General features: G+C 47.0%; 143 protein-coding genes and 1 pseudogene (1 of these 144 only partly in view). 32 read left to right on the top strand and 112 right to left on the bottom strand.

Annotated features, from left to right (window positions below):
• From H7R56_RS25825 to H7R56_RS25805, 5 genes are all read right to left on the bottom strand, one after another.
• Nucleotides 1-20, bottom strand: the start of a protein-coding gene (locus H7R56_RS25825) for an HNH endonuclease signature motif containing protein (protein ID WP_007372337.1). The gene continues 700 nt to the left of window position 1, outside the view; the window shows 20 of its 720 coding nt (coding positions 1-20); its start codon is at nt 18-20; the stop codon falls past the left edge of the window.
• A gap of 153 nt (nt 21-173) precedes the next feature.
• Entirely contained in the window at nt 174-599 is a 426-nt protein-coding gene (locus tag H7R56_RS25820) for a hypothetical protein (protein ID WP_016241550.1), read from the bottom strand.
• Nucleotides 600-710: 111 nt separating this feature from the next.
• Nucleotides 711-1,013 (bottom strand): hypothetical protein, encoded by a 303-nt coding sequence (locus H7R56_RS25815; protein WP_007372336.1) that lies wholly within the window; start codon nt 1,011-1,013, stop codon nt 711-713.
• 136 nt (nt 1,014-1,149) lie between these two features.
• A complete protein-coding gene (locus tag H7R56_RS25810) occupies nt 1,150-1,695 on the bottom strand; it encodes a hypothetical protein (RefSeq protein WP_007372335.1) in 546 nt (181 codons plus the stop codon).
• A 71-nt stretch (nt 1,696-1,766) separates the two neighbouring features.
• On the bottom strand, nt 1,767-2,291 hold the full coding sequence (locus H7R56_RS25805) for a hypothetical protein (protein WP_016241551.1): 525 nt from the start codon (nt 2,289-2,291) through the stop codon (nt 1,767-1,769).
• A 143-nt stretch (nt 2,292-2,434) separates the two neighbouring features.
• Here H7R56_RS25805 and H7R56_RS25800 point away from each other — a divergent pair, with 143 nt between their 5' ends.
• Nucleotides 2,435-2,626 carry a hypothetical protein gene (locus H7R56_RS25800; RefSeq protein WP_007372333.1) on the top strand — a complete coding sequence of 64 codons (192 nt, stop codon included), beginning with the start codon at nt 2,435-2,437 and terminating at the stop codon, nt 2,624-2,626.
• Nucleotides 2,627-2,717: 91 nt separating this feature from the next.
• The gene (locus H7R56_RS25795; protein WP_007372332.1) at nt 2,718-3,041 is read left to right on the top strand and encodes a hypothetical protein; all 324 of its coding nucleotides are present in this window, start codon (nt 2,718-2,720) and stop codon (nt 3,039-3,041) included.
• Between the two features lie 221 nt (nt 3,042-3,262).
• Here the strand turns inward: H7R56_RS25795 and H7R56_RS25790 are convergent, their stop codons facing one another.
• The 20 genes from H7R56_RS25790 to H7R56_RS25695 all read right to left on the bottom strand — a co-directional run bounded on the left by H7R56_RS25790 (nt 3,263) and on the right by H7R56_RS25695 (nt 21,017).
• On the bottom strand, nt 3,263-6,640 hold the full coding sequence (locus tag H7R56_RS25790; RefSeq protein ID WP_048242079.1) for a hypothetical protein: 3,378 nt from the start codon (nt 6,638-6,640) through the stop codon (nt 3,263-3,265).
• Nucleotides 6,641-6,843: 203 nt separating this feature from the next.
• Nucleotides 6,844-7,089, bottom strand: a complete 246-nt coding sequence (locus H7R56_RS25785; RefSeq protein WP_007372330.1) for a hypothetical protein — start codon at nt 7,087-7,089, stop codon at nt 6,844-6,846.
• 48 nt (nt 7,090-7,137) lie between these two features.
• Nucleotides 7,138-7,797 carry a hypothetical protein gene (locus H7R56_RS25780; RefSeq protein ID WP_008786574.1) on the bottom strand — a complete coding sequence of 220 codons (660 nt, stop codon included), beginning with the start codon at nt 7,795-7,797 and terminating at the stop codon, nt 7,138-7,140.
• 61 nt (nt 7,798-7,858) lie between these two features.
• On the bottom strand, nt 7,859-8,683 hold the full coding sequence (locus H7R56_RS25775) for a hypothetical protein (protein WP_182928826.1): 825 nt from the start codon (nt 8,681-8,683) through the stop codon (nt 7,859-7,861).
• Nucleotides 8,683-8,982 (bottom strand): hypothetical protein, encoded by a 300-nt coding sequence (locus H7R56_RS25770; protein WP_016241553.1) that lies wholly within the window; start codon nt 8,980-8,982, stop codon nt 8,683-8,685. The genes H7R56_RS25775 and H7R56_RS25770 overlap by 1 nt, the downstream gene beginning before the upstream one ends.
• Nucleotides 8,983-9,014: 32 nt before the next feature.
• The gene (locus tag H7R56_RS25765; protein WP_007372327.1) at nt 9,015-9,365 is read right to left on the bottom strand and encodes a hypothetical protein; all 351 of its coding nucleotides are present in this window, start codon (nt 9,363-9,365) and stop codon (nt 9,015-9,017) included.
• A gap of 250 nt (nt 9,366-9,615) precedes the next feature.
• The gene (locus H7R56_RS25760) at nt 9,616-9,963 is read right to left on the bottom strand and encodes a hypothetical protein (protein ID WP_008786575.1); all 348 of its coding nucleotides are present in this window, start codon (nt 9,961-9,963) and stop codon (nt 9,616-9,618) included.
• 10 nt (nt 9,964-9,973) lie between these two features.
• A complete protein-coding gene (locus H7R56_RS25755; RefSeq protein ID WP_008786576.1) occupies nt 9,974-10,348 on the bottom strand; it encodes a hypothetical protein in 375 nt (124 codons plus the stop codon).
• A gap of 23 nt (nt 10,349-10,371) precedes the next feature.
• A complete protein-coding gene (locus H7R56_RS25750) occupies nt 10,372-12,807 on the bottom strand; it encodes a phosphoadenosine phosphosulfate reductase domain-containing protein (RefSeq protein ID WP_007372324.1) in 2,436 nt (811 codons plus the stop codon).
• Between the two features lie 89 nt (nt 12,808-12,896).
• Nucleotides 12,897-13,262, bottom strand: a complete 366-nt coding sequence (locus tag H7R56_RS25745; RefSeq protein WP_008786579.1) for a hypothetical protein — start codon at nt 13,260-13,262, stop codon at nt 12,897-12,899.
• 126 nt (nt 13,263-13,388) lie between these two features.
• Nucleotides 13,389-13,589 carry a hypothetical protein gene (locus tag H7R56_RS25740; protein ID WP_007372322.1) on the bottom strand — a complete coding sequence of 67 codons (201 nt, stop codon included), beginning with the start codon at nt 13,587-13,589 and terminating at the stop codon, nt 13,389-13,391.
• Between the two features lie 122 nt (nt 13,590-13,711).
• The gene (gene dnaB, locus H7R56_RS25735; RefSeq protein WP_007372321.1) at nt 13,712-15,124 is read right to left on the bottom strand and encodes a replicative DNA helicase; all 1,413 of its coding nucleotides are present in this window, start codon (nt 15,122-15,124) and stop codon (nt 13,712-13,714) included.
• Between the two features lie 14 nt (nt 15,125-15,138).
• Complete coding sequence (locus tag H7R56_RS25730; protein WP_007372320.1) at nt 15,139-15,507, bottom strand: hypothetical protein; 369 nt, start codon at nt 15,505-15,507, stop codon at nt 15,139-15,141.
• A complete protein-coding gene (locus H7R56_RS25725) occupies nt 15,504-16,013 on the bottom strand; it encodes a hypothetical protein (protein ID WP_223307977.1) in 510 nt (169 codons plus the stop codon). Before H7R56_RS25725 ends, H7R56_RS25730 begins: the two co-directional genes overlap by 4 nt.
• A 185-nt stretch (nt 16,014-16,198) precedes the next feature.
• Nucleotides 16,199-17,374, bottom strand: coding sequence for a ParB/RepB/Spo0J family partition protein (locus H7R56_RS25720; RefSeq protein WP_007372318.1), 1,176 nt, complete (start codon nt 17,372-17,374; stop codon nt 16,199-16,201).
• 158 nt (nt 17,375-17,532) lie between these two features.
• Nucleotides 17,533-18,219 (bottom strand): hypothetical protein, encoded by a 687-nt coding sequence (locus H7R56_RS25715; RefSeq protein ID WP_016241554.1) that lies wholly within the window; start codon nt 18,217-18,219, stop codon nt 17,533-17,535.
• Between the two features lie 20 nt (nt 18,220-18,239).
• On the bottom strand, nt 18,240-19,001 hold the full coding sequence (locus tag H7R56_RS25710) for a hypothetical protein (protein ID WP_182928825.1): 762 nt from the start codon (nt 18,999-19,001) through the stop codon (nt 18,240-18,242).
• The gene (locus tag H7R56_RS25705) at nt 18,991-19,308 is read right to left on the bottom strand and encodes a hypothetical protein (RefSeq protein WP_007372316.1); all 318 of its coding nucleotides are present in this window, start codon (nt 19,306-19,308) and stop codon (nt 18,991-18,993) included. The genes H7R56_RS25710 and H7R56_RS25705 overlap by 11 nt, the downstream gene beginning before the upstream one ends.
• A 41-nt stretch (nt 19,309-19,349) precedes the next feature.
• Nucleotides 19,350-19,523: a hypothetical protein gene (locus H7R56_RS25700; protein WP_009653096.1), complete on the bottom strand. Its 174-nt coding sequence runs from the start codon at nt 19,521-19,523 to the stop codon at nt 19,350-19,352.
• Between the two features lie 426 nt (nt 19,524-19,949).
• Nucleotides 19,950-21,017 (bottom strand): AAA family ATPase, encoded by a 1,068-nt coding sequence (locus H7R56_RS25695; protein WP_227674748.1) that lies wholly within the window; start codon nt 21,015-21,017, stop codon nt 19,950-19,952.
• On the opposite strand from H7R56_RS25695, the gene H7R56_RS25690 reads away from it, so the two are divergent.
• The gene (locus H7R56_RS25690; RefSeq protein WP_174332463.1) at nt 21,016-21,996 is read left to right on the top strand and encodes an IS5-like element ISKpn26 family transposase; all 981 of its coding nucleotides are present in this window, start codon (nt 21,016-21,018) and stop codon (nt 21,994-21,996) included. The two genes, H7R56_RS25695 and H7R56_RS25690, sit on opposite strands and share 2 nt — an antisense overlap.
• The gene (locus H7R56_RS27945) at nt 21,978-22,193 is read left to right on the top strand and encodes a hypothetical protein (RefSeq protein ID WP_320108822.1); all 216 of its coding nucleotides are present in this window, start codon (nt 21,978-21,980) and stop codon (nt 22,191-22,193) included. Before H7R56_RS25690 ends, H7R56_RS27945 begins: the two co-directional genes overlap by 19 nt.
• Before the next feature lie 628 nt (nt 22,194-22,821).
• Here H7R56_RS27945 and H7R56_RS25680 read toward each other — a convergent pair.
• The 11 genes from H7R56_RS25680 to H7R56_RS25630 form a co-directional block, all read right to left on the bottom strand.
• Nucleotides 22,822-23,307, bottom strand: a complete 486-nt coding sequence (locus H7R56_RS25680; RefSeq protein WP_172745723.1) for a hypothetical protein — start codon at nt 23,305-23,307, stop codon at nt 22,822-22,824.
• 39 nt (nt 23,308-23,346) lie between these two features.
• Nucleotides 23,347-24,351: a ParB family protein gene (locus H7R56_RS25675; protein WP_007372313.1), complete on the bottom strand. Its 1,005-nt coding sequence runs from the start codon at nt 24,349-24,351 to the stop codon at nt 23,347-23,349.
• Entirely contained in the window at nt 24,348-25,601 is a 1,254-nt protein-coding gene (locus H7R56_RS25670; RefSeq protein ID WP_007372312.1) for a ParA family protein, read from the bottom strand. Before H7R56_RS25670 ends, H7R56_RS25675 begins: the two co-directional genes overlap by 4 nt.
• Nucleotides 25,602-26,264: 663 nt before the next feature.
• The gene (locus H7R56_RS25665; RefSeq protein WP_008786584.1) at nt 26,265-26,534 is read right to left on the bottom strand and encodes a hypothetical protein; all 270 of its coding nucleotides are present in this window, start codon (nt 26,532-26,534) and stop codon (nt 26,265-26,267) included.
• 46 nt (nt 26,535-26,580) lie between these two features.
• Nucleotides 26,581-27,102 carry a hypothetical protein gene (locus tag H7R56_RS25660; protein WP_007372310.1) on the bottom strand — a complete coding sequence of 174 codons (522 nt, stop codon included), beginning with the start codon at nt 27,100-27,102 and terminating at the stop codon, nt 26,581-26,583.
• Nucleotides 27,103-28,230: 1,128 nt separating this feature from the next.
• The gene (locus H7R56_RS25655) at nt 28,231-29,073 is read right to left on the bottom strand and encodes an HNH endonuclease signature motif containing protein (protein WP_007372307.1); all 843 of its coding nucleotides are present in this window, start codon (nt 29,071-29,073) and stop codon (nt 28,231-28,233) included.
• A 567-nt stretch (nt 29,074-29,640) separates the two neighbouring features.
• The gene (locus tag H7R56_RS25650; protein WP_007372306.1) at nt 29,641-29,805 is read right to left on the bottom strand and encodes a hypothetical protein; all 165 of its coding nucleotides are present in this window, start codon (nt 29,803-29,805) and stop codon (nt 29,641-29,643) included.
• A 286-nt stretch (nt 29,806-30,091) separates the two neighbouring features.
• On the bottom strand, nt 30,092-30,535 hold the full coding sequence (locus H7R56_RS25645) for a hypothetical protein (RefSeq protein ID WP_007372305.1): 444 nt from the start codon (nt 30,533-30,535) through the stop codon (nt 30,092-30,094).
• 59 nt (nt 30,536-30,594) lie between these two features.
• Nucleotides 30,595-30,873, bottom strand: a complete 279-nt coding sequence (locus H7R56_RS25640; protein ID WP_007372304.1) for a hypothetical protein — start codon at nt 30,871-30,873, stop codon at nt 30,595-30,597.
• Nucleotides 30,845-31,687, bottom strand: coding sequence for a hypothetical protein (locus tag H7R56_RS25635; RefSeq protein ID WP_007372303.1), 843 nt, complete (start codon nt 31,685-31,687; stop codon nt 30,845-30,847). The genes H7R56_RS25640 and H7R56_RS25635 overlap by 29 nt, the downstream gene beginning before the upstream one ends.
• A 41-nt stretch (nt 31,688-31,728) precedes the next feature.
• Entirely contained in the window at nt 31,729-32,046 is a 318-nt protein-coding gene (locus H7R56_RS25630) for a hypothetical protein (protein ID WP_016241555.1), read from the bottom strand.
• 154 nt (nt 32,047-32,200) lie between these two features.
• Here H7R56_RS25630 and H7R56_RS25625 point away from each other — a divergent pair, with 154 nt between their 5' ends.
• The 3 genes from H7R56_RS25625 to H7R56_RS25615 are packed head-to-tail and all read left to right on the top strand — an operon-like array spanning nt 32,201 to nt 33,370.
• Entirely contained in the window at nt 32,201-32,641 is a 441-nt protein-coding gene (locus tag H7R56_RS25625) for a type II RES/Xre toxin-antitoxin system antitoxin (RefSeq protein WP_007372301.1), read from the top strand.
• A complete protein-coding gene (locus tag H7R56_RS25620) occupies nt 32,638-33,096 on the top strand; it encodes an RES family NAD+ phosphorylase (protein ID WP_008786589.1) in 459 nt (152 codons plus the stop codon). Before H7R56_RS25625 ends, H7R56_RS25620 begins: the two co-directional genes overlap by 4 nt.
• Nucleotides 33,097-33,139: 43 nt before the next feature.
• Nucleotides 33,140-33,370 (top strand): hypothetical protein, encoded by a 231-nt coding sequence (locus tag H7R56_RS25615; RefSeq protein ID WP_007372299.1) that lies wholly within the window; start codon nt 33,140-33,142, stop codon nt 33,368-33,370.
• Between the two features lie 67 nt (nt 33,371-33,437).
• Here H7R56_RS25615 and H7R56_RS25610 read toward each other — a convergent pair whose 3' ends face one another.
• From H7R56_RS25610 to H7R56_RS25595, 4 genes are all read right to left on the bottom strand, one after another.
• Nucleotides 33,438-33,704, bottom strand: a complete 267-nt coding sequence (locus H7R56_RS25610; RefSeq protein WP_007372298.1) for a hypothetical protein — start codon at nt 33,702-33,704, stop codon at nt 33,438-33,440.
• A 49-nt stretch (nt 33,705-33,753) separates the two neighbouring features.
• On the bottom strand, nt 33,754-34,308 hold the full coding sequence (locus H7R56_RS25605) for a hypothetical protein (RefSeq protein ID WP_007372297.1): 555 nt from the start codon (nt 34,306-34,308) through the stop codon (nt 33,754-33,756).
• A 158-nt stretch (nt 34,309-34,466) separates the two neighbouring features.
• Complete coding sequence (locus H7R56_RS25600) at nt 34,467-34,808, bottom strand: hypothetical protein (RefSeq protein ID WP_007372296.1); 342 nt, start codon at nt 34,806-34,808, stop codon at nt 34,467-34,469.
• A gap of 118 nt (nt 34,809-34,926) precedes the next feature.
• Nucleotides 34,927-35,370 carry a hypothetical protein gene (locus H7R56_RS25595; protein ID WP_007372295.1) on the bottom strand — a complete coding sequence of 148 codons (444 nt, stop codon included), beginning with the start codon at nt 35,368-35,370 and terminating at the stop codon, nt 34,927-34,929.
• A gap of 237 nt (nt 35,371-35,607) precedes the next feature.
• Between H7R56_RS25595 and H7R56_RS25590 the strand changes: the two genes are divergently transcribed.
• A complete protein-coding gene (locus H7R56_RS25590; RefSeq protein WP_007372294.1) occupies nt 35,608-35,946 on the top strand; it encodes a hypothetical protein in 339 nt (112 codons plus the stop codon).
• A gap of 362 nt (nt 35,947-36,308) precedes the next feature.
• Here H7R56_RS25590 and H7R56_RS25585 read toward each other — a convergent pair whose 3' ends face one another.
• The 40 genes from H7R56_RS25585 to mobI all read right to left on the bottom strand — a co-directional run bounded on the left by H7R56_RS25585 (nt 36,309) and on the right by mobI (nt 60,245).
• Nucleotides 36,309-36,635, bottom strand: coding sequence for a hypothetical protein (locus tag H7R56_RS25585; RefSeq protein ID WP_007372293.1), 327 nt, complete (start codon nt 36,633-36,635; stop codon nt 36,309-36,311).
• An 83-nt stretch (nt 36,636-36,718) separates the two neighbouring features.
• Nucleotides 36,719-37,117, bottom strand: a complete 399-nt coding sequence (locus H7R56_RS25580; protein WP_007372292.1) for a hypothetical protein — start codon at nt 37,115-37,117, stop codon at nt 36,719-36,721.
• Between the two features lie 10 nt (nt 37,118-37,127).
• Nucleotides 37,128-37,415 (bottom strand): glutaredoxin family protein, encoded by a 288-nt coding sequence (locus H7R56_RS25575; protein ID WP_016241556.1) that lies wholly within the window; start codon nt 37,413-37,415, stop codon nt 37,128-37,130.
• 301 nt (nt 37,416-37,716) lie between these two features.
• Nucleotides 37,717-38,187 carry an HAD domain-containing protein gene (locus H7R56_RS25570; protein WP_007372290.1) on the bottom strand — a complete coding sequence of 157 codons (471 nt, stop codon included), beginning with the start codon at nt 38,185-38,187 and terminating at the stop codon, nt 37,717-37,719.
• An 82-nt stretch (nt 38,188-38,269) separates the two neighbouring features.
• The gene (locus tag H7R56_RS25565) at nt 38,270-38,887 is read right to left on the bottom strand and encodes a hypothetical protein (protein ID WP_007372289.1); all 618 of its coding nucleotides are present in this window, start codon (nt 38,885-38,887) and stop codon (nt 38,270-38,272) included.
• Between the two features lie 69 nt (nt 38,888-38,956).
• Nucleotides 38,957-39,511, bottom strand: coding sequence for a hypothetical protein (locus tag H7R56_RS25560; RefSeq protein WP_007372288.1), 555 nt, complete (start codon nt 39,509-39,511; stop codon nt 38,957-38,959).
• Between the two features lie 154 nt (nt 39,512-39,665).
• Nucleotides 39,666-39,824 carry a hypothetical protein gene (locus tag H7R56_RS25555; RefSeq protein ID WP_016241558.1) on the bottom strand — a complete coding sequence of 53 codons (159 nt, stop codon included), beginning with the start codon at nt 39,822-39,824 and terminating at the stop codon, nt 39,666-39,668.
• A gap of 20 nt (nt 39,825-39,844) precedes the next feature.
• Nucleotides 39,845-40,153 (bottom strand): CcdB family protein, encoded by a 309-nt coding sequence (locus H7R56_RS25550; RefSeq protein ID WP_007372286.1) that lies wholly within the window; start codon nt 40,151-40,153, stop codon nt 39,845-39,847.
• Between the two features lie 2 nt (nt 40,154-40,155).
• A complete protein-coding gene (locus tag H7R56_RS25545; protein WP_007372285.1) occupies nt 40,156-40,395 on the bottom strand; it encodes a type II toxin-antitoxin system CcdA family antitoxin in 240 nt (79 codons plus the stop codon).
• A 138-nt stretch (nt 40,396-40,533) separates the two neighbouring features.
• Nucleotides 40,534-40,998 (bottom strand): hypothetical protein, encoded by a 465-nt coding sequence (locus H7R56_RS25540; RefSeq protein WP_008786596.1) that lies wholly within the window; start codon nt 40,996-40,998, stop codon nt 40,534-40,536.
• Entirely contained in the window at nt 40,995-41,669 is a 675-nt protein-coding gene (locus H7R56_RS25535) for a hypothetical protein (protein WP_008786597.1), read from the bottom strand. The genes H7R56_RS25540 and H7R56_RS25535 overlap by 4 nt, the downstream gene beginning before the upstream one ends.
• A gap of 457 nt (nt 41,670-42,126) precedes the next feature.
• Complete coding sequence (locus H7R56_RS25530; RefSeq protein ID WP_007372282.1) at nt 42,127-42,759, bottom strand: hypothetical protein; 633 nt, start codon at nt 42,757-42,759, stop codon at nt 42,127-42,129.
• Between the two features lie 15 nt (nt 42,760-42,774).
• The gene (locus H7R56_RS25525; RefSeq protein ID WP_008786598.1) at nt 42,775-43,008 is read right to left on the bottom strand and encodes a hypothetical protein; all 234 of its coding nucleotides are present in this window, start codon (nt 43,006-43,008) and stop codon (nt 42,775-42,777) included.
• A 54-nt stretch (nt 43,009-43,062) separates the two neighbouring features.
• A complete protein-coding gene (locus H7R56_RS25520; protein ID WP_182928824.1) occupies nt 43,063-43,521 on the bottom strand; it encodes a hypothetical protein in 459 nt (152 codons plus the stop codon).
• 52 nt (nt 43,522-43,573) lie between these two features.
• The gene (locus H7R56_RS25515) at nt 43,574-43,771 is read right to left on the bottom strand and encodes a Lar family restriction alleviation protein (protein ID WP_032155220.1); all 198 of its coding nucleotides are present in this window, start codon (nt 43,769-43,771) and stop codon (nt 43,574-43,576) included.
• A gap of 22 nt (nt 43,772-43,793) precedes the next feature.
• Nucleotides 43,794-44,489, bottom strand: coding sequence for a hypothetical protein (locus tag H7R56_RS25510; RefSeq protein WP_007372278.1), 696 nt, complete (start codon nt 44,487-44,489; stop codon nt 43,794-43,796).
• A gap of 130 nt (nt 44,490-44,619) precedes the next feature.
• The gene (locus tag H7R56_RS25505; protein WP_016241560.1) at nt 44,620-44,811 is read right to left on the bottom strand and encodes a hypothetical protein; all 192 of its coding nucleotides are present in this window, start codon (nt 44,809-44,811) and stop codon (nt 44,620-44,622) included.
• A gap of 181 nt (nt 44,812-44,992) precedes the next feature.
• Nucleotides 44,993-45,388, bottom strand: a complete 396-nt coding sequence (locus H7R56_RS25500; RefSeq protein ID WP_182928823.1) for a hypothetical protein — start codon at nt 45,386-45,388, stop codon at nt 44,993-44,995.
• 26 nt (nt 45,389-45,414) lie between these two features.
• Nucleotides 45,415-45,579 carry a hypothetical protein gene (locus H7R56_RS25495; RefSeq protein WP_007372277.1) on the bottom strand — a complete coding sequence of 55 codons (165 nt, stop codon included), beginning with the start codon at nt 45,577-45,579 and terminating at the stop codon, nt 45,415-45,417.
• A gap of 81 nt (nt 45,580-45,660) precedes the next feature.
• Nucleotides 45,661-46,083 (bottom strand): hypothetical protein, encoded by a 423-nt coding sequence (locus H7R56_RS25490; protein ID WP_024196082.1) that lies wholly within the window; start codon nt 46,081-46,083, stop codon nt 45,661-45,663.
• An 87-nt stretch (nt 46,084-46,170) separates the two neighbouring features.
• A complete protein-coding gene (locus H7R56_RS25485) occupies nt 46,171-46,491 on the bottom strand; it encodes a hypothetical protein (RefSeq protein ID WP_016241561.1) in 321 nt (106 codons plus the stop codon).
• Between the two features lie 20 nt (nt 46,492-46,511).
• The gene (gene dinG / locus H7R56_RS25480) at nt 46,512-48,584 is read right to left on the bottom strand and encodes an ATP-dependent DNA helicase DinG (protein WP_016241562.1); all 2,073 of its coding nucleotides are present in this window, start codon (nt 48,582-48,584) and stop codon (nt 46,512-46,514) included.
• Between the two features lie 94 nt (nt 48,585-48,678).
• Complete coding sequence (locus H7R56_RS25475; RefSeq protein WP_007372274.1) at nt 48,679-48,972, bottom strand: hypothetical protein; 294 nt, start codon at nt 48,970-48,972, stop codon at nt 48,679-48,681.
• Nucleotides 48,973-48,984: 12 nt separating this feature from the next.
• Nucleotides 48,985-49,290 carry a hypothetical protein gene (locus H7R56_RS25470; RefSeq protein ID WP_016241563.1) on the bottom strand — a complete coding sequence of 102 codons (306 nt, stop codon included), beginning with the start codon at nt 49,288-49,290 and terminating at the stop codon, nt 48,985-48,987.
• A 154-nt stretch (nt 49,291-49,444) separates the two neighbouring features.
• Nucleotides 49,445-49,717: a hypothetical protein gene (locus H7R56_RS25465; protein ID WP_007372272.1), complete on the bottom strand. Its 273-nt coding sequence runs from the start codon at nt 49,715-49,717 to the stop codon at nt 49,445-49,447.
• A 114-nt stretch (nt 49,718-49,831) separates the two neighbouring features.
• The gene (locus H7R56_RS25460; RefSeq protein WP_007372271.1) at nt 49,832-50,107 is read right to left on the bottom strand and encodes a hypothetical protein; all 276 of its coding nucleotides are present in this window, start codon (nt 50,105-50,107) and stop codon (nt 49,832-49,834) included.
• Between the two features lie 74 nt (nt 50,108-50,181).
• Nucleotides 50,182-50,658: a hypothetical protein gene (locus tag H7R56_RS25455; protein ID WP_007372270.1), complete on the bottom strand. Its 477-nt coding sequence runs from the start codon at nt 50,656-50,658 to the stop codon at nt 50,182-50,184.
• Between the two features lie 35 nt (nt 50,659-50,693).
• Nucleotides 50,694-51,152 carry a hypothetical protein gene (locus H7R56_RS25450; protein ID WP_182928839.1) on the bottom strand — a complete coding sequence of 153 codons (459 nt, stop codon included), beginning with the start codon at nt 51,150-51,152 and terminating at the stop codon, nt 50,694-50,696.
• A gap of 108 nt (nt 51,153-51,260) precedes the next feature.
• Nucleotides 51,261-51,527 (bottom strand): hypothetical protein, encoded by a 267-nt coding sequence (locus H7R56_RS25445; RefSeq protein WP_007372268.1) that lies wholly within the window; start codon nt 51,525-51,527, stop codon nt 51,261-51,263.
• Nucleotides 51,528-51,619: 92 nt separating this feature from the next.
• A complete protein-coding gene (locus tag H7R56_RS25440; protein ID WP_007372267.1) occupies nt 51,620-52,213 on the bottom strand; it encodes a hypothetical protein in 594 nt (197 codons plus the stop codon).
• A 147-nt stretch (nt 52,214-52,360) separates the two neighbouring features.
• Nucleotides 52,361-52,702, bottom strand: a complete 342-nt coding sequence (locus H7R56_RS25435) for a hypothetical protein (protein WP_048213836.1) — start codon at nt 52,700-52,702, stop codon at nt 52,361-52,363.
• Nucleotides 52,703-53,494: 792 nt separating this feature from the next.
• Nucleotides 53,495-54,667 carry a hypothetical protein gene (locus tag H7R56_RS25430; protein WP_048213837.1) on the bottom strand — a complete coding sequence of 391 codons (1,173 nt, stop codon included), beginning with the start codon at nt 54,665-54,667 and terminating at the stop codon, nt 53,495-53,497.
• Between the two features lie 168 nt (nt 54,668-54,835).
• On the bottom strand, nt 54,836-55,540 hold the full coding sequence (locus H7R56_RS25425) for a hypothetical protein (RefSeq protein ID WP_007372263.1): 705 nt from the start codon (nt 55,538-55,540) through the stop codon (nt 54,836-54,838).
• 62 nt (nt 55,541-55,602) lie between these two features.
• Nucleotides 55,603-55,986, bottom strand: a complete 384-nt coding sequence (locus H7R56_RS25420) for a hypothetical protein (RefSeq protein WP_007372262.1) — start codon at nt 55,984-55,986, stop codon at nt 55,603-55,605.
• Nucleotides 55,987-55,999: 13 nt separating this feature from the next.
• A complete protein-coding gene (locus H7R56_RS25415; protein ID WP_016241565.1) occupies nt 56,000-56,272 on the bottom strand; it encodes a hypothetical protein in 273 nt (90 codons plus the stop codon).
• Nucleotides 56,273-56,287: 15 nt separating this feature from the next.
• Nucleotides 56,288-56,539, bottom strand: a complete 252-nt coding sequence (locus H7R56_RS25410) for a hypothetical protein (protein ID WP_007372261.1) — start codon at nt 56,537-56,539, stop codon at nt 56,288-56,290.
• A 121-nt stretch (nt 56,540-56,660) separates the two neighbouring features.
• Nucleotides 56,661-57,077, bottom strand: a complete 417-nt coding sequence (locus tag H7R56_RS25405) for a hypothetical protein (RefSeq protein WP_016241566.1) — start codon at nt 57,075-57,077, stop codon at nt 56,661-56,663.
• Nucleotides 57,078-57,089: 12 nt separating this feature from the next.
• Nucleotides 57,090-57,653, bottom strand: coding sequence for a hypothetical protein (locus tag H7R56_RS25400; protein WP_007372259.1), 564 nt, complete (start codon nt 57,651-57,653; stop codon nt 57,090-57,092).
• A gap of 594 nt (nt 57,654-58,247) precedes the next feature.
• Nucleotides 58,248-58,937 (bottom strand): hypothetical protein, encoded by a 690-nt coding sequence (locus H7R56_RS25395; RefSeq protein WP_009652897.1) that lies wholly within the window; start codon nt 58,935-58,937, stop codon nt 58,248-58,250.
• An 876-nt stretch (nt 58,938-59,813) separates the two neighbouring features.
• Nucleotides 59,814-60,245 carry a conjugative transfer protein MobI(A/C) gene (mobI, locus tag H7R56_RS25390; protein WP_016241569.1) on the bottom strand — a complete coding sequence of 144 codons (432 nt, stop codon included), beginning with the start codon at nt 60,243-60,245 and terminating at the stop codon, nt 59,814-59,816.
• 1,183 nt (nt 60,246-61,428) lie between these two features.
• Here mobI and H7R56_RS25385 point away from each other — a divergent pair.
• The 6 genes from H7R56_RS25385 (at nt 61,429) to H7R56_RS25360 (ending at nt 65,540) form a co-directional block, all read left to right on the top strand.
• The gene (locus H7R56_RS25385; RefSeq protein ID WP_007372253.1) at nt 61,429-62,451 is read left to right on the top strand and encodes a ParM/StbA family protein; all 1,023 of its coding nucleotides are present in this window, start codon (nt 61,429-61,431) and stop codon (nt 62,449-62,451) included.
• A 14-nt stretch (nt 62,452-62,465) separates the two neighbouring features.
• Nucleotides 62,466-62,996: a hypothetical protein gene (locus H7R56_RS25380; protein WP_016241570.1), complete on the top strand. Its 531-nt coding sequence runs from the start codon at nt 62,466-62,468 to the stop codon at nt 62,994-62,996.
• Between the two features lie 29 nt (nt 62,997-63,025).
• Nucleotides 63,026-63,586, top strand: a complete 561-nt coding sequence (locus tag H7R56_RS25375; RefSeq protein ID WP_016241571.1) for a transglycosylase SLT domain-containing protein — start codon at nt 63,026-63,028, stop codon at nt 63,584-63,586.
• The gene (locus H7R56_RS25370; protein ID WP_016241572.1) at nt 63,579-64,109 is read left to right on the top strand and encodes a hypothetical protein; all 531 of its coding nucleotides are present in this window, start codon (nt 63,579-63,581) and stop codon (nt 64,107-64,109) included. The genes H7R56_RS25375 and H7R56_RS25370 overlap by 8 nt, the downstream gene beginning before the upstream one ends.
• A gap of 2 nt (nt 64,110-64,111) precedes the next feature.
• Nucleotides 64,112-64,642, top strand: a complete 531-nt coding sequence (locus H7R56_RS25365) for a FlhC family transcriptional regulator (RefSeq protein WP_007372252.1) — start codon at nt 64,112-64,114, stop codon at nt 64,640-64,642.
• Nucleotides 64,643-64,769: 127 nt separating this feature from the next.
• Nucleotides 64,770-65,540 (top strand): putative periplasmic lipoprotein, encoded by a 771-nt coding sequence (locus H7R56_RS25360; protein ID WP_007372251.1) that lies wholly within the window; start codon nt 64,770-64,772, stop codon nt 65,538-65,540.
• A 44-nt stretch (nt 65,541-65,584) separates the two neighbouring features.
• Here the strand turns inward: H7R56_RS25360 and traN are convergent, their stop codons facing one another.
• The 4 genes from traN to traF all read right to left on the bottom strand — a co-directional run bounded on the left by traN (nt 65,585) and on the right by traF (nt 74,750).
• Nucleotides 65,585-68,242, bottom strand: a complete 2,658-nt coding sequence (gene traN / locus H7R56_RS25355) for a conjugal transfer mating pair stabilization protein TraN (RefSeq protein WP_007372250.1) — start codon at nt 68,240-68,242, stop codon at nt 65,585-65,587.
• 435 nt (nt 68,243-68,677) lie between these two features.
• Nucleotides 68,678-72,196 carry a conjugal transfer protein TraG N-terminal domain-containing protein gene (locus tag H7R56_RS25350; protein ID WP_048213838.1) on the bottom strand — a complete coding sequence of 1,173 codons (3,519 nt, stop codon included), beginning with the start codon at nt 72,194-72,196 and terminating at the stop codon, nt 68,678-68,680.
• A gap of 14 nt (nt 72,197-72,210) precedes the next feature.
• Nucleotides 72,211-73,653 (bottom strand): conjugal transfer protein TraH, encoded by a 1,443-nt coding sequence (locus H7R56_RS25345; protein ID WP_009653894.1) that lies wholly within the window; start codon nt 73,651-73,653, stop codon nt 72,211-72,213.
• Entirely contained in the window at nt 73,650-74,750 is a 1,101-nt protein-coding gene (traF, locus tag H7R56_RS25340; RefSeq protein WP_007372246.1) for a conjugal transfer protein TraF, read from the bottom strand. Before traF ends, H7R56_RS25345 begins: the two co-directional genes overlap by 4 nt.
• 74 nt (nt 74,751-74,824) lie before the next feature.
• Between traF and H7R56_RS25335 the strand changes: the two genes are divergently transcribed.
• Nucleotides 74,825-76,338 (top strand): IS3 family transposase gene (locus tag H7R56_RS25335; RefSeq protein WP_370673415.1). Its coding sequence is split into 2 segments (ribosomal slippage): nt 74,825-75,275 and nt 75,275-76,338, totalling 1,515 coding nucleotides; the frame shifts between segments, so codons are not numbered across the junction.
• A gap of 1 nt (nt 76,339) precedes the next feature.
• Here H7R56_RS25335 and H7R56_RS25330 read toward each other — a convergent pair.
• Nucleotides 76,340-76,753, bottom strand: a complete 414-nt coding sequence (locus H7R56_RS25330; protein ID WP_182928838.1) for a hypothetical protein — start codon at nt 76,751-76,753, stop codon at nt 76,340-76,342.
• A gap of 198 nt (nt 76,754-76,951) precedes the next feature.
• Nucleotides 76,952-78,465, bottom strand: a protein-coding gene (locus H7R56_RS25325; RefSeq protein WP_370673415.1) for an IS3 family transposase whose coding sequence is annotated in 2 segments (ribosomal slippage) — nt 76,952-78,015 and nt 78,015-78,465 — 1,515 coding nt in all. Because the reading frame shifts where the segments join, the coding sequence is not laid out codon by codon here.
• A 65-nt stretch (nt 78,466-78,530) separates the two neighbouring features.
• Here H7R56_RS25325 and H7R56_RS25320 point away from each other — a divergent pair.
• Both H7R56_RS25320 and H7R56_RS25315 read left to right on the top strand, forming a co-directional pair.
• Entirely contained in the window at nt 78,531-79,037 is a 507-nt protein-coding gene (locus H7R56_RS25320) for a hypothetical protein (RefSeq protein ID WP_007372203.1), read from the top strand.
• A gap of 269 nt (nt 79,038-79,306) precedes the next feature.
• Complete coding sequence (locus tag H7R56_RS25315; protein WP_048213849.1) at nt 79,307-79,528, top strand: hypothetical protein; 222 nt, start codon at nt 79,307-79,309, stop codon at nt 79,526-79,528.
• 45 nt (nt 79,529-79,573) lie between these two features.
• Here H7R56_RS25315 and H7R56_RS25310 read toward each other — a convergent pair whose 3' ends face one another.
• From H7R56_RS25310 to H7R56_RS25300, 3 genes are all read right to left on the bottom strand, one after another.
• Nucleotides 79,574-79,999, bottom strand: coding sequence for a hypothetical protein (locus tag H7R56_RS25310; RefSeq protein ID WP_016241518.1), 426 nt, complete (start codon nt 79,997-79,999; stop codon nt 79,574-79,576).
• Between the two features lie 13 nt (nt 80,000-80,012).
• A complete protein-coding gene (locus H7R56_RS27800) occupies nt 80,013-80,441 on the bottom strand; it encodes a hypothetical protein (protein ID WP_032155219.1) in 429 nt (142 codons plus the stop codon).
• A gap of 133 nt (nt 80,442-80,574) precedes the next feature.
• A complete protein-coding gene (locus tag H7R56_RS25300; protein ID WP_009652923.1) occupies nt 80,575-80,889 on the bottom strand; it encodes a hypothetical protein in 315 nt (104 codons plus the stop codon).
• Between the two features lie 214 nt (nt 80,890-81,103).
• Here H7R56_RS25300 and H7R56_RS25295 point away from each other — a divergent pair, with 214 nt between their 5' ends.
• On the top strand, nt 81,104-82,507 hold the full coding sequence (locus tag H7R56_RS25295; RefSeq protein WP_001567368.1) for an ISNCY-like element ISKpn21 family transposase: 1,404 nt from the start codon (nt 81,104-81,106) through the stop codon (nt 82,505-82,507).
• A 28-nt stretch (nt 82,508-82,535) separates the two neighbouring features.
• Here the strand turns inward: H7R56_RS25295 and H7R56_RS25290 are convergent, their stop codons facing one another.
• The gene (locus H7R56_RS25290) at nt 82,536-83,168 is read right to left on the bottom strand and encodes a DUF6904 family protein (RefSeq protein ID WP_001567369.1); all 633 of its coding nucleotides are present in this window, start codon (nt 83,166-83,168) and stop codon (nt 82,536-82,538) included.
• Between the two features lie 227 nt (nt 83,169-83,395).
• Between H7R56_RS25290 and H7R56_RS25285 the strand changes: the two genes are divergently transcribed.
• The 11 genes from H7R56_RS25285 to H7R56_RS25235 all read left to right on the top strand — a co-directional run bounded on the left by H7R56_RS25285 (nt 83,396) and on the right by H7R56_RS25235 (nt 93,887).
• Complete coding sequence (locus tag H7R56_RS25285) at nt 83,396-84,742, top strand: ISNCY-like element ISLad2 family transposase (RefSeq protein ID WP_076611902.1); 1,347 nt, start codon at nt 83,396-83,398, stop codon at nt 84,740-84,742.
• Nucleotides 84,743-84,800: 58 nt separating this feature from the next.
• A complete protein-coding gene (locus H7R56_RS25280; RefSeq protein ID WP_000589340.1) occupies nt 84,801-85,604 on the top strand; it encodes a hypothetical protein in 804 nt (267 codons plus the stop codon).
• Nucleotides 85,605-85,617: 13 nt separating this feature from the next.
• Nucleotides 85,618-86,979: an FRG domain-containing protein gene (locus H7R56_RS25275; RefSeq protein ID WP_000482601.1), complete on the top strand. Its 1,362-nt coding sequence runs from the start codon at nt 85,618-85,620 to the stop codon at nt 86,977-86,979.
• A gap of 152 nt (nt 86,980-87,131) precedes the next feature.
• On the top strand, nt 87,132-87,572 hold the full coding sequence (locus H7R56_RS25270; protein WP_016239970.1) for a hypothetical protein: 441 nt from the start codon (nt 87,132-87,134) through the stop codon (nt 87,570-87,572).
• 17 nt (nt 87,573-87,589) lie between these two features.
• The gene (locus H7R56_RS25265; protein WP_016239971.1) at nt 87,590-88,396 is read left to right on the top strand and encodes a hypothetical protein; all 807 of its coding nucleotides are present in this window, start codon (nt 87,590-87,592) and stop codon (nt 88,394-88,396) included.
• Nucleotides 88,397-88,761: 365 nt separating this feature from the next.
• On the top strand, nt 88,762-89,166 hold the full coding sequence (locus H7R56_RS25260; RefSeq protein WP_045269655.1) for a hypothetical protein: 405 nt from the start codon (nt 88,762-88,764) through the stop codon (nt 89,164-89,166).
• Entirely contained in the window at nt 89,163-89,498 is a 336-nt protein-coding gene (locus H7R56_RS25255) for a hypothetical protein (protein ID WP_045269657.1), read from the top strand. Before H7R56_RS25260 ends, H7R56_RS25255 begins: the two co-directional genes overlap by 4 nt.
• A gap of 16 nt (nt 89,499-89,514) precedes the next feature.
• Entirely contained in the window at nt 89,515-89,874 is a 360-nt protein-coding gene (locus H7R56_RS25250; RefSeq protein WP_045269654.1) for a hypothetical protein, read from the top strand.
• Nucleotides 89,875-90,656: 782 nt separating this feature from the next.
• Nucleotides 90,657-91,589 (top strand): hypothetical protein, encoded by a 933-nt coding sequence (locus tag H7R56_RS25245; RefSeq protein ID WP_045269653.1) that lies wholly within the window; start codon nt 90,657-90,659, stop codon nt 91,587-91,589.
• 935 nt (nt 91,590-92,524) lie between these two features.
• Nucleotides 92,525-93,487: a plasmid segregation protein ParM domain-containing protein gene (gene parM / locus H7R56_RS25240; RefSeq protein WP_007372199.1), complete on the top strand. Its 963-nt coding sequence runs from the start codon at nt 92,525-92,527 to the stop codon at nt 93,485-93,487.
• A 13-nt stretch (nt 93,488-93,500) separates the two neighbouring features.
• Nucleotides 93,501-93,887: a plasmid partitioning/stability family protein gene (locus H7R56_RS25235; RefSeq protein ID WP_009652914.1), complete on the top strand. Its 387-nt coding sequence runs from the start codon at nt 93,501-93,503 to the stop codon at nt 93,885-93,887.
• 26 nt (nt 93,888-93,913) lie between these two features.
• Here H7R56_RS25235 and H7R56_RS25230 read toward each other — a convergent pair whose 3' ends face one another.
• Nucleotides 93,914-94,630 carry a GntR family transcriptional regulator gene (locus tag H7R56_RS25230; RefSeq protein WP_080940394.1) on the bottom strand — a complete coding sequence of 239 codons (717 nt, stop codon included), beginning with the start codon at nt 94,628-94,630 and terminating at the stop codon, nt 93,914-93,916.
• A 324-nt stretch (nt 94,631-94,954) separates the two neighbouring features.
• Complete coding sequence (locus H7R56_RS25225; RefSeq protein ID WP_181562187.1) at nt 94,955-95,416, bottom strand: hypothetical protein; 462 nt, start codon at nt 95,414-95,416, stop codon at nt 94,955-94,957.
• Nucleotides 95,417-95,510: 94 nt separating this feature from the next.
• On the opposite strand from H7R56_RS25225, the gene H7R56_RS25220 reads away from it, so the two are divergent.
• Nucleotides 95,511-96,208, top strand: a protein-coding gene (locus tag H7R56_RS25220) for an IS1 family transposase (RefSeq protein WP_227674752.1) whose coding sequence is annotated in 2 segments (ribosomal slippage) — nt 95,511-95,760 and nt 95,760-96,208 — 699 coding nt in all. Because the reading frame shifts where the segments join, the coding sequence is not laid out codon by codon here.
• On the opposite strand, the gene H7R56_RS25215 is transcribed toward H7R56_RS25220, so the two are convergent.
• Nucleotides 96,143-97,249: a DUF4942 domain-containing protein gene (locus H7R56_RS25215; RefSeq protein ID WP_227674751.1), complete on the bottom strand. Its 1,107-nt coding sequence runs from the start codon at nt 97,247-97,249 to the stop codon at nt 96,143-96,145. The two genes, H7R56_RS25220 and H7R56_RS25215, sit on opposite strands and share 66 nt — an antisense overlap.
• On the opposite strand from H7R56_RS25215, the pseudogene H7R56_RS25210 reads away from it, so the two are divergent.
• A pseudogene (locus H7R56_RS25210) lies at nt 97,181-97,986 on the top strand (IS5 family transposase). The gene H7R56_RS25215 and the pseudogene H7R56_RS25210 overlap by 69 nt on opposite strands.
• Here the strand turns inward: H7R56_RS25210 and H7R56_RS25205 are convergent.
• The 15 genes from H7R56_RS25205 to H7R56_RS25135 form a co-directional block, all read right to left on the bottom strand.
• Nucleotides 97,975-98,436, bottom strand: coding sequence for a hypothetical protein (locus H7R56_RS25205; RefSeq protein WP_227674750.1), 462 nt, complete (start codon nt 98,434-98,436; stop codon nt 97,975-97,977). The pseudogene H7R56_RS25210 and the gene H7R56_RS25205 sit on opposite strands and share 12 nt — an antisense overlap.
• A 191-nt stretch (nt 98,437-98,627) precedes the next feature.
• Entirely contained in the window at nt 98,628-99,212 is a 585-nt protein-coding gene (locus H7R56_RS25200) for a hypothetical protein (RefSeq protein WP_032951326.1), read from the bottom strand.
• A 51-nt stretch (nt 99,213-99,263) separates the two neighbouring features.
• Nucleotides 99,264-99,704: a hypothetical protein gene (locus H7R56_RS25195; protein ID WP_223226831.1), complete on the bottom strand. Its 441-nt coding sequence runs from the start codon at nt 99,702-99,704 to the stop codon at nt 99,264-99,266.
• Nucleotides 99,694-100,176 (bottom strand): hypothetical protein, encoded by a 483-nt coding sequence (locus H7R56_RS25190; RefSeq protein ID WP_032951323.1) that lies wholly within the window; start codon nt 100,174-100,176, stop codon nt 99,694-99,696. The genes H7R56_RS25195 and H7R56_RS25190 overlap by 11 nt, the downstream gene beginning before the upstream one ends.
• 97 nt (nt 100,177-100,273) lie before the next feature.
• Nucleotides 100,274-100,702, bottom strand: a complete 429-nt coding sequence (locus tag H7R56_RS25185; protein ID WP_032951321.1) for an HNH endonuclease — start codon at nt 100,700-100,702, stop codon at nt 100,274-100,276.
• An 18-nt stretch (nt 100,703-100,720) separates the two neighbouring features.
• On the bottom strand, nt 100,721-101,323 hold the full coding sequence (locus H7R56_RS25180; protein ID WP_223226832.1) for a hypothetical protein: 603 nt from the start codon (nt 101,321-101,323) through the stop codon (nt 100,721-100,723).
• Nucleotides 101,320-102,198 (bottom strand): hypothetical protein, encoded by an 879-nt coding sequence (locus H7R56_RS25175; RefSeq protein WP_009654998.1) that lies wholly within the window; start codon nt 102,196-102,198, stop codon nt 101,320-101,322. Before H7R56_RS25175 ends, H7R56_RS25180 begins: the two co-directional genes overlap by 4 nt.
• A gap of 11 nt (nt 102,199-102,209) precedes the next feature.
• Nucleotides 102,210-103,193: a recombination-associated protein RdgC gene (gene rdgC, locus H7R56_RS25170; RefSeq protein WP_182928837.1), complete on the bottom strand. Its 984-nt coding sequence runs from the start codon at nt 103,191-103,193 to the stop codon at nt 102,210-102,212.
• Nucleotides 103,180-103,410 (bottom strand): hypothetical protein, encoded by a 231-nt coding sequence (locus tag H7R56_RS25165; RefSeq protein WP_007372166.1) that lies wholly within the window; start codon nt 103,408-103,410, stop codon nt 103,180-103,182. The genes rdgC and H7R56_RS25165 overlap by 14 nt, the downstream gene beginning before the upstream one ends.
• Complete coding sequence (locus tag H7R56_RS25160) at nt 103,407-104,228, bottom strand: DNA adenine methylase (RefSeq protein WP_007372165.1); 822 nt, start codon at nt 104,226-104,228, stop codon at nt 103,407-103,409. The genes H7R56_RS25165 and H7R56_RS25160 overlap by 4 nt, the downstream gene beginning before the upstream one ends.
• A gap of 150 nt (nt 104,229-104,378) precedes the next feature.
• On the bottom strand, nt 104,379-105,647 hold the full coding sequence (gene dnaN / locus H7R56_RS25155) for a DNA polymerase III subunit beta (protein ID WP_223307982.1): 1,269 nt from the start codon (nt 105,645-105,647) through the stop codon (nt 104,379-104,381).
• A gap of 87 nt (nt 105,648-105,734) precedes the next feature.
• The gene (locus H7R56_RS25150; RefSeq protein ID WP_009653866.1) at nt 105,735-106,034 is read right to left on the bottom strand and encodes a hypothetical protein; all 300 of its coding nucleotides are present in this window, start codon (nt 106,032-106,034) and stop codon (nt 105,735-105,737) included.
• Nucleotides 106,035-106,047: 13 nt separating this feature from the next.
• On the bottom strand, nt 106,048-106,392 hold the full coding sequence (locus H7R56_RS25145; RefSeq protein WP_032951317.1) for a hypothetical protein: 345 nt from the start codon (nt 106,390-106,392) through the stop codon (nt 106,048-106,050).
• Entirely contained in the window at nt 106,382-106,708 is a 327-nt protein-coding gene (locus tag H7R56_RS27795) for a hypothetical protein (protein WP_223227020.1), read from the bottom strand. Before H7R56_RS27795 ends, H7R56_RS25145 begins: the two co-directional genes overlap by 11 nt.
• Nucleotides 106,709-106,770: 62 nt before the next feature.
• The gene (locus H7R56_RS25135) at nt 106,771-107,184 is read right to left on the bottom strand and encodes a hypothetical protein (RefSeq protein ID WP_007372162.1); all 414 of its coding nucleotides are present in this window, start codon (nt 107,182-107,184) and stop codon (nt 106,771-106,773) included.
• Nucleotides 107,185-107,317: 133 nt separating this feature from the next.
• Between H7R56_RS25135 and H7R56_RS25130 the strand changes: the two genes are divergently transcribed.
• On the top strand, nt 107,318-107,665 hold the full coding sequence (locus H7R56_RS25130; RefSeq protein ID WP_127649446.1) for a hypothetical protein: 348 nt from the start codon (nt 107,318-107,320) through the stop codon (nt 107,663-107,665).
• A gap of 17 nt (nt 107,666-107,682) precedes the next feature.
• Here H7R56_RS25130 and H7R56_RS25125 read toward each other — a convergent pair whose 3' ends face one another.
• The 4 genes from H7R56_RS25125 to ssb all read right to left on the bottom strand — a co-directional run bounded on the left by H7R56_RS25125 (nt 107,683) and on the right by ssb (nt 109,949).
• Nucleotides 107,683-107,997, bottom strand: a complete 315-nt coding sequence (locus H7R56_RS25125; protein WP_127649449.1) for a hypothetical protein — start codon at nt 107,995-107,997, stop codon at nt 107,683-107,685.
• Nucleotides 107,998-108,024: 27 nt separating this feature from the next.
• Complete coding sequence (locus H7R56_RS25120) at nt 108,025-108,705, bottom strand: hypothetical protein (protein ID WP_007372161.1); 681 nt, start codon at nt 108,703-108,705, stop codon at nt 108,025-108,027.
• 277 nt (nt 108,706-108,982) lie between these two features.
• Entirely contained in the window at nt 108,983-109,336 is a 354-nt protein-coding gene (locus tag H7R56_RS25115) for a hypothetical protein (protein ID WP_154050669.1), read from the bottom strand.
• 55 nt (nt 109,337-109,391) lie between these two features.
• The gene (gene ssb, locus H7R56_RS25110) at nt 109,392-109,949 is read right to left on the bottom strand and encodes a single-stranded DNA-binding protein (RefSeq protein ID WP_008786804.1); all 558 of its coding nucleotides are present in this window, start codon (nt 109,947-109,949) and stop codon (nt 109,392-109,394) included.
• Between the last annotated feature and the right edge of the window lie 55 nt (nt 109,950-110,004).

Below are 110,004 nucleotides of genomic sequence, written 5' to 3'. Positions count from 1 at the left end.
TGATTTTTATCTGAAGCCATGTGAGCTATGCCATACCGGAAGAGGGAGGCATGAATAATGGGCTGTTTTCCGAGGATAAGCCATAGATACTCACTACTGTTGTCATTCTTGTCGATGACAACAGTAGTGAGTCTGGTTGGTATGCATCATGTCGAAATCGGAGCACCGGTGACTTATCGAATAGTCTGAACTGACTTGTAATGCGCTTGTGCAGGGTGGCCATAAGCCGTATTCGAGCGTGGAACTTCGAGGTGACCCGGCATCCATCCGGTCGTTTTTGCAACCCAGAAACAGCGTTCCTCACCGTCATCGGTAGTGACTCTAACACGACAACCTTCAAGCCCAATTAGTTGGGGGGAAAGATTACCGGGGCAGCATTTCCGGGAAGCGTTAGCATATACCTGCCCGCGCCGCATGAGTTCTGCACATTGTTCAAAATGTTCTTCTGTACCCAGTGCAGCTACTGGTGCTTCAACGTCCATCCAGTCAGCTACGGCGGTTGCTTTTGTATGCAGGAGATCAAATCCGTAGCTTGATAGAATAGAGCCACATTTAAGAACATAGAGCTGCTGCTCTTTGTTAATGTTTTCGAGTTTCATAGCCGCTCCTGTTAGATTATCGTTGCCTGTTATTTAAAACATGGCTTTTCAGTAAATAAATAACCACACCTGCATGACGATTGGGACGCGATAATAAATAACGAGTATCTATTAGCTTTGAGTGCCGAAAAAACCACAATCCATAAGTTGCTCACCAACGGTATTGTCGAATAACATATCGTCTACTGAAACTTCATAGCTATTCTCTGATGAAAAATATCCAGCGTTATCATAGTCGACTTCTAAAGCGTCACCATCAATAACCACAACCTCAGTATTAACGAAAAGATCATCAAGGTCTGAAATAACCTCAATATCTTCACTCTGTTCATCGGTAATGACAATGACAACCATATCATCTTCAAACTCGGAAGCTGATACTTCATCATATCTTGCTGCAATTAAATCTGACATATTAGCCTCCAGTTGAATGTGATTGCCTATATGTCTATATTACCACCCACATGCTTGTGACGAAGTGATTTGGCTTATTTTTAATCGTTTAAAACAAAAAAGCCACCCCGGTTATTTCCTTGGTGGCTAATTGATATTATCCCTCGGCTAGTTCCAGCGCTTCCTTCTGGGAAGTGGCTTCACCGAACCAGACCAGATCATAATGCGTGAAGTCAGTAGATAACATGCTCCTGACCCGTTGTTCCTCTGTTGCCACAGTGCGGCTATAGACAGCTACACAGCGCTCTCTCTTCCCGCCCCGCAATGATGAAGGGCTGTTGAAAATCGCAAAACACATCGTTTCCGGCTTAACGTTAACCCCGCCCATTTTTTCAATGACGTAATCATAGGCAATTTTTTCAATGTCATAAAATGAGCCGTCAGATGACACCATTGAATATTTCAGAACAGTACCCCCCAGAGCTCGCTTAATCTGGTGCTCCCTTTGCTGCTCGTTGTTCCAGCGAAAGGTTTGACGGCTGCTGGGGTGTCCTACTTTCTGTTCCGCTTTTGCACGTGGGCTATAGCCGTCAGCAATGAGTGAATCCATAAATTCACGCATTGATAAAATCTTACCGTTATGACGAATTTGTTTGGCTAGGAAGTTTTCAATACGTTTTTCGTTGGCTTTTTGAAGTGTCATTTTTTCTGGCCTATGGTTCGTTGTCGTTATATTCAGTAAACCATAGGTCGTTCATGTGACGAAACGTGTATTTATTCAACCCTATCTTCAATTATTTCGGTCATTAGAAAACGCAAATGATGATTATCGCCATCAGGATTGATTTTGTTTTTGTGATAATCCATTACGCTTACATTTCTTGCTTGTTTGAAGTGGTAATTATCCATCGCGTTTACAGTTTTCTCATAGTAAGCTTCAGCTGAATAATCCAATAAACTTCGATAATAGGCAGCGACAACATCCCATCGACGATTTTCCGATGCTTTACATAACTCTTCGTCGTCACCTATTGCCGCTATGATATAACCATATATATAGCCAAGACATATGTCATGATTAATGGCTTTTCTGAATAATTCGGGAGAATATACCATAAGTATAAAGCCTAAAGACCTATGTATAAATACCCTGCTGTCATGGACTATTTTTCTGTCATGTTCGATAGCTGATGGCGCGTTATCACCCTCAAGAGTAACAGGTTCAGGTATAGAGACTGACGGTTCCGCCCTCTCCTGTTTTGTTGCGCCAGCGAAAAACCTGCTTATACGTTCAAACATAATGTGTCCTCCGCATTTTTGACTCAGTATAGCCAGGAGCACTGGCCCGTGTGCGGGAACGGAAGATGACCGTCGATATCCCGTTGTTACTTAACCAGCCTTACCGTACTATCAGGTGAATTATAGTTCACGTGGATTAACCTATGTACAAACCCACCAGCGATGAATTTAAAGCAGAGATGAAACGCAAAGGCTGGACGCGGCAGGCGCTGGCACAGCGCTGGGGCAAGTCCGAAAGATGGATAAGTAATATTTCAGGTAATGAGGAACGCGAGCAGCATTGGAACGATGCGCTTGCAGGACTACCAGTATTAAAAAAAACCAAGAATAAGTGAAGTATAGTTCCCTTTTTTATTGATTAAATGTGAACTATAGTTCATGCTTTCTCGTGTGTTCGACTTCACTTCCCATCGAGGAGCAGCAGGCATGAACGTAGATCAGCGGCAACGTATTGAGCAGGAAATTGCCCGGGCAGCAGCAACCGGGTTGATTGAAGCAGGATATAGCATCTCGGTATTCGACTCAGAAGAGATTGTGCTGAAGCGCTCTACGAACGTAGAACGTATTGTTGAAGCCATGTTCTCTACTGATGAAGACTACTTCTATGCTTATCGCCCTGAAGAAACTGAACGTGCAGGTTACGTCCATTTTGTTTACGGCAATGAGGGATGGAATGTTATCAGCGATAACAGCCTGTCGCTTGAACCGGCGCTTGAAGCCGCTACTGCTCTGTCTGAGTCTTATGCCTGACCCTCAATGGCCCACTTAGTACTCGCAAGTGGGCTGTTTCTTATTCATACCCCATATGAATAGCAACATTATCACCACCTCGTGCCTATCCCTTTCTCCGTTCTTCGCCCCGGCACCAAGCCGTTCCGTTTTGTAATTGATGCCACAGCTGTAACGCGAAGAAATAAAAAGCCCGCTTGCAACGACTAAAGCGGGCTTTTTTTTATTCATACTGCATATGATTAACGGTCTATCCACCGTTCAATAATCCCATCAGGTACATCGAAATCATTGTCGCGGAAGAAATCCTTTTCGTATTTTCTGGCCTGCGGCATCGTCTTGAGTACGAAGAGGATGGCATCCTCCTTGGAACTGAACGAAGTCCGCGTAATGACGTGATCCGGCGCGTGAATGTGGGAGAGTGCCAGGCTTTCTTCGGTTCCTGGCTTACACAAATCACACCAGTGCTTATGCCAGAATGTCTCACCATTCTTCTTCAGCTTCGCCCCTGGTTCACCGGTTGGCGCTGGGTTAATAACCACCTCAAGAATATCTACCGGCTCATCTGCATCTCGCGCCGCATCGCCGAGCAGTTGATCGATAAGCAACTCCCCGGCTGAACTGACCAGGTTGCTGGCTATCGTGAAGAGACGGTGTAAGCCGCGATCTGCCTCTTGCTGAATCAGCGCTATCTGCGATTTAAACGATACCATATGCGTAAGCACAGCATGGTTAACGCCGAAATCAGGCCCATATGTCTCTATGTTTCGGTCTGCGCTAAAAGGGGCCATGTCCGGGCGCTGTTTTGTGCAAAAGAGACCCAGACTTGTTTTCTTATTGGCAAGATTATCGAGCTTACCCTCTTTGACCTCGTAATTTGAAATCAGACGGTGGGCTACCCGGGCCTTGAGTGCCTTATCATTCAGATTCTGATAGATATACTCGACCGCAGAGCCGCGTGTACCAAGATATAAGTATGACCACTCCTCACGGTCGACAATAAGACCAATCGGGATCATCATTACTGGCTTTTGAACGATCCCGCCAGTCGGTCGGTAGAAGTTCATTTCTTCAAAAGCATTAATCCACAATTCTGCCAGCTCGCTCAGACCTTCCTGGTTGCTGGGATTCAGACGCTTGAGAGTCTCACGGCCCAGTTCAATGTCTGCCAGAGCTTTAAGTTTCCGGTCGTAGCTTTCAAATACAGACTTTAACCCTTTCCACTCATCCACCAGCGGCCATTCTTTGAGGGTGCATTCAGATACGCTCAGTTCGTTAACCAGAGCCCATGAGCGAGATACCTCTTTCACACCGGTACGCGTCAGACTCAATACCACACGTATAGCCCATTTGTGTTTCTCAGCTGCATCGTTTCGTTCTTCAGCTCGTGGGGCTACATACAGGCCCAGTTTGCCGTTTGGCATTACCACAAGCCGTAGAGGAGAGTTTCCAAGTTGCTCACAGTAGCATTCAATTTGCGGGATGCTTGCATGACCTCGCCATGCAATTAAATCCATCATGGCAAGGAGCGCTTTCCATTGCTTCTCATCTTCCAGACCACTTTGGAGGGATGCACCTCGGTTTGCGCAGCGCCACGTCTGAATCGTTTTATCTACAGCCGCAACCCGGTCATTTTCGTCACCGATGTTCCCGGCGTTTAAAGCCGCCAGCATTTTGCTTCGGTATTGTTCTTCATGCGTTTCTTCCAGCTTCAGCAGTGCCGCAAGTTCTTTGAAGAGCCGGATGTAATAAAGATGGTTAGCCCGGATACGCCGGTTGTGAATGTAATATTCGAGATCGGCGGATTTCACCGTGTCCAGGCAAAGATAGCCAAGGCTATCAGAGGTTCTGAATTTTGAGAGGCATACCTTGGCATTGAATTCTCGTTTGTCTGACTTCGCATTACGGCTGTAGGTGTGCTGAACGACTGGCACATCAACGTAGATCTCTTCATTCTTCTGGTATGCCACGCTGGTACTACGGCTTTTAACGAAATCAACCGTGAATGAATGTCCCCGGTAGCCGTTACCTGAATCATCCTTAGCTGCCCCGGGTGCGGTAACCGGATTAACGACCTGTCTCCACTCACAAAAGACGCGTGAACCAGAACGCAGGTGCTGGTTCGCCTGCTTAATGTAGGACTCCAGCGATGGTCTGGTATCGGCCTCCGGGTCACTCAACAGACCGGTTCCATCTGCGTCATGAATAAAGCGGCAATATTTCTCCTGGAAGTCCATCGAGATGAAATTAATGTTACTACTGCGATCATAGAATTCGCCAAACAGGCGCTCACGCTGGTCGAGCCCGCAGCAAAGGATCAGGAAACGTTTATAGTGCAGCGCCATCTTTTCATGCGCCCGCAGCCGGTCAGTGTAAGCTACATCGCGGAAGGTGATGCGAGAACCGTCAAAACCGCGAAAAAGCGCGTCCTGCTCGTCACGTTCAGGGAACAGCGTATGAGCGCCCAGATGAGATTCAACCGGGCTGCATACCTGGTAAATATTTTCGCCGTCTCGTACCAGCAGGAAGACACATCTGTTTTGAAAGTCTTTGGCCGCAGCCTCCCACGGATCCTGATAATTGACGTGCCGTCTGGTGACGGCCATAACCAGTACGCAACGTTGGGTCGGGAAAATCTGCTCGATTAGGCCCGGGTGTTTTTGCAGTGCCTGGTCGAATAAATCTGCTTTGGTGAAATCGAACCAGTCTCCCAGATCCAGATAGACAGCGAGCTCCTCATCCATCAGTAGCTTTTTCTGGACAAATGTCAGAGGAATGTCGCTCGGGGCTGAATTGCCTTTGATTATCGTGTTGACGACAACATCTTTGCCGATGAAAAGATCCAGAGACGCAATCCCTTTCATCAGCGATTCAACGTTCTCCCTGCTCTCTTCGAATGCGGCCAGCTGCGCCGCAGCCATTTCCTGGTAATAGGGTACGACGGCCTGAACGGCCCTGGTAATTTCGTTATTCTTACCTTGTAGCCATTCAGATTGTATGACGGCCAGTTTATGTCCATGCCGAGCCGCTTCCATCATTCCCTTAATGCTTTCCTCATTGACACCGGATGTCAGCGCATTTTCTAACGGGCCGGTGGCGAGGTTTGTGTACTGGTCAATCGTCGCGGGTAGAGTATTGAGTTTGTTCTCGCTTTTTTCTGTCTGCTCTTTTTCAAGGCGTTCCGCAATGATCTCTTTCATGCGTTCAGGGTTTGTCATCGCCTCGGAAAGTTCAACGGTCAGCTTCTGAGCCAACTGCTGGCAGGCCTGCACTTCACTTTCGCGGACTTCTTTCGAGTCAGCAGCAAAGGTGAATTTGTTAACGAAGTCATCAAACAAAAAGCGGTGCTGAGTGAAGCTACGGGTAGTGCCACAAGTGCGGCCAGATTCATCGGTATATTCAAACCGAATGTGTTGGCCATGTTTTGATGGGTGGGTGCGCAGAATGACCGTATGCAGTTTGTTGTCGACCCAACGCAGCGATTCAATCAGCAGTACTTCGGAAGCGGCAATGTTCTCTTCAGCAATGGCTTCATTTGCCCGCCAGTACTGACCGCCTTGAAGAGAATGGAAACGTTCAATTCGCTCTACCGGTTGTTCAATGCGCACGATACCCGTCATTATGATCTCCTTCCCCCGGCTTTAGCCATGTTGCCGCTATTGTACTAGGACATGGTGTTTCTAATGGCTTAAATGGGGGACATATTGTTTGTGATACTTTGATTTTATCGTTGGGGGGGCAGGTGACGAATAGCTCTGGGGGATGAAAGGCAACGAAGAGTTGCCTTTTACGAAAAGGAAGATGCAGTACGAATTGCGGGTGGTCAGGAAAGAGGGTTTACCCAGCCTTTTCCGGTCACGAACTGAATTTTGCCAGCCTTTCTTAGCGCCTGTAACCGCCGGTCAAGAATGCGGAATGGCATCGGCTTATTCCTCTCCTCATCAGCGAGTCGGGAACACTCACCAGCTACGTCTGGAAGCATAATCAGTGAAAATGGAACCGGCTCTTTGCCGAGTATTTTCATGATCGCACTGTCCAGAACGGCGTACTTGTTTTTAGCAACTTGCATGTTCACTGTCCCCTCTCTCTATAGCGTGGTGATCGGTTCGCCTGATACCTACGGAACACATTCCGGTGGGACGGCCTTATTTTTATCCTGCCAACGTAGAGCAGCCTTAATACACTGCTTACACGTTATTTCACATACGTAAGGCCCGTACTCACCATCACTATGGGTGGCTGGGTTAACCCAAAGCTTGCCGTTACTTCCACCTGCGGCGGTGCAAAGAAAATCCCCTTCATTTCTGACCAGGCGCCCATCACGTATGTCCTCAAGTAAAAGCACGTGAATCACAGTTCGCCGGTTTATACCGTTACCGCTACTGTTTTCCGTCAGCCCGGAAATCACCGATTTGAATCCGCTTGTCCATCGTACCGGAAGATACAAACGAGCGTTTCGCTCTTGCGCCTGTTGCATCAGCTTCATATCGAGAGCGGCCTTTTGCTGTCGTTCTTCTTCTTGCCGTGTCAGACGTTGTCTGGCCTGTTCCTCTCGTCGGGCCCGGCTATCAATCTCAGTTTCAGCTTTAATATCGAACCGGTCAGGTGTAAGAAACAAAGTCGCACCTACCGGAGGGAGTGTGCCCTCCACCAGCAGCAGGTTATCCTTTGTTGCTTCCACATAAACTGTTCCAACCTCGGTAACCACACCCGTTTTATCTTTTTCCCCCCGGAACCAGAAGGGCGATGGGTAAGGAGGGTATTTGAGAACGATCATAATTTTTCCTTTCTGAAATACCGCATCGAGTTAATTTACTGGTTGTCAGAACGCAGTAATGTTATTTCTGATTTTGTTCCCGGTACTTCATTACGATATCCATTTCCTGTTGAGTTAATCCATTCTGAACTGCGGCCCGGCCTTGCCATATGTGAAAGAGCACCTCAAGAAAGACCTTTTCTTCTTCCTCTGATACTGAACCACTTGAATCAGGTGAGTAATCATCTTTCATAAAGCTATCGAACAGAACTCTTTCGCTGAGCCCCGCTATAGCAGGTTGTTCGCTGTGGGTCAGCCAACCGTGATGCCACGAAAACATGCAGTAGGCTGCTACATCACGTGGATCACCTTTTGAAAGGTGTCGGTGGAGCTCTTTGAGGCATTCATCCTTCCAGTCAGATTTTGCCCATTCAGCCCCACGACCATACTTCTCCTGGGCCCGGTAAAGCTTACCCGCCATCTCAGAGGCGAAGTTAACTACAAGCTGAGCTGTTGCATCGTGTAAACCAGCAGGGATCTTTACGAGGTGATTTGTGAGGCCACACTCATTGATAACTACCCGCAGACCACGCTTTATCTCTTCAACATCATCGGAACCAATTGCACCCTCACCAGATGCCGCGTGGAACGCGTAGGCCATTGCGTCCGTTATTTCTACCGATGAATCAGCCTTTTCGCCTGACGTACACGTTTCTTGAACCAGCTCGCCCTTCTGTTTGTTGTCCAGCAGACTAATCATGGTGTTTTTAAGTAACGTTGCTTTTTTGACGGCTTCCATATTGCCGTTCTGCAAAGCGGTCGTAATCTCAGTATCTATCTCGTTAATGCCTAGCTGAAGCTCTTCAGCACTGGCATAGAATATATTTACGATTTTTGTCTGGCGCATTAATTTTCCTTTTCAATAATTTTATGTCCAAGAGAATCAAGTATTGCAATAACTTGGTCTCTGGAATATGCAGGATAACTATGATCTGCAAAGCAACATGCAGGGGGTGGCAGTATGATTTTTTGTGGGCTTTTATTTCTTAGTTCCTTTAACTCCAATAATATGCTGAGTAATTGAGACGCTTTCTTTTCCATCGCATCAGCTCGGCTTGGGCTGATAAGTGCCCTCTGCGCATATAGCAGTTCAGTTGTAGTCTCAGTAATCATCGAGTCGAGTTTTGCAGGTGTCAGTTGCTCCATTTTTCCACCGGTTATTAATGCAATAATTGAATTCAGACCGTCTCTTTTGAATAGACAACGTTTTTAGCGAGTTCGAATACAAAATCGCTTACGAAGGTAAAATCGCGCCATACCAGCACACCATCTACCTTATGCCGCAACTCAACCTGAGTGGATGTGTTGCTATACTTAGTGACCTTGATGTCCCAATCAATGAAACCACCAGCATTCTGAAGTTCAGTGACAGCGGCTAGGTTTTCCTGTTGCTTCAGGTTGTAGGCCTCGTCTGAGTCGTCGTTCTTCACAAGCTGGATTTTTTTGAATACCATGCGGAATCGGTCGGCCAGAACTTTGCCACGCATTTTTTCAACATCATTAAATACCTGCTCGACGTATGCACTCATGGTTTTCCTCGTGACTTTAATGATAGCAATTACAAAACCCGTATAGCCTGATTAGGCTCTGTATTTTTTAAAAATTAATCCGTGAGTAACATTATTAACTGCATTAAACCTACGACGAAATTTAAAAGAAGACAAAATGTGCTTGAATTTAAGAAATATTGAATTCGTTTAGTTTATCTGTTAAAAAAATACTGCTATTGAGCACCAAAAAAGGTGTCTTCTTACAGCGGAAACAAAAAACGCTAGAAAGTTACTTTTTCCTCATTGGAAGGCTTTTTAAAAGCGTTTCCATCGGGATGGCTTCGACGGATTGTTTCATTTTCTCTGGTTCTACTCCAAGAGATGCCAGCTGCCGGTACAGTACTTCCCGTTCTTGCAGGAGGCTTATCGCCAGCCGTGATATTGCAGCGGCGTTTTCCAGGGCGATTGCAAGGTTGTTTTCGGATGGAAAACTATCCCATGTATCCACTATGCCTTTTGCCAGGCACACGGTTCGCTTAAGCGGCTGAGGAACGTTTAATGGGTTAACGCCGGGTGGCATACCGGACAACTGCCTAATCAGTGCTCTTCCTTTCATTCCATCAGTTCTGTCTGCCATAGCAAGACCTCTATTCGTTGTACGTGGTCACTTCGGCTGAGTAGCAGTGCTGCTGATAACAGGCCTCTGTCTGACCAGACAAAGCGGTACGCAGCATTACGGTAGTTCCGGGTACGGGCGCGGATTTTGACCCGGGCGGAAAATCACTTAGCTCTACACTGATTCCGGCATGACCCGAAAACAGCACTGGGTTTTCACGCATTTTCATGCCGATATTCTGGTTACCATTTGCAATGCGATACATCACTTGTTCGATAGTAATCTGAACAGGTTCGTTGATCCGTAAAGGCCTGTTCCCGTTGCTGCCATTAGCCTGGCTGCACAGCAACAACATAGATGCTACTGTCGTAATAGCAACAGAGCCTAGTGAAAGCATGATTTTCATTATTTTCCCTTTATTCCAGGCAGTTAAGCCGCCTCACAAAATTCACTCTGACCAATGCTTGTTAAACCTGACAATTGCCACAGCCTGATTAACCGCATCATTATTTTGATATGGATCCGTAACGCGTCCGCGTTCTGAGTTGCCAGTTCCTGTATGTGTATCAGGCCAAGGCTCAACTCTTTATGGCTATTGAGTTCATAAAGCGCACGTCGATAAATATTGAACATCTCACGAGCCACCAGCGATTTAAGGACTTCCGGTACTGAAGCACAGTGCGCGAAAGCTCGGGCCCGCTCCTGTCTCCAGTAGCGGCGCAGCGCATTTGATGTATCAGGTTTGTTGCCCACGTCACTCATCACAAGACACCAGGCATTGGTCTGGTTGATCAGGACAGTTTCCAGGCTGTTTTTGCACAGCGTTTTCTCGTCCATAAGCTCGTTATGGCTTTCCTGGCGTAAGACGCGATGCAGCCAGAACCCAAATTCTGTCATGCGGGTCATGTGGTACTGGATGGTGAAAGCGAGGTTAGCCCACCATTTAAAACGAATGATCCGGGCCTCCAGCGTTCTTTTCAGAACATGCTGGTATTTCTCGGTCGAGAGGATGCGAAGGTCTTTTCGAGCTGTGATCCCTTCCATCGACTGGAATCCGGTCAGGCCGAGTCGATGGTAGGTTTGACCACGCTGCATCATTTTGTGATACAAGGCTGACTTACCTTTGCACAGAGATACCGTGCCGAAACGCAGGTAGAACTGCGCCGCGCTCCCAGCGGTGTACGCCCCGCTCTCAATAGCAGATTTAAGGCGTGGGTATTCCACCCATAACACAAAGCTTGCAGACTCTTCATCTACGGTAACTTCGTTATCTTCGCTGAAACTGACAACACGACGGTGGCCGTCTCTTGTCTTGATGACACGTGCGGCGCGTTCGTCATCTCCGCCGTCGAAATAGGTCATTTCCGCAACAGGATCAGCCAGCCCATCAAATAGTGAGTCATCGCCAAATTTCCCCACCTTCAGCCAGACTGCTTTAGGGATTGGGGACTGAGGGACTACAGGCATCGTCGGTTCATCAGTCAACAGATCCAGCTCGCCGTGGGCCCAGACGCGGTGGTAGATCTCCAGTGCCCTAAAAGGCTTGTCATTGAAATGATGGAAAGCCCACATGAAATCGACATGCACAACGGCTTCTTCGCTGACGATGCGGAACTGAGGCCGGGACATGCGACGGTTATGCGCATTGTCTTCCAGCAAGCCGTAAGCGAGTTTCTCGGCAACGTCATCGGCGCGTTGCTGCTCTACGTAGTCGGCGCTACAGCAGATGTGTAACAGACGTTCCAGGAATTTCGGCGAGTATACATCTGGCTGGATCTTAATATACCCACCTTCGTATACCGTGCGGCCCACTGGATGGCGGTCTTCCCAGGCATAACGGCGTTTGGCAATGAAACGCTGAAGCCGGTTCAGGATAGCCATATAGCCATATTTCTCCGGGTCGGCATTCAGCAGGTTTTCCATAGAGCGGTCGAGCCCTACAGCCTGGCAAAGGTAACAGCCAAATCGTGAACCACAGGCGCTTTTTGCTTTTTCAGAACCCGTCCAGACACATTCGCCCGTAGCCTCTTTGTAGAGCTCAGCAGTTTCATTATTGTTAGGCAGGTAACTGGGTAACGCAAAACGAGCCTCATCCCCGGACGATAGCAGGAATTCCCATACGTTCCCCTGATGCCAGTGACGGATCGGATAGAGCTCACCGCCCTCTTTTGTCTGTTTAACGTCTTCAGCGCTCCCGCCTTTTTTTTCGATGTTCATGGCACGGGTTGTGCTCTCTGCATCACGGGAACCCAGCAGCAGACAAACGCGCTGACGAACGGCTTTAGGCAGTCCTCGCATGTACTCGGCACGGGCCCGACGTGCAGGATCGACCTTCAAGTCGATCGAGCACTGTCTGGCGGAACTATTTGAAAATGTTGGCAATCCTCGCCCTGAAAGGATGCGGCCAGTCCACCCAGATGTCAGTCCAGGCTTACCAATTACAATGCTCAGCGGTAACTGGTGCTTTTCAACGAATGCCTCAAGTTCGGCGAGTTTTGTGTCTGCCAGCCAGCGGACGGCTGGATTCTCGATGCCCGTGTCGGTGTGGATCACATAGTGATGCTGGCTGATGTTTGTGCCATTGCGGGTAGCCCTTACCAGCGCCATCAGGAAGAGGTGCAGAACGCACTCAGAGTCCTTTCCTGATGAATACGCCAGGCTCATAGTCCAGCCGTCAGTAAGCGCTTTATAAATGGCGTTTGTGCCGGTGGTGATAAGATTGGCCATGCTCGTGCCAGTGCTGGCATCGACATAATTCAGGTCTTCGTCATTAGCCAGTGTTTGCCAAACCGTATCCCATTTATCCCCGGTAAGGATTGGGGCAAGGGTCGGTTCTGATGTGCCAAAGTCGATTACCTGTTGCATGGTTCACCTGTTTATTTATTCGTTTTGTATATTTATTTAAACACGGGCGTACCAGCTGACGAATAAGGCCAGCGGTATTATTTAATGATTTATTTAGTAATCGGGGATGGAAATAATTGATCAAGACAACTCATTGGTTTGCCAATGGCATTTGTGAGCTTTAGAATTTCTCCCGGCGTAACTGCCTTAAGCATTTCAGAGCGCCCTTCACGGATATATTCATCTACAGACATATTCCGCCATCCTGCTTTTGGTCGATTACTGCAACCTTGCCAGTTTGAATCAGCATTATCCCGACGAAGAACATATACATCGATAGAGCGAGTTAACCCTGCACCGAACGCAGCCTGAGCAGTAATTTTCACTTCAGATCCATCCTTGCGTTTAATGACCTGCGATATACGCGTGATTAACTCTTCAGGTGCGGATGCGTTGTTCTGAGTTTCATTTGTCATAAAACACCTCGTGAATATTGTCCGGTTTGTTTACTTATTAAATCACGAGGCATTCGGGTGACGAAGTGATGTTCAGAAAGATACTTTTCTTTGCTGGAGCAGGCTTAACCGTTGGTTGTCTGGATGCTACCATTCATAAGAAATGACGGTTAGCGTATCACTCACCTGTTCTTTGGTGATCTTTGGTTTTACCGGTTCGGGTAAAATTGTAATCGAAATTTGAATAGTTGCCGTTGCCTGTTGCTTTTTATCACCACTATTTCCCTCATCCTGTGCCAGTGCATTCCATGAAACAACGAATAATAAAGCTGAGAGTATCGTTTTCATTTTACACCTATATAAAAGATTGCTGTCCGTAGAACCATTATCTATCGGGCCAATCAGCTGGCGAAATTAAACAGTCGAAAACCTTTAATTAAATATCAGGATAAGGTCAGTAGCTTTTATGGTCAGTCGTCATCATGATACTCAGGGCCACCATAATTATCAAATCGAGACCATTGACCATTAAATGTGAGACGTACTGTCCCTATAGGCCCGTTGCGCTGTTTACCTATGATAATTTCGGCTATACCTTTCATATCGCTATTTTCGTGATAGACCTCATCACGGTAAATAAACATGATCAGGTCAGCATCCTGCTCAATGGAGCCTGACTCTCGCAAATCTGAGTTTACCGGACGTTTATCGGCACGTTGTTCAAGCGAGCGGTTTAGTTGCGATAAAGCGATTACCGGTACATTCAGCTCTTTTGCCAGTGCTTTCAGAGATCGGGAGATTTCAGCAATTTCCAGAGTTCTGTTGTCAGATAACGACGGTACACGCATCAACTGAAGGTAGTCGATCATAATGAGGCTAAGCCCACCGTGTTCGCGGGACAATCGACGCGCCCGGGAGCGAACGTCCATAGGTGTTAGGCCAGAGCTGTCATCAATGTAAATGTTCTTTTTTTCCAGCAGCAGTCCCATTGTGCCGGATAACCGGGCCCAGTCCTCGTCATCGAGCTGTCCGGTTCGGATGCTGGTCTGGTTGACGCGTGATAGCGATGCCAGTGAGCGCATCATGAGCTGTTCCGTAGGCATTTCCAGGCTGAAAATCATGACGGGCTTATCGTTTGTCAGCGATACATTCTCGCAGATGTTCATTGCAAACGTAGTTTTCCCCATTGAGGGTCTGGCAGCGATAATAATCAAATCCGAGGGCTGTAGACCGGCTGTCTTCTTGTTCACGTCCACGTAGCCGGTATCAACTCCAGTGACCCCGTCATGGGGACGCTGGAACAAGGCTTCAATCTTGGTAACGGTTCTGTCCAGAATGCTGCTGATATTTTCCGGCCCACCGCTTTTATTTCCCCTTTGCTCTGCAATCTGGAAAATCCGGCTTTCTGCAAGATCAAGCAATTCGTCACTTGTCCTACCTTCCGGGTTGTAACCGGCCTCGGTTATTTCGTTGGCAACTTTTATCATTTCCCTGATTACGGCACGTTCCCTGACGATCTGCGCGTAGGCAATTATATTTGCCGCACTGGGCGTATTTTTTGACAGTTCTGCCAGATAGGCGAAACCGCCGAGACTATCCAGCTTACCTTCTCCCTCGTTTTCGATGTGCTCAGCGAGGGTTATCAAATCAATCGGGAATTGATTCGCAACGAGCGATCTCATTGCAGAGAAAATTGAGCGATGCGGTCGAGAACTAAAATCCTGCTCACTAACGATTTCTGCCACATCATCCCATCTCTGGTTTTCAAGCATTAACCCGCCCAGCACGGACTGTTCCGCTTCTATCGATTGCGGAGGGGTTTTTAAGCTGTATTCAGCTGTTTGCTTTGTCTCACCTGTTTCGGTAAACGAGATGTCCGCCATAGTCATAAGTGGCCTCAGAGGTTCTGGAATAGCTTTTGTTTTTGTAATTGTCGTGCGCATTCCGATACCAACTCCGGGTAACTGGATGCTATTGCCTTTAGAATTGCTTCAGAGAGCTCATTCGCTTCATCAGAGCGGCCCACCAGCCTCAGCTCGGCTACTGTACCGGGGTCGCAGTTTGTCAGGTTGGCGCGGGCGTAATTGACTTTCAGCCGCGCCAGAAATTCCACCCCGGGCTTGCGCTTCACCGCGTGGACAGAAAGTGTTTTTCGGCAAAATCGACCAGCTGTACGGCGTTCGTGATGCTCCAGAGCTTTTGCTTCCAGCTCCTGCCCGGCGATAACGGTCACATAGAGGCTACTAATCAACGCCGATACATTCATGCAGCAATCCCCCGCTTATTAGCCAGCGCAACGGTATCCAGAAGTACGAAGTCATCAAGCAGGTTCAGTCCTGCGGGCGTCTTCTGATCACGCCATAGCGCATCCAGTACATCGGTGTCTGGCATTCCCGTTGGGATTAGGCTTAGAAGTTCGGATAACGTATCTACCTGTAGCATGTGGCAGATAGAAGCCAGCATTATTCCCTCTGACGCTTTATCCATAAGACCACCGATCAGAATCTGAATTTCCGGGGTCATAACAAAATGCTCATAATTGGATTTATTGAATCGGCACTGAATGAGTTTATAACCCTTGAACTCAGTAATTAACTCCTGAAGGAATACATGCAGCATATCTGGTTTTGTTTTTCTAATAGCCGCTACCTGCATTGCAATTTTTAAAATGCCATCATCAACTCTTTCGTGCGGGCATCCTGCGGAGGAATAAATACTTTTTGCCTTTTCGAGCCAATTTTGCAGCTCGATATAATTAGTCTGAATATTCAACGCGACCCCCATTGCTATCCAAAAAAGTCTATAACCCTGATATTTTAATGCGCTCCTGTCTATCATCGAAAAATTTAAGGCAGCAAAATGCGGCCATTTATATGTGCAAAAATATGAGCCGGTTTATCCGGCCCATCAGAATGAAAAGGAATTTTATGCAGGTCTGTTAAAGACCTGCTGGGAGGTTAGTACACCGGGTGCAGCTGAGTCTCTTCAGTTTCACCATTCTGCTGGTTAGCGCCATCGGTATCGGCATCAGTCGCATCGTCAGCACCGCCGTTGTTTTCAGCACTATCACCGTCGTTGTCACCATTAGCTTCAGCATCTTCTGCCTGTTTTGCTGATTCCAGTTCAGCCAGGGTAGCCATCAGAGTACGGGCCATTTCAGGAGTCAGGCGTAAGACGACTTCTTCCGGCACGGTTTCCGTAATTTCGATCTGATTTTCATGCTCACCTTCCGGCTGCGGCGGGATCTGGTCGCGCAGCTGGCTCAGGGTTGGCAACAGGCTGTCGAAGGTTTTACGGATAACTTTCGGTTTCAGGCCAGTCTTTTTCTTGGAACTCACGAATTTGGCAGTGACGCGGGTTTTCCCAGCTCCTTCTGCCTTTTTCAGGGATTCCATCAGGACTTCATACGGGTCGCGGTCAGTACCCTGACATTCGTTAATAACGTCAACGGCAACGTCACCAGATACCTTATCTTCTTTCACCAGCATCTTGATGCTGAAGTCAGCGTTTGCCAGCACGATACTGCGGCGAACGGTGACCAGAGAGACACCCAGACGCTGAGCAATCGACTCAATGGTGTGACCCCAGCCAATCAGGCGCTTGAAGCCTTCAGCGCGTTCCACCATCTTCAACTGAAGGGAGTTGGCGCTCTCGATCATGTTGTAGACTTCTTCGTCCTTGCCGCCTTCAAATTCCTCGACGGTGATTTTCTGGAAGCTCGCGCCCTCAGCAATCGCCATCATCAGGCCAGCAAAACGGTGGTGGCCATCAATGATTTTCAGGCGGGTTACGCCTTCCACTACTACTGGTTTAACGCGGATGACAGGCACTGACTGAGGACGTTCCAGATAAGCGTGTTTGAACATTACCGCACGGTCATAATTTACGTCGCGGAGGTTCAGTCCCTCTTCCACAAACAACCAGTACGGGCTCACCGCAAAGACGTTGTTACGCCCGATATCGGCTTCTTCGAACTGTTCCGTATTGCCGCTTTTACGCGCTTTGGTTACGAAATCGCTCAGTGCTCGGAGTGATGATGGCGCTTTGTCTAAGCTGCGCATCAGTACCGCAGCGCCTTCCAGATTTTCCAGGGTACGGCTTTGTTCGAAGATAGCTTTAACGTCGGTGTTCATGGTGTTTCTCCGCTTTAGTTATTGTGTCGCGAGGTTCGTTGCTTGCTGTAAATCCAGTTAAACACACACCAAACAGGTGACGAAGCGTATTTGGGGACAAAATGTCTCTTTTTTTTCGGGTACATAAAAAAGCCCTGTAATCCAGTGATTACAAGGCCTTAGCTCGTAATGATGACATCAAGATGGCGACGTTTTTCGATTTTGACCGCATTTTTCATCAAAATTGTCATCACTTCATTTAGTTTTGAACTCTCCCCTTCCTCATATGAACCCCAAGGTAGGAATGGAGTAGGACTATTGATATTGAATGCAACGCCCGTAGGGCATCGCCATGCAGTTGGCTTCTTTGAGTCAGGTTCCCATTTCACCAGGAGTATTGGCGCGTTACAGTCGATGTCATCGATGGCTGGTATAGCCTCATATAAAAACACTCCCGCATCATCCCCACTGAAGAAAGCTAGATGCTTATACGCGCTGGCAAAAGAGACTACGCCCGCGAAAAGGCCCACAACGATGAGGTTAAGGTTCGATGTTTTGTGACGGATACGTTTTTGCTTCAGGCGAACCATTGTCAGGGCTGACAAGAAGATAGCCACCAGCCCCCCGGCTCCTGCGAACCAAACGGAATTGATTTGCAGGAAGGAAATCAAATCACGATGCTCTCTCTGGTTTTCTTCAAGCATCAACGACACAAAAGTTGTTGTTACTGGCATTGATATCAGGAATATCGTGATCATCACTATTGCAAAAGTCTGTATGGAATAGCGGTCTCTATTTTCCTCTATAACAGAATTAAAGGATAACAGATAAACAAATGTAAATAATAAAATGGAAAGAAGGTACATTGGTTATGCCTTTTTTTGGGTTATCGCTGAATTCTTTTATTTAATTCTGTTCTGAAAAATGCATACAAGAACTGCCACCCATCACCATGAGCCGTTCTGAAATCTTTTTCAGGGAGTACCGGAAAACCAAATTTAAAATTATCTTTTCCAGTGTGGCGCTGGCAAAAGTGCGCAAGCTCATGTGCCACTACGCCTTTGATATGATCCAGTTGATTGATTGAATAAAATGCTCCGATGTCCTTACGCTGCTCTATATGTGCGTACTCATGGTAGCGATAGCGCGGTGTATCACTGTCAGGATAAATGGACGATGGTGAAATAGTGATTGAGCTCCTGCCGCCCCATGAATGTTTGGCACTCCAGTTGACCCGAACTTCAGGCGCAGGGCCGGTGAAACCATATGCCTGTCTATAGAGGTGCAGAAGATACCCTGAATACAGAAAAACAACTTTCTCCGCCGTCATAACGCGAGAAACGCCATAGCGAGCAACTGCCCTATCTCTGGCTGTCAGAACGGGGGTTTTTACCCGTGGGGAGAATAATTTTGTTGGGCTGAATAGCCAGACTTCTGAATCGTCATCAGGCATATCCAGTATCACCTGAATTTCTTCAGGCGACCCAACTCGTTGATGCCACCTTTCAAGATTATCGCCCACTTCATTCAGGCTGATTAAATCATCGGCATTCTCGTAGAATAACCAGATCAGCGTTCCTCGTGGGAGTGCTTTCTCAGCTGAAATATGTGAGAGGATAATTTGACGTGGTGTCTTCTTATTCGCCACAGTTCCCGGATGCTTCTATCAGTTTTATTTTTGTTGCTTCTGCCGCCTGCATTTTTTGTTTCATCTTCTCAATGCTAGCGGTCACACGGCGGGCGCACCATTGATACGCTGCCTGACGTGATTCGAAAAACTCATAATCCGCGTGCAGGTAAACTGATGTGCCGTAGGAGACGGACATACGGTAACCCTTCGGCGTTTCATTGATGACTTCCCGTTCTTCTACACAGTTTTCAAACTCAGGGACATAATCCACGAATCGACGACGCAGAATGCAAAACAGCACCTTTATTTGGTTTTCATCAGTCATTTGTTATCCTCGTTATTCTTCTTATTTATCATCAACCTTTCTTAATTGTCGATGCTGAATACGGCGGAGCGGATTTCACGCTTGGCCTGCTGACGGGCGCGGTGTTTGCTTACACGAAGAGATCTATCGTATGCATTGTTTTTACGATAGCCACGCGAGCGGCACAGTGAACAAGTGCAGCCTTCTACTGAATAGAAAATCCCAAACGGTTTCATAAGTATCACCTTTAAGCTTGATAATAATGTTTATCATAGCTGGAGTTATTCAGGTGACGAATAGTTAAGGGGCGCGTTTTGCTTGGGTTTTTACACTATCGTTTATTGAGTCGATGAGGTCGGAAATAGAAAGGAGTTTTCTGCCAAAGAATAGTTTTCGTCTGGCTTCTATTTCGTAGCGGAAGGGTTCAATAATTTCATCTTCATGCATGATTACGAAACGATAGCCGTTATTAAGGAGTTTATGCAGCTTGTTTGTTTTTTTTCTTATGGGACTTAGCTTAAACATTGTTATCAACTTCTCATCATGATCACCTGAATTGTTATAACACAGTTATTTCCGACACGCTGCTGCTTTTGCTGAAGAACTCGGATTGCTTTGGGCTGGGCCAGCAGGTTGTATGCCGGGCGAACCCGGCATCGTTATCACAGGGCTTTTTCTTTTCCCTTTCGTTCTATCCCACGAAACATCGCGCATTTCCGCACAATATCCAGTGTCGGGATGCTACCACTCCCCTGCTCTTTCACGCTCATTCGCAACGTGAGCCGTAGCAACATCTTGATGTCACGTGGTGGAAGTTCTGGGTAAGTGTTTACAAGTGATCTGACCAGTTCATCAGGAATGTTCACGCCAAAGTTCTCACCCATAATCTTCCAGATCTTTTGGGCATCTGATTTCTCCGGCACATCATAGTGAATGATTGCAGCGCATCTTGGTATGATAGCCTCATCGATGTCACTACCCCGGTTGCTTGTCATGAACATCAACCCATCGAAATACTCCAGTGTACGGAGGAACTCCGCAACGATGGCATTTTGAGTCAGTGATGCTCCACGCTGCATGACAAACACATCGGCTTCGTCCAGAAGCAGGACACAGTTCCAGCGTTTAGCCCGGGTCAGAATCGTCCGCAGATTTTTCTCAATGTCATCGGCGTTGGTTCCCAGTGCGCCAGCATGAATTGAGTACAGGGGCCGTTCAATGACCTCTGCATACACTTCAGCAGTTAATGTCTTCCCAAGTCCGGGTGAGCCCACGCACATGATGATGTTACCCGCGCTTTTCCCTTCAACAATATCGCTGGTGAAAGCGCTGATATCCGTGGTCAGTATATCGAGTAAATCACGGTGGTCTTCCGGCAAAACCATCTTTTTTGGCAGTTCTTTATCATACTTGTATGGTTTTACGTTATTGGCATGTATCCAGATAAAGTCTTGCAGCGAGAGATCAAAATAACGCTGCACAGGAATTTCGGGTAAAAGGCCAAACTGGTCATCTTCAAAAAGAGGCGACTCCACTTCTGCACCGTAGGCATCGCACTCACTATCAGGCAAATCGTGTATCAGTTTATGCCCTGCTATTTCCAGATTCCGGTCGCTGTAGCTATACGATTCCATTCTGACAGCCCTGCCGGTTGCTTTAAGGAAGGTGCGAACAAGTTCCTGATATGAGATCATCATATTCATCCGGAGCGCATCCCAGAGGGACATCATGAGCCATCAACTCACCTTCGCCGATAGTGAATTCAGCACTAAGCGCCGTCAGACCCGAAAAGAGATTTTCCTCTCCCGCATGGAGCAGATTCTGCCATGGCAGAATATGACCGCTGTCATCGAGCCGTTTTATCCCAAGGCGGGCAATGGCCGACGGCCCTATCCGCTGGAGACCATGCTGCGTATTCACTGCATGCAGCATTGGTACAACCTGAGCGACGGTGCCATGGAAGATGCCCTGTACGAAATCGCCTCCATGCGCCTGTTTGCCCGATTATCCCTGGATAGCGCCCTGCCGGATCGCACCACCATCATGAATTTCCGCCACCTGCTCGAGCTGCATCAACTGGCCCGTCAATTGTTCAAGACCATCAATCGCTGGCTGGCCGAAGCAGGCGTCATGATGACCCAAGGCACTTTGGTGGATGCCACCATCATTGAGGCACCCAGCTCTACCAAGAACAAAGAGCAGCAACGCGATCCGGAGATGCATCAGACCAAGAAAGGCAATCAGTGGCACTTTGGCATGAAGGCCCACATTGGTGTCGATGCCAAGAGTGGCCTGACCCACAGCCTGGTCACCACCGCGGCCAACGAGCATGACCTCAATCAGCTGGGTAATCTGCTTCATGGAGAGGAGCAATTTGTCTCAGCCGATGCCGGCTACCAAGGAGCGCCACAGCGCGAGGAGCTGGCCGAGGTGGATGTGGACTGGCTGATCGCCGAGCGTCCCGGCAAGGTAAAAACCTTGAAGCAGCATCCGCGCAAGAACAAAACGGCCATCAACATCGAATACATGAAAGCCAGCATCCGTGCCAGGGTGGAGCACCCGTTTCGCATCATCAAGCGGCAGTTCGGCTTCGTGAAAGCCAGATACAAGGGGCTGCTGAAAAACGATAACCAACTGGCGATGTTATTCACCCTGGCCAACCTGTTTCGGGTGGACCAAATGATACGTCAGTGGGAGAGATCTCAGTAAAAACCGGAAATAACGCCAGAAATGGTGGAAAAAATAGCCTAAATAGGCTGATTCGATGTGTTTGCGGGAAAAAAATCGGCCCAGATCCGCGAAATTTTAATCAGCGAGTCAGCTTGGGAAGAAATGACCTGCTTATTCGCACCTTCCTTAAACTGATTGCCAAATTGCCCGTCGACCACTTCCTTAAACCGCGTTAGTTGTTCCAGGTACTCTTGTTTCAGCTCATGCGTTTCATGGTAGATATCACGGTCGGCCAGTGTCTTAGCGACACTGCGCCGCGCCACCTCATTAGGCTCGAAATTCAGGGCGGTAAGCTGGGTTCCGTAAACCTTTTTGGAGTGCGAATATTCGCCGAACCCATACCAGCTGATTTGTAACAATAGTGATGGGGGACGGTCAGAGTTTTTTTCTGATTTTAATTCTTTTATTGCTGTAACAAGACCGGGGTACAGGTTGCCGTCATGACCGCGTCGGTATATCCAGCCATCAATTCGATTTGACTTCAGATACTGTAGTAACACACGACCGAATGCCGGAAAACTGCTCACAGGCTTATCGAAATCACCTTCCAGTGCAGTGATGATCGATTCAAGAGCTCGTCGATTTTTTGACTCTCCATCACCACGACATGCCTGTAAAAGTTCATTCAGATCATCCCGAGATAAACATAGCGGATCGACGGCAATCTCATCGTCAGAACTACGGTGGCTATAACGATTACGTAAAGCCTCAAATGTTGGGCTTGTGGTAGCTTTTAGTGTTTCTGTTTTTATCGTGAGTGCCATAGCCGTCCTCGTCAGTAATTTACTTTGATATGCCTTAAGTTCACATGGAAGGGGCAACTTCGAACGCATTAGGAACTCTGATCCGCGAGCCTATTTCCAGTTTAATGGTTGCCTTTACGTATTCACCCTCCTTCAGATAGGTGATGTCTTGGTTATGAAATGTTGACTTTTCATGTGTAGCCCACCATTCCATAGAGCTTGGGATTTTTAACGTTAGCCCAAGATGTTCAGTGAGATAGCATACTCCCATGTTTGAGTAGGTCTTAACGGGGTTCGGGTAGAATTGAAAGTTACCCTCTACGAGACAATCAGTACGAGGATCGATGAACGAAAGGAAAACGCTAAAAGTACCCTGACGTTTTAGCTCGGCGTAAGCCTCAAGAATCGTGAAACGCTTTAATGCGTCATTTGAAAACAGGGTTACAATTTTTTCCGAAAGCATAGCCACCTCATGAGCTGTTTTTTTCCTATTATCAACCGGTGTCTCCTCCTGACGAATAGGTTTGCGGCCAAAAAAAAACTGCACCAGGAGGTGCAGTTTCGATAATCAAGCAATGGCGAATTGTTATTTTTCGCTACTCAGTTTATCCGTAATAAATGCTTCAATTTCTGCCATGAGCTCGGTACTCATTCGGTTAAATTCAAAGCGAACTTTACGGCCCGATGCATTTTTGCTGATACGGGCGTATTTGTCCTTATTAGCAAAATTAGCCAGATCACGGGTTTCCCAACTTTTTGCAGGTGGCTTTTGATCGAGTAATTCAACCGCCTTTGTGATCTGCGCCATGACAATTTTCTGCGCTTCCGGGATGTCACTGATGTCCAGATTAGCAATTTCTTCTTTCACCCTATCAACTACATCTGCAAGAATGAAAAGGTTGCTCTCTACGTATTTCTGAAGTTTGGACAACCGGCTGTAGAAGGAGTTTGGTATACCTTCATAATCCGGGAACAGAGCTATCAACGAACCGTCAATACGCGCCGCCTGAATACGTTTAAAGACTGACACATGGCTTATGCCAAGAAAGAGGGCAAGCTCTTCATTTTTGGTGAATCCTTTTTCCTGCATTAGTTCCAGATACTGAAGCCCAACCTCTCGGTATGAGAATCGGCGTGATGTTTGTGCAGCGGTAATAATCGCCTTGATGTCCTCAGCTGATAGATCATCTGGTAGCACCCATAAAGGCAGATCTTTTTGAGCCGCAATACAGCAAAAACGTCTGCGGCTACCTTCAATAAGCAGGTACACGCCATCACGTTTAACGGCAACACCTTCAGTATCAACACCCCTTGACTCAATTTGTTGCAGGATATCTCGTACTGCGTTTGTGGTAAGCGCTTCCTGATTTCGCGGGTTCATTGGGTGAACGGCGGTCTCAGTAGCGACATTTTCAGCTGCTACAGTGACGTGCTCAGCTTCAAGTTTTCGCCCGTTATGAAGGGTAAAGAGTTTCTTAATGCGAGGGGGACTCTTAAGGTTAGCTAACCCGGAACGGTGGCCTACATCGGTTCGCTTTGGCGTATTTAGATAACGCGATTTATCGTTTCCGATATGCTGTTCATCACTCATGCGTTAACTCCTTCCTTCGCTGAAAAACTCTTTATCTCATTAATAAACTGTTGATATACGGACATTACGGATTCTTCGGCAATATCCAGCTGCTTTGGTGAACATAACTCTTCAGATTTCTTAATATCGAGAACCGACCTACCCCGTGACGCAGCTGCTTTGAATGCTTCAGAGTTTTTGATATTGGTTGCCATAAACAGGTCTTGAACGGTTCGAATTAACTTATCGAGGACTATTTTTTCGTATGGGCTTTTATCATCGACGTTAACGGCCAGTACTTTAAACCATTTAATATTTTCACCTTTATTGGGAGACTGACGGAATCGCTCACTGATCGTCAGCATAAAATCAGTTGTGGATGCATAGTCGTATTCTCGCGGAGAAACTGCGACAAGAATACCGTCAGCGGCCTCATCAGCGGCCCAGATAATTGGCGAGTCTTCTGGAGGGGTATCGAAGATAATAAGGTCATACTTAGCTTTCAGGACTGGCATTATCACTTCTTTGAATCGTAGCAACAACTGAGTGCGCTCTTCTTTACTGCACTGCCAGTATTTATCTTTGAATCTCGCATCGGTTGGGAACGCAGTAATTACATCAAGATTTGGCAGATGGGTTGAGAACGGCATATTCTCAATGATTTCAGCCTCAGAGTAACCCATGTCGAGGTATTTTTTATATTCAGAACCTTCTTCATACACGCCCAGGATTGCGTCGATTGCAGTCAGGAATACGTCGTCTTCAGATACGCTTTGAATCATACCGCTACCAATAGAGCCTTGCGGATCCCATTCAATTACTAAAACTCTGGCATTCAACTGGAGATCAAGTGCTGCTGCTACAGCCAGAGCCACTGAGGTCGTGCTTTTTCCTGTCCCACCTTTATGATTCTGAACAATGATTGTTCGGCTCTGGTAGTAATCTCTATAGCGCGGATAACCCAGGGCATCCATAATATTCTGGACATCCCAGCGGGTATAAAGGTGGTTTTTGTTCTGATAAATAGGTTGACCCACCAGCCTTTTTTCTTCGAGATCAGCGAGAATTTTATTGAAGGTAACTCGAGATTTTCCAAAGAAGTCGGAGAGATTTTTTTTATTCAGGCAGTGGTTATAGATAAGGCGATCTACCCCCTCCACACTGTCATCTGATACAGATACCCGGGAAGAAGCCAGTAACGATTCTTTCAATGAAATTTGTTCGGACTTCATGCGTTGCCCGACAAGGGCAATTTTATCTATTAGATTCATTCTCGTCATACCCTCAAACCTGAATTATGAATTTAAACGCATATGCGTATACTTTACGTATAATGCGTAAAATGACGCTCTATGCGTATAATTGTAACGGCAATCAGATTGAGACGCTAACATTCTATTTTGTTTTTTCTTCATTTTGCGATCTCGAAATGCAGTTCAATGACACATCATCTTTCTCTTCTGGCGATTAAGGGGGTTAAGTAATCCACGGGGCGGGCAGAACCCGGAGAGACTGACTGGCGATTAAGGGGGTTAAGTAACCCACGGGTCGGGCAGAACCCGGAGATGCTGGCTGGCGATTAAGGGGGTTAAGTGACCCACGGTACGGGCAGAAACCGGAGAGGCTGGCTGGCGATTAAGGGGGTTAAGTGACCCACTGTACGGGCAGAAACCGGAGAGGCTGGCTGGCGATTAAGGGGGTTAAGTGACCCACGGTACGGGCAGAACCCGGAGAGGCTGACTGGCGATTAAGGGTGTTAAGTAATCCACGGGTCGGGCAGAACCCGGAGATGCTGGCTGGCGATTAAGGGGGTTAAGTGACTTAGCGCTGGAGGATACGCCCTGCAACTATTGGTAAATGAATGACAAGGTTTCCCGTAAGACCCATCAAATAAAAAAGCCTCTGAAGTAGAGGCTCTTGGGTATTCGATATAGTTAGGCTAATTCGTCCGGGTCGTTGATGGCACTAACGAAGAACTCCGTGCGGTAATCATTCCCCCATCCCAACCAGACAGAAGGTGAACCCTCCTTTGCCAACGAACGGTCACCCGTCATGCTGTCCGCTTGGACAGGAACTGTCACGCATTCTTTAATAGTATCGGCCTCGGCAACCAGTCCAGTACTCTGGGTTTCAAATCCGGCAATTACGACAACAGCATCAGGGTCGTGTAGCTGAAGCTGGGCGATAAGCTCTTTAACTTTCATAGTGATCCTCTGCGCTAGAATTATCCAATTCTACCACGCTTGATGGTCAGGCGTATAAGTGCTTACTGTACAGCTCGAAAGCTTCATCATGTTCCAAATCGTCCAGGATAACGATATCAGGGCCATGTTCTTTTTTGATTTGTGCGATGTATGAAGCGTATTGAGCCTGGCTTTTGTAGCCCACTGTCCAAAGTCTACCTTCGCGTAAGACGCAGATTTTCTTGCGGTAAACCTTCTTGAAACTTGATTTAGTTTTCCGGTTACGCTCCTCGTCACTGACAAGCTGGTCGATTACTTCAATCAGGTTTGAGTCTATGAGAAATGGCTTGCCATTGTGTTCGCCAAGGCAGATTGGCAGAAGACCCTTCGCATATGATTCGGCCTGGCGGAACAGCTCTTTTTTTCCTGGTTCGAACAGTACGCGAGTTTCGCCACCATGCCCATCATTATCAGCTGTACCTATGCTCAGCCCGTCGAAGAGGACAGTAGCGTTAAAGCAGACTGTTTCCTGGCTCATGCCAGTATAGATTTTGAGGCCTTTCAATTTGATTCTTGTCTGAGTGTTCATTGTGTGTTCCCCGCTTTCTAATTGTGATTCTATTTTCAATCACCTTGAGCAGGTGACGAAGTGATACGGAGAAATAATTGTTGGGTCGCCTGATAGCCGGGCTGGTGGCAGCCGCAACCCTTAGTCAGTACTTCGGGATCGTAGTTCCGAAAAGCCACAACAGTCTCCACAGCGTTTTGGGGGTGTTAACCCCCATACGCTTTGAGACTTTGCCCTAGCGGGCCGCGAATTCGCCTAATCGCCCCGTGAGGGCTCTATTCGAATTTACATGCCGTGCCTGCTTCGCTTGAGAGCGAAGCTTTTGGACGGCGATTGCCCGCGTGGCGGGCAGACATTTTTACGTGCGCATTGCGCACGATTTTCTTCGGTTACATTACAGGGCTGGCTGGGGATTGGCTTATTGCAATATTCTACAACGAAGCTGGGAACGGCTGGCTGGAACGCGAAGATTTAAATCATACTCTATATCGACTGATATCAACGACGGTATCAGCGGGGTCTGTTGCCAGCTTACAGGTCACTTGACCTTCCTGATCCAGCATCAGTGTCGCGGTTAACGGTTCATTTTGAGCATCGATTACAGTGACATTCACGCGTAACCGTGTTGGAAGCATCATCAGAATTCGCGTAGGGCTCTCTGATAATGACACGTTTCTGGCTTGCAGAACCGCTAAAACACTCTTCATTAACTCTGCTTGGTCGATCATATAGTCACATGCCACTGGATGTATTGGGATGAAATCGTGCCTACCGCAGGGCTACACGAAAGATATAAATCAGTATGACATGCGGGCCGGACTCAAACCATCAATTACTGGAACCAGTCCGAAGATAGCGCTCTGGTTTTTATGCTGTTGAATTTACATAGTTGTTATTTAGTGAATTATTCGTACCTTATCATTCACTGATATCACTTAAATTCAAAGTGAACAGGAGAGGATTGGATTAAAAGTCCATAAAATGTGAATTAAAAGTGCGCTAGGAAATGCGATAAACTGATTGATTTGTTTTGATATGGTTTTTATGTGAATTATCGGTGAGTTACTTGTGTGCTACTTATCTCCATGCTGCTATGCCTTTCCAATAAATAGATTGGATAGGGCAGGGAGATGGAAGAGGGGAGAGGGCTTACTCCGCAGGTGATTTCACTTTAAATTCAAGCCATCTTGCCCCGAGCCTGTTTTTATCCAGATTGTAGAACAACGGTTTTATACAGACCCCTTCATACTCAGGGAACTCTATACCGCTGGCGAAGTGAATCTGTAGTGTATCAGGATCAATACCCATCATGTTTGTGTCAAACAGCCTGTGGAATGTTGGTGATAGCAAAATGCCGTTACTGGCGTTATAGCAGCCTGCTACGGATGTTGGTTCAATATGTGCTGCCTCCAGCACACCGTTGAGGTGTTTGCCCGATACCGCGCACAGGCTTCCGAAATTCTTATCCACCAACTCACGGAACTGAGACTGGACATGCACATCGCGAACGCTAACCTCTCGGCGGAAGCTCGGGGAGCGCATACGGATATCTGCATGGGGGAGGTGACCGCGTGGTAATGGCAATACAGCCGGTTGCTCATCCATTACTGGATTCTGCTCCTCGCAGTAGGTGTCCACGGACTCAATCAAACGGGATGTGTCATTACCAAATCGGCGAGTGAACCAGAGCCTGAAGTGAGCCAACCGTGATGCCGGAATTTTGTTACGTGCGTACTCCTGAGCATTCTCCTTTTCGATTTCAGTATTTAGTAAAGCCAGACGGGCCTGAGAAGCACGAATTTCTTCCTGGACTCTGAGATATCCTGCCAGTAGACAAACTTTGGATTCCTGATGTTCAGGCCGTCGCGGATAACCAGATCCTGTTTCAACCACGCCAAAGGCTTTGTACCGGAACATTCGGGGAAAAAGCGTTAATGCCACCCGGTTGTTACGACGAACGAGGGAACGAATCAGATTGGTTATCTTCCTCATGTTCTGAATAGTGCGGGGAGAAAAGAACGCGGCGTATTACCTCTGCTCTATCTATTCCCGACATTATCCCTCTGCGAATGACACCACGGAGGTGAGCATTATGTCTTGCCCCGCTTACTAGGCCGAACTCACGGGACAAACTGACATACTCTTTCAGGAGGTGATGCTTAGGGTCGGTAAACGCCTCTGGAGGAATCACCTGATATGCAACTGACGAAAGTATACGGAAAGTCAGTTCAGATGCTGTCCAGCCCTCACGCCGAAGCCGAATAATTGTTATAACGAGATCATCGATACCAGGCATATCCGGTTCGATATATAGGGACATCAGAGTGTCGTTCATTCCGGGAGGAAGGCTAGCAGAGTGTGACGGGTTGCTCATAGGGTAAGGTACTGATCGGACGTAGAAGAAGCGCTTATGTTACGGAATTCGCTCTGGTGGGTTTTAGCTCCAGTGGCGAACGCTGGAACTACGGGTAAAAAAATCCCCGGTTTACCGGGGAAGTTAACAACTACCTCCAGAAGGGTTGGAGGCAAAGCCGGTTGGGCGACCGGCCACAGGGAATGCTACGGCTTAATGCCGAGTACTACACCGCCATAGACCAGGTACATCACGATGGCGAACAGCATGAAGAAATGGGTTACCGGGTGCGCCAGCGCGGCTGCTGCCGCATTGCTTGCGCTGAGCTTCAGTGAGCCAAAAGAGTGATTACGAACAGCTTGTGCTTTCATGGGTCGCTCCTGATAACGGGTTACATGTTGTGGCTTCTGTATCCAGTATCTGGTGAGTGACTCAGGTGACGAAGAAAACCAGGGCATAAAAAGCCCTGTATTTTCAGAAAGATAATATCGGTTTCGTTTTGTGTTGTGCTTGCTATTCCGGGCATAAAAAAACCGCCTGGTGAACCAGACGGCTTTGGGATAAACAGGCTTTACACAGACAGGTCAGTGGATCATTTAAGTCACTTAACCCCCTTAATCGCCAGTGTATTGCCACCAGCAGTACGTGGTCTAACGCTTAAATATCGTAGCGACCTTCTTTGATTTGCTGGAGCTGTTCAGCCAGCACCTTCGCCAGTGGTTCGGCTTCTTCTTCATCATCAAGATTGTCGATGAGCGTCAGATTCGACTCACCCGCACGGCGGGCATAAACCCCATACGCTCGCTGGCCGGAGATATCGGTGACCGAAGTCTGAGAGTGATCGCAGATGATATTGCCGTGACGGTCTACCGGCCCGAAGCTGATGGCTTCATAATCCGCATCGTGGCCCAATGGTAAATCGCGCAAAACAAACAGGCGTAATGGGAGAACGTCGTACTCAGCACCACATTTTGCTGCCACATCCAGATCGTTAATTTCACGGAGAAAATCTTTCGCTACCACCGAGTCAGAATGCATCCGGTAAATGGTCGATGCGGCCCAGATTGCACCAGCATAAAATTGTGATTCTTCTTTTGTCATTTAGCACCTGCTCTTATTGTCATGGGTATGCCGGTCGAACGGTATCCCCGTGCAGACCGTCAGTAAACGGTTATTTCCTTTGCGCAGCAGTCGCATTGGTATTCGTTGATACCACCAGTTGCGACCCAGTTTATTGCGCCGCAGCGGCAACTCAACAGCTGGCGCATACCAGGAGCAAGTGCCCGCTCTGAAAACGACTCAACCGGGACTTCGCCCGGGTAGTAGTAACCTTTTATCAGCTTGCTGCGTGAATGCCCGTCAGTGTCGGTGTAATGCAGATACACCTTCCGGGTATAAATCATACCCGAGTCAGTGCCGAACTGCGTTTTCAGAAGCATACATATCCTCCAGACGCTGAATACATTGTTGTGCGGCCTTATCAAGTAGTTCAGCCGTGGGTTCATCATAGATGCCACGTACCAGCAGACCAAATATTTCCGGGTCTACAGACAAATCGTACATGCATACGCGAACGCCAAGCGCTGTACGTAGCGCATAGACATGGCGGTTAGGCTTTCCGCCGATACCGGTGACTGACGCGACATTTTCAAAATTACCAGGGTTAACCAGGTTAATCACGGGGCACGATATACACTCAGGGATCCGCTTCAGAGCCACAGCATCCAGATACAGGCTGTGGCCCACTTTCAGGTTTTTTGGCAACGCTTGCAACGGCATGGCTTCGAGGGCCAGATTTTCTTCAAGATGCAGGTTATCCGGCAAAGTGGTAATACGGGTGTTTGACAGCATCATACTGCCAGCTACTTTCAGCGTATCCGGCAGATAGGCGATATCAGTACACATGATGTCCAGAACGCGGCCCACCGTCAGATTTTCCGGCAGATACTTAAGACGTGAAGAATTCGCCATGAGCGTACCGGTAATGGTCAGGTTGTCAGGGAGAGATTCCAGCTCAGAGTAGCTGATAAACAGATTGCGGGCCACCAGCCCGGCAGGGATGCTATGAATGCCCGACAGAATGGTCAGGGTGTTCGTCACGGTCAGATTCGCGGGAATATAGTCGCAGGGAATTGCCGGATCTTCTGGCTCAAGCGTAAACCCGACACGAAGATCGCCTTCAACGATGATTCGTCCGTCCTGAAGGGTAAAGGCCACACCATTCGCTGCCAGTTTATCAATGAAGTCTGTCATATCGGTTTCCTTTTAATGGCCCGACGAGCCGGGCCGGAGGTTCAGAGTTTGCTGACAAAGTTCTGCTGCGTGAACAGGTACATATCGTCCTGCTCATTGAACATGCACAGATTTTCGAGGATGCGCTTTTCAATCCAGACGACCGGCTTTTCACGCATATCCTTCGCGAGCGAAAAGGTGTTTCGCAGCCGGGTAATGCGGTGCTGATCATTGATTGCCTGGTGAATTGCGGCCTTTGACGCTGCCGCCTGCTTTTTTACGTTGTTGCGGGCACACCATAATTCGCCACTAGCGGCTGATGCCCGCGCTGCTGGCTGACGTGAGGAGTCCAGTTGGTCATAACGTAAGAGATTCGGCATGATGCCCCCTGTCATAGTTTTGTCGTTATTGACCTATTATCTGGCAGGTGGGGCTGGTGACGAAGGGCGCTGAGGTTGTCTGATGGTTAAAAGATTGCCGTTAGTGTTCCATATGGTATAATTGAATTACCAAATGGGAGGGCTAGTTATGACGATGAAAGTTTTTTCTCCAGACGTTACCAAAACGAATCAGCACTGCTTATGGCAGGTTGCTGGGCTGGATAATGACGGTATCGCGCTGATGGATAAAATCAATCACGGTCTCGATGGCACAGTAGCTAAGCACATTTCTGAATGGGCTAACATCACGCCGTCTGAGCTGCGCAAAATGTCGGGTATACCTAATACGACGTTTAATCGTAGCATCAAAGACCGTTTCACTGCCGATCAGAGCGAACGTCTGGTGCGCATTATCCGCGTAATTGAACGCGCTGTAGAGCTGTTTGAAGGTGACAAAGAAGCGGCGCACAAATGGCTGAACGAAGCGAACCGTGGTCTGAGCTGGAAATCACCGGCAGAGCTTGTTTCTTCTGAGACAGGTGCGCTTGAAGTGATGCGCCTGATTACGCGTATTGAGCACGGGGTATACTCGTGATCCTTTACCGACTGACCAAGACCCGTTATCTGATGACTGCGTGGTCTGGTCTGGGTGCGAAAGAAACGGGGGGCCGCTGGAACAGCGTAGGCACTGCAATGGTCTACCTGTCTGAAACGGCCAGCCTTACCATGCTTGAAACGCTGGTACACATTCACGCGCCGCAGTTACTGGACGACTTTACACTGCTGAGTCTTGATGTACCGGATGATCAGATCCAGACCTTCGACATGAGCCGTCTCCCTGATAACTGGGCGAGTGAGGATGCTCCTGCTGAGCTGGCGCTCTACGGTGATAACTGGGCTGAAAGCGGTTCTTCTATCGCGCTGCGTATTCCAAGTGCGTTGTCTCCGGTTGAATTTAACTACTTGCTGAATCCGGCACACCCTGAACTCTTTGACCTGATGGCTACGGTTAAGAAAATTCCGTTCCGGTTTGATTCCCGCCTGAAATAACACACAGGCAACTCCCCGGCATTGACGAACTGAGGTGTCTCTGATGATTCAGAAAGCGAAAGTCGCTAAAGCGTTTATCTCTGTAATTGCCTTGTTCGCCTTTGTCTACTGGGGACTTGATCCCGATTCAATTTGTCAGGCAGTTGGTGACGCATCTCAAACCTGCGGTTACTCCGGCAAGAATGGCGATGCGAGTCTGGTTGGTTCCGTGTTTGCTCTGATGCTGACGGTGTTGGCGGGTGCGATGCTTTGGGCGTGGGTCAGGAAAGGCTAATCAGAACTCTTGCAACTCCCTCCGTGATGCCGGGTGACGCTCCTCACTGAGCGCCACCAGTCAGTCATTACAAACGGGTTGATGATTCAATCGCGGGCGGAAGGCTACTATTCAGCGCGTCGAACCCGCCAAATGCCCGGCCCTCTTTTGTCAGCACCAGATGCATCGGCGTTTCGTTGATATTACGGGCGATGTAATCGTTGATGAATGCCCGCGCCTGATCGGCATTTTTAACCTCTGCTGTTTCCGGCATGGAGTTATGGGAACGATTAAAGACGACAGAGACATAATTCCCTTCAATTCTTACCGGGCGAGTCGATACGGTGAGTTTCATGGTCATTTTCCTGTAGTGAGTGTTGTGTGTATTGGTGTTCTGCCACTATCTACTGCAACGTTGCGGCCACAGGGCGAAGAATTGCTATCGCCTTTGATAACGCCTGCCGCTCACCACCATCAAGGATTCTGACTGCTTCTACGCAAGCCGCTTCTGCTGTATCAGCACGTTCTACCAACGTCCTGACGGTATTTTCATATGATCCGCAATCAGGCTCCTGATTGCTGTCTTCGCTCAGCGTGTTCCATGACTCAGTGAGGTTAACTGCAACAGCGACCAATTGGTCAGTGCTGATATCACCTTTTACGCAACGGCAGGCCACTTCAGCGCCCAGACGTTCAGCAATGTCGTAGTACCAGACTCCCGGTTCTTCAGATGCCTGATACGCAGGTTCGCAGGCTTTACAGATCTGCTCTGCGGCATCCAACATCCAGTGAGCACATTCAATTTCGCCACCAGCCAGCGTTTCACAGATCATTGTCTGTACGCTGTCACAGTTGAAGGTGAGGGGGATAGGATTAGCCACTGATAATGCGGTCAGACGGGAGACTTCATGCTGGAAGCCCTGAAACATGAACATGGCGCAGATAGCTGGATTTAACATGGTAGACCCCTGTAGTTATGTGTGTTGTTCGTTTTGTTTACATAACCAGTTAACCACGCTCCCCGCAGGTGACGAAGGCTTTCGGGGCAGAAAATTCACAAAAAAAACCGACCATTAAGGCCGGTTATGATCTGGAGTATATGGGGCTGAAAACCGCGTTATGCCTTCACTTTCGCCATAAACAGCTGCATGGTTTCTTCAGCAAGCGGAGTGCCAACCTGCTCAAGAACATACTCCGCGACATGCGGGGTGAGAATGAAGTCGATAAACTCCGGCAAGGACATGCTGTTCAGGCTCGGTAGCTGTCTGGACAGTGCATTCTGGTAATTTTCCACTTCACCCAGTTTGCGCTCGGGCCAGCCCACCAGCTCAGGGTGCTTTTCCTTAAGTGCGAGGCCGCGCTCCGGGAAACTGTTACTGATGGGGTGTCTGGCGAGGGTGGGGATCAGGAGATTCGCCAGAAAATCCACTTTCTCGTAATCAAGACAGACAGAATTCATATAGGTTTACCTCTTGCCACTGGCTATGATGTTCGCTTGCTATCTGGAAAACTCTACCAAAGCGGCTGGCGATATCTCATTGAAAACGCCAGCAGAATGCGGTCATTTCCAGCAGGAGTTACCCCATCTGATAACTGTCATAAGATGCCCCGCAGGCTTCCACCAGCGCATCCAGATCACCGGTAAACTCTCTGGCCCGCTTCATCAATGCACGGTGTAATTCCGCTGGTGGAATGTCATCGCTACTCTTCGCCGGGTATTCAACACTGAACGCGATGGTAAACGCATGGCTATACCACGGCCCGGCATTCTGGTTTTCAAAGCGGGCCATCAGCTGGCTTTCGGTTGTATCGGTAGCAAATGTATCGAGGTGGACGACATCGACCGGCACGTTGAGTGCCCCGGCAGTGGTTGATGCCAGCTGCCGGGCTTCGTCTCCTCGCTCTGGTGGTGCGCAGTAGAGACATTTCCCGTTCAGTACCACCAGCGTCTGACCGTAGGTCGTACTGACGATACTCACGGTGTTAGCCGGTTGCGGGTGTGTGGTTGCAGTGTGCTGCATGGTGTTCTCCATTAGGTCACTCACATGGCAACCAGCTTACCCGGCACAATTCAGCTGACGAAATCAGGACGGACTGGTGTATATCGTTCGCAAAATAAAGATATTTTTTATCATCAGCACCGGTAGTTACGGGGCAAATTGCAGGTATCCGGTACAATGGTGATATGAAGGGCATTACATGCAGAATCGTGTGGCCCGGCAGACGGATACCGAATATCAGCAGAAGGAACCAGGACAATGCAGGAACTCGACTTTGACCATATCCAGATAAACCTGAACCCGCGAGCGTGTGCTGTCACACCTATCCCGGAAGACCTGAAAAGGGAGCTGGCTTATCTGGGCGCTATCGCAGAGAGAAAGAAATTCGCGGCAAGCCTGATTGTTAATCTCTACAACCCGGACGTTTGCGGGGCGAATATGTACAAACTCACGGCCTATTGCCGTAACGAGTCATGCGATACCCTTCGCGATGGCATGATGACCCTGATACAGCTTTGTGCATACATGGAGTCACATGAGATCTATGGCGAGACGTTTGTCAAAAAGCTGATTAAACAATGGGAGTTTCGTAAGTAGTCTGCTGCTTCAAAATACCTTTCTGACAGGGCGCTATGTGCGCCCTTTTATTTTAAAAAAACGGGAAGGTCTTGCCCGGGTATTACCTGCTATTTTCAACTACCAAACCACAACGGCAGAAGAAAATTGACCAGTCGAAGCAATTCGACCAGGAGTTCGACATACAGGAAATGGAAGTCTTTCATAACAGTCTCTTCATATAATTGGCTCGACAAAATCGTTGCATCACGACGATCGCAGGTGTGAGGTTTGTTTTCTTCGTGGGGGTTGTCAGCTATCACGACATTGAGGCAGGCAAGCGCAGGTGTCACAGTTTCGGGTATATTTTATGCTGGTGGGGTGACCACCAGCTGCGGGTATAGTTACTTAATGGTTTTCAGGAGGGTGAACTTGGTTTTGCACCGGGTGCATTGCGCTTTCAGAGACCCGGAGCGCACCTGTTTCAGTTTCCCGGCGCACTGGGTACAGGCTACGTCCTTCACACGTTGTGCCATTCGCTCATCCACAGCGAGTGTTTTGGTCGGGTTATGCTTACGCTTGGGAGCCTTCAAAAGCCCCAGCGCCCGCAACGTGGCTTTGTACTCCCGGGTGATCCATTGACCGTCGCGCTCATAGTGCAGGCCATCCCCCATCATATCGCCAAGCTGTATCAGCCGCTGATGCAGCACTTTTTCTTCTTCAGGACTCATATACCGTGCTCTCTTTAAATTATTGAGACGGAACCGAGCCGATTGATACCTCATATGAGGCCACCAGCGTCTTTACTGGCGTTTCAACGAAGCTGACGCTCTGCTGAGTAGAGTCGAATGAGAATCGCGTCCAGCGCCCCACAGAGCGCGATCCTGAAGCTTTCGCTATGACCGTCCCGTTCGCGCATCTCCAGAAGGGCATCCAGCTCGTTATCGTCAATCGGCAGTGGCCCGGAACAGAAGGTTTTCACCATGTCAGAGGTGTCAGGGTTTATACCTGCAATGCGCAGGATATCGGGAACCTCAGACCGGTAGATCACCGGTCGGCCTGATGGCGGTGTCCACGTTATCGGCTCTATCTTCAGTTGCGGTAAGCCAGCACCGGCGAGGGCGTTATTCAGATCGTCTATAAGCACGACATCCGCTCCTGAAGGAGGATGTACGCCGAGGGCCGCAGGGATTTCGACAGAGATATTGTGCATGGCGTTTACCTCAGTGAAGGACGTGATTAACCAGCGACGGGGGGATATCGAGTGACCCGACACTCCAGCCATTGGCAGTTGTCGCAATAAGATCTGGCCGGAACCCACCCCAACCCGTCACACGGCCCGAATCGTTGACCACCACCACCAGCGGCGCACCGGTATTTTGTGTCAGGCGAACGAGATCTGCGTTGTCCACCAGCGGGATCTCATTCACGTCCACCCCAGCCAGAGAAAAGCGGGTAAGCGTCATGCGACATTTCGGACAATCAGGGGCAGTAAACACAGTAATTTTCATTGGGATAGCCTGGTGTATACGGGATATATTCATTATCCCAGCTTTCCGCTTCTGACGAAGCGTTGCGCGGGTAATCAGAGCGTAAGCAGGTAAGATATTGTTGGGGCCATCCTGCAACATCAGTTGCGCCAGTTGCCTGGCTATTCGTCGCTCTCTCCATTAGAGAAAATAAACCAAATAAGCAGAACGCCTCCGACCCACATTCCAACAAAGAGGCAAATACCGATCAGGTCATAGACGTATTGTGGGATTTCATTCATAACGCATCCTCATTAATAATTTGTATTCAGCCTTAAACCGGTCATTTCATTAACCGAATCCGGTCTATCAAAGCGCTACCCTGCGTTGCATTCAGCCCCTCGTGCCGGTGAGTCAGGAACAGGGCAGGGCAGTCAGTTGGAAAGAGTCGAGCGGTATCGTCCACGAAGGTGTAATGCTGTAGGCCGAACCGTTTAACGACCGCCATGCATTCGTGATAACGCACGTGGTTATTCACCAGCCCATCCAGATCGGGATTGAGTCCAGCAATCCGATCGCGTATACCCGCAGGGAAATGACTCAGCACCATCTCCCGGGGTACGCCGGTACGCCAGTTTGTGGAAAGGATAATTCCCGTCTGCGGGCATTGCGTCAGCACGTGATCCAGCACAGGCATAAACTCCAGTGACCCGTTTTCCGCCCGGTGGAGTACACCGTCGATGTCCAGGAAAATCCAGTGACGACGGGCATCTATTTCCAGCCAGAACTCGCCCGCAGAGCGCCGGGTCGACATACAATCTATATCGTCCTGACAGGTAAACCTGACTAACCACTTCTGTAATAATCGGAACATAGAGGCCTCTCGCGGTAGTTGACTATATGCAGAACCGGCAACCATCAAAATCATACGGATTCTGTTGCCATGAAATACGGCCACACCCGGGGCAATTCCAGCGAGTCAGCCCCTTTGACTGTCGGCGATTTTGGCGTTTCAGCCAGGCAGGCATCAGCAGACCGGCCCCCTGCGTCATTTTACGGCGGTCTATCCGCTCAACACTGAAGGTAGGGCGCTTTGCAGCGTCAGGGATGTGATGGGGTAACCAGACGACATCAGGTCTATCTGCCTGTGGTGAGTCAAAAACTCTGGCAAGGGAAAAATCCGTGGTAGTACCCGCATCAGCCAGCCAGAACAGATCGTTTCCGTCCCATTGGCCATTAACGAAGCCGACATATTTGGTGGCGCTTTCGGAGAGAATGGTTTTTCCCGGTACAAACTGATGATCAACATGAAACACGAGATGGCGGTCGACTGCATCGGCATCAACCGGCAGGTCAAACTCCCGTCCCGTATTCCATGCGCGTTGTGCTTCCTCGCGGGTGTAAACCCGGGCATTACGCTGATCGGTGCTGTAACCTCTGCCGTGATGGCTATGAAAAGCGGTATTGCTACCAACGGTGTCACGCAAGCTGACCAGATAAAAACGGTCTTTCATGAAACACTCCAGAGGATGATGGCAGGAAAATAGCCCGGCGCGGCGGATACCGACACCGGGGAGGAGGGGTTAGCTTTCGATTTTGCTGACGTTTACGGTGTCATCGTCGTTACGCTTTACACCCAGCATGGTATCGCCATCGACTTCGATAATGCCGTCAAAGTAGTCGGTCATTTCGTCATAGCTGACTTCATCAAGGTCATCCAGCCGGTAGGAAGAGCCATCCGGCAGAACAAACTGACCATCCAGCGTGGCAAGGTCATACGCCAGCGGGGTAACCGTGAAGTAATACTCATCGGTGAACCAGACCGCGCCAACCACCAGTGGGTGAGAAATGTGGAATTCGACGGTGTTATAGCCCTGCGCTGCGATTGCATCCAGCAAATCAATGAAGCCGGGCATCGTATCGCCATCCCAGCCATCAGCCGATAAGGAAGGCTTGAGGTTATCCCAGTCGCTCAGACTGAAAAACACTGTGCCCTCACCGTCATCGCTGATATGGGATGAAATGTACGTCGCGCTTGCTTTTGAAGCCATTGCAAACAGGAAGTCCTCATCGAGCACGTGTTTGAGGGAGGTTTTAAAAACCTTGTCAGTGCCTGCTGCCGGGATAATCGCTAACATGAAACACCTCAGTGGTTGTGTTGGTCTGTTTTTATTATCGAACGACTGAGTCTGCTGACGAAGGAAAAAAGGGGACAAAAAGAGGCTGTTTTCTCAATAAAATCAGAAAGATTGTGACGGCCCGAATTCAGATGAAACGGGCGCAGACGGGGGGTTATTTGCTGGCGGATTCGGCTTCGTAAATGACTTCGTCGGCCCAGTCTCGATCAAATCCCGGCATCACCGGTAATGCTGCAACGACATCGGTAGGGAGGGCATCAATATAATCGCGCATGGCTTTTGCCACTTCCAGCAGTTCATTTTGCTTCATCATTTTCTCGCTCATTATCTCTGTCAGAAACCATCCAGCAGGAAGTCCACCGCACTTTTGATAGTGTGCCGGAACGGAGATGCGTCCATGACCGCCTGACCGAGCTGCTTCACGCGGACTGAAGCCATTTCATGCGTCATCAGGATAACGTCATTCCCTTCCACCTGTATGACCGGAGTTAATCGCGCAACCGGGGCCGAGGCTCCTTTTTTAAGCCGATGAAGGGGGATCACCAGGCGGGTATTTAACTCGCCAATGATGTCGCTCTGTATATCCAGCAGGTAAGGGTATGCCTGGCTGTTGCCGGGATTGCGGTAAACGGTATATTGCATTATCAGAACGTCCTGTATTCGTCAGACAGTAACCCATGCTCTTCAGTGATGCGGTTCAACTCCTGAATACCAGCACGATTCTGTCGTTTCCATTCTTCCGCTGCACTGGCCTTCAGTTTGCTCTGAAGCGCTTCTGCCAGCGTGGCGGACAAGTTAATCCCAGCGTCTTTTGCCTGCTGTACGAGCATTGGCTCAAGGGTGACACTGACGGTTTTTTTCTGGCGAGCAGCTGTAGCCTGCATGTGTCCTCCAATAAAAAAGCACGTGTCGATTACACGTGCTTTAAGTATGCGCCCATTTTATCCCACCAGCAAATTTGTTTGCCTCCGAGAGAGTCTACTGCGTCAGTTCAGCAGGTCAGATGGCCTAGACCGCAGAGGCTACGTTTTTCCAATCATGATAAGCAACACACGCCTGTTTGGCAGGTTGGCTGCAACTTTAGCTGCTTTATCAATGCTTTGTGCTGTATACACTACCCCTCTTTCTTTCAGGTTCTCCGCGTTCTGACGCAGCGTTTCCTCTGAAAAGCTGGACGACTCATCAATGCCAACTGGGCCGGGCTTTGCACCGCGCAAACTGAATGGCACAGGGCCATGCCAATCATTCTTTACCAGTAACAGTCGGGCATCAATGATCCGTCCTGGTAGCGTTCTTTCGATGAGGTAACTTTTTCCGGTTCCAGTGCTGCCAATCAGGCAAACGGTGTAACCGAAACGCAATGCCCATCGAATGATTAGAGCCCAATACCGCGCCCGGAACGCGGAAATGACAGGCATTTCACCTGGTCTAAATACCGCTGCGAAAAGACATGAATAGCTATATTTCTCAGCGTTACAATCTTTCATAAAACTTTATCCAGTGATGTGTTTTTGGGGAATTTTCTGCCCGCCCAGCAGGTAGCTGGTGTATCTGAAGTACATAACATCTTGTAGTTGCCTCTGACTATCTCTCTGGATATAGACTTATCAAATTCATTTCTATCCATATCAAATAGCCAGTAGAACCCATCAGCATAGATAATTGTGGTTCGATTGGGATCCGAAGCTACGACGCGAGCATCCGTAATCAAATTCTCCTCATAGCGCAAAGGCGAAGCGGAGAAAAAGAATATTATTAATACGAACCAACTCCCTATGAAACACGGTAAAACATGTTTTTTGCAATCCTTTAAACCATCTTTGTTGCCTTTCATTTTGTAGTCATAAAGACCAAGCAAAAAAAGTAAGAAAGAAAAAGCAAACCCCAGAAAAACGTGAGTATAAAACTGATGGATGCCGTCACTCCATGTAATACTGATACTTCCAGCATTTGTTCTTTTTGTTGTTATTTCTAATACGGAAATGAAAATGGCTGTTAACTGACTAAAACAAAATATTTTTATGCTTAATTCAGACTTAAACGCTTTGTTATATACTAATACAATCACAAAAAGTATTACGATTACAAAAGCTGTAATCATAAACTCACTCATCATCATGAGCACACTGTTATTAATACTGTAATTTATGTTCATCATCACTCCTTAATTTCACAACTTTTCATCATTTTATTTGAGAATTGACAGGCTTATCGAGTAGGGGGTTTAGCGTCCTTGAATATGTTCGCTCGTGTGGCGCTCACTAGACACCAGATAACAGAAGAAAGCAGAGCAAGCATTGCGTAAACCATTCGGAAGTTTGAATCCCACTTCGCGGTTACTATTGATTCATCGACCGCCTCGCGAACGCAGGGAGATTCGATAAGTGTCGGGGGAGTCGTGGATTGTGGCTCTTCGGTACATACCATTAGTTTGCCGACCGGAGCACCATCAATGACAGCCCTGGCTGCACTAACCAGATGCGCTGAAGGTGAACCTGAATAGTTCATGCAGATGAACGTGATAAATAAAGCAATCGCCGGGCCGGAGACCAGAGTGAAGAATGCGAAGCTGCGGCAGGCCGTAGTATGGCGATGCAAATTAGCGAGAAATGTCATCATGATTTGTCACTCTGGGTTTTAGTCGTATCCGACTCGGTGTCACATCGCTGGAAAGCTACTTGAGGAGGAATTTGATCAACCCCGGTAAAGCAATATTTCAGGGATAGTTGCTTTTTTCCCTCATCCAGTCCAACAAAAAAGATATCGACCGGATCTTCATGAAGTAGCTCTTTTGAGAGCCGGTTGTAGGCCATCCAGCTCCCAACCATATCGACCATTGGCTTAAATTTATCAGTTGCGTTATCTGTAGGTTTAAATGGAATTACACGGAAAACATTCCATCGTGAGCAACGAACCAGCAATTGAGCATCACTCTGAAAGACGTCCAGATCAGTGTTATTTGTCAGGACTTTACACAGCGACTTGAGATCGTTACCCCTGACCTCCAGTTGGCTGAAGCTTCTATAATACTTTTCACATCCAGTTAAGTGCTGAGCGTAGCACTGCTTCAACAGTGTTGTGTCGTTACTGGCCTGCAATTGAGTATCTTTCGCCACATAGGCATCACTGATAAGAAAATCGGGATAGAGGTGTCCCTCCCATAGCAGTTTCTCGGCGATAGCGCCCCCCAGCACCACCACCAATAAGATAAAAAAAATTGGGAACGTCTTACCCAGAGGTATTTTCATAAATCTCACCAGTCGTTAATTTGAGGTAAATTTGCTTTCCAGATTCAGAATGCATTTTTCATGTGCATACATGACGGCGGAATCATGGCCGTAATAGAGTTCGCCATTTTCACGCTGCCACTCACGCGCTTTTCGGGTACGGAATGCTTCTGACATATGTTTTCCACACAACTCACATGGCCCGAAAAAGTCGCTGCTGCGGCCTGTTGATTTTGTGAGTCTGACGATATTGCCTGTAGGTCTACCCATACTGCCCCCTGTGCTGCTGGCATTGACCGGCTGTCTGCCGTGCTAAATGAGTGGTTATTTATCCGCGTCATCATCGGATTCTTTCGGCACGAGTTTTGTATAGCTAAATGTCATATCAGAGGGACGGATCCCATAGCGCCACGGCTTTCTGCGGTAGTTAACTGCCTCGCTTACCATCCAGCAGATAAGAGCGATACCCGCCACTATCAGGTAGCCTTTGAGCAACAGCGAGTCCCATTGTTTAATGGCATCATCGGCATTCACCACGTGTCGCTGGCATTCTGAGGAGCGGAACGCGGCAAACACTGCTTTCTCTTCAGGGCAAACCATGACCGAGGTGCTGGTGGCATTTCCAACCAGACTACGGGCCTGATCGAGGAAGACCTTGGATGGTGAACTGGTAAGAACTGTGCAGAACAGAATGAGCAGTAACGCAACTGCCGGAGCAGTGGCAAACGAGAAAATGAATGCCTGCCCGGATTTCCATAAAACGTCGCTGATGTAAAATTTCATGTCGGTGTTTCCTCTTATCGGTATTCAGGCCCAGAGCAGCCCGGGGCTTAATTTATGCTGACTGGAGTCCGCCAGATTGTTTCTCTTCAGCGCGGGTATTCCAGCGCGTCACAGCGGCTTGTTCGGAGTCCTGAAACGCCACCGTGGCCTCACAGGAATTGCAGCAGGCGCGAAAATTATTCGAAATCTCCCGAACCCGGATAGATGAACAACCGCAGAAAGGGCAGGGCTTGACGTTATCGTGTCTCATCGTATTTCCTCGCTGGTGGGCTTTATCCACCGAAGCTATTGAGCCGAATTTCAGGTTCATCACCGAGCTCGTACATGTGTCCCATTTCGTTCATGATGGTGCTACTGCCATTGAACCAGGTAACCATGCATCGCCAGTGCTGACTGCCGTTTTCACCCCAGCGGCTCACGCCCGCAGCATCCATTTCGTCTTCAGTGATAAAGAAATCCGCGCCCGGCAGTTTCTCGGCATCAAGGCAGATCTCAGGCTCAACGACGAAGCAGATACCGTTGCTGTTCATGACGTACATACGCCGCTCAAGGGTTTCAGTACTGACAATGACCTGCTTATCAGAAGTAAGGTGTGATTTAGTGACTTCCATGCGAATCAGGTTCTTTGCATTAGCCTGTCCACTCGCAAAAACCATTGACGCATTGCGAACCATTAACTCAGCAGCTTCTTCACCGAAGCTACGAAGGCCCATCAGTGCAAGCAACTCACTACATTCGGCTTTACCGAGGTTGCCAGTAGTCAGATTAACCACGCCTTGTAGAGTGCTCAGTTCAACCGGTTGTGACCGGAGGATGTCGCGAAGCAGTGTATTACCCGCCGTGCCCGGGTCGCTCCAACTGGAGGATTCGGGACGCTGATTTTCAAGAAATAGGGCGCTTTGCAGTAAAGCCGCTGGTGGCTTTCCGGCAAAACTCAGTTTTACTCTGACCGAATCGAATGGGTGCATGACGGCGGTTTCTCCATAATATCGTGAAGCTAAAAACTGTTTTAATCCTATTATCCCACCGGTCGACAATTGACGAAGTAATCGGGTATGAAATGGACACCCCTTCGATAATTCACATATAGCGAAGCCTTTACGCCTTTGTCTTATCCGCAGGCTGGGGAATGCAATAACTTAAGATGGTGATAGTTTCCCCACGCTTTGCTTTAGGCGCGGCACTCTGGCATTCATCATAGGTTTTGTAGTCAGGTATTTTCTGAGAGGTGACACCACTTGGATTAAGACCACTTGAATAAAGCCCAATCACGAGAACTAAAGTAAACATGTTATTACTCCAGAATGTATTGATGGAAAGTAAGTGAGAATGCCATTATCCATTTCTCCTAAAATCCCGAAAAAACTTTTCAAGAAAGGTACTTTTCGGTTACTTCAGCGTAAGCATACTTAGATCGCAAAATGAGTGAATAAATAACTTTGCTCTGCAATTGTTTTTGCTGAACTTCAAATTAATCAGTCATCGATTTCATCAGGCAAGTGAAAAGCTGAGACGTAAAGCTTGCCATCATGAAAATCCAAACCATCTTGGCAGTGATAATCGGAAATTCGAGAGTGCCAATATAATAAATAATAATTATCAATCCCCCCAAGGCCAGACATCCAAGGAGACCTGCTGCTGCCTTTAGGAAATCACTGCCTTCAGGATTCTGGAATGTGAATCCAGTTATAATCAGCGAGGAAAAACAAGCGAACAAACAAGTTCTATACAAAGGCCAGCCCCCGGATATAACATTTTCTCGAATAAGCACTGCCCATATCAAAAATTCAATGCTGAAAATAATCAGCGGAACTGCGAGCACACGAAATGAAAGTTTTTCATATAAAGTGGTAATAATTGATGTCATAGCAAACCCCGCTTGCAATATTCAAATTAATTTTCGTGGTTTTTACCTGCTTTTAACAAACGCGTTATTTCATCAGTAAGGCAGAAACTTTTCCCAGATGATGGTTTCCCGATAACCACAACGTGACCAGTACTTGGAGTTCCCTCTACTTTAAAAAATGCAAGTTTTGCATCGATAATTTTATTTTTCATTGCATCGGTAACCTTGTATGACGTGGGGGTAAATTTTGTGCGTTAATGTTCAATGATAATATTAATCGCGAAATACTGTATCTATAGGGTCTGTTGATTAAGACTATCCCTCTTGAAGTAAAATACAATCATCATTCCTATCTGTATGGAATAGGAAGCCAATTCAGCATATGTTACATAATTGCTTGTGATGAAGGAAAAACCTCGCGCGATTACAAGTAGGAGTATTGATGCAATAAACACTAAAACCCAAACGGTAAGCATTCCCAGCACTGAAAGAAAGTACTCATATTCATTTGGGTCGTAAAATACAAATGCTGTTGAGAATATTGCAATAATACATAACGGAAGTGATGTAGCGAGTTCCGACCATTGAAGGTCAATTTTTCCAACCACCAGCAATGTAGAAATGACAGCGTACTGTATAGCCGATAGAACTGTTACCGGAATCGCAGCTCGAATGAACTTAAAAACAGAATGTTGTGTTTTAGCCTGGTTTTTCATGTGTTACCACCTGTCATTTGTTTCGAAACCAATCATAACCAGAGTGATAGATTTCAGAGTGAATAAACCACTACAAAACGCCCCCATTTATTGCTGGACATCATCCGCAGGAGTGGCATAAAACTCACGACCTGACGCGCCGAGTTTTTTCTGAAGCTTCTTTGTTGCTTCAGCCTGACTTCGGGCCTTGAAATAGAACGTCCTGATAAAATCCCCATTGTTGTAGTTAACGTCCTCTGGATTTGCCCATTTCTGCATAGCAACAAACCGGATAGAAGGCTTCGGGATGGTTTTCACCTCGACATACCCCCGGCCCTTGCAGCGAAAACACACACCGCCTTGAACGTGCCGGAACGCTCGGATCTCACCCTTACCACCCAGACAGCGTGGGCATTCAATTTTATGCATAGCAACCTCTCGACTGTTGATTAACGAATTTCGCGCCTGAAAGGGGGCAGGGATGCGAGGATGTCTTTCCCGTAGGCTTTTGTCTTCAGGCGTTTATCCAGGATAGTCACCGCGCCGGTATCGCTCTCTGTGCGGATAAGCCGACCAACGGACTGGGTCAGTTTGAGGCAGGCCTCCGGTATCGAGATTTCCCGGAAAGCATCACGCCCGTTTTTCTCCAGCCACTCCGTCAGGGTCTGGCCCACCGGGTCGGTCGGAACGCTAAAAGGCAGCTTGGCAATGATGACGTTGTTGCAGTACACGCCAGGCAGATCCACCCCTTCACTGAAAGAAGCCATACCAAAGATAATGCTCGGCTCACCACGGTCGATTCTGAGCTTATGGCGCAGCAGTATTTCCCGTTTTGGAAGTGCCCCCTGTATCAGCAGAAGCGGTGAAATGTGTTGAGGCATCGCCTTGCTGACTTCTTCCATCTGCCTGCGGGAGGCGAACAGCACGAGGCAACCCTGAAGCCGAAGCACCAGTTTGGGAAGGAGTTCGATGATCTCCGCCGTATGTTCTTCATGATTGGTCGGAACCGAGCGCATACGGGGGATGAACAACACGCCGTTGTTCTGGTAATCAAACGGGCTGCGGGCCAGCAGGGTAGGTGTATCGACTGGAAGACCGGCCTGCTCCAGGAATGCGTCAAACTTGCTAAGGGAGCGGATTGTTGCCGAGGTCACAATGGTGGCATAAGCCTTCGACCAGAGCTCGGATTTCAGGTGTTCGCCCGCATAGACCGGACTGCAATTAATCACCACTTCGGTGCTGCGTTTAGTACGACGGACGTTAATCCACCGGGCCATAGGCATACCAGAGACGGTTTTATTCCCGCAGTATGAGGCCAGAGCCTGATGCATACCCGCCAGGCGATTTGCCAGCTCGCCGACAGCCATCTTTTGAAGGGCCAGTTCTTCCTCGCTGATATCCCGCCCGGCCTCATCTACAATCGCCGTCATTTTCACAACGATATTCTGCATCTCGTTTACTGTCTTTAACCCAGGCTTAAACAGGGCCGCAATATCTTCAGGAACGAAACCTTCCGGGAAGCGATAGATGTCCGATTCCGTGCCATTTGGCATTTCGTGATCGTTTCGCCAGTTCAGGGAGCGTAAAAGTGTCCCCCGCAGCTCACCGAGCTCATCACCGGCATGGCCCGCAAGCTCCACCAGCTGCTGCACGTGCTTTTCCATAGTCCCGCCGTAGGACTCTGGCATGGTCATTACCATGTCGAAGATTTCGCTCATGAAATGCCTGCTGGCATCGAGAGAGGCGGAGGTCGCAAAGTGGTTAATTGCTTTCTGCGGAACGTGGTGACCTTCGTCGAACACATAAATGGACTCTTCCTGCGGGGGAAGGATAATACCGCCTCCCAGTGACAGGTCAGACAATACGATGTCATGGTTGGCGATAACCACATCCACCGACTCCAGCAGGGCGCGGGCGAGGAAGAACGGACAACGGTGATAATGTGGGCAACGCTTTTTAGGGCACTGACTGCCAATAGCATTGACCCGACCCCATACCGCCTCATTGATCTCATCAGGATAGGAATCACGCTCTCCTGTCCAGTGACCACCAGCAAAGGCCTTGCTGATATCCTCCACATCATCGCGGATGTAGCCATAGGCATTCATCTCGCTTTCCATATGAACGTCACAGCGCATCTGGCAGAAGTAACGGCTACGGCCCTTCGCCATCGCATAGGAGAAGCTCAGGCCCGCTCTCGCCTGTATTTCTGGCAGATCCTTGGAGATGATTTGTTCCTGAAGCGCAACGGTTGCCGTGGAGATGATCAGCGTCTTATGCTTTTCCATCGCCAGGGGGATCAGCGGCAGACAATACCCGAGTGTTTTCCCTGTCCCCGTACCGGCCTCAATAACCCCGACGCGATACTGCTCCTCAGCGGGGGTAGCGTTAACGACTGCGCTGCAAAACGCCATCATGTCTACCTGCCCGGCACGAGGGGACAGACCCTTTGCGTCCAGGAAGAAGTGATAGGCTCGCTCAGTCATTTCAGCGGCAGTCATCCGGGGTTTATTGTCTGGCATATCCGTACCTTGTCCTCTGCTGCTCAGGAGGCACAGCCCGGCAGCGGCTATCGAAGTCAGGTACATCCTCATGCTGGTGGATGTACCGGGTTCATCAGTCTTCCAGTGAATGGCCTTTAAAGCGTCTCACATAGCGTTTAATTTCAGTTTCGGCCTGTTCCAGTACAGCTCGGTTGCAGTGCTCAAGAACACAGTAAGGCCCATGTGCTGGCCCGCCATCGCTGGTTTCGCAGGCATCAAGCTTGAGCCGAACGGAGGCATCGAAGATAAATTGGGTGATTTTCGCAATGGAGATCTGGTCTTTGTCTTCCTGCTCTTTGGTGTCGATGACATCGCCGTTATACACGTCGAAATCGAGCCGCAGGCGGTAAACTGTGTCGATTGCCATAATCGGATCCCTTCAGAGGATGTCGTAGATGACTGGGACGCGGCCACGTTCTACCTGTTGATTCAGGGTGCGGAAACCACCGTGATCAACGATGTAGAATTCACCCGCCACGGCGGAGCGATGGAAGTCGGCGAGCTCTTCAGTGCCAAAGACGAAAACCGGGGTTCCAGAGGGGACGGTCATGCAGGCAGTTTTTCCGCCATAGCCGCGAACCGTAAAGGTGATTACCCCATCCGCGCTGGTGGGCAGGAAATCGGCGAAAATCGAATGAAAGGCTTTATTCGCCTTATCGCTGAATACGTCGGTCAGTGTCTGCATGATGCGCCCCGTGATCTCGTTTTATGTTGTACTGATACCAGTACAACACGGGCCCGGCAGGTGACGAAGGCGATACGTCGGGTATTATCAGAATGAATATGTCGGTCTGAAATGGTTTATCAGTGAGCCATCAGCTCCGGCCCCGGGACGCGAATCAACGGTCGTTATGCTGTAGCACCTCCACGAACTGTCCGCAGCTGTCGCAGCAGTACTCATTGGCGAACCTGCCATCGTCTTTCCAGTTGTTTGCCCCGCAGCGGCAGAGCAGTACACGTACCTGAGAAGGGCGGATGCGAGCTTGACCGAATTTGGTTGTCCACTGAGGCTCGCCATCAAAGCGAAAAGAGTCAATGCGAAACCTGCTTTCGCGTTCGTAGGTGTTGAGGTATTTGAAGTACAGCTCTTCAGAGAGAATGGCATCGGTCATCGTGTATTCCCTGTCTGGCCCCGTGGAGGGTGATTTGCGGCAGAGTGTTGCGTTGCGAAAACTGCCAGGTTGTCGGAGCCATTACACCACGGGTCATACAGGTCACGAAGGGGGTTACTTACCAGCCAGCGCTTTCTCTTCCCTGGTAGCCAGGCGCATTTGCCCGAAACCTTCACGGATCAGCAACGGCTTTTCTTTCTTCCAGCCCTTAACGACGGACTCACCGAAACGACGCGGGGCGTTACCATTCCAGGTGGCTATGACGTGGTTATCATGGACTTCGACAATCACGACCGGGTGGACGACAACTGTTTTAAGTGTGGTGTTGCCCATATTTACCCGGCTAACCGACCAGACACTCATCCCGACTTCCAGCTGGCTTATTTTCATCTTCATTTCCTTCTAAACGAACGTAGTGCGCCACGGCGTAATGTCGTGACGCACATTACCATGCCCGGGGCTTATCAGAACATAAGCCAGGTGGCGTTACCGGCAGTATTTCTGGACTGGTAGGCTTTTGCCTGCGCGTGAAGCAGCTTCCACAGCTGACGAAGTGTAGCAGCATGATTTTCACCACCAGCATTAACCCGCAGTTCGCCGATCTCGCGGGTAACAGTGAAACAATTCCGGCTCTCATCCCAGCCTGAATGTTCACGCGCTTCCACCACCAGATCATTAGACGTATCAGGGCCGGTCTTTGCTGCATTCAGCACGAACTCCGTTTTAACAGTAATACGGCTGGCGTTATCCGGCGCATCCAGAAAGACGGTGAACCCCTCAGTTCGGCGGTCAGTTATACGACGGCTCCCCCAGGAGGTGATCCCCCTCTGGACACGCATCATTGAAAGAGCGTGGGACTCGGTTGCCTGCACTGTGCGATACAGGTCGGTCAGGGAAGAAAGGCTGAAGCTTTCAGGGGCAGTCTGGATAGCGTCGGTCATGGTAGATCCTCGGTTATATGGTGTGTTTTCTGGCTTCAGTAGCTGTCGTTTGCCACGTAATAGGACGTGCCTGGATAGAAGTAGCGGTAATCCGGCTGCATGTCATTGGTGATGACGGATGCTTCTTCCCAGACCCCGCTGGTGGACATAAACTCATCTGTCGTTTCATTCTCCAGCCGCATATAGCGTTCAGGAGCGCATTCCGCCCAGGCGCGTTTCACCGTATCCCAGTTAGCGTACTGGCTGATTTCAATATTCAGGGGCGCATTCTTCTCAGGCTGGCTACGGCGGGAACTCAGCACGAAATTCAGCTTCAGGACGATACGACTGTCGTTGTCAGGAGTATCCATCCAGATCTGGTATTCAGCCGTAGGCCGGGATGACTGGTTTTTGCGGCCCCACGAGGTGACACCGGTTTTAACCTGGACTATCGAGACTTTATGCGCATCAGTCTTGCCAACGCTGGTCATCAATTCAGACAGACTTTTAAACATGGTGCATCCCCAGTGATTATTGGTATGTTCGTTTTGTTTACTTATTAAATCACTGGTTACCCGGGTGACGAAGTCAGAGCCGGGTAAAAAAAGGACAAAATTTGCGGATTAGTGGCTGGTGGTGGTATTGGCCTGCGGGACAGGGCCATCGAACAATTTGTCAAAAAATTCCACGCCACGCTGGTACACATCGCGCAGCTCCATATCTTCACGCTCGGTCAGGCCCATCTTATTGAGCACGGCAAGGCCGGTACGAAGGCGAGGAATCAATACGGTTTCCAGATAGATCCTGCGGCCCGCAATAATTTCCGGGGATGCTTCATTGATGTAAAAATCAACGGTTTTCGTGATGCTGAAGTGCTTTACTTCGCTCATCGTCTGGTACTCCTCAGAATGATGTCATGATACTCGGTTTGATTCAGGGGAGGGGAGCAACCCGGGCAAACAAGCCCGGGCGCAGGCAGCAGTTATTCGAGACCCAGTGCAACGTGATCGCCATCATCAGAAAGGCGAATGAATAGCATCTGCGTACCGCCGCTCAAGCCGAACTGGAGATCCCAGCCTGGGACAGAAGATGTCTCGCATTCACGCACATCGATGACCTGGTCACGGTAGAGCAAGAAGCGTGTATCAGACTTGTCATCTTCAGCGACGTGGGCCATCTGATCAGCAAATTTGTCTTCGAGGTCGAACCAGCTTTCCAGCCAGACCTTATCAGAGACCAGGCTGATACCGCAGGCGGATTCCGCCGTGCCGGTCACAGCCTCAGCGACTGGTTCTACAGAAGTCATATTAAATACCGCATCAACTACCAGTGCCTGCTCTGAGGTCGCCGGGTAGATACCTTGCAGATAAACGCTATTGCCGTTCACTTCGAAGCCGTCTTCAAGACTGATGTCGTCATGATCAACGTCATAAACATCCGCGAGGTTGCGAAGACAGATCAGGTTGGCTTCATCTTCGTTCTCCGCTTCAATGCGCATCAGTGGCAGTTCGCCACCACTGGAGTCGGATTCATAGTAGTGAACGTAGAATACATTTTTCTCTTTGCTGGTGGTCATGGCGTTGCCCCGTGTTGTTCGTTTTGTTTACTTATAGTCTCACGGGGTATTCAGGTGACGAAGGAAATCGGGCATAAAAAAGCGGGGATTTAACCCCGCCAGTTTTGATATTTATAATTATGCCAACATGTAGTTCCAGCGCAGTTATTACTTAGGCCTTGGGCCTTTTCGTGTATTACTTTTTTCTGGCTCTTCCACCGACTCTTCTGCTGGTTTTTCCACCGACTCTTGTGTTGGCGTTGTAGTGGCTGCGGCTGCGGCTGCTGCTGCGGCAGTAGCGGTTGAATCGTCATAATCAGTGGTAGCAGTAACATCACCCGATTCAGTCATATGGAGAGTGACAGTGACAGGTTTGCCATCAACAGCAAAATTGAGACTAACTGAACCTTTCATCTTCAGTAAGAGTGCGGCCCGGGTATATCCATCGGAAAGTTTTAAACCAACAGAAGCTAAAGCATCAGCAATTTTGTTATGAATATCGTTGCTCATTTTCATTCCTTAATGTGTGTGTATTAGCGGAATATCAAATCATAAGACTTCAACTGAAAAAGGGTCAGAAGTGAAAAGTTATTTTCTATACGTATGATGGCACAGGAAGGTGGGGTGACGAAGAAGAATAAGCAAAAAAAAAGCGGGGTATTATCCCCGCAAAACTACACACAGCAATTCAATAAAACAACTTCCAGGGGGGCGATGCACACATCACAACTTCGGTCTGTCAGACGGGAACCGGCCTTGGGCGCTTGTATCCCATTTGACGAAAATTTGGTTTTAAAACCGGTAAATCGTTACTCTTTCTTCCTGCTACCCCGGTCTATCACCGGGGTAGCGGAGTCCGCCATTCTCGGCAGCGCCAGCTGATCAGATTACATAGACTCAGATTTAAAGTTACGCGTTCGCATATAACCTCCTTAGTGTGGGCCGGTTCACTGGATTGTGAATTGTCAGTAACGCTAAATTTGTAGACTTCAGGTCTACAGCCTGGCTTATATAGGCAGGCGCGGCAGTTTTTTAAGAGTTTGAACGTAACGAGAGCATTTACATAAATCCTCCTTTCTGTAGCTGACCAGATTTAACGTCTTTGTCTATTCAGTGAACCATACCCTATTCATGTGACGAAGGTTTCTGAGTGTAAAAATACGTAATAAGCAACGCTATTATCGCTAATTCTAAAAATAGGGCGAATTAAAATACCGGCAAAACGCGGACGTTTATACCGGTATTATTTCTGAGCTGCTGGTGCAATATCGCGAGGTAAGCTGTAGTCAGCGCGGCAGGTACTTAACGGCTAGGCTTGCTGGTGGTTAAGGCCTCATCCTGCGCCAGCAACGTGATCACATCCCCGGCAATCTCCGGGCGGATACCAGGCGATTTATGCGCGGCATGGGCCGCGACAGCCAGCGGTCTCCAGTTGAGTGATGCTGCAATACGTCTGATCTCTTCAATAACCCGGAATGTATCGCTCTCCAGCGCCAGACCCGCACGGGCGGTATCGAAAGATACGCGCTGCGCCGAAGTGAGCGGCGAGTGCTTCTTCAGTTCTGCGGTGATGATACGCTGCGCTTCAGCACCGATTGACGCGCCACCTTCGACGACCCCGGTTAAACCGACGAGCTTACCTCCATCACTGCGGCTATTATCGTCTTTAACCCTGGGTGGCGGGGCCAGGGCGGTCAGATCCACGTCCTGCTGTAAGAGCTCCAGCAGGTCAGCCAGCATATCGGGTTTAATCACACCTTTTAAACCCGCTGCGCGTTTCGCTAGGCTGACAGGAGAACGGCCCAGGCGGGCGGACATCGCAATAAGGCAATTAGCCAGAACAAAGAGGTCATCAACCCCAATCAGTGGCGCACACTCTTGCCTGAACGTCTGATCATCCCGGAATGCAGGAGCTGGTGGGGCCGGTTTAGGCGTTTTGGCCTTTGCCTGCGGCTTGTCATAACCACGTAGGGCTTTTTCTGCACTGTCTGAAACCTTACGGATGCTTTGCGTCAGATCATCACCACCTGCCAGGCCTGCGGTCAACTGAAGCATATAATCGAGCCTGCCGAGCATGTCAGGGGAAGCAAGCCCGGTCGCTATCTTCTGGCTGATGTCGTTAAGGTTGCTGAGTATACCACCGGCGATTTTAGACGGAGGAGTAACAACCGCCTGGACATTATGGCTGGTATGAATTTCCCGCGACACCAGGGTGAGGACTTTGCGCCAGTCAGGTTGTACACCAGCATCAAGCGTCTCAAGGTGGCTTATTGCATTTCTCAGGCTATCCCATCTGGATAGCTGTAGAGGGTCACCGTTCTGCTTTCCTGATTTCAGCCACTGAACGAGGTAGACGAAGTCAGATGTAGCTGAGGCCACCAGCCCGGCAATAACGCGCTCTCTTGCTTGAGGCGTTGTAGGGTTAGATCTTCGCACCGGCAGACGGTCATTTTTATGTGCCGTTGGTCTTTTCATTTCGAATATCTCAACTTGGTTCCATCAACGATAACTCCGCGCCCGGGAGCCAGACAGCATGAAACAATGTATTTACCATGTTTGATAAAAGCGCAACCGGCAGCGCCGTCAAAAAAATGCTATATGACAGCGCTGGTTAGAGCAGAAAGATTCAGGGAGGTTTTACATCTACTCTCGATCATCTGTGAGGAAGAGATGCAGTTGAGTCACAAAGGCATCGAGATAAGGGGTATTTCTGGCATTGTCTGCAAAGTTCATTTTGGCATTGGTGTCGTCGTATACATGCATCCAGCCGCTGTTTCTGGCAATACGACGTACATCAGTATTTGCCGGGTAGAGTTTCCCAATAGCTTCACGCAGACCTTCAATTTCTGAGATCAACTGCCGGGCATTCGCAGCAGGCTCAGGAGCCGATGGGACGAGAACCCGGAATTCAGCGGTTTCCGGCTGCATCTTAATCACTTCAATGACTTTGTCCCGGGCAACGGAATTCCATTCAGTAGTCATGCCGTTGTACTGGTTTCGGATGCGGAACTGGTAAACCGGCTGCTGTTCGTTAACAAGCAACCAGGCATCGGCAAGTGCAAGATAGAACGAGACAGGCCGGTTTATCATCTGGTGTTCCTGAAGGGCTTTTTTATAGCTATGGACATCTTCAGGAAGGACATCAGTGATACTGGAGGTGAATTTTAGCGGATCCAGTGGACAGACCGGGCCGATAACCCTAAGCACAGCAACAGGATTATTACCATCATCAGTAAACCAGAAGTCATTTTCTGGGCCGATATTGAGCCTTACATCTGCGGTCTGATTCTCTGCGAGAACGGCCTGCACCCGACGACCGTTCTGCCACCAGCGTGGTGTACCTTGCATACATACCTCGTACAGGAAATTAGCCCGAAGCCCACCTGCTGGTGGGCGGTCGGAACACAAGTCTACTGAAGGTACTGCTCTGCCTGAGCAATACGAGAAAGAGTACCGGCATTCGGTTCAATCATCTGGATACGTCGGCTGTCCTCCAGTAAACCGGCAATAAGGTGCTTGTCGGTATATGGGGCATCGTCATCCCCGAGCATACGGCGGATAGCAGATAAATCGCCGGATGGAACCGGGTATACCGACTCAATAAAGAGCTGGTCACCGTGAGGATTCTCCCACTCATATGGGGTTTGGGCGGAAGCAGCAAAACCCGAATCATTCAGACGTGCGAAATCTTCAAGCGCCTGGAGGCGGGCCGCAGATTCATCGGTAGCGTAGATTAGGATCATTCGCGCCGTCTCAGGCGATGAGCAGAACAGCAAAATGAGAAATGGCAGCATGTTATAGACTCCTTCAGTTTGCGACTTGTTGAGCTGGCGGTGTGGCTACGCTAGTGAGTTGCTTAAGGCGAATGTTCAGCTCATGAATTACATCATCGCGTTTGCGCCAGCTGGTGGATGGTAGAGCCAGGAGCGCTTCAGCTTCGGACACGGAGAGACCGGCCAGGTGAGCTTTCGATGAAATCTCTGCGTTATATAATTGCTTCAGCACAATCAATGAGTGCTGGGAGGATGCAGCCATCATCATGAAATGGCGAAGCACCGCACAATAGATTTGAGTAGACATATTAAGCCGCCTCGTTCAATGCGTGAGGTAATGATTAATGGCATGTTCAACATAGCCAACAGATTTACCCACCAGGTGTGCAAGCTGCTGCACATGATGATGGTGAACTTCACGGCACGGGCCAAATGAAGTGGTGTAGCGATACCAGAGGCTGCGGCCTACAGAAAAAAGTTCTTTCTCTGTCTGCGGGCGAACTGGATAACAAACAGGACGTGCAGATGTAGTGCGACGAACGTTATTTCGTACTTGATGAATTGCAGTATTCATAAATCACCCCGCGTATGTTTTTCGTTTTGTTTACTAACTTCAGTTAAACACACGCTGGGTGGCTGACGAATAGAAAATCCATAAATAAATGAGCTAAAGATTTAAGCTCTTTATGAAAGAATTATTCTGGGGTTGGAAACCAGATAATGTCCGAAATAGGCTTATTGCCCGTCAGTAAAGCGAGGCTGGAATGCAGTTCTTTAACGACCTGCTTATTATCCTGCGTTTGCTCAAGTGCGGTTATAGCCTTTAGCAGGGTATTTGCCACAGATGCTTTAGCATATGCCTGCGGTGAGCCGATTAGCACCTGACGCATTAGCTCCGCATTGTTAGAAGCCAAATAGCCTTGCTCCTCGGAAATTCTTTCTGCATCGGGTGCTGAAATAACCAATGCGGCAAGTTCGTGATCGTTTGCATAGTTGATAACATCAGATAGCATTTCGAGAGCTGTGGTATCTGTCATGATAAAGCCGTCAGCTACCCACTGAGGAGCAACATCGAAGCGAACTACCCAGGAATAAGGTTTAACGTTTGACATACAGAGACCTCATTAAAGAGAGATATAAGCGTCGGGATTTTCTTCAACAGAAAGAAACTCAATATCTTCGAGATGCATTCCTGCATTACGAATGCCTACCTCGGATAACCACGACAGTATTGTTTCATGATCCGGTTCACCAGAAAAATCAACAAAGGCTGGAAGAGCCCAGTCGGGTGTATAGCCAGCGCTATACATTACAGTGGCAGTAAAGCGCCCAATGTGGGGAATTTTGAAAAGGATGGATGCCTGCTCAGGGGTATTAATTACCATGCCGTGATGATAGACGACATCCCAGTTTACCCCATGCTCCCCTGTATTTCCTCGATAGAGATGGTGGCGGTCAACGGCCCAAAGGACACCTTCGCTATCCAACCAGCAGAAATAATTATTATCTGGGGATAACGTGATCCCAAGGTTCATTAACTCTGCCACCAGCAAGCAAGGGTTAATATCAGTTACAGTTTTAATAATCGTCAGCCCCATCTCGGTTCCGGTAGTAACTGTCAGTACCTTGGAGGCACTGATCCAGAATTGATAACCTGCTTCTTTAGCCTTCGCGATTAAATTAAACATTGTTGCTTCCCATTGAATGGCAGTTAGGTCAATAACAACATGAGGCTGGTGGGTGACAAACAGGGAATCTGACGATATTTCAAGAAAGAATTTAGCGATGAGAAATGCAGGGGGAACAATATGGTCTGTACTTGCCAGCGCTTCGCTCGGCCAACCCCTCGACAGCCCGAAAACAAGTTTCGGTCTGCCTCACGGTTATCTACTGACAAAGGCGGGGATTATTCGGGGTACTGTATGAACTACACAATTTCAATCGGAACAAAAGAAAGCAGCAACCCCTAAACAAATGATTGAGAGTAACCAGAAAAAGGCGAGTACTACTACAGCGCTTAAAGATAGTGGAACGGTTTTTGATAGCATAACGCCCATACCTACACCAAATGAACATAGTGCGATAGATCCTAATTTCAATTTGCTCTTATACGAAATTAACATTGGCTTCTCCTCAAAATAGGTGTGGTGCTTGCCAGCGCTTCGCTCGGCCAACCCCGAGACAACCCGAAAGCAAGTTTCGGTCTGTCCCGGGGTTCCGGGTAACGGCCAGACTTACCGCAGATCTTCTTTAGCGTTAATCATATGACATATGAATAAGAATTAATCACGATACAACTGGATAAAACTCTCCACACGGGTTCCATCACAATAGCTCGGCCAGGCGTTCATCACAGGTAGTTCTTCTGTTGTGAATCTTCCCAGTGCGAGAGCTACAGAATACCAGACCGGGAAAATCGTATTGGCTGATGTCATATTCCCATTGTTGATTAACTCATAGAGTCCGCGTCCATTAGCCCATGCACTTTCTGGTGTATCACCGGCAAGGTAGTTATCCACCCAGATGGATGGTGACAGAGCCTGACCTTTCGCCAGTCTCGCTAACAACTCGTACCACTTCAGATATTCCGTGGTTCGCAGTGAGAGAATCGGGATTCCGCCACGTCTTAACAGTGCTGCCGCAGAACGTGAGTCTACCGGTGCGGCAATTCTATCCAGGTGGTTACGGGCTTGCTTTATCCGTGCTGATATTCCCGCAGGGCTCACTCGGGAGATGTATTTCTCCACCGTCTCAGTAGCTTCAGCGATATCCGGGGCCAACGAACCATCAACATGGAGGGGACATAAAACAAGGCCGGTATCATCGTGAGTCACCCAGGCAGAATTGTCAGTCGGGTTCCTGACGATAGACAACGACTCACTTTGACCCAAGATCGTTAACCTGAATGACTTAAGCCTTTCGGCTATCCAGCTGCCTCCATCACCAAAAACCTCAATGCGCTCGTGACTCATACCGCATCACCTCTACAAGTGCTTTACATTCAGACCTAATCATAACGGCTTCCCCGTTCGGAACAAAATCAGGGCATAGCCAAACCATACTCAGGAAATTTACAGATATGTCGATCTACAAAACGCGCTCAAAACGCTCAGGCGCGTTTTAATCAATCCGATCGTGAAAATACCAGGGGGATAAGCTCAGAATCGTTCTGAGGCGATTCTGGCGTGGTTTTATCCCAATAACGGATCCTTTTGCGAATACAGATCGGTTTACAAGGGAATTTGGCTGGTATGAGACGGAGATGATCCACTTTGATAATCTGAGCGATAATTTGTTAATGGTTTCGTTTTGTTTACGCGTGTATCGGGAGGGAAGTTATTCCGAACGAGGGTATCGACTTCATATTGTCCGTTTCGATAGCCGATCACAATTTCTAAGCGGTACTCGCCGCGACAAAAACCCCCGGAGGAAAACCATGTTGGTTATTCACTTTTGGTTTTCCCCGGCGATTAAAACCAGGGCAACCTCCGGTTGCCCATAAAAACCCCCGGAGGAAATTCATCTTTCCTCCGACATCGTGCGGTTTGATTATTACCATGCTCAACCTCCCGATGTAAAAATAGAGAAAACCGACGCTATCGCTTCCGCTTTGTTTACCTTCCATATTCGCGCCCGCGAAATAGTCCGCTGCATTCCCACCCGATCATACCCGGGCGAAAACACTCGCGATCATATTGCGATCATCCTGATTCATTTCCGCCGCGATAAGTCCGCTATCGCCTGAAGGCTCACTAACAGATCGCCTGAAGGCTCACTAACAAAAATACCAGGTCATCGCCTGGTATTCATGTATATCCGTTATGTTTACTCCAGAGCGGTTTGTATTTCTAAAGCTGTTTTCTTAGGTGAGTTATTCGAAGTGAAAGTGCCTGCCGAATTGCACGGTTTTTTCGTAACTCATCACGCAACCAAATAAGCTGACCTTCATACAGTTCGATAAGCGCAAGTTCTCGCTGGCTTGCATCCTTAAATTTCGCTGGTGGATATGATTCGCCTTTGTTGAGAGGTAGGTATTTGGGAACGACACGATCAATGCCTCCACCAGCTTTGCGCAAAGGTGTCAATCTGGCCCAGCGGATCCTGATAGTTGTTCCTTGCCTGGTTACGTTAAAGCTGTACCGTGCCTTTTCGTCATCAGCAATAGCTTTGTCCCAGTATTCCTCCCGAAGACTATTGGCCTCGTTAAACAGAAGTTCTGCGGCTGAATCAACCGCATCACGAGCCTTTTCCAGATCATTGATGTACCCGACGAGTTGCATAAAACCACCTCGATGTTTTTTGATTAGGACTTAACCCCAAAAAAGAGAATCTCTATTATTACGCCAGAACTCTATGTTTCTGGAGAAAGAGAAAACTCCTTTTCAGGTTCGATTTTTAGTTTTCAGTTCCAAAACAGGAAAGATTGATTCTCCAGTTAAGTATCTTTCTGGGTGTTCTCATTTTTTGCATGTTTCTGGAGAATACAATGGCAATCTGGTGATTGAGCTATTAATATCTATCTGTACGGGTACTTTTATCAAGCCATTTTATTTTAATCAAGCAGTTTGCCAATCTCTATATGATATGGCAGAAAACTACGTTTCTGGGCATTTCTGATTTTTAATAGGTTTCTGGGGAATATAATGGAAACTTACTTCCCCTAATGTAGAGGCGATTAACGGGATGACGCCCACCGCTGCACAAACCTCTTAGTAAACGATTATGTAGAGTCGCTATATGATATGGCAGAAACTTATGTTTCTGGCTTTTCCACTTTTTGTTACCTTTCTGGAGAATACAATGGCAAACGCAGCTGAAACTTCCATCACCTCCCTCCGTCTTCAGGATCAATCCTAAATCACAGTAACTTCATAGTGATTTATGTCACATTTTGTAGGTATATATACTAGTTTGAGAGAGTTTTTTTGGGGGGGAAGTGAAGGGGAGATATGCATATTTAAGTGAAATTATAACTTGTGCTTAAGTAAAATTTTCACGAAGTGTACCCTTGAGTAATCGCCACAACATACCTTAATTCACCTCACCGAAGCATGTGTTTTTAGTATATATACTCCGCGAAATCCCCAGGCGGAAAGCCAATCTAAATGTGTTGCCCTCATACATTACCACCTAATTTCCTCAGTCTGATTTAGGTTAGGGGTTAAGGTTTTTAGGGCCGGATTTAGCCATATATGACGTCCAGTTTCATGCAGCATTTATGTACATATCTGACATTTTAAACGTCCGTATCTAGCCATTATTAATGTCAAAAATGGGGACGTTTTGCCGATAAAAAAAATGGTAATCGATGATCGTTTGAATACCATGTTACAACTTGTTAACGGTTAATTCCCGACGTTGACAGAGGGAGGCCACCTTTCTTTACGTTAGTGCGAACCCCTTTTTGGCGCTCAAATGTTATCGGAGTGGCAGTAATTCATTTTTAACTTGCAGGGTTAACGAATGAGCAATGACAAATTGGTTGTCTGCGGAATTGATATTGGATACAGCAATGTAAAAATTGCTGTAGGGGATTCAGCGGATGACAAACCCACAGTCAGTATTTATCCGGCCTACGCTACGAATGAGCCAGTAGATGATGTGCGGCTGGTAAAGCGTAGCTGCGAACATGAAGTGTTGGTGTACCCAGGAGGTAAAGAATGGCGGGCTTTTACCGAACGCCCCGATGCGCGTGAGCTGCATGACCGTTACCACATGACAGAAATGTACCTGGCACTATATCTGGCCTCACTGGATAAAATCACTGCTAAAGCAGGCAATGAAATCGACCTGGTAGTAACTGGTTTACCTGTCCGTCTTGCTAATGAAAGTGAACGCGCGAAACTGACTGCGAGGCTCACCGGTACGTTTACTATTGCGCCAGGAAAAACAGTGACTGTTAAAAAATGCCTCGTTCTTCAGCAGGGCGTTGGTGTCATCAATGACATCGTTAACAGACCGGGCCTTATCAGTCAGGAAGAATTAGAGAAGTCGACCATTCTCGTGGTTGACCCTGGCTTCTTCTCGATGGACTACATCGCCTTTAAGAGCGGAAGCAGGGTATCAGGCTCTTCAGGTTCATCATTAAAAGCAACCAGTGCAATTATCGAAAGCATTGTGAACCGCCTTAATGCCGATAACCCGGAAGAGCGAATTGATGATCTACCAGAAATTATTGAAATCGCTCTCCGTAACAATGAGCAGTCTTTCTTTAATGGGTTCCGCCACATTTCCCTACGTCCTCTGCTTGAAGAAGCTATTCCCTCCATCGCCAGTGATGTAGTCAAAGAGTTGCGAAAATCGACAAGGGTTCTCGGGCCAGTCCATATCATTGCAGCTGCCGGTGGTGGGACAAGGTTCTACGAACAGACCATACGAGAAGAATTCCCCCGAGCCAGGATCGTATCGAGCCCGTTGCCTGTTGCCAGTAATGCCATTGGTTTCTGGAACTATGGCGTTGACTTGATGCTTTACGGCGATGATTGAGCAAAGGGGGTTTCATGCAAGTTCGAGTGACGATTAATCCAATACTGTTTCCAGAGCTGATTAATTATCTGGAATCAAAACAGTCTGGCCAGCGCAGCAGTTCACTATTGGCGCTGGCAAACCGAGCATTGCTAGCAGGTGACAGTTTTATACCCGGTATCGTCCGTGAGACTTCAAAAAAACGTAAATCAGAACAGAAGAAATCAGTCCGTGGGCCGAATACAGAAAATGAGACTGGTCTGATGACTAGTCAGAGAGACGGCCACTTACCCAAAGTAAATGAGGACACTGAACCAAAATTTCGTCACGTGGTTAGCAACGATATAGTCAATACAGGCCCGCCATTTTGTGTGGGCAGTGATATTCAAGAGTTCGAAGTTAAAGATGACCAGTTATCGACGGCGAACCTTACCAGTAAGCCTGAGATTGCTGGAAAAATACCGGATCCCAATCCTGGAGATAAATCGGGCGTTGGGGAGACAGGCGACAATCAAGATAGCGGCGTTAATGAAAAGGTTACACCAAGGCGTGTTCGCATAAGTTGATGCCGTTGTAGGGTTTGTGGGGAGGGGAAATGCAGATAGCAACGAAGAGTTTGGTGCTCGCTTTACTATGTGCTGCTTACTGCACGAGTACGAACGCCAGGCTTGTAGATCTTCGTGGCACTTCTTGGGAAAAGCATTCCCAGAAAGAGTGTGGCCTCGATCCGTACCTTCTCTACGCGGTGGCACTCACCGAGAGTAAAAATAATGCAGGAACCAAGGGGTATGTTGTTCCCAGCCCCTGGGCATTGAACAACTATGTTTATGGGTCGTATTACCCGACAAGTTATGAAGATGCAAAGAGAGCGCTAGCCCGCTATCTCTCAGCCACTCCGGTAACAGATATTGGAATCGTTCAAATTAATTTTCGTTGGAACGGACAGTATGTTAACCATCCTGAAGAACTCCTGGATGTCGATACAAACATCCGAATCGGGGCAAAGACTTTGTGTGCAGCCATCAAAGCTAACCCTGGCGATATAGAACTGGCGATAGGTGGATACAACACTCAAAACCCTAAGTTGGAAGGCAAGGCTCGTGAATATGGTCAGCGCGTATTACGCGTATGGAAGAGGCTTATCGAAAATGATTAATCAAAATTTGTATTTTCTACAGACTGCCATCTCAATTATTACCCGTGCGCAATCGTTGTATAAAAGCCCTTTTGAGTTAGCAGAAGGAGACCGGGAATTTTTGATAGAGAAATCTAATCAGGCCAAGCTCGCTTTATCGATGGAGAAGTATGACTTGCCCATCTTTAATATCTGTCATGATCCCGAGCGCAAGATATCTACTGAGGTAGAAAAATTCGTTCGTCATGACTCATACATCCTACGGCTTGCCCTGCTGGTATTCAGTGTTCGTGTTTTCATTAATACGGGGACTGTTGCCCAAACGTTCTACTGGTTTGATAATGAAAAAACCGTACAGCTTGTCGAACGTATGGATGATGCACAAACAATCGATGCAATCATAACCGGCAAAATATATTTTAAACCTATTCGTCCATTTGCCGATTTAGTAGATTGTGACTTCAGTACAGTTATTGGAGCCCCCAACCCAACCTTAGAATTAACAGGTTACTTACAGTCGCGCTATTCTCATTGGAGTAATTGATTATGAAGGCTGCTCTTGTCCGGGATGAAGATAAATTTGCTTTAACACAGAAAATGGTAAAATTAGGATTTCGTAGAAAGATCATTGTGCATTCGCTTAATGCAAGTGACCGTGTTATTGATTTTTTGCGAAAAGAGTTCCATCTGAGTGATGTATCAATCGGACGACTTAAACATTCAGAGACGCTGCTCAATACGACACATAAAAAGGTTGAGGCAACCAATTTTATGAGCATCTATCTGCGTCGTTCGAAAGACCCAAACAACAGTGACAACATCGTTGATGTGGTGAGTGCGTTCGAAATCTACCGGGAACTAAACCTTAAATTCCGCCCGGAAGAAGCCTCGAAAATGATGATTGATGCCAACGAGGCCTGGACTCTTGCTCGTGATTTTCGAGCTGAAGAAATACGTATGGTAAGGTGTTACCGTTGCGATCTTTCATTTATTTCACCGCAGAGTTGTGACCGTCCACGGAAAAAACATATTTGTCCGTTCTGCTCTGATACAGAAGCTGAAAATGAAAGCTCGTAAGTGACTAAGTTAAATTTCATAAAAAAGCCCGTTTTAACGGGCTTTTTTATTGCCTGGATACTTCGTCACGTGAATGAGTCGGGTTAGTATTGAATAACAAACCTACTGGTGTCCCAAGGAAAATAAAATGAAGAAAATCTCTGGTCTTGCTTTGGTATCGCTGATGTTAGTTGGTTGCGCGGCTTCTCAACCACCAGCTATGCCGGTTGACAGCAATCCATCTGATGCTTTGAAATTTGCCCGAGCGATGGATTTACGTCAGATCACCGATGCTGGCGATCAATACCTTATCTATAACGGTTTCGCGTCCAATGGGCAGCTTGTCCCTCTCAAAACCCCGGTTAAGGCTGGTGAAAAAGGTGTAACCAACCTGGGAGGTAATGGAGTGGCCGATGTGGCTGCGGGCTTCGCGACACACACATCTTTCATCCCTGTGCTGTCTGTTTTAACGGCCCAACAGCCTACTGCTATTGTTGATGGCGTGGTGCGTGTCGCGTCATGGAACGGTAAATCTCAGGAAGATAATGAGCGTGAGGTCAATGCGATTTTCTGGAAAACACTAACCCGGATGGATGGATACAAAGTTGGTGGGATGTGTGAGGGGAAAGGCGGTGCTGTTGAAAATGCAGTTCGTCGGAAAGCGACGAACGGTGATTGGGTATCGTATGCTGATATAGCTCCAACGTTGCCGAAACCACCTATCAGCACCAGCGGTCAGGTGACATTCATTATCGGTAATGACTGCTTCAACCTCTATGCAACACGAGCCTCTAACGTAGGTCTGGTTAAAGAAATGAGTAAAGAACTGGGTGCTCAGCGGGCTCTGTTCTTACCAGGCTCTCCTGAACATGAACCAATGGTATTCAGTGACGGTAAGCAATACCTGTTCAGAAAGTAAAAAAAAAGCCCCGACATAAAGTCGGGGCTTCTTATCCTGCAAAGCTATTGAGTTTTCAAAACAGCCTCTGTGCTAGATTTCGCCGCATCAACATCGATACTGTCAACACCGCTCTGGAATCGCTCCAGGGAGTTCTGGCGAGATCCATCTATATTCAATACGTTTCCTTTACCGGTTATCTTATCCAGATTTATTTCCGACGCTTTAGGTAAAAGTTTCGCCTCGTAAAGTGAACCAATCCACTCTGACAAATCGAGTTTGTTAAAATCAATCCGTCCAAATTCTTCTAACGTCAGTGGTCGACAATCCGGGTTCTTTTTATCCCCCCAGCCGATACCTAACATTGGTCTCCCTTGTTCCTGAATGATGCGACCAATCTGAGAATCAAACGTGCAATAACTTGACCGTTTCTCGATACAGACACCCAGAAACTTTGTTTCACACCAGCTGGATATATGCACGGCCAATTTTGTTTCTTTCTTAACGGCAAGCTTAAATTCATCAGGAGTACAAGCCCAGATGATGTTGACCAGTATATTAGCAATCTGGTACGCCATGTAAGCATATCCAACCACGGATATTGCCGAAACAATAGTTGACGACAATTGAACAGATGTAGCCAGGCCAGACGATGTTACGGCTGCGCCACCGCCAGAGGCCGCACTTTCAAATATCAGATTCGTCGCAGCAGGGCCGAAGGTATCAAGAGTCCATTGAGCAACTTGTTTCGTCAGCGCTCCTATAGCCTGATTCATCAAACCGGACAAACCTGCTTCTGTAGCTTGCTGAGCCGCTTCAGTACCTGCCGACCCAACCAGACTGTTGAAAGCGGAAATAGCTGGTCGAGTTATTGTATCGATGGCATTAGTCATAAGTTCGGAACCCATGTCAAAAATACCTTTTCCCTGTTCGAACATACCGGCTTTTACAGAGACAGCATCAGCAATTTTTAGAGTGTAGTAGGACAACTGCAAATACTGAATCCAGCTGACATCTACGGGCTGATCACAACAATCCACCCATCCCCCCATCGCCGATTTACATTGTGCAGACTCACCTTTAAAAAGAGTGCAGGAACGGTTGGTTTCGTCAGTATCATCGCCACACTTCATTTCATTCAATGCGTAAGTTGCGGCCTGAAGAGTTGCAACTGCTTTGTTGAAATCGCCGCTTGGTTCAGCAGAAGGCTGTAGGCAAGACCCATTAAGGCATTGCACAGCGCCAGGACAAGTATAGGTATCGGTGGAGGAGGTATTGGGTACAACGACATCCGTTCCGCAATCCCATACCTCGGTTGCCTGCCAGCACCCATTTTTGTCACCCTCCGCACCTGTTATGCAAGTGGACTTAATGAATTTACATGCAGTGTTTGCATCGTACTGCTTGCAAGTATTGTTAACGCCACCGTCGGTTCCGCAGTTGGAAACTACCGTTGCAGACTTACAGAAAGGTGAGAGACCTCCGATCGGCGGCTTAGCAAGCTGGTTTTCGCAGATACGTGCGCCATTTATGGTTGCGCACCCATTTGCATCAGGAATGACTGTCTCGCGGCAGGTTACCGTGTAATTCTGGCAATACCCGGCGTTGATGGCCTTCAGCAACGTATCGAATTGTTCAGGTTTATCAACAGTCCAGGCGTTATCCGAGATAATTTTGTTTGGGTCAAAGTAAATATAAATGAGAGCATAACCTTCGCCGCTGCCAGTCACTGACACACGGTTTTTGAAATTAAGAACGCCATTTTGGGGGGTATTTCGGATTTGTGCTGTTACATCTACATTAATCGACTGATCCCAGCTTGTTTTTAATTCACAGGCTCCTGATGTCTCTGGCGGGAAGACGTTTAAACCTTTTGGCCCTGCCCAAACCAAACTACCCCTATCTGTACCACCGACATAAATCTGCATGTAATCATCCCATTTAGCCCTGATGATCTTGGCGCTGGTAACTGCCTGGGGATTGTAGACAGTGACGGCCATTGCCTGTTCAAATATTGTGCAGTTGCCGTCCCAGTAGTTATCACCGACAGTCCCGAGCCAGAGTTCGATGCAGTTAGTGCCGCAAGAACCGATGTTCGCCGCGCCACTATAATGCGAGAGCATACCGGCAACGTAAGGATGGTAGAGGGTGAATGTGCCGCTGACACTTGTGGTACGGGTACATTCGCGATAATCAGGGATATGGTTGACGGTGTCCTTATTCGTCATGGTCTTGGTCATAGAACAATCACCAAGATCTTGCATGTACTTATCCTGATTCTCCAGGAAGTCTTTATGGCCATCAAAGATGGAATCATCAGGTTTAATGTTTGCTGTAGTTTTCGTTGAGCCCACCAGCGTTCGGTAAGCTTCGCCGCGCAGTGAATTTTCGGTTTTCAGATTGGCGTTGGTTGTATTGCCCAGTTTTAGCGTGTTGCTGTCATCTCCGTAGGTTCCTTTCAGGCTATCCAGTGAAGTTGATGAACCTTGATTTGGATAAGCAGAGTTCAAATCAACGGCCTGGCCTTTTCCATACTGAACCGTACCATTTGACGTAGCTGAAACTTGCGGCAGTGTTTTATAGAAATTAGTGGCAGATGTAACGTTTTCCTGGGTCGTTGCTGAAAAGGCATACGGCACGTAGGATACAACACCAAGGTGACATAACATCGTTATTGTGCAGAGTGGTCTGTAAAACCATTTTTTGCGGAAAAGGTTTTTCATTCTATGATCACCTTTGTCGTGGTTACTGATTATGAAATCAGAGATCTCGGTAACTAAATTTCGTCAGCCAGCATTTCTATGCGAAGCTACTAAAATGAAGGATTAAGCAGGCAGCGTATTAAACAGACTGGTTTCAGACAATAAAGAAGGACGGCAAAACGAGGGTGTTTTCAGCGTCTTGAATATTACCGACTGGAGGTACTTATGGACATGTTTGGTATTACTGGCCTTATCCCATTATCGGGGCCAAGCGATTCAGATTATGGTGGTGGAAATGGTAAGAGGGGACGTGGAAAAAATGGCAGAACGTTCAAGAGCAAATGTGAGCGTATGTGGGAGTTTTATATTCTGCTCTATTCTTTACTGAGCCTTCCTGTCGTATACATGTTCGTGACCACATAAGAGCCCTGCAAGATTGCAGGGCTTTATTGCGAATCACTTACTCGATGAAATTATCATGTCGTCATTTCCACCACTATGACCTCCATTGTTCTCTTTATTACGTGGATGCACAGGTACATACTCCTGATGCGACTGGGTTGCACGTGCAGGTGGCGGATCACTGAACATTGTACCTCCGTTATTTGAATCACTATGACCACCAGCGCCTTGGGTATTAATGTTTGTTGTCTCAGACCCACCATAGTTTGAGTTCTGGTTTAAACCATTATGACCTTCAGCACCTTGGGCATTAACGGTCATTGTCTCAGCCTCGCCGTATCCCTGGTTGTGGGTTCCCATCGCGTAAGGGACGCCATCACCCACAGCAGAACCTCCATTTGATGCCTGATGCATCCCTCCAAGGTTGTTGGCCATGCCACCGGTGTTGTATTCGTGGGTTTGGCGATCGGTATTCAGTGCAGTAGTAGCCTGTTGAATAATGGAGCCATCATTGGCTGAACGGTCTAAACCGGCATTATCAATACGGGCTGCAATACCACGGGCAAGAGCAGTATTTCCGCCCATAACCGTTCCATTGTCATTTTGACCACCCGTCGCGAGTTGAATACGTGCCATCATGTCACTGCGGGCCTGGGAAAGTTGTTGCTCAGACGCTCCAGCTTTAGTCATGGCGTAGTAGTTCACAATAGAATCTCGCGCCGCTTCGCGGTTTGCATCTCCACCAAGCGGAATTTCCCCAGCGATGGTTCTGGCCTGATCATGTACCTGTTCATATACCGGGCTTTCTTTGAACGCATTACTGACATGAGAAACGAGTTTATTAAAATCGCCAGTAATACCGCCAAGATTATAGTGGTTGTTTTCGAAATCATTTGCGGCGGTGTTACCCGCTTTCGTCATGACTTCACCCTCATTTCCCTTGTGAATTTGCTCAACTGCACCGCTATTCTGTCCCCCGACAGTATTAACCTGGCCTTGCCCATAACCATCAGACGATGACGCATGTGCTTCACCAAGCGCTCCGTAAGATCGGCCTGTTACTGCATTAACGGAGTTGCCAACGTCCGCTGCACCAGCAACTGCGCGGCCACCAGCGCTTTCAGCTCCACCACTCACGCCACGGTATTGCTCAGATGCAGTTGTCGTCAGTACTGGGCTGGAATCAGCGTTAATGAACCCGGCTTTGGCAGCTACTGCACCGGCAACACCAAGTTCACTGGCTGCTTTGAATTGAGCAAAGGTATGCGCGTCTTCGTGAGTCATACCTAAAGAGGTCAGGCTCGCTGCATCACCGGCGATTTTGCTGGACAGTTCCGGGTGCGCCGCGAGGGTTTGAGTCAATGTTGCTTGTGCATCATGATTACGACCAATGGCTGTAGCAAGTTGCGCAGCATTCATTGTCTGGCCCATTGAGGTACTTGAAACGAAGGAGTTTGCTTCCTGGAAGTTCTTTTGTGCGGACTGCATTCTTTGATTTGCCTCAGCAAAAGAACGAGTCGATTGAGAACTCTCACCTTCTTGCGATAAGGACTGGTACATCGCACTTGCTGCGGTATTGACGATGCGTGACTGGGTCGCACTGTCTATTTTGTGCGACGAGGCGCTGTCTGTAGAACCGTACTTAGCACTGTTGTCATTACTCAGGCCACTGCTTTCTGCCTCTGAACGTGACATTCCACCTTTAACACCAACACCAGCACTTGAACTTCCCGCACCGCCACCGACACTCACATCACCTTTGGCGATAGAGACAAGCGCCTGCATATCAGAAATACCTTGTTCTTTAGCCACAGAACTGACAAGGGCACGATCTGAGCTGCTCAGGCTGGCAAATGCTGCATTGGAAGCGTCACTATAAACTTGCGAATGTCCACCAGAATTCATGTTACTGGCCACCTGGCTAATCATTGCTCCAGATTGGGCAGTCAAGGAACTGGATGCTGAATCTAGTTCTTGCTTAGCGCTGGACAGGTTGTGAGTAGCGACCTTTTTCATGTCAATGGCAGGGAGAGTGCCAGAAGACCCACCCATGATAGTTCCTTGTGTTGGGTTAAATTCAACATCGGAACCACGACTGTTTATCGCAGGAGCGTTGGTGACATCAGGTGCGAGAGTTTTAGTATCGGCAGCTGAAGGTGCTGCTGCTGAGCTTGCAAGAGAGTTAAAGGCAACAGAACTGCCCCAGACAATGAATCCACCCAGGGCCGGGATCATCGCGTATAAATTACCAGCAAGACCTATACTTTTTTGAGTCTCAAACAGGAGCTGATAAAGCTGAGCAAAGCTAAGTCCGCCAGAACCCGAACTGACAAGAATTTGGCTTGACGTATCACGGATACTGTTTAACACATACATGTTGACGACCGCTGCGAGGGGAAGCCAAGTCCATGTCCAGATGATAACGAGGAAGTACTTCATCACCAGTCGCAAACCCATAATACCCAGACCGAAAAGGAAGGCCATAAATGGTGCGAGTGCGTATATTATTCCCTGGAAAATCGGCATAAATGAACCCATCCAGCTCAAGAATGATGAACCAGAAGAAGACCATTGGAATGCCTGTTGAGTCATGGTTTGGGCGCGAGTTACAGCAGCAGTACCACGAAATGAGCTTTCGAGTCCGTACATTGGCAGTTCCCTGAAATGAGGGTACATGACCAACATCAATTGGAAATCACGAATATCAGTGCCACTTATGTTGAAGAAATTCAGTACTTCCTGGGCTTTTCCTGAACCTGAGCATGGCGCACCACCGCAAGTGCGCCCGGATGCGGTATAAGAGCTGGCAAAAGCTGAGTCCAGGCTAGAAGCGTTCTGGGTAGCGAGTCCTTTAAGTTTCGTGTACGCGTCAGAACAGGTATAAAGTGAGCCCCCATTTGAAGATTCTTCAGTACTGGTAGACCAGCCGCTACGTACATTGTCGTAAATAACAACCCGCTGGAAGGAATCGTTCGAGGCTAGCCCTGATACACCTTGATTAGAGCGATACATTGAAGCAAAGGTTTTAGACCCACGAATAATATCGTTGCCTACGCAGTTCTTCACATAGTTTGAAACGCTTGCGTCCAGATCACCGTAAGCACCAGTTTGACCCGTCCAGCGCATTGGCGTTTTCAATGTGTCGTATAAAGTGGCCAGAGTGAAAAGGGGATCCAGAGACCCATACTCAGTCATGCTTGGGACAGAAAATGCCTGCTCCATCTTCTCGGTAGTTGCATACCCAACAGTAGACAGTACAGATGCGGCAACGGCTAATCCCGCTGGTACATTATCAACAGCACGAAACTTACCCGTTGTAACATCTTCAATGTTGGTGCGCATCGATACACTGAAAAACAGGTAATACATCACGACGGCCACACACATATGAGAAAGGGATAATGATTTCCCGGCTGATATAGCAGCAGCAAGCACGACACAAATTACACCAATGAGTGCTGAAATCCTAAACAAGGATCCGTAAGTGCCATCATTCAATAACATGGCAACGGAATTGAATATATTATAAATAAATTCAATGTTGCCAACAGTATATACGTTCCATTCACTCATATTAAGTTACCTTGTTAGAGCGAGCCATCAAGAGAACCTTCAGATTCATAATGAACCTGCGGAAGCGTTGTCATATAGTTGCTGAATGATTCAGGTATACGGGCCTCGCCACCATAACGGGATATCATGGCGTTATAGGAGACATACAGATTTTGCCTTGCCTTTTCGATTAGCTCTCCAGCATCCTTATAATAAACTGACGCCGATTTATCATTTTCCTGCTGGAGCCGTGCGCCGGTCGCAGCAGCCGTAAGCATTTCGCTGAGGTAGTTATAAGCAGCTGAATAGGCTATGACAGGAGATAGTTCACGTATATAGGAATAAGATGCGGCTAAATCATGACGTGCAATTTGAGTCGCTTTACTGGTAGCACCAGCTACGTTGTAGTAGTTTGCTTGCCGTAATTTAGCATCCCCAGGGTTTGAACCAGTTCTGGCCGAGCTCAAATATCCGTTATCGATAAAGAAGAGTGTGATATTGGCAGCGAGACCTTTAATTATTTTGGTCTGTTTTTTGGGATTCTCACAAGTACTAGTCTGACCTGAACAAGACCAGAAATCGAAACTATCATCACCATTTATAAAAGAATCCAGGACATTTGAAGTTGCGAGTGGAGCAATCCTAACCACACTCTTTTTAGCTGACCCATCTTTATCTGTACCCAACTGGCTACCGACGATGATGGTGCCGGTCATAGACATAATAAGTTCTTTTTGCTCATCTTCGGAGCCGATGAATTGATTACTAAAGCTACCATTCTGGAGCAAACACCACACAATGTTACCGTAATCGTCACATGCCTTTCTTTTCCCTGCCTCTTGTTTTTGTACGTCGGGTGCTTTACCACCACCCATATTGCCCCACATGGCTTTAAATTGGTCTGAGAGGCCATCAGAGGACAGCTGAGAAGATACAGCAGCCTTTGCACTGTCACCAAATGCAGAGGCAGTGTCGACTAACAACCCCTTCGCTAACTGACACGAATTTGCGGTCAGATCGTTCATCTGCTGGATGATTGCCTGCATTTTCGAAATAGCATTATCCAGAACGGCATCCATAGCGTTCAGGGCCAACTGGAAAGCTAGACCGGCAGCATTAGAAGCAATATTACGTAGCATCTGGACGAACTGATCAGCGTTGATGAACGAGAATGACCCGCCGAAAAGGTCTATCCCTCCACATCCTCCCGACGCAGAAGGGAGACTAATACTAATAGGTGTCAATGTACGGAGCTTATTACGTAGAACAAATCCGCCACCGGTATATCCATCACGTGTAACGCTCTGATAATCACCGGGAGCTGTAACATTCGACATAGAGCCGAACATACTGTCTAGCTGAGTACTAATGCTGGTGGCCTCGCATTGAAAAGCTGTCAACCCGGAGAGGCAGATAGAAATTGCAAGAATGTTTCTACGGAATACATTCTTTATATTATAGTTGCGCGAAATCTTCATTTTTCCCCCGGGTTATTAGCATTTGGGTTAGGTGTCGAACCGTAGCCAGCTTTAGCTTGTATATATTTGATAAACTCATCAGGTTGTTGAGTTAGGTCTTTAGGCATGTCATTCAGAATGTTTGAGTCGATATAGCCGGTATCGTTATATGGCAAGGTGCTCTTATATTGCTGGTCAGAAATGATCCCTGCATCGTGGGCAATAAGGACTGTTCTTGAAATTAACTGGTCTGCACTGATAGGCCCAAATGAGACAATGCGTGTTGTAGATGGCGGGATTGCCAGAGCTATCGCAGGTGCGTTTGATATTTGGAGCTTTGATGCCTGGCCAGAATCAGGCCTCCAGTCCGGGTAAATATTCCCTGGAAGAGGTTTACCATCAAGTGAAATTGGGATGACCTTCATGTCTGTCATGAAACTAAACGTATTCATAACAGAAGCTTGCTTTACGCATATGGAGCAGTTTTCCCCACGGAAGAAGAAAAACAATCCTGCTTTTGTCGCTACGTCTTTTATGACCGTTCTCGAATTGTTTTCAGCTTCATTCGATTGATCCATTGCCCCAAATGTTGAGGTTGAGCGGCGGCTATTCTCATCTATGAGGGGGTCGGTAGAAGTAACCAACCTAGCCATATCAGTAAAGCGGCTGGCTTTATCCAGCATAATGCGTTGGGCCAGAAAATATGCCCTAACGTTTTCTTGGGTAGGATTGTCGATGGCCTGGTTGCGTAGTTTCTGAATGTTTTCATTAAACCAGGCTACGGTGAACGGAGCCGGGCCGGGCTTTTCAGTTGCGGCAGGTTCTGGAGTCGACTCCATAGGTGTTTGAGCAACCTGTTTAGGCGTTTCTTGAGGCGGTAAAGTCGGCGGAGGAGGTAACTTCACTGGCTTTTTCTTCACTGGCTCAGGTGGCGATTTACGCCAGAACCAACCTTCCTCTTTTCCATTCAGAAATGCCTGACCACCAGCGAGGTCGTCACTGGTGGTCTGAGGGGATTGAGACGTTGGGGTGTTACCCTCATCCGCAAGAACTGAGGTAGAAAAAGCAAATCCCACTAGCAGGGGAATAATGATTTTAGTTAAAAATTGATATTTCATCGGAATTACCCCCCCCTCTGTCAGGATAGTTGTCACCCCCATCGAAAATACTAATGACAAGATGGGAACAGATCGTGAAACGAATTTCACCAGAACGTAAATCGGCTGCACTGGCTAAATTACTACCGCCTTACAACATGACCGTCACCGCAGTTGCGCAGATGGAAGGGATATCGGAAGCTACCCTTTATTACTGGCGTAACAAGGCGAAAGCAGAGGGAATACCGGTGCCGGGTGCAAACAAAACTACAGACCAATGGTCAGCCGAAGCCCGGCTGGCTGTGATTATCGAAACAGCTACACTCAGCGAAACAGAACTCGCGCAATACTGCCGTAAAAAAGGGCTTTACCTGGAACAGATTAGTCAGTGGAAACAAGGCTTTTTGCAGGTGTCTTCGCCCACTGACAAAGCGGCGCTCAAACAAAGCCAGAAAGAAGTTAAACAACTAAAACGCGAACTGCTTCGTAAGGAAAAGGCGCTGGCGGAGGCGGCAGCGATACTGGTGCTGCGAAAGCAGTTGCGGGATTTTTACGGGGAAACCGACGAGGACGACTGACGCCCGGAACAGAGCGGCAGGCACTTATCGGTTACGTGCGGGACGCGATGGCGTCAGGAGCTCGGCTGTCAATAGCGCTGACGGAAGCGGGATTAAGTGAACGGACGTGGCGACGCTGGCAAACGTCGTGGGAAGACAAGCGTGTCAGCACGGTCAGGCCCTCCCCGGTGAACCAGTTAAGTGAGCAAGAAGAGCAACAGATACTGGCAGTGTGCCATCAGCCAGACTACGCCAGCCTCCCCCCGTCACAAATCGTACCGGCGTTGGCGGATAAGGGGATTTATCTGGCAAGCGAGTCAACCTTTTACCGGGTACTGCGTCGTCATGGAGAGGTGCATCGCCGGGGACGGCAACGGGCAGCGCAGAAAGTCACCCCGGCTACGAGTTGGCAGGCCAGCGGGCCGAATGAGGTGTGGACATGGGACATTACATGGGTTCCGTCAACCGTAAAGGGGCGCTGGTTTTACCTGTATCTGGTGGAAGACCTCTACAGCCGAAAAATCGTGGGATATGAAGTGCATGAAACTGAAAGTGGTGAGCAGGCGGCAGCCCTGATACAACGCACGGTCCTTCGGGAAGGATGCTGGCAAAACCCGCCGGTACTGCATGCGGACAACGGCGCGGCGATGAAGTCACAGACGTTGCAAATGAAGCTACACGAGCTGGCGATAACCCCCTCTCACAGCCGGCCGGGAGTGAGTAACGATAATGCGTATGTGGAGTCGCTGTTCCGGACACTGAAATATGTCCCGCAGTGGCCGTCATCAGGGTTCGGCAAGCTGGAGGAGGCGCGTGAATGGATAGAGGTTTTTGCTCAGTGGTATAACGAAATGCACAGACATAGCGGCATCAGGTATGTGACGCCGGGTCAGCGACATCGTGGAGAAGACGGTGTGTTGCTGAAAAATCGGGATGAGGTGTACAAAAAGGCAAAAGCGGAACGGCCTGAACGCTGGTCTGGCAGAACACGAAACTGGCATCCGGTAGGCAAGGTAATGCTGAATCCAGAACGGGAAAAACAGGCAGCCTAAATCAACCGGGGGTGCCAACTACCTTGACACTTACCGGCTCCTCAACTCCAGCATTTACGACATCCTGGTTTCCAGGGATGTAACGTGGCCAGCCTTCTACCTCTTTGATGTTCTTAACGATAACTCCTTCGAAGCCAAATTGATCTGCCGATATATCAACAATATGGAATTCATCGTTGTTGGAGATCTCACACCAGTAATGACCGAACCCGCCATACATAGTGAATAACCCGCCGTCAGATTTCCCATCGCCACCTCTAATCACAGCTGATAACCCTTTGCTATGTGCCAGACGAGCTAATAGCAGACTGGCAAATAGGCATGTGCCCGTTGTGTCATCGGTATCACAGTCAGCGAGGATACCGTTCAGTAATGCCCGTGCTTCAGTCGCAACATCATTAATGAGGTTTTTCATCAGGGTTACTTATCGCAAATCGGTTTCAGGGGATTCTGCCAGACAGGCCGTAGCGTGACAATTTTTTATGACCCCAATAGGGGGCGAAATTAACGGGTCTTAGAATTTCGTCACCGATGAATGTTGCGTTAATCTTTTTTTATATAAAGAGGAGCTAACCATCGGTAAGTGTCAAGGTAGTTGGCACCCCCGGTTGATTTAGGCTGCCTGTTTTTCCCGTTCTGGATTCAGCATTACCTTGCCTACCGGATGCCAGTTTCGTGTTCTGCCAGACCAGCGTTCAGGCCGTTCCGCTTTTGCCTTTTTGTACACCTCATCCCGATTTTTCAGCAACACACCGTCTTCTCCACGATGTCGCTGACCCGGCGTCACATACCTGATGCCGCTATGTCTGTGCATTTCGTTATACCACTGAGCAAAAACCTCTATCCATTCACGCGCCTCCTCCAGCTTGCCGAACCCTGATGACGGCCACTGCGGGACATATTTCAGTGTCCGGAACAGCGACTCCACATACGCATTATCGTTACTCACTCCCGGCCGGCTGTGAGAGGGGGTTATCGCCAGCTCGTGTAGCTTCATTTGCAACGTCTGTGACTTCATCGCCGCGCCGTTGTCCGCATGCAGTACCGGCGGGTTTTGCCAGCATCCTTCCCGAAGGACCGTGCGTTGTATCAGGGCTGCCGCCTGCTCACCACTTTCAGTTTCATGCACTTCATATCCCACGATTTTTCGGCTGTAGAGGTCTTCCACCAGATACAGGTAAAACCAGCGCCCCTTTACGGTTGACGGAACCCATGTAATGTCCCATGTCCACACCTCATTCGGCCCGCTGGCCTGCCAACTCGTAGCCGGGGTGACTTTCTGCGCTGCCCGTTGCCGTCCCCGGCGATGCACCTCTCCATGACGACGCAGTACCCGGTAAAAGGTTGACTCGCTTGCCAGATAAATCCCCTTATCCGCCAACGCCGGTACGATTTGTGACGGGGGGAGGCTGGCGTAGTCTGGCTGATGGCACACTGCCAGTATCTGTTGCTCTTCTTGCTCACTTAACTGGTTCACCGGGGAGGGCCTGACCGTGCTGACACGCTTGTCTTCCCACGACGTTTGCCAGCGTCGCCACGTCCGTTCACTTAATCCCGCTTCCGTCAGCGCTATTGACAGCCGAGCTCCTGACGCCATCGCGTCCCGCACGTAACCGATAAGTGCCTGCCGCTCTGTTCCGGGCGTCAGTCGTCCTCGTCGGTTTCCCCGTAAAAATCCCGCAACTGCTTTCGCAGCACCAGTATCGCTGCCGCCTCCGCCAGCGCCTTTTCCTTACGAAGCAGTTCGCGTTTTAGTTGTTTAACTTCTTTCTGGCTTTGTTTGAGCGCCGCTTTGTCAGTGGGCGAAGACACCTGCAAAAAGCCTTGTTTCCACTGACTAATCTGTTCCAGGTAAAGCCCTTTTTTACGGCAGTATTGCGCGAGTTCTGTTTCGCTGAGTGTAGCTGTTTCGATAATCACAGCCAGCCGGGCTTCGGCTGACCATTGGTCTGTAGTTTTGTTTGCACCCGGCACCGGTATTCCCTCTGCTTTCGCCTTGTTACGCCAGTAATAAAGGGTAGCTTCCGATATCCCTTCCATCTGCGCAACTGCGGTGACGGTCATGTTGTAAGGCGGTAGTAATTTAGCCAGTGCAGCCGATTTACGTTCTGGTGAAATTCGTTTCACGATCTGTTCCCATCTTGTCATTAGTATTTTCGATGGGGGTGACAACTATCCTGACAGAGGGGGCCATGAATAAAATGAAGTACAGTGCAGTATTGAATGAATGGAATTTTAAGTATGATTCTGCTGAAAGATTCGGTGACTCACACTTTCTTTATATCCATAATTTCATGAACGATCAGAGCCAGTTACTTGGTATTATCATAGCTGATTTTTTGAAGGTTCCTCAGATAGAACTTCTTCCTATTCAGACCGCCATAGATAACCTTGTAAGGTTATTAAAGGTTCAGACATCCAGGTCGTTAACGTCTGATGAGGGTGTTGATCTTGCTCAATTCCTCACTCAGTACCTCAGACAGACACAATCTTATGCTGCGGTTTCAAGTATGTGTCCGGTTGGTCAAAAGTTGAATTTTTTCCTGAACATCTACCCAAGAAAAGGTAATAAAGAGTTTTCTTTTCGATTATTCGCAATCACCACACTCAATGAAATTACAAGCGTGTCTGAATTTGTTGAAATGGCACATAGTACTCAACAAAGTGATCTGATTAATAATCCTGGTTATTTTGTTTGATTACTAAATAATTCCATATTGAAATCATTAACCATCACTTAACAGTGATGGTTTTTTGTTTTATTTCAATTATCTTTTTGTTCGATATGACTATCTGCTTTTTATAATCTGATTTCACTTACTATCATGCTGATACTACTAGGTAAAATGGTCGTGATGACTTTAATTCATGCTATTCCATTGAGATTTGTGTTTACAATCAATAAAAATATTGTTAATAAAATGTAATCCTTAACATAAATCAACATGGATATGGAACCTACACTACAATGGCAAAGAAAAACATACATCAGGAAGAGATTGTATTCGCGAAGAAACAGCTTGTTCTCCTTGCAACATTAAAAGGGAAGGTAAGTGAATTGATTCTAAAGTGGGAAGGGAACATTGGAGCTGAGACTCCTGACTATCATCTTTTAATGAACCAACTTGAGTCAGTAGAAAAGCAAATATTTTCTAAGATTGGTGCTTGGAAAAAGACATCTTTGCTTTGAGTGTCAGTGAAGAAAAACTTTATGAACAAACTTAATCCTCCTGCTTTATGTAATTCTTTTTTTACCAGGGATTTCTAGGAGAATCTTAGTCCATAACCCATCTGTCATAAAATCAATTATCGAGTCTGATATCATGGCTTTATTTGCAATTCTTTGAGCAGTGTAAATTGCCTGACTTTTATCTTCGATAAAGATGCCATGAGGCACTAGACTAACATTATCTTCGGTTTTCCTTGCCCACATGCGGAGGCGGTAATCTATTATGTATTCGTCATACTCTATCCACAGATGAGGTCGAATTATCTGGCCAGTTCCAGCCAACGTTACTTCTCCAACGATGCGCTGGTGCGGTATACAGAATCTATCTAGCAGGCAACTTACAACCATAGTATGACCATCACATTCGAGTGGAAGTACATCATATTTATGTAACAGCTCGCAGACATAAGCAACTTCAGGGGTTATGAACATTTACGGCCTCATATTAGACGGGGAGGGTGCTTAATTGGTCATTAAGCCTAAGTGATGATGGAGCCCAGTAGCCGGAACCGCACATCCACCGTTCACCAGGAAATGAAAAACCCTCTCTGATAAGAAACTCCCTAAGTTCGGTGCTGATGACATTCTCAACCTTTAAGATGTAGTTATTTGTCTCAGCTGCTTCTTTTAATTTCGAGAGTAACTGTCTGAAAAATCCTTTGCCTGGGGTCTTCACTGAAATGGTTGCGACTACCAGTACCGACGAACCGAGGTATGACATTTTTCCCGTCCGGGCACGGATGTATAACTCATCTACTAACTGAAGACCTTGAACCTTCATTGATTTTGAATGAAAGATGCTTTTTTTTGCTTCAACCATTAAGTGAGTGAATGATTGAAGGATCTTATTGATGTCTCTGTCATGACAACTCATATAATCACCAAATTAAATCAGCATAATAAATTGCACAGTGTATAGCGTAACTTTTCAATAAAGTTGATGCTTTGAAATAAAAGCAACAATACATAATCTTTGTGTCTTATTGGCTAAGGTTGTTATGTAATTATCAGAGGTTTTTAATCCTTTCTAAAGATGCTAGATATGCTTCATAGTTATCTCCAAATTTTTTCTTTGCCCGTCTTACTCTCATCTTTTCTGCCAGTTCACTCTTATGCTCGGTCTGGTATTTTTTATTGTTTTGGAGTTTTACACCTGCACCGGAACCGGCAGCATAATTTCTGTTTTTATCGCTAATGCACAACTTGCATTTACTTTTAAGGCCAAACTTACCCTTAAGTTCCTTACCGAATTCTTCGAAGGGTTTAACCTGATTGCATCCTTTACAGCGTTTGCACCCAGAGGGGAGATCTTCATTAGCCATGTCTAGTTCCAGTGGTTAAAGGTAATGAACTGCATTTTACTGCAAACAGGCACTTCCAACCATAAAATCGACTACTTAACCATAATTCAACATAAGGTTCATTATGCGCACTTAGATTGTAATGGCTCAATAGTAATGTCCGCCTGTGGCTCAATTCAGATGTCCGCGCTATGGTAAGCTTCACTGGTCCGTTTAAACTACCGGGAGGCATATCATGAGCGCAGAAAGCTCAGGAGTGTTTACTTTGAAAGAGATCAACCGGATCAAGATTATACAGGACGTCATTGAACGTCGCATCACAACGCGCCGTGCGGCCGAGCACCTCGGTATCAGCGACAGGCAATGCCGCAGACTTCTTGCCCGTTACCGTGAAGGCGGACCGCTTGGTATGGCCAGCAGACGATGTGGCATGCGTGGTAACCGCCAGTTGCCACCCGGGCTCGCAGATCAGGCTCTGGAACTGATCAAGACGCGTTATGCTGATTTCGGTCCGACTCTGGCGCGTGAAAAGCTCGAAGAACTCCACGGACTGTTTCTTGGCAAAGAAACTGTCCGGCGCATCATGGTGCGGGCTGGCTTATGGGTTCCCCGTAAACAACGTGCCGCAAGGATCCCTCAACCACGGTACCGGCGTCCGTGTACTGGTGAGCTGATACAAATAGATGGCTGTGATCACGACTGGTTTGAAGGCCGTGGCCCGGCCTGCACCGCGCTGGTCTATGTTGATGATGCAACCAGCAAACTGATGGAACTGTTGTTTGTTAAATCGGAGTCCACGTTTTCTTACTTCGAAGCCACGCGGCGCTATATCGATAAGCATGGTAAACCGCTGGCACTGTACAGCGATAAAGCCGGTGTTTTTCGTGTTAACAATAAACACGCCACAGGCGGAGACGGGCATACTCAGTTTGGGCGAGCCATGCATGAACTGAACATCCAGACTATCTGTGCAGAAACCAGTCCCGCCAAAGGGCGTGTAGAACGAGCTCACCTCACTTTACAGGATCGTCTGGTCAAAGAGCTGCGGTTACAGGGCATTTGTTCAATGGAGGCTGCAAATGACTTCGCTGAGGCCTATATGGCTGACTATAACCGCCGTTTTGGCAAAGTACCGCGACATGATTTTGACGTACACCGTGCTGTAGAACATGATGAGGACCTGGGGCTTATTTTCACTGTTCGTGAAAAACGTAAAGTCTCAAAATCGTTGACGATACAATATGATAAAATGTTGTACCTGATTGAAGACAGCGAACTGAGTCGCCGTGCAATAGGTAAATATATCGATGTGTATCACTATCCTGATGGCAGAAAAGAGCTGCGCCTGAACGGTACGCTACTTCCCTACTCTACCTACGACCGACTGTCAGAAATCGACCAGGGCGCGATTGTCGATAACAAGCGTCTTGGCCGAACCCTGGAGTTTATCAGTCTGGTGCAGAGCAAGCGGGATAACACGCGCTCTCAGTCAATTCCCGCTGGAGATGGCCCTTCCCGACGACGGCCAAAGCAGGAAGGGAAGAAATCCCAGCGCTCACTGGATAATGATGACATGCTCGAAGCACTCAAACAGCTTCAGTCACGTTCAGAGGACATTTTTGGTAAAAGAGCCCGCTGATGGTACTCACTGGCCGGACAGTGGTTGCTCACCAGTTGATATTGTCCGGCCAGACCCATGATGTATTATTCATTTCGTTCAGCATCTTTATGTCCTGCTTTTCACGGGCATACTTACCCCATAATGAATGAAAAGAACGAACAATACTGATTAACTGCTTTTTTCTTTGCTCCGGAGATAGGCTGATAAAATAGCAGCACCTGCTGTCAATATTATCCTCAATGAAATTAAAATCAGAGTCTGATGCATATTTTACTGTTAGCATAATATCATTCGACGTTGTTCTCTCAGACTCTGTTAATGCTGATTCTATCAGGTATTCAAAGGCATACATGACAGACAGCTGGTTTTTGTCTGTCTGAATATAACCCATTGAGTTTCTGAGTATTGAGGACTGTACCAGGACCAGAGGCCATAAAAGCTCAACACCATAAAGCTTATATGTATCATGTTGATCATACTGATGTTGCTCAACACGACGATTACCTTCCCGTGCTTTACGAATATCATAGGCAAGGGATAACATAAATCCGTCTTTAACTTTAATCAGTGGGCTTTCATCCACGATGTAATGAATGAGTTCATGTAATTCATTCAGGGCTTCTGAATCTCCCCACAGTATAAAACCTGCATTGTTCGGCGTTAACTCGTATCGAAGCATGGGCTCAATCATCCTGTTGTTTCAGTCGGAGGAAAGTCTATCAGTAAAGAGAATGAGAGATCAAAGTGGTCATTTTAATTGAGCTGGATAACGGACATTTCAATTGAGCCTTGACATTAGATTGTTAGAACCATTTAGTAATGTCACTTTTTATCCAGATAGAAACGTCACCTTAGAGTAAGCTAAACTGAATGCAATTCTAAGGGGCTCAACGCATGTTGGTGACCATGTCAGATAAAGAGATCCACCGCCTACCGGTGATACAGGCAGTTTGTGAAAAGCGTCTACGCCGTCGTGATGCAGCATCACAGCTTGGCATTTCAGAACGTCAGGCGCAACGACTTATCAATCGTTACCGAGTTTCTGGTGCTGAAGGACTTGTCAGCCGCAAACGCGGCCAGCCCAGCAACCGCCGGTTGACCGAATCTCTCAAACTACGAGTACTCACGCTGATACGTGAAAACTACAGTGACTTTGGGCCCACACTGGCCGCAGAAAAACTCAGAGAGCGCCATAATATCCGGCTTTCAATCGAGACCGTCCGCAACTGGATGACGTCTGACGGACTCTGGGTCCCGCATGCTCGCCGTAAGTCACGGGTTTATCAACCCCGACATCGGCGTGATTGTCTGGGTGAACTTATCCAGATCGACGGCTCCCACCATGACTGGTTTGAAGGCCGTGCGCCAAAATGCTGCCTGCTGGTCTTTATCGATGATGCCACCGGGCGTCTGATGCATTTGCGGTTCAGCGAGTCAGAAACAGCCTTTGACTACATGCTGGCAACCCGGGAATACATCGAGCAGCATGGGAAGCCGGTATCGCTGTACAGTGACAAACACGCAATATTTCGCGTCAGTGGTCCGGAGAAACGCAATACCACCGTTACCCAGTTCGGACGTGTGCTTTATGACCTGGCAATCGAGCTTATTTGTGCCAACAGCTCTGAAGCTAAAGGCCGCGTGGAACGTGCGAATCAGACACTTCAGGATCGGCTGATCAAAGAAATGCGTCTGGAAGGTATAACCGGCATTGAGGCCGCAAATGCCTGGCTTGCCACTTTCATCGCTGACTTTAACAGCCGGTTTTCACGACCGGCTAAGTTCCCCAAAGATTTGCATCGTCCGGTGCAGGAAAGCCCCGATGAATTAAGAGACATCTTTGCCTGGCATGATGTTCGTACCGTGTCGAAATCACTGACCTTCCAGTACGATAAGATCCTTTATCTCATGGACACCACAGAAGAAAATAGCCGTCTTGCCGGTGAAAAAATTAAAGTACTGGATTATCCCGATGGCACCCTCGCCTTCCTCTATGGGCACCGGAGCCTTAAGTGCCAGGCATTTGATAAGCTGGCCTGTGTCGACCAGGGGCAGATTGTTGATAACAAACGTCTCGGGACTGTACTCCGACTGGCTCAGGTAAAACAGGATGAGCGGGAAAGCGAAGGCAAACGGGAACGAAGCAAAAAATCGCCCAGCCGTAAGGCTCAGGTGCGCATCCAGGAACAGCTCCGGGCTATCAATCCCGTTCTGGCAGACCCGAGCTTGTTTGTGGCAAGTTCAAAGCGATAGAATCGACCATCAGTGCTGCAAAGTACCGGAACAGTGAGTCCCCAAAAGGATACTTGAGATGATTAAATTCCCGACTACAAAGCGCGTTGATTTGTATAAAACTGCTGTCAGCTCTGAGCAATTACATCTAGATCTGGTTGCGGCTCAGGAGTTCATGTTCGATGCCTGGGAAAATGATGACCTGGAAGTTGTGCTGAAACTCATCAGAAAAGCTATCAAGAAATCCCCGCTCTGTGCTGACGCATACTCATTCTACTGCGAGATATCTCAAGAACCTCCTGAGTCAAAAATCGGGAAGCTGGAGACTGCTTTGTACGCAGCCAGCATTGCACTTGGCGAGGATTTTCAGGAGTTCGCAGGACGTTTCTGGGGATTTGTCGAAACACGTCCATATATGAGAGCAAAAGCAGCTTTGGCTGAGGCCTTATGGGAGTCTGGTAATTTTTATCCGGCTATGGCTCATAGCCGCGAAATGCTGAAGCTCAACCCGAACGATAACCAGGGGATTCGTCATTTATTAGCGAACTATTACCTTGAGCTTGAAATGGTGGATGATCTGGCCTTGCTACTGGACGATTATCCTGGGGATATGCGTTCGTTTTTTCAGTATACACGCGCCCTACTCGCCTACCGACAGTCATCCCCGGATGCCGATGATATCGCTAAAGCTGCGATTGATTCTAATAGACACATCCCCGGCTTGTTATCGAAGTGCAGATTACAGATCAAGTCTAACAGTGGATATATCACGTTAGGTGGAATGGATGAAGCCATTTATTATGTGAATCATAATATAAAGCCTTGGATTCGCACCTCTGGCGCAATTGATTGGATTGTAAATAATTCATTAAGTAAAATATAAGGATTTAGTTTTAATGTTTAATCTAATTATGGGCGGAGAACCTGACTATTTTGAACATTGGCCCATGTATGAACGGGTTAGTGGGAGTTGTGATTTTCCTATATCACGTATGTTAGAAGGCACCTCTGATGACATCCGGTTGAAGTTAACGCCTTTGAATGATAAAGCATTATCTTATATTGAGAAATTACCTACGCTTTTTATGTCAGAACTTTATTCCCGAGACAATGTTGAATACATTACTTTGCGACTTGGTGTAATTTCAAATCTACGAACAGTTAACAAAAATGTTGAGTTTGATTTCAGAATCACTCACTCACAAGATGATGTCGTAGTGATAAACAAAGAGTTATATCAAACAGCTTTAGAATTAGGTGCATATGGGCTGAAACGGACTCACTGGGGAATAAAAGCACGTGATTTAAATCAAACATTAGCACTTCTAAATATAACGACAAGAAGTACACCACTTCCTCCTACTGAAGCACTTCCTGATGAAGTTGATAACTACCCAATAATAGATAATGTTCAAAGTTTCATGGCGCGTGTTTTAGAACAAGATCATGAAGAAGATGCAGAAATATTTTATCGTGGACATTCTGATGTATCTTACGAGTTGGCTCCATCAGTTTTCAGGAAAAACAAAAAAGGTAACTTCAAGCATTTGCACAGTGAATCAAATTTAGTCCGTGAAGCCCTAACAGCAAGGCCAACTGAGTTTGTTGATGATAAAACAATGCTAGACAAGTTAGTAAGGATGCAACACTACGGACTACCAACTCGTTTGTTGGATATAACATCAAATCCACTAATCGCTCTGTATTTCGCTTGTTGCGACATTAGTAATAATGAAAATACAAATGAGGTTGATGGACATGTTATTATTTTCAAAACAAAAAGGGATCGTATAAAATTCTTTGACTCTGATACAGTAAGTTGCATATCAAATATATCAATGCTAAGTCAAACACTGAAAGATCAGCTGGATTGTAAAATGGACAAGGAGGCTTTCAATAAAACTGAAGCTTGTCAAAAACTCATACATTACATTAAAGATGAAAAACCTTATTTTAAAGATGTAATTATACCATCAGATTTGGAAAGGTTAATTTTCGTTAAAGGAAGAAATAATAATGAAAGGATGTCATCACAGTCAGGTGCATTCTTATTATTTGGGAATAATGCTGTTTATCCCGATTTAGTTTCAAACCCTGATGATGCTATGCAAGAGTTTAAAGTAGAAAAAATAGTGATCAGAAACAAAGCTAGAATACTTAAGGAACTCGCAAGGTTAAACATTACAGATGCGACAGTTTATCAAGGCATGGAAAGGACAATGAAACTAATTGCGGCCAAATTTTCCGCAGGAGATTGATCTTCATGTGGTTTTTTGACACACTAGCCTGTCGCTACTGGCATTGGTCCCTTGTATGCTAAGCATATGAACTCTGGTGTGTGTTGGACAGGAGCAATTAACCAGTCGTATAGTAAAATTTGAATGTAAAAATATAAAACAAGGAGTTGAGAATGAACCCCATTACTTTGAGTGAAATGAGTGATGAAGATGAAGAGGTAAAAATCATTTCTTCATATGAACCTCAAGATGATGAGATTGCGATCGTTTTTGATAGTTCAAAAATTACTGGAGGTAATGCACTGGATTTTTTCCAGTTCACCAAGCAATCACATTCTAATGTTAAAGTGTACGGAGATTCTAATGGTGTTTCGTACCTGCAATTAAACAGTATAACGTTAGCGTTAGGCACTTTCTTTGCCACATCAGTAATGATACCTTTTTTAGTAAATCTTGTTTCAAATTATATTCAGAAAAAAATTGATAACTTTGGAACTAGAGATATAGACGTTAAAGTCTCTATAATTAAAAAAAATAAATCAGGAAAACATGTGAAATACACTGTTTCTGGAAAAGTAGACGATGTTTTAAAAGTAATTAACAAAATCAAATAAAAATCTATATAGATATTATGAATATTCACGAAAAGTTAAAGCGTTGGATGTGTATTACTCAAGAAGATAGTGCTATTCTTGATTATCTTAATGCTGAGTTAAAAAAAGCTCAATCCTTGAGCTTGAATAATGAATCAAACAGATTGTTTTTATACAAAACAATTTTACTAGCCCATTTAAAATATATTCAAGTCATTAATTTACTTACAAGAGGTGATTTTTATGAAGCATGGGTAGAACTTGAAAGGATAGAAATAGATTTAATACATATTAAAGAAAATAATGAGTTTCTGCCTGAGGTTAATTTCTATGGTGTTAACTTCTTAGCGAGAATGGTATGTAATTGGCAGGCGTTATTCCCATATAAAATCTTCGGTAGTTCTCGTGAAATAATAAAAGAAGTGAAATGTTCAGTATGTAATACAACCCGTAGTTTTATTAATGATTGTGGTCATGTTAAAAATAAACTTTATAATGGAGTTCTTTGCTTTGATGAAGTGATCGATTTTGAATTAATTACTTATGACATAGTTAGTAATCCCGTTAACAAATGTAGTGTTTTTTTCTCCAATGATGGTGATCATTATAACTATTCAACTTTAATTAGTGTTGTCAAATACATACAATCCCCACATCAAATTTTCAATATTACGACCTGGAGATTTAAGGCGAAAGAACATGATGGAGTATTATCGCCAGAAAATATTTGTCCATGTGGAGATTCTTTAAAAAAATATGCAGATTGTTGTTTGCCACGTAATGGTATTTATAAAAAACATATAGATATTTGGTTTCCCTTCCCGTTGAATGTAGAACCTATTTAGAACCAGATATTCAATAACTAAAGATCCCGTTGACACAGATATTTCCATATTAAGATGTTTTCGTTATATTTTTATTCCAGTCTTTCATATTTAACTTTTGCTTTATTAATTGGTTGAGTGGGATAACGCAGCAGTCACATTAATATGATTACATAGGCTGAAAGTGCCCTTTCTATCTTGCACAAAGAGGTGACATTTTAAACTTGCTTTGACAAACGTAGATAAAGGCTGAATCTGATGTTTTATGGTCATCCTTGTGCTGGCTGTGTTGCCCGTACTCTCTGTTGCGCATAACGATTGAAATGTCTTGCGGCCTTCACTGAGATTACCGGGCGTCCTGATAATTTTCTTAGGACCTGATTCGAATGAAACGATTGATACCAATCCTTACCTTTGCCGCCAGTATGACCATTCCGGTTACTGCAATGGCAGACAATATTGTTTGTCATGATGGCTGGAGCATTGAGCGACACGTTACCGGTAGTGCCAGTAGTGGATTCATGAGCTACATGAAAGACGCTGGCGTCATAAAGTTACTGCATCACGGCAAGCTCATCTCACAAAAACGTATTCAGGATATTCAGCAATCGGTGTATCAGACCAGTGGCGCTCCACTTGTTAACTACGAGTTTGATGTTGATGAAAACAGTTTCTATATCCTTGCTCTGGATATGAGCACTCAGGGTGCATCAGGTGGTGAACCGGATATCAAGCTTTGGGGTACTGATGCAATGGGAATTGATTGTATTTTACAGGGAGGTGCTGAATGAAAAATTCAACCACCCTTCCCTTATTGATATCAATCGCCGGTTTGTTATTTGCAAATCAGTCACTGGCGATTACGCAATCACAGATGCAGATGAGAGTGACTGCTACATGTGATTCTTACGCAAATTTTTCCAGAATTGCCAACCCGGATGTTATTTATGGCGCATGTATAACCGGAGCCAGGGACGCAATACAGCATCGCAATTCCGTCTGTGAGAAGAAAATAAAGAAATTTAATAAACAGACGGAAAACTTACGAGGAATGGAACGAGCCGAGCATATTGAAGTTACTCAGGCATATCGCGCCGGATGCAACACTGGAAAACAAAACTAAAAAGGAATACAAAAAAATGAACAGTTCATTTTTGACAAAACATCTTTCAAAATTAACGCTCGCTATCAATCTTACAATAACCATACTGATTTGGCTCTATTTTATTGGAACTGACAACCCGTCATGGTATTCGATACTTCAGGGGTATGCTTTCATCAGCTTTGATACGGCAAAAATCATTATCACCGTTGTCTGTGCTGCATGGATAATCAAAAGCATTACATCCTATGAGCTAAAAACAGTTCTGTTTACTCAGGCGGACATTCAGAAGGAAATACTCAAAGAGCTTCAGTTATTAAGAAATGGAAAGCAAATGAATAATGCCGATGCCATGAAAGATGATTTCAGGATAGACTTTGATAAAGTAGATTGCTGATATTTCTCTGATGCTGACATGTAAGGGTCTTCATTTTGGTGGAGATTCTTATTTTTTTATTCTGATTCTTTGTTAACTCAAGCCGTATGGCTCTCCTGCGGAGGGCTTAATATTGGGATAATATTGAGAGGTTCAGAGTAAGTACAGAAAACCGATTAAGAATAAATATATCATAATAAGGGTTTAACCCCGGTTGGCGATTTGGCGATGGTAGCATGGATATTTGAATCTGTAAATTGATTATATTTATTTTTATTTTACCACCCTATCGGGTGATTCCGGCACAGCACATCAGCATAACCAGAAGCATATAACGCGCTACAGGCCATCAGGGGAATGCAGTCGGTGCAAAGCCATACTTCAGCCCTGAAACAGCCCACAATCACGCCAGTGCAACCTCCGGTCACAATCTGCACTAATTTCATTTAACTGTATAAATGAACAGTGGTGCATATGCCGGAATCCTGCCATCAGACAGACTCTGCACACCCTGCCCTGACCCGTATTTACAGTGCCTGTAGCGCATTCTGAGCGCACCAGTGCATGATAAGGCAGGGTGCTGAGCCTGCTTTGTGACAACCTCAGATTACTGCTGACAGAACGACACGATACCTGTCACATTGCATTGTCTGTATTATTTTAAATTTTATTTTTTTGAATGGATTCTTAAATTTAATTCCTGACCTCCACCCGGAGTGCTGGCCTGACAGAAGTTAAAGGGGAAAAACAGGACCCGACCCGATTCTTTTTCTCCCTCCAATTCTTTACTCAGGAAATATTAAATGACGCTTTTTCGAAACAAGAGATACCACCAGAACTACAACCATAACACGTTATTTCCCGGTGCTGTATTTACCACGAAGCATAATGGTGAATGCTCTGTTCTTGGTCGCTCCGAAGATAAATCAAGACGCGGATATTATGTTGTGCAATTTAAAGACAGCGGCATAATCAAAGAGGCCTACGGTACGCATATTAAATCAGGTGCAGTCTCAGGTGACGCGTTCCCGTCCTCAGAAGATGAACGAATAACACTGTTGATGAAGCCCCGTTATTATGATGTGGGATATATTGGAAATGGAAAGCATTCCACAATTGAAAACACCCGAAGCCATCAGAGAACAAGAGCGTTCATTCTCTGGCATAATATGTTGGCAAGGTGCTACATGACAGTTAAAGGGAAACAATATTTTAAAGGATATAAGGGAGTGACGGTTTGCGAAAGATGGCATAACTTCCAGCATTTCTGCGATGACCTTCCAAAACTTAATGGCTATGCCCGCTGGAAAAATAACCCCGGAGAATATGAGTTGGATAAAGATTTTTCACATCGTCGTTTCTATTCCCCGGACACAGTTTCTTTCATCAGTACAATGGAGAATGCAAAGGAAGCAGCATTACGACGCTCAGCAATGAAGATACTGAGCCAGCATTATCACGAAGTGAATAAAATACGAAATGAAATAGTTATGGATACGGAGGATGAACTTAAGAAAAACAATATTGTTTATGAAATTGCATATAACGGGAATACTAAAATCATTATCTCAGAAACACCCTATGGTACGGTGGCATTCTATCCCCTGACCAGAAAGATTCAGCGAAACAGTTACATGACGGAGGGTGATACACAGATTTATGTATCCTACCTGAACTGGCTCAGGCTTCAGTGGGAAATCAGGAATCCCTTCATTAACTGCATTGCTGTAAAATGATGATAATGCTATAAATAGCTGCACTATATACTTAACAAATAAACATCAGGGCAATCTGTAAAATCTGAGTTTCAGTGATGTTGCTGCATCAGAGACGATATTAACTGTCTGAAAGTTCATCGCTGAAGGCTAAATGTCTGCACTTCATGCAGCCATTTAACATGTTCAATACATTAAGCGCACCAAGGTAAGGTGTTGATTGTTAAGGGTTTATCAGGGGGTTCTCTTGACTTGTTGGTATCCTCGGACTCAGGCTGTTACGTATCCTGTGACTAACTGAGCCCCGTCCGTGGTGACCAGTTAACAGATTCTCCAAGGAACCTTGTTAACGCTGCTTTAGCATACTGAGGCTTTGAGTAGTATCTGGGAAACCAGCCATCATAAGTTTGTGTGCCATTGCGCCGGTATTCTGGCCTGACTGACAGCTTACATCCATTACCATCAGTAGAAATACAAAAAGTGTACCCATCAACAGAATCAGAAGTAAGCAGAATGGATGTCATTGGGGATACCTCATTATTGAACTAACCAGAAACTACAATGGTGATCCGACATGGTTTCCTCGATTTTACCGACTGAGCTGTCATATAGCGATACCTTTTATTCTTAGGTTCTCTTGCAGTATTGGCTATCGATTGTCACAATTTAGTCTGGTGGCACTGGTTCATTTTTCGGGTGGTTTGTTACTTTTTCCGTTGGTGTTCCAGGGCTACCGACCTCTGCATGTACGTATACATCCCTCTTTCTCGTTTACCCCGCCAGATTTCAATCCGATAGAATCGTTCCTGTTTTACTCACTCGTAATTCACTTTTCATAGTCATTTTGTGGACATTAAACGTGCGCTACAGGTGCGCATTCCTTGCTTCAGGATGGCTTACTATCTAAAATGGCAGAGATTTTTGATACTTTTGAACATTTTAATGAGGTATATACCATGATGAACATCGCTTGTGATGACGGCTCAACGAACGTAAAACTTGCCTGGATTGAGAATGGTGAAATCAAAACTCATGTTTCGCAGAACGCCTTCCGCGAAGGCTGGGCTACTCCACTCGCATTTGGTGGTAAAACTATCTACAACTATCTCATTGATGGGCGGAAATTTACTCACGACATTGGTTCAACATCTGCAATTACAACAACGCATACCTCTTTCCAGTTCGACGCTGTAAGTCGCGTAGCAATTCATCATGCCCTTTTGACTTCCGGTCTTGAGCCACAGGATGTTGAACTTACAGTGACACTGCCGGTGGCCATGTTCTTCACGAGCGATGCGCAGTTGAACGAAGCTAATATTGAAAAGAAAAAGGCCAACGTTATGGGCCCAATAACCCTGAATAATGGCGAAACTTTTCATGTTGTAAAAGTTAACGTAATGCCTGAATCAGTACCTGCGGCTGAATATCTGATTGATCCTAAAACAACCACGCAGCTTACACGAACCCTGGTTGTCGATCTGGGGGGAACAACCCTAGACCTGGCCATCATTCAGGGGGCAATGGAGGGCATATCTGATATCTTTGGCAACAGCGATGTTGGCGTTTCACGAGTGACAAAAGCTGTTATGGCTGCGCTCCAGGATGCCCAGTCTCCAAGTAGTTATGCCATTGCGGATATCATCATTAAAAACCGTCATGATAGAGCGTTGATTGCTTCTGCGGTCAATGATCACTCTAAAATTGATGCCATCATTGACGTTATCGATTCTGAGTCGAAAAATCTGGCCGAAGCTGTTGCAGCTGATATACGTCGTCAGAACAGCGTCCACAAAATCATACTGGCCGGGGGCGGTGCTGAGCTCATCCATTCTCATATTGTCGAACTATTCCCTAAGCTGGATGTCATCAAAGCGCCTGACGCGCAGCTCGCGCTCGTCAAAGCAATGGCAAGCGTCTAAACGAGGTTATGTGATGGAAGAAGATAAACGTTTACTCGTCTGGCTCCGCCCCGGCAATAATCCAGAAGACGGTAAAGCTCTTGATATTATGGAGCGCTTACCCCGCCGATCCCGGGGGGAATTTTACCGTAAGGCACTGGTAATTGCGTCTGCCTTGCATGAGCTCGACCCTCGGTTAATAAATTTGCTGGCCGCACAAACCACGACATCGTTTAATGCCGAAACGCTGAGCAACATTCTGTCGCAAACGCTGGGCATTGCCGTTGAACGGAATTCTTCACCAGTGGAAACCCAGGCCACAGGTATCCGAGCAACAACCATCATTGATTCGGATAAGCCTGCTGAGCAGAAAGAACCAATTCCTAAACCCTCCCTGATGATGCAAACCCTCAAACGTTGAATCCGAACCGGCTACTAGTAGCCGGTTTACTCACCTTGCTCGGTTAACAAGCTGAGATAGATCCGCAACCCCTTATCCAGTGACTCTCTAATGGCATCTGCTGCTGCCCCTGCATCCCTGTTTGAAAGAGCGAGTTCAAGCGACGAGAAAAATATTGGCCATTTATCCTCCGAGTCAGATTCGAACGTGTAACTCAGAGTTGGCCACAGGTTAATCCACAGTTGGGTTACAATTTTGAAAAACTCAGGCAGACCGGCGTATATGTAAAGCTTCAGCCGCAGAGTGAGGTTTAGCTGGTGCGCCAGATAAACATCCCTACGTTCATATGCGGAACGCAGCTTTTGGCACAAAGACAGGCATTCTTCAAAGCCATTGGCATCCATTTTCAGTACGGCCTTTTCTGCCAGTTCTGGCTCAATCAATCGCCTCATTCTCATGTACTCGTTGAACTGCTCACTGGTGATGATGGGAACAAAAAAGGCATGTGATGGAGTCAAAGCAAGAGCACTACTGGCAGACAGACGTATCAGGCTTTCACGGACGGGCGTGACGCTCATTTTCATAGCATCGGCGATGTTTTTTGTTACCAACTTATCACCGGGCTTGAGGTAGCCGAGGATAAGGGCGCATTTAAGGCGATCTTCAACTCGTCTCGTTAAGCTAGGTCTGCCTGACGGAGAGTAACTAATTAGTTCCGGTAAATTCCCGGGGTTTTTGAGGAAGCTTTTGTAATCATCAATCATATATCACTCATACTGAACTTTTTGACCACATAGAAAACAGAATATTTTTAATCACACTACATAGTAAGTAGATCCCTCTACCTACATATTTCAAATAGTTCCAGTATGCACATCCATAAACTGGCATCCGCCAGAACAGAGAAGGTAAACGGTTATCATTCGTTTTACTCTACCAGCATGTCTTACATTTTCAATAACGGATCTATTACTACCCATATTTTATGCTTAACAGAATCCATTATAGATGCATGGTTAATTCTTTCTAATGTGTTTGTTTGCTATTTGTGCAAGGTCGAAATATATTCAGCTTGTGCGTCAATGACATTAATCTTTGTGGATGTATAGGTCAGGTTGTCCGGTGTGTGTATACGAAATGTCTGAAATCAACCTTCCCTCAAAATCGTGCCAATCCCATTCCTTTTGAATTTTTTCTCCCATTAAAACACGATCCATCCTTTGAAGTTGCCAATCCATATAAATCAGTAAAAGAGCCATTTCTTCTTTTTCATTATTAGTCATGCCCTGCCCTAATTTATAAGCTTCTTTTGTGAGCTGATAGATCTGAACAGAGTTTTCAACAATGTATTTAAATATTTTTTCTACGCAGCCGGAAATGGCAATTGAATTTTGGCAATTAATGTCATTAACGAGTTCGCGTGTATCTATTTCCCAGTTCCTATATAAATCAATCTCTGCGGTATAATGTTGATTTGTGTTTAAAGGAATACCACCAAAGATTCGACAATAGAGTTCTACTGCATCGGCCTGTTCCAGGCAATTAGCCATGTAGGGAAAATCAGGCAACGTGGAATGAATCAATTGGAGGGTGATGCTGCCAACTTACTGATTTAGTGTATGATGGTGTTTTTGAGGTGCTCCAGTGGCTTCTGTTTCTATCAGCTGTCCCTCCTGTTCAGCTACTGACGGGGTGGTGCGTAACGGCAAAAGCACTGCCGGACATCAGCGCTATCTCTGCTCTCACTGCCGTAAAACATGGCAACTACAGTTCACTTACACCGCCTCTCAGCCCGGTACGCACCAGAAAATCATTGATATGGCCATGAATGGCGTCGGATGTCGCGCCAGTGCACGCATTATGGGCGTTGGCCTCAACACGGTTTTACGTCACTTAAAAAACTCAGGCCGCAGTCGGTAACCTCGCGCATACAACCGGGCAGTGATGTGATTGTCTGCGCTGAAATGGACGAACAGTGGGGCTACGTCGGTGCTAAATCACGTCAGCGCTGGCTGTTTTACGCGTATGACAGGATACGGAGGACGGTTGTGGCGCACGTCTTCGGTGAACGCACTCTGGCCACGCTGGGGCGTCTTATGAGCCTGCTGTCACCCTTTGACGTGGTGATATGGATGACGGATGGCTGGCCGCTGTATGAATCCCGCCTGAAGGGAAAGCTGCACGTAATCAGCAAGCGATATACGCAGCGAATTGAGCGGCATAACCTGAATCTGAGGCAGCACCTGGCACGGCTGGGACGGAAGTCGCTGTCGTTCTCAAAATCGGTGGAGCTGCATGACAAAGTCATCGGGCATTATCTGAACATAAAACACTATCAATAAGTTGGAGTCATTACCCCCTTTCAGTAGCGCACCAAGACCGATATTCGGTTCCAGCAAACGCATACCTGAAGCCACCATACATTCATCAATTGCTCGTTTCTGGAGTTCTCCGACCGTTGCATAGAACTGGTGCGTATAGCGGTCAGGTATAGAACCATGTAATGCCAGAAGTTTGAATGCTTCAACGGGGCTAAAGTCAAAGTCATATACTTCTCTATATCTTCTGACAGCACCCAATGACTCCCATATGTTCACCAGTTCTTTTTTCTCACTAACAGACTGGTTGTCCCGCAGGATAAAAGTGTGCGGCCCCGGTGACAGGTGTTTGCCCGCGTTCAAATGGTCAGTGGCATATGATATTAAGGAGTTAACAGCAGAGAATGATATCAACTGCGACCGATATTCATTGGTTTTTACAGTTCTTGCGGAGTTATGGCCGGTGGTGTATCGGCGATCGAGAGGAATGCAGCCTGGCATTAAATGGGATAGTACCAGATTGAGATTGTCACAAGTTTCCTCCTCAATCAGGATATGCACATTGCCGTTAATAAACCCCTTCACTTTAAGACTATCGTTATCAATACTTACCCATTCGCCAGGGTTACTCATCATGTACTCTTTGACCGCAGCCGAATTCACATCCTCAGCACCGCTTCGTCCATACATCAGTCCAATAACCTTACGAAGGTCATTAAAATAGTTGAGATAGTCATAGGATCTGCGGTTATCTCTACTTGGTAAGCAGCTGGCTATGATGAGTTTGTTGCTGAAGCCCTGGGCACGGTTAGTCTTATGCAGAGCGGAGAGCTTTTCAAACACACCATGAACCATCTGGGCGAAGTAGTCTTTTTTCTCTTCATTCAATGCGAATGCGGTAGAAAAGATACTTTCTTCGTTGAAGGGTACAGGCTTAGAACCTATCCCAAAAGGAATTGTCAGATAATAAAATATGATAATTTCTGAGGGCGAAGCGTGGCGGGCAACAAGTGGCAGATCAGTGATGGACTCTGGGAGAAAATGGCTCCACTCATCCCGGAGCATAAAACTCAACACCCGCTGGGTACGCACCGCAAGCGGGTTGATAATCGCGCTGCAATGAACGCCATTTTCTTCGTACTCAGGACGGGCTGCCAATGGAATGCGCTGAATGCCACCGGTATATGCTCGTCAAGCTCTGCTCATCGCCGATTTCAGGAGTGGCGAGATGCTGGAGTATTTGAACGCTTCTGGCAAAATGGGTTGCTTGCTTGCGAACAGTTGGACTCTATTGACTGGTCGTGGCTGTCGATGGATGGTTGTATAACCAAATCACCGCTGGCAGGCTCAAAAAAACAGGCAGGAACCCTACAGACCGGGGGAAACAGGGCGTAAAGCGCAGTCTGATGACTGACGGGAACGGGCTACCGCTTGCACTGGTTGTTGCCGGAGCAAATACGCACGACATAAAGTTGGTTACGGATACGCTCGATGCCCTCCAGACGGGCAGACCGGGCAAGAGGCTCCGGTTGTGCATGGACAAAGGGTATGAAGCGGAATGGCTGGAATCGTATCTGAAAAGTCGTCGCTATGAACCTCATATCCAGTCACGAAAGGATGAGTCAGAGGCCATCAAATACACGGATTTTAAGGCTCACCGCTGGGTTGTAGAGAGAACACACAGTTGGATGAATCGCTACCGCCGTGTCCTGACTCGTTGGGAGAAGAAGGTCGAGAATTATGAGGCGATGCTGCATTTTGCCTGTGGTGTCATTGTCTGGAACAAAACCCTATTGGGATAGGCTCTTAAGCTTCTCAAAATTTGATTCTGATGATTTTCGCCATGCCCTTAATCCTTCGTTCCAGTCATCGTATCTTTCGGTGGGCATAAATGGTTTTACGCCGGTCAGATCGAGCAGCTTTTGCCAGTACTTTTCATCGAGAGCACAGCGGGCCCGTTCTATACAGAACAAATTTTCTACAGCCAGCGTATATTTGATGGAATTGTCACAAGAATCACAGAACATGCGCCATGCTTCATCATGCCGGTTCCGCATCACTGCATCATACATGGCCTGCATGTGCTTCAGTGTTGTGTTGTATTCCACCAGCAGATCGCGCATGGCATTTAGTTTTTGAAAGCCGTCATGTTCAATGAGGCCACTTTGACTGTCTACGGGATTAGCATAAAGGCTGAGGACGTCTGATTCATTTTCATCGTTATTCGCTAATACAGCTGTCGGTAGGTTCATCAGATTTCTCCAAATAGAGAAATTATGAGACAGGTATGGCAGGTGACGAAGCAAATCGACGAACTACATAAGCCGGGATATTTGGGGATACCGTGAAGTACATAGCACGGCGGAAGTCCAAAAAAAGAGACCCCAGTAAGGGGTCTTAAATGAGGTATATATAACTATCAGATCACAGAGCCCGAAGCAGACTACTCAACGTCCTGAATTTCAGGAAGCTTCAACCCTTTCGGATAGAAGATTGTATGAACAGTCAGGTCAGCCAGGAACGTAGATTTGATAATTAATTTTATTATAGGGTTAATACTATCCCAAGAATCGGGCGAATTCCAGATAGTGGCATCACAGCTTTCAGGATACTGGTTAACTCCAGGAGCATGGCCAGCCGTGCAGCGCATTGGGTCGGTTGATTCATGCTCGCATTTAGGGCAAATATAGCGCCGCAGCTGGTGTTCACCTAGGTCTTGGTCAAAATCGTGAGGAGTTTCCCAGCAATGAACATCTTCAAGCTCAGGTAGCCTGGACGGAGTGTAAAAAGCCCACGGCACTTCCGTACCTCGCAGTACCTCAAGTGCGTGTATCACCCGCTCAGGCTCGATTTTAAGCACGTCACTGTATGCTTCTATTCGATCACGTAACAGGCTGGCCATTACAGAGATTGTATGGATATCGATACCGGCTGCTTGAGCGTCCCTTTCCAGCTGCTCAATAACGACATCAATACTTGCTGGTGGTGCAGACATAAATAACTGCGTTGCGGCTTCTTGTCGTGACATATACGAAGGTTCCTTCGGTTACCGGTGACAGTAACCGATATTTTCCCCTCGCTACAGCTGGTCACGAATTTTTTCAGCTTGTACATCGGATACCAGAACACAATCACCTGTTGCAGAATTACAAACGTAATATTTTCCGTCCTGATGCTGCTGTAATTTCAGTTTTGTACCCGTAAGTGACACTGTAACGCCACTTGCTTCAAACTGCCCTTTGTTGGTGATGAAAAAGTTGTTTTTTGCGAGGGTTCCGGCTTTCAAATCAACGCCTCTGATCACTTCACCCAGGTCCCATTCGTTCATTACTGAGCGTTGTTTATGGATCAAGGAGCCAAGACAGACAAACACCACGACACTGATTGCAGCAAGACCCATAAGGTTTTTAAACGAATGGTGGGCTTTCAGGTCAAGCGTCTTCGCTTCTACCAGCTGCTCGGACGTTAACTGGACAGCTCGATTGTTACGCGAAGGACGTTTACGTTGGTTAGCAGTCATGGTTCACCTCTGTTTGAAGGAGAGATAATTTTAAACCTGCCAGTATATAAGCGATCTGAATTGGGTGAAGCGAATCATCAATGCTCATGGCCAGTCTACCCTTCTGATTGGTATCTACGGCTTTGCTGCCTCGGTACTGGTATCCATATCTCTTCCTGGCAAGTTCCAGGCCAGCCAGCATGTACTGGACTTGCTGTAACGATAATGAATCAATTTGCAGAGACTTGAGCCTGTTTTTTTGCTGGCACAGACCAAATAACTCCCTCGACTCGAAATCGTCGGGGTAAGAGTGTAGTAACCCATCAACTGAGCAGGCATTCAACTTATCGAATTCACGTTCAATACCCTCGACCGAGAAATGTCGGTCTCGAACGGACTCGACTCTACATTTGCTGAGCTGGCCATCTGGTGTGGCTACAAATATAGTTGCGCCTTCGGTCAGGTCTCCAGTCCAGTTTGTATGATTAGTCATATACGCTCCGTAATGGGCCTACTAAACAATATTATCACGGCTGAATATTTGACGAAGCAGTGCGCGATACGCGCCATGATAATGTTAAATTAGTCGTTTATTTGATAGCACCATTTTTCTCTGAATACTGTTCAAACCAGAAAACAATGGGTTTCTCTACAATGCTTATCTGGCCGAATCTTTCTGCCGTTCTGAAATTCATACTACTCTTCCGTGCCCTTTCAACCTGTAAACTTATTTGTTTGCGGAACATTTCCAGTGAATATGTTGTTTTGAGCAGATTGCAGGGCGCACAGGCTGGGAAAAGATTTTCTAAGCAGTTGGCACTTTCATTAAACACTTCACCGGTAGCCTTAAGCTTAAATTTCCCTCTGGCCGCAGCTTGCATATCCTGGACGGATTTCCTTAGCACAGGTTCTACGTGATCAGCGTGCCAACCTTTTTCTTTCAGTACCTCGCCACAATATGCACATCGACCACCAAATTTAGCCCTCAGTACTATTCTTTGTTTTTTTGACAGAGACATAATAAATTCCTTGTGGAACTAAGAGAATCGGCCATCGTCTATTGATTCAGCGATGTTGACTGCCAGGGCGTTATCGTCCAAGCCTGACAACGTTTCATAGCGAAAGACAGGAATGTGAGTTCTTTTAAAAAGGGCAATAATGAACTCTCCTTCAGGCTGAGCGCTGATAGCATCTTCATTGATCATTGCTAGCACTAGTTCCCCGGTATGCGCATCGGAGAGAACAAAATCGAACACGAATTCATCTGCGTACTGTTGCGCCTGAAGTACGTCAACCGGGGCAACCGGTTCATCTTCGAGCTCCAGCTCTACTAAGTCCCGGGCAAGCACCTGGGGTGCGATAATGTACTGACCATTGAACACCGCACTCAAGCGCACATAAAGATCCATCAGGACTTTTGGCAATATCGAATTTTTTTTGATGAAGTACTCGCTCAACCCATCAAGTGCGGCGTTCTCGTCGGCATCGGCATTAATATCTGCCTGCTGATCATGCTCGTCCAAAGGTTGCTGAGTTTGTTGTTGTTCTCGTTTTGTTCGACTCGCGTAGATAAGTATGAAAGCTGCAAAGCACACAAATGTCAGAAATATTGCGAGAGCGATTATATATTTTAGAGTCATGGGTTCATTCCTATAGTCTGGAGATACTCAGGCTCCTTGAACTTCATATTTTCGGGTATATGCCGCATCACCTTTTTGATGTATGGTTGTTCAATTCTCTTAAGCGTATCTAATTGAGATTGATAATCCTTAGTTCTCAAATCATGCTCAGCACCCAGTTGTCCTAATAACGTCTGAAGTTTCTTTAAGGCTTTGCTGCACTGCACTTCGGCATTATCCAGCTTTTCAATATTTAACCAGGAGAGAATATCGATAACAGGATTTATAGTCAGATCGACAAACAGATCAAGCGTGTCATCTGGTAAATTTGAATCAATAGGTGATTGCCGGGCAGGCATTTCATCTGCTAATCGCTTAAGCGCACCCATAGCTCTCTTTAACGAACTACTCGCAGAGGATGTGTCTATTGCTGAAAGTATGGATATTGCTTTACTGGTAGTAACCATATCCAGAAATTCAGTTGTGGAAGCACTATTACATTCATCCTTTGCTGTTTTTAATAGTTCACGGGCATTTTCTGCAAGTTTGAGTCGTCTGCCTGACTCGTTATATTTTATCTGAGCTTCTTTCCAGCAGTTGACTAGATGCTGATAAATCTCACAATCTGGTGATTTCGAAATTTCTTCCAACGAGGACATAACTACGTATTGAAGAAAGATGCTCCTGCATTTTGGCAGCAGCAGGTTAAGATGCAATTCACATTCGTTCAGCTTTTTTCGCGCCGGTGTCTCTCTGAAGAGACCAATAAATAGCGCCCACAATGAAAACTGACGATCTCTTGTCTCTTTAACCAACTCTTTAACTGCCAGGGCTCGGGCAATGTTAGCATTTTCAACCTGGCGTGATAACTCTTGGAGTTCTGTAGCTGTAATCATCTCTCAGCCCTTTAATGGAAGGTTTTTTCTGGTTGTTTGGCTTCTGCCGCGACACCTTGTTGTTCGTCTGACGGCGTTGTGATGAGTCCTGGGCTTTCACCCCCGAGGGCTTTTATCATTGTGTCCAGAACCTCCATAACAACAGAGGTAAACAAAACGAAATCGGCATCAAATCTTTGGGCGTGATCTTCTGGCGAAATGTCATCGTTCTGTTCAATAAGTTCTTCCGTAAAGGTCAGTCGTGAAAAGATGAAATTGTCATTCAGGATGAAAAACATCTGGTTCATCCAGCCCAGTGCAACCTTTGTCACAAGCTTTCCGGCCTCGATGTGATGAGCGATCTCATCACATATCAAATCCTGGCGTTTTGTTGTAACGACCCCCCCGTTTTCGAGCACATCTTTGAGCGTGGCTTCGTCGCATAAAGCTAGGCCAGGCGGCAGACTTCCTGTTTTGACCCACTCTGTTAACGTCAGTTCTACCGGCGTTTCCAGCGTGAATGGGATAATTGGAAGTGAGCCAATAGTTTTACGTAGCAAAGCTGTTACATCATCTGCTTTTTTATGGCTGGTGGTCTCAACAAGCAGTAGACGTGATTTAGTATCCACCCAAATGTTTGTAGTGCTGTATTTGCTGAAAGCCTTTGGTATGAGCTCAGCGAGCACGGCATCGTTGACGGCCTGGATCTCCATTTTCTTTAGCCTGCGGTTTTGCTCTTTCTCCAGTCTCTGAACCCGGGTTCGCACAATTTCTTTGATGGTCGCGGGAGGAAGTATTTTCGATTCGTGCTTAACAGTCAGAAGAATGAGATTATTCGACTCATGCTTTAACAGCTCGACATCTTCACCCAATGGCGGGATCCATCCTGACCGTGCCATATCATTAGGCCCGCAGGGAGTGTATTTCAACTCACTTAACTGTTCATCCAGCTTGTCTAATTCCAGAGCTTTTTGGATGCGGTAGACTACAAGGCTTTTGGGTTTAAATTGGCTCATCGTGGCCCTCAGCTGTTGCTTGATTAATTTTAATAAGGTCAGAGACACGCTCGCGGATCACGACACACTCCCAGTAAGTTAGAGGCTTAGAGCTCAGCACTTGTTTAAACTGCGCCACGGCAATATCAGGTGCTGTCCGATATTGTTCGGCGATATCCTGACAAAATTTCTCAGTCTCTGGGTTATGCAGCTTTTCAGAACAATGGAAGCGTTTCATGCCGCAGCTCCCTTTTTCGAGTTATCCGCTAATTTGACCGCGAAGATTTCTGAAGCTTTTTTCCCATCCCCGCTGCCTTTAAATATGCTTCTCCGGGCAGTCACACCATGAATAGCGAAGGCTTGATAAAGCTCACGAATATCAGGCGCATCGTGGCATGATGCGATGACATGAACCCCGCGTTCAGGCAGCAACTGGAGCAGTTTGGTAAGCTCAATCTGCATAGCGGGTGTAAAACCGCTGGCATGGTAAGCCGTGAATCTGCCGGGATTAACATATGGTGGGTCGCAATACACCACATCACCCGGGCGGGCCATTGATAGCGTGGTCTGGAAGCTGGCGCAAAGTAAAGTTGCTGAGGACATTTTCTCAGCCATTGCGTATAACTCTGTCTCTGGGAGATAGGGGTTGGCGTAATAACCCCAGGGGACGTTAAAGATGCCTTTCCGGTTGTATCGGCATAGTCCGCGATGGCCAAACCTATTCAGATAGATAAACAGAGCAGCTTGAGTGTCACTTGCACTATCATGATTATTGAACTGGCTTCGCAGCTCATAATAGGCGTCCTCAGAACGCCCGAGACAGTAAAGGCGTTTAAGCTCAGAAAGTACCTTTTCAGGCGACTTAAAAATACTCTGGTATGTATCGATCAGGTCGCTATTAATATCGGCCAAAATGTATTCTGGGTAATTCGTATTCATCATTACAGCGCCTGAACCGCCAAAGGGCTCAATAAGCCGACCACCTTTCGGTAGTACATGCTTAAGACTTGCCATAATGTTGTGTTTGGCTCCTACCCACTTCAGAACGCTTTTCATTTCATTCTGGCTCCAGAATATTAGGACGCAGTGATCGCGACCAATGGGAGCGAGATGGCATATAGCCATCCCGTCAGGAAGCTTGTTTTAACGTTATCACGCCCATGAAATTGGCTATTTCGAAAAGGCCGACAAAACGAGAGCGTTTTGTCAGACACGGACAGGCATGATGATGTCGTAATTGTTTTTGTTTACTGAAATCAATATGCCGGTCGTTGTATCACGCAAAGCAATCTGTGCGGCTTCTCCTTCTTCCGAACACGCCCCCAGGCTTGCCAGTGATTCCAGGAGGTAATCGGCATTCATACCGATATCAACAATTGTTTCGGGCTCGCCTGCCTCTTTCGCAATGTCCATCACCTCTTTGCAACTGATTGCATTTGAGCCGGGCGACTTAAGCTGTAGGGCGTTGTCTTTGAATGACATCACACAAACACTGGTGTTGTTTGGCGAGCCCTCTTTAAGCAATGGGGTTGCGCGTTTTAGTGCGGTGGTGAGTTCAGAAGGATCAACCTTAAACAGTTCAGTATTTTTGGCTACCGTGCTGGCCACGCGCTTCCAGTCCGGGTAACGGCCATCGACAAGATTTGAAATGACTGTATGGCTTCCGAGCGTAAATGTCAGGTTACGGTTGCTGTAGTCAATTTTGAATTGACCCTGGCTACCGCTCAGGATTTTATGGAGCACGGGGAAAACCCCGTTGGGTAAAATCACACCTGCATTCGTGTTACTGATAGAGGTAGGAGCTGTCGGAGATTGAATCTCATCGCCCACGTCATCGCTGAAGTCGATATCATGAGAACTGACGGCCATACGATGTCCATCAGTGGCTACAGCAATAAATTGGCCATTATCGATACCGAGGTAGACCCCATTCATATAAAAGCGGACATCGTTCTGAGCCGCAGCGTGGCTGACACGCTTGATAATCTGACTCAGCATCTGCGTTGGAAAGTAAACGCTGTAATTATGTTCCAGCGTCTCAGCCTGAATTTCGGGTATATGGTCTAAGCAAACCGGGATGTTATAGGAGTTTTTGTCGGTGCGAATGACAAGATGGTTTTTTGCCGCATGGAAGCGGACGTTAATTTCATCTTCGCCGCGCATGTTGCGGATTAAAGAAAAGAGTTGTGTTGCAGGTACTGATACGTCCATATCACCATTGCCCCCCGATACCGTCCCTTTACTGGTAATTTGGGCAGAGTTTAAGTCAATGCCAAGGGCAGAAAGACAATCCCCACGTAACCGCAGCGTGATCATCTCCAGTACTTTCATTGCAGGAGACCGGCGAATAACCATACACGGCATTTCGATAATTTTGAGAAGTGCTTCAGCAGAAATATCAAACCCTGGAAGCTCTTTAAATGATAAGCGTCTTGCCTTTGGTTGAACTGCGTCTATTGTAGATGCGTCTGTCATTTTACTGTCTCCCATAATTATCCGTGTTAAATTAATCGTACCCCCGGTCAATCAAGTGACGAATAGCAAATTATGAAAAAATGAAGTTTATTTGTGGTGACGGCGATAACCTAATTCAAACGCGAACTGCCATTGGTATTCATTTAAAGCACATCCAAGAGATGTGATGGCCTCAACAATTTCCTTTATAATGAGGTTGCCTGAATTCAATCTGTACTCGTAGTACCAACCTATATCAAATGCGATAAGCTGGAGGCGGAAAAGATGGATCTGAGGAACGTAACCAGTAACGCCGCTAAGCGCTTTTATATAAATGAGTTCCCCTTCCATTTCTGATAGAAAAACCATGTCAAGAATATTGGACGCGAAATTCGTCATGGTGAACATAAATTGAGCCTCTTTATTGAGCCTCGCGTAACACATCGGATGCCTTAAAGTAGCCGAGTCGGTGCATCATTTTATTGATCTGACCTACTTTGCCATCAGACCCTTCATACTTACTCAACCGGTGAAGTAAGATACGCATGGACATCAACACACTGTCTGATGCGTTATCACCACGGGTAAGTAGTTTATCAGTACTATCTGAGTATGACCCCGTAAGTGCCGCGCTCACCAAATCACCGGCAATAGCATCCGGGTGGCACAATGCCATCAAACCGATAATCAATGCCTGCCGATTAAGTTCCGTTTCTGTCAGGCCTGTTTTTGAAGTGAGTTCTGCTAGTAAATTATCAGTGCTCATTATCATGCTCCTTTTGCTTATGTTCTCCCGGTTGAATGGCGGAAGAGTCTTTACTACTGCGTGAAAATACATCCGCGACCAGAAATTTAGCTTTCTCTGAAGGACTCATAAATTTCCAGAGTTCATCAGGATATTCATCGTCATGCTTTTCAGATTTTTTCAATCGGGAGATTCCTTTTAATTTTGCAGCCATGCGGCTCCGTCCATACGGACGGATTGGCATTGTAAAATTTTGCTGCGAACTATCAATCAGACCAGTAAAGTGACGACCCATATAAATACCTCTAAGTGCAGTAGTTATTTTTTCCCGATTCAAAGCTCCGCCTTTAACGTCATACTACGGGATAGCATTACTGCAACGAAATATTCAGGGATTGTTTACGGCGTTTTGAAGGTGTTATCCATTACCGTTTTACTTCTCGCTACCCAGTCGTTTGCATCACTGCAATTGATGTTTGACGCTACGACCTGACGGGCGGATGTATAGATTGGACTTGCATAACCACCATTCCCGGCAACTACCAGACGGATACTGTTGAGATATGCGTAAACAGGATCCTGTAGGATTGTAGAATCGATGGATGCCTGCTGTTTACAGCTATCGCTACGCATCTTTACTACATCAGTTGCGACCATGACGCATTCAGGACATTCATTTTTAAGCTGAATGAACTGAGTTGGTGTCTGCCCCGCTGCTGGACTTCCATCTGCTCTAAGAGGAATATTGGCTTCAGCAATATTGATGCAGAAAGTCGATCCCGCAATTAGCGCCAGCAATAATTTCGTTTTCATATAACCTCGCCTTATTTAATTCAGATTTATCGAACTGAGCTTACTGCTTTAAGTGGTGAGTAAGAAAAAAAAAGGGTGACAAAACGGGGGGTGTTTTTTAACCTTAATCATATCCCATATGATTAGGTTGATTATGAACAATGCCAATATGCAGGGAGATGGTACTGAACATCGCCTGGAGCGCTTTTCCCGTATTCAGAAGGATGCGTTGGTACTTCTTCTTTTGTGCAAAGAAAAAGGCACTGCGATAGTGCCATTCACCAGGTTGCTGGGGTTTATTAACTCTGTTCCAGACAGCCAGGATGTAGCTGAGCCCAACCTACGTAAGTCACTCAAAACATTGCAGCAAAATGGCTATGTATGGAAGTACCGGAACAAAAACGATCTTACAGTTTCATTTGAGTTAACTTCATCAGGAGAACTCCAGGCAACTTCATTTCGGGTGCGAAGATTAGAGGCATGGGGCCAGGCAGACGAGTAAAACTCGTCTGCTGGTGGTTACACAGAAAGATACTTTTTACTGATAGTTAAAGCGCTGCGTCGTTTTAATGCAAATGGACGATTATCAGAAAGTCTGGAAGCATTACCGGCGCGAATGAATATGCGTTTCATCCTGCGGTCAAAATGTTCTTCTGACCAGCCGAAGGGATACGTACCCTTAATACCATCTATTGGCCCGGCAAGAATGCGAGCGGTTTCGCTACGAAGAGTACTTCCCCTTAAACCAAATGAGCTAAGTTTATTTCTTATCAGACTTACAGAAAATTTCCTGGGTTTTAAAACACCCTTAATACAGTACAGATGTTTACTCATAGCATTACCCTTTTATTATGGGAACGATTAGCTGCGCTGCATAAAGTCGATGGATTGGCGTTTGTTTTCTTCGATTATCTTCATTGCCTCTTCAAGCCATCCAGCATCTTCACCCCGGCTGGTTAGCTCTTTGTGCTTTAGTTTGAGTGCAAATACTGCGTCATCAGCACCGGCAGTAAACAATTCTTGTCTGACTTGTTGTGTGCTGGTTGTACCATTTATAACACCAACCATATAATTCACGATATCAATAACTTGGGGGAGTAAATCTGGATCCTCATGATTAATCTCCTCGATACTGACAAACGGCAGTAACCGGTCAATCAGCATATGGGCTAGGTTGGTGATATTCAGCAGGAATAGGTTATCGTTCTCGGTGTCGCTTTTGCTTTTTACTTCTGATGCGGTAAACGACTGAACCCGGCGATTGTATTCGCACTGCCACTCCTTACAGGCACTGATCATCCAGTTCTGTATCTCTTCATCAGAAGCGTTGGATGATGGAATGTCCATCGCAGCAGGGAGAACTTGATCCCACGGGTAAACATGAGAATCAATCATCACGCCTTCCGCGTTACGCATTAACTCAGATAAAGCCACTATGATGCGGCGCATCAGATGGTTTTCAGTGAGGAGAGTAAACTCTTGTTTCGATGCACCAACGAGCTCGACGTTGAGTCCTGTCAGCGAGTCGTTAGTGTTTGGCATAGTAACAGGCCTCCTGCCCTAAAAGATGATTATGAACCAGTCCGTGGTCGCAGGGTTTAGTAGTGCCAGTCAGCGTATCCGATTTTACGCTTTCGTCTTGATCACCAGTGTTCACTGAGGGTAGTAAAGTTTTGACGACGTTTTTCATAAAGACCTTATACTGTCATGACAGTCGTATGTAATTTTAGATAAGTTCTATAAGACATCTCAAAAAATAATGGTAATCCGCGAGCAGATTACCATTCAGGCATTCATCAATCATAATATGCTACGGTTATTATTTTATAATACCGCACTGCTTTGCTATCTCGATAACATCGCCATTTTTTATGATGATACCCAGAGTTTGCGCATCCTCAATGTGTCTAGTGGCGCATCCACCGACAGCTTTAACCTGCTCGATGAGACGGTCTGAGGCAGCAGCAGTATACGCCAGTGTACTGTCTGGAGTGTTGAGACTGAACAGATAAAAGCCTGAGACAATTCCCAAAATTACCAGTAGTCCACTTCTGAGTATCGCCGAAAAAAGGGCCGCAACGCAAATTGCACCACCGGCATAAATAGCAGCCTGGCCATATGACATAGACCCATTTTCCAGTATCGTCTGGAGTGCGTTATTGAATTCATTCACGGCAATAATTCCCCATTAGTTATGATACAAATTAAAACAGATATGCTGCTAATCATTAAAAGGCTATCTCAGTTCCATAAGCACCAGTGCTTCCTGGAACTTCATCCTGATTTCCCAAATAATAATTTTCCATTGTTGGGGGCGAGTTGCGTGGTGTTGCTGGCCTCGCGTTCGTGTTTTGTGGCCTGCGGCTATAACTGGTATTCTGCCGGTGATCCTGCCCACGGTTCTGCTGGAGGTGACGACTCACCAGTTTATTACCGCCTACATTGACTTTGCGAAGAACATGCCCCTTCACGGGGTTGACAAGTACGTCCATAAAGAAGCGTTCTTTACCATCCTCCTTGATTAGGCGGGTACGCAATTGGGCCTCCAGGTACACTCCTGTCCCGACATGAAGATGATTGCGGGCCACATCAGCAAATTGACCAAGCAAAATGATCTGATAGTGTTCTTCCGTAATTTTCTCCAGACCAGATTTATCCTCCATTGAGGACTCAGATGTTGTTACATAAATCTTTGCGTAGATGCCGTGGGTAGGGTGTTGTCGGATTTCAGGCTCACGGCCTACAGTACCTTCGATAATTACTTTGCTATAGCCACGATTAGTCATACACCCTCCCCAGCTCTGTATCGGATGACATTATTATCAGCCTGTCCGGTCTGGT

This window comes from Klebsiella sp. WP3-W18-ESBL-02 (assembly GCF_014168815.1).
Lineage (GTDB): Bacteria > Pseudomonadota > Gammaproteobacteria > Enterobacterales > Enterobacteriaceae > Kluyvera > Kluyvera ascorbata_B.
This window is presented reverse-complemented; position numbering and strand designations above follow the sequence as displayed.

Coding starts and splice junctions, on each gene's coding strand:
- H7R56_RS25190 (WP_032951323.1), bottom strand. CDS start 100,176: ATGACTAATCATACAAACTGGACTGGAGACCTGACCGAAGGCGCAACT.
- H7R56_RS25820 (WP_016241550.1), bottom strand. CDS start 599: ATGAAACTCGAAAACATTAACAAAGAGCAGCAGCTCTATGTTCTTAAA.
- H7R56_RS25460 (WP_007372271.1), bottom strand. CDS start 50,107: ATGAAAATAAGCCAGCTGGAAGTCGGGATGAGTGTCTGGTCGGTTAGC.
- H7R56_RS25750 (WP_007372324.1), bottom strand. CDS start 12,807: ATGCAACAGGTAATCGACTTTGGCACATCAGAACCGACCCTTGCCCCA.
- H7R56_RS25175 (WP_009654998.1), bottom strand. CDS start 102,198: ATGATTACAGCTACAGAACTCCAAGAGTTATCACGCCAGGTTGAAAAT.
- H7R56_RS25760 (WP_008786575.1), bottom strand. CDS start 9,963: ATGGCAGACAGAACTGATGGAATGAAAGGAAGAGCACTGATTAGGCAG.
- H7R56_RS27800 (WP_032155219.1), bottom strand. CDS start 80,441: ATGAGTTGTCATGACAGAGACATCAATAAGATCCTTCAATCATTCACT.
- H7R56_RS25550 (WP_007372286.1), bottom strand. CDS start 40,153: ATGCAATATACCGTTTACCGCAATCCCGGCAACAGCCAGGCATACCCT.
- H7R56_RS25595 (WP_007372295.1), bottom strand. CDS start 35,370: ATGCAGCACACTGCAACCACACACCCGCAACCGGCTAACACCGTGAGT.
- H7R56_RS25665 (WP_008786584.1), bottom strand. CDS start 26,534: ATGAAAGTTAAAGAGCTTATCGCCCAGCTTCAGCTACACGACCCTGAT.
- dnaB (WP_007372321.1), bottom strand. CDS start 15,124: ATGGCGGACATCTCGTTTACCGAAACAGGTGAGACAAAGCAAACAGCT.
- H7R56_RS25330 (WP_182928838.1), bottom strand. CDS start 76,753: ATGAAAAACCTCATTAATGATGTTGCGACTGAAGCACGGGCATTACTG.
- H7R56_RS25195 (WP_223226831.1), bottom strand. CDS start 99,704: ATGACTGCTAACCAACGTAAACGTCCTTCGCGTAACAATCGAGCTGTC.
- H7R56_RS25590 (WP_007372294.1), top strand. CDS start 35,608: ATGCAGGAACTCGACTTTGACCATATCCAGATAAACCTGAACCCGCGA.
- H7R56_RS25530 (WP_007372282.1), bottom strand. CDS start 42,759: ATGAAAATACCTCTGGGTAAGACGTTCCCAATTTTTTTTATCTTATTG.
- H7R56_RS25605 (WP_007372297.1), bottom strand. CDS start 34,308: ATGTTAAATCCAGCTATCTGCGCCATGTTCATGTTTCAGGGCTTCCAG.
- H7R56_RS25790 (WP_048242079.1), bottom strand. CDS start 6,640: ATGACGGGTATCGTGCGCATTGAACAACCGGTAGAGCGAATTGAACGT.
- H7R56_RS25705 (WP_007372316.1), bottom strand. CDS start 19,308: ATGACTGATGAAAACCAAATAAAGGTGCTGTTTTGCATTCTGCGTCGT.
- H7R56_RS25690 (WP_174332463.1), top strand. CDS start 21,016: ATGAGCCATCAACTCACCTTCGCCGATAGTGAATTCAGCACTAAGCGC.
- H7R56_RS25585 (WP_007372293.1), bottom strand. CDS start 36,635: ATGAGTCCTGAAGAAGAAAAAGTGCTGCATCAGCGGCTGATACAGCTT.
- H7R56_RS25695 (WP_227674748.1), bottom strand. CDS start 21,017: ATGATGTCCCTCTGGGATGCGCTCCGGATGAATATGATGATCTCATAT.
- H7R56_RS25440 (WP_007372267.1), bottom strand. CDS start 52,213: ATGACCACCAGCAAAGAGAAAAATGTATTCTACGTTCACTACTATGAA.
- dnaN (WP_223307982.1), bottom strand. CDS start 105,647: ATGACAGACGCATCTACAATAGACGCAGTTCAACCAAAGGCAAGACGC.
- H7R56_RS25645 (WP_007372305.1), bottom strand. CDS start 30,535: ATGACAAAAGAAGAATCACAATTTTATGCTGGTGCAATCTGGGCCGCA.
- H7R56_RS25295 (WP_001567368.1), top strand. CDS start 81,104: ATGAGCGCAGAAAGCTCAGGAGTGTTTACTTTGAAAGAGATCAACCGG.
- H7R56_RS25765 (WP_007372327.1), bottom strand. CDS start 9,365: ATGAGTGCATACGTCGAGCAGGTATTTAATGATGTTGAAAAAATGCGT.
- H7R56_RS25255 (WP_045269657.1), top strand. CDS start 89,163: ATGAAAAATTCAACCACCCTTCCCTTATTGATATCAATCGCCGGTTTG.
- H7R56_RS25675 (WP_007372313.1), bottom strand. CDS start 24,351: ATGAGTGATGAACAGCATATCGGAAACGATAAATCGCGTTATCTAAAT.
- H7R56_RS25250 (WP_045269654.1), top strand. CDS start 89,515: ATGAACAGTTCATTTTTGACAAAACATCTTTCAAAATTAACGCTCGCT.
- H7R56_RS25805 (WP_016241551.1), bottom strand. CDS start 2,291: ATGTTTGAACGTATAAGCAGGTTTTTCGCTGGCGCAACAAAACAGGAG.
- H7R56_RS25650 (WP_007372306.1), bottom strand. CDS start 29,805: ATGAAAGCACAAGCTGTTCGTAATCACTCTTTTGGCTCACTGAAGCTC.
- H7R56_RS25630 (WP_016241555.1), bottom strand. CDS start 32,046: ATGCCGAATCTCTTACGTTATGACCAACTGGACTCCTCACGTCAGCCA.
- H7R56_RS25215 (WP_227674751.1), bottom strand. CDS start 97,249: ATGCTCCGGGATGAGTGGAGCCATTTTCTCCCAGAGTCCATCACTGAT.
- H7R56_RS25435 (WP_048213836.1), bottom strand. CDS start 52,702: ATGAGCAACGATATTCATAACAAAATTGCTGATGCTTTAGCTTCTGTT.
- H7R56_RS25405 (WP_016241566.1), bottom strand. CDS start 57,077: ATGTCAAACGTTAAACCTTATTCCTGGGTAGTTCGCTTCGATGTTGCT.
- H7R56_RS25270 (WP_016239970.1), top strand. CDS start 87,132: ATGAACCCCATTACTTTGAGTGAAATGAGTGATGAAGATGAAGAGGTA.
- H7R56_RS25610 (WP_007372298.1), bottom strand. CDS start 33,704: ATGAAACTCACCGTATCGACTCGCCCGGTAAGAATTGAAGGGAATTAT.
- H7R56_RS25660 (WP_007372310.1), bottom strand. CDS start 27,102: ATGAACACTCAGACAAGAATCAAATTGAAAGGCCTCAAAATCTATACT.
- H7R56_RS25360 (WP_007372251.1), top strand. CDS start 64,770: ATGAAGAAAATCTCTGGTCTTGCTTTGGTATCGCTGATGTTAGTTGGT.
- H7R56_RS25730 (WP_007372320.1), bottom strand. CDS start 15,507: ATGAATGTATCGGCGTTGATTAGTAGCCTCTATGTGACCGTTATCGCC.
- H7R56_RS25785 (WP_007372330.1), bottom strand. CDS start 7,089: ATGCAAGTTGCTAAAAACAAGTACGCCGTTCTGGACAGTGCGATCATG.
- H7R56_RS25290 (WP_001567369.1), bottom strand. CDS start 83,168: ATGCTTCGATACGAGTTAACGCCGAACAATGCAGGTTTTATACTGTGG.
- H7R56_RS25125 (WP_127649449.1), bottom strand. CDS start 107,997: ATGAGTAAACATCTGTACTGTATTAAGGGTGTTTTAAAACCCAGGAAA.
- H7R56_RS25380 (WP_016241570.1), top strand. CDS start 62,466: ATGCAAGTTCGAGTGACGATTAATCCAATACTGTTTCCAGAGCTGATT.
- H7R56_RS25800 (WP_007372333.1), top strand. CDS start 2,435: ATGTACAAACCCACCAGCGATGAATTTAAAGCAGAGATGAAACGCAAA.
- H7R56_RS25810 (WP_007372335.1), bottom strand. CDS start 1,695: ATGACACTTCAAAAAGCCAACGAAAAACGTATTGAAAACTTCCTAGCC.
- H7R56_RS25135 (WP_007372162.1), bottom strand. CDS start 107,184: ATGAAAACGAAATTATTGCTGGCGCTAATTGCGGGATCGACTTTCTGC.
- H7R56_RS25395 (WP_009652897.1), bottom strand. CDS start 58,937: ATGAGTCACGAGCGCATTGAGGTTTTTGGTGATGGAGGCAGCTGGATA.
- H7R56_RS25345 (WP_009653894.1), bottom strand. CDS start 73,653: ATGAAGATTTCGCGCAACTATAATATAAAGAATGTATTCCGTAGAAAC.
- H7R56_RS25375 (WP_016241571.1), top strand. CDS start 63,026: ATGCAGATAGCAACGAAGAGTTTGGTGCTCGCTTTACTATGTGCTGCT.
- H7R56_RS25535 (WP_008786597.1), bottom strand. CDS start 41,669: ATGATGAACATAAATTACAGTATTAATAACAGTGTGCTCATGATGATG.
- H7R56_RS25775 (WP_182928826.1), bottom strand. CDS start 8,683: ATGCGCCAGACAAAAATCGTAAATATATTCTATGCCAGTGCTGAAGAG.
- H7R56_RS25470 (WP_016241563.1), bottom strand. CDS start 49,290: ATGCAGACACTGACCGACGTATTCAGCGATAAGGCGAATAAAGCCTTT.
- H7R56_RS25640 (WP_007372304.1), bottom strand. CDS start 30,873: ATGCTTCTGAAAACGCAGTTCGGCACTGACTCGGGTATGATTTATACC.
- H7R56_RS25565 (WP_007372289.1), bottom strand. CDS start 38,887: ATGAAAGACCGTTTTTATCTGGTCAGCTTGCGTGACACCGTTGGTAGC.
- H7R56_RS25310 (WP_016241518.1), bottom strand. CDS start 79,999: ATGTTCATAACCCCTGAAGTTGCTTATGTCTGCGAGCTGTTACATAAA.
- H7R56_RS25570 (WP_007372290.1), bottom strand. CDS start 38,187: ATGTCGACCCGGCGCTCTGCGGGCGAGTTCTGGCTGGAAATAGATGCC.
- H7R56_RS25670 (WP_007372312.1), bottom strand. CDS start 25,601: ATGAATCTAATAGATAAAATTGCCCTTGTCGGGCAACGCATGAAGTCC.
- H7R56_RS25815 (WP_007372336.1), bottom strand. CDS start 1,013: ATGTCAGATTTAATTGCAGCAAGATATGATGAAGTATCAGCTTCCGAG.
- H7R56_RS25350 (WP_048213838.1), bottom strand. CDS start 72,196: ATGAGTGAATGGAACGTATATACTGTTGGCAACATTGAATTTATTTAT.
- H7R56_RS25615 (WP_007372299.1), top strand. CDS start 33,140: ATGATTCAGAAAGCGAAAGTCGCTAAAGCGTTTATCTCTGTAATTGCC.
- H7R56_RS25120 (WP_007372161.1), bottom strand. CDS start 108,705: ATGCCAAACACTAACGACTCGCTGACAGGACTCAACGTCGAGCTCGTT.
- H7R56_RS25600 (WP_007372296.1), bottom strand. CDS start 34,808: ATGAATTCTGTCTGTCTTGATTACGAGAAAGTGGATTTTCTGGCGAAT.
- H7R56_RS25415 (WP_016241565.1), bottom strand. CDS start 56,272: ATGTCTACTCAAATCTATTGTGCGGTGCTTCGCCATTTCATGATGATG.
- H7R56_RS25225 (WP_181562187.1), bottom strand. CDS start 95,416: ATGGCTAATTGCCTGGAACAGGCCGATGCAGTAGAACTCTATTGTCGA.
- H7R56_RS25430 (WP_048213837.1), bottom strand. CDS start 54,667: ATGAAAAGACCAACGGCACATAAAAATGACCGTCTGCCGGTGCGAAGA.
- parM (WP_007372199.1), top strand. CDS start 92,525: ATGATGAACATCGCTTGTGATGACGGCTCAACGAACGTAAAACTTGCC.
- H7R56_RS25400 (WP_007372259.1), bottom strand. CDS start 57,653: ATGTTTAATTTAATCGCGAAGGCTAAAGAAGCAGGTTATCAATTCTGG.
- H7R56_RS25555 (WP_016241558.1), bottom strand. CDS start 39,824: ATGATGAAGCAAAATGAACTGCTGGAAGTGGCAAAAGCCATGCGCGAT.
- dinG (WP_016241562.1), bottom strand. CDS start 48,584: ATGCCAGACAATAAACCCCGGATGACTGCCGCTGAAATGACTGAGCGA.
- H7R56_RS25485 (WP_016241561.1), bottom strand. CDS start 46,491: ATGCATAAAATTGAATGCCCACGCTGTCTGGGTGGTAAGGGTGAGATC.
- H7R56_RS25165 (WP_007372166.1), bottom strand. CDS start 103,410: ATGAAACGCTTCCATTGTTCTGAAAAGCTGCATAACCCAGAGACTGAG.
- H7R56_RS25720 (WP_007372318.1), bottom strand. CDS start 17,374: ATGAACACCGACGTTAAAGCTATCTTCGAACAAAGCCGTACCCTGGAA.
- H7R56_RS25450 (WP_182928839.1), bottom strand. CDS start 51,152: ATGTTTAAAAGTCTGTCTGAATTGATGACCAGCGTTGGCAAGACTGAT.
- H7R56_RS25515 (WP_032155220.1), bottom strand. CDS start 43,771: ATGAGACACGATAACGTCAAGCCCTGCCCTTTCTGCGGTTGTTCATCT.
- H7R56_RS25700 (WP_009653096.1), bottom strand. CDS start 19,523: ATGAAACCGTTTGGGATTTTCTATTCAGTAGAAGGCTGCACTTGTTCA.
- H7R56_RS25260 (WP_045269655.1), top strand. CDS start 88,762: ATGAAACGATTGATACCAATCCTTACCTTTGCCGCCAGTATGACCATT.
- H7R56_RS25275 (WP_000482601.1), top strand. CDS start 85,618: ATGTTTAATCTAATTATGGGCGGAGAACCTGACTATTTTGAACATTGG.
- H7R56_RS25180 (WP_223226832.1), bottom strand. CDS start 101,323: ATGACTCTAAAATATATAATCGCTCTCGCAATATTTCTGACATTTGTG.
- H7R56_RS25185 (WP_032951321.1), bottom strand. CDS start 100,702: ATGTCTCTGTCAAAAAAACAAAGAATAGTACTGAGGGCTAAATTTGGT.
- H7R56_RS25740 (WP_007372322.1), bottom strand. CDS start 13,589: ATGAAAACGATACTCTCAGCTTTATTATTCGTTGTTTCATGGAATGCA.
- ssb (WP_008786804.1), bottom strand. CDS start 109,949: ATGACTAATCGTGGCTATAGCAAAGTAATTATCGAAGGTACTGTAGGC.
- H7R56_RS25580 (WP_007372292.1), bottom strand. CDS start 37,117: ATGCACAATATCTCTGTCGAAATCCCTGCGGCCCTCGGCGTACATCCT.
- H7R56_RS25755 (WP_008786576.1), bottom strand. CDS start 10,348: ATGAAAATCATGCTTTCACTAGGCTCTGTTGCTATTACGACAGTAGCA.
- H7R56_RS25575 (WP_016241556.1), bottom strand. CDS start 37,415: ATGAAAATTACTGTGTTTACTGCCCCTGATTGTCCGAAATGTCGCATG.
- H7R56_RS25205 (WP_227674750.1), bottom strand. CDS start 98,436: ATGAACCTACCGACAGCTGTATTAGCGAATAACGATGAAAATGAATCA.
- H7R56_RS25540 (WP_008786596.1), bottom strand. CDS start 40,998: ATGAAAGATTGTAACGCTGAGAAATATAGCTATTCATGTCTTTTCGCA.
- traN (WP_007372250.1), bottom strand. CDS start 68,242: ATGAAAAACCTTTTCCGCAAAAAATGGTTTTACAGACCACTCTGCACA.
- H7R56_RS25145 (WP_032951317.1), bottom strand. CDS start 106,392: ATGAGCACTGATAATTTACTAGCAGAACTCACTTCAAAAACAGGCCTG.
- H7R56_RS25520 (WP_182928824.1), bottom strand. CDS start 43,521: ATGAAATTTTACATCAGCGACGTTTTATGGAAATCCGGGCAGGCATTC.
- H7R56_RS25320 (WP_007372203.1), top strand. CDS start 78,531: ATGAATAAAATGAAGTACAGTGCAGTATTGAATGAATGGAATTTTAAG.
- H7R56_RS25795 (WP_007372332.1), top strand. CDS start 2,718: ATGAACGTAGATCAGCGGCAACGTATTGAGCAGGAAATTGCCCGGGCA.
- H7R56_RS25245 (WP_045269653.1), top strand. CDS start 90,657: ATGACGCTTTTTCGAAACAAGAGATACCACCAGAACTACAACCATAAC.
- H7R56_RS25500 (WP_182928823.1), bottom strand. CDS start 45,388: ATGACATCAATTATTACCACTTTATATGAAAAACTTTCATTTCGTGTG.
- H7R56_RS25200 (WP_032951326.1), bottom strand. CDS start 99,212: ATGTCACGACAAGAAGCCGCAACGCAGTTATTTATGTCTGCACCACCA.
- H7R56_RS25745 (WP_008786579.1), bottom strand. CDS start 13,262: ATGACAAATGAAACTCAGAACAACGCATCCGCACCTGAAGAGTTAATC.
- H7R56_RS25365 (WP_007372252.1), top strand. CDS start 64,112: ATGAAGGCTGCTCTTGTCCGGGATGAAGATAAATTTGCTTTAACACAG.
- H7R56_RS25495 (WP_007372277.1), bottom strand. CDS start 45,579: ATGAAAAATAAAATTATCGATGCAAAACTTGCATTTTTTAAAGTAGAG.
- traF (WP_007372246.1), bottom strand. CDS start 74,750: ATGAAATATCAATTTTTAACTAAAATCATTATTCCCCTGCTAGTGGGA.
- H7R56_RS25160 (WP_007372165.1), bottom strand. CDS start 104,228: ATGAAAAGCGTTCTGAAGTGGGTAGGAGCCAAACACAACATTATGGCA.
- H7R56_RS25300 (WP_009652923.1), bottom strand. CDS start 80,889: ATGGCTAATGAAGATCTCCCCTCTGGGTGCAAACGCTGTAAAGGATGC.
- mobI (WP_016241569.1), bottom strand. CDS start 60,245: ATGCAACTCGTCGGGTACATCAATGATCTGGAAAAGGCTCGTGATGCG.
- H7R56_RS25490 (WP_024196082.1), bottom strand. CDS start 46,083: ATGAAAAACCAGGCTAAAACACAACATTCTGTTTTTAAGTTCATTCGA.
- H7R56_RS25465 (WP_007372272.1), bottom strand. CDS start 49,717: ATGACCGATGCCATTCTCTCTGAAGAGCTGTACTTCAAATACCTCAAC.
- H7R56_RS25445 (WP_007372268.1), bottom strand. CDS start 51,527: ATGAGCGAAGTAAAGCACTTCAGCATCACGAAAACCGTTGATTTTTAC.
- H7R56_RS25235 (WP_009652914.1), top strand. CDS start 93,501: ATGGAAGAAGATAAACGTTTACTCGTCTGGCTCCGCCCCGGCAATAAT.
- H7R56_RS25635 (WP_007372303.1), bottom strand. CDS start 31,687: ATGACAGACTTCATTGATAAACTGGCAGCGAATGGTGTGGCCTTTACC.
- H7R56_RS25285 (WP_076611902.1), top strand. CDS start 83,396: ATGTCAGATAAAGAGATCCACCGCCTACCGGTGATACAGGCAGTTTGT.
- H7R56_RS25410 (WP_007372261.1), bottom strand. CDS start 56,539: ATGAATACTGCAATTCATCAAGTACGAAATAACGTTCGTCGCACTACA.
- H7R56_RS25150 (WP_009653866.1), bottom strand. CDS start 106,034: ATGTTCACCATGACGAATTTCGCGTCCAATATTCTTGACATGGTTTTT.
- H7R56_RS25715 (WP_016241554.1), bottom strand. CDS start 18,219: ATGTACCTTCTTTCCATTTTATTATTTACATTTGTTTATCTGTTATCC.
- H7R56_RS25280 (WP_000589340.1), top strand. CDS start 84,801: ATGATTAAATTCCCGACTACAAAGCGCGTTGATTTGTATAAAACTGCT.
- H7R56_RS25655 (WP_007372307.1), bottom strand. CDS start 29,073: ATGAGGAAGATAACCAATCTGATTCGTTCCCTCGTTCGTCGTAACAAC.
- H7R56_RS25130 (WP_127649446.1), top strand. CDS start 107,318: ATGAACAATGCCAATATGCAGGGAGATGGTACTGAACATCGCCTGGAG.
- H7R56_RS25370 (WP_016241572.1), top strand. CDS start 63,579: ATGATTAATCAAAATTTGTATTTTCTACAGACTGCCATCTCAATTATT.
- H7R56_RS25315 (WP_048213849.1), top strand. CDS start 79,307: ATGGCAAAGAAAAACATACATCAGGAAGAGATTGTATTCGCGAAGAAA.
- H7R56_RS25455 (WP_007372270.1), bottom strand. CDS start 50,658: ATGACCGACGCTATCCAGACTGCCCCTGAAAGCTTCAGCCTTTCTTCC.
- H7R56_RS25560 (WP_007372288.1), bottom strand. CDS start 39,511: ATGTTAGCGATTATCCCGGCAGCAGGCACTGACAAGGTTTTTAAAACC.
- H7R56_RS25420 (WP_007372262.1), bottom strand. CDS start 55,986: ATGCTGCCATTTCTCATTTTGCTGTTCTGCTCATCGCCTGAGACGGCG.
- H7R56_RS25510 (WP_007372278.1), bottom strand. CDS start 44,489: ATGCACCCATTCGATTCGGTCAGAGTAAAACTGAGTTTTGCCGGAAAG.
- H7R56_RS25525 (WP_008786598.1), bottom strand. CDS start 43,008: ATGGGTAGACCTACAGGCAATATCGTCAGACTCACAAAATCAACAGGC.
- H7R56_RS25770 (WP_016241553.1), bottom strand. CDS start 8,982: ATGGAGCAACTGACACCTGCAAAACTCGACTCGATGATTACTGAGACT.
- H7R56_RS25625 (WP_007372301.1), top strand. CDS start 32,201: ATGAAAGTTTTTTCTCCAGACGTTACCAAAACGAATCAGCACTGCTTA.
- H7R56_RS25425 (WP_007372263.1), bottom strand. CDS start 55,540: ATGCAAGGTACACCACGCTGGTGGCAGAACGGTCGTCGGGTGCAGGCC.
- H7R56_RS25545 (WP_007372285.1), bottom strand. CDS start 40,395: ATGCAGGCTACAGCTGCTCGCCAGAAAAAAACCGTCAGTGTCACCCTT.
- H7R56_RS25265 (WP_016239971.1), top strand. CDS start 87,590: ATGAATATTCACGAAAAGTTAAAGCGTTGGATGTGTATTACTCAAGAA.
- H7R56_RS25780 (WP_008786574.1), bottom strand. CDS start 7,797: ATGATCGTTCTCAAATACCCTCCTTACCCATCGCCCTTCTGGTTCCGG.
- H7R56_RS25385 (WP_007372253.1), top strand. CDS start 61,429: ATGAGCAATGACAAATTGGTTGTCTGCGGAATTGATATTGGATACAGC.
- H7R56_RS25505 (WP_016241560.1), bottom strand. CDS start 44,811: ATGTTTACTTTAGTTCTCGTGATTGGGCTTTATTCAAGTGGTCTTAAT.
- H7R56_RS25230 (WP_080940394.1), bottom strand. CDS start 94,630: ATGATTGATGATTACAAAAGCTTCCTCAAAAACCCCGGGAATTTACCG.
- rdgC (WP_182928837.1), bottom strand. CDS start 103,193: ATGAGCCAATTTAAACCCAAAAGCCTTGTAGTCTACCGCATCCAAAAA.
- H7R56_RS25475 (WP_007372274.1), bottom strand. CDS start 48,972: ATGGCAATCGACACAGTTTACCGCCTGCGGCTCGATTTCGACGTGTAT.